The organism is Thermogladius calderae 1633, from assembly GCF_000264495.1.
GTDB lineage: Archaea > Thermoproteota > Thermoprotei_A > Sulfolobales > Desulfurococcaceae > Thermogladius > Thermogladius calderae.
Map to the genome: position 1 here is coordinate 561366 of NC_017954.1, position 115343 is coordinate 676708.

General features: G+C 54.4%; 130 protein-coding genes and 2 tRNA genes (3 of these 132 running past the window's edge). 71 read left to right on the top strand and 61 right to left on the bottom strand.

What is annotated here, in order from left to right; all coding sequences use genetic code 11:
* Positions 1-108 carry the 5' portion of a DMT family transporter gene (locus TCELL_RS03260; RefSeq protein WP_014737294.1) on the bottom strand. The gene continues 759 nt to the left of window position 1, outside the view, so only the first 108 of its 867 coding nucleotides appear in the window; it begins with the start codon at positions 106-108; its stop codon lies off the left edge, out of view.
* A 179-nt stretch (positions 109-287) separates the two neighbouring features.
* Here TCELL_RS03260 and TCELL_RS03265 point away from each other — a divergent pair, with 179 nt between their 5' ends.
* The 5 genes from TCELL_RS03265 to TCELL_RS03280 are packed head-to-tail and all read left to right on the top strand — an operon-like array spanning position 288 to position 2181.
* Entirely contained in the window at positions 288-566 is a 279-nt protein-coding gene (locus TCELL_RS03265; RefSeq protein ID WP_014737295.1) for a hypothetical protein, read from the top strand.
* Positions 567-602: 36 nt separating this feature from the next.
* Positions 603-1073 carry a nitroreductase family protein gene (locus TCELL_RS07600; RefSeq protein WP_274379102.1) on the top strand — a complete coding sequence of 157 codons (471 nt, stop codon included), beginning with the start codon at positions 603-605 and terminating at the stop codon, positions 1071-1073.
* A 32-nt stretch (positions 1074-1105) separates the two neighbouring features.
* A complete protein-coding gene (locus tag TCELL_RS07605; RefSeq protein WP_274379104.1) occupies positions 1106-1405 on the top strand; it encodes a SagB/ThcOx family dehydrogenase in 300 nt (99 codons plus the stop codon).
* The gene (locus TCELL_RS03275; protein WP_014737296.1) at positions 1402-1737 is read left to right on the top strand and encodes a hypothetical protein; all 336 of its coding nucleotides are present in this window, start codon (positions 1402-1404) and stop codon (positions 1735-1737) included. The genes TCELL_RS07605 and TCELL_RS03275 overlap by 4 nt, the downstream gene beginning before the upstream one ends.
* Before the next feature lie 24 nt (positions 1738-1761).
* Complete coding sequence (locus TCELL_RS03280; protein WP_014737297.1) at positions 1762-2181, top strand: RidA family protein; 420 nt, start codon at positions 1762-1764, stop codon at positions 2179-2181.
* 27 nt (positions 2182-2208) lie between these two features.
* Here TCELL_RS03280 and TCELL_RS03285 read toward each other — a convergent pair whose 3' ends face one another.
* Both TCELL_RS03285 and TCELL_RS03290 read right to left on the bottom strand, forming a co-directional pair.
* Positions 2209-2406 (bottom strand): hypothetical protein, encoded by a 198-nt coding sequence (locus tag TCELL_RS03285; RefSeq protein WP_014737298.1) that lies wholly within the window; start codon positions 2404-2406, stop codon positions 2209-2211.
* Between the two features lie 59 nt (positions 2407-2465).
* Positions 2466-3179, bottom strand: a complete 714-nt coding sequence (locus TCELL_RS03290) for a hypothetical protein (RefSeq protein ID WP_014737299.1) — start codon at positions 3177-3179, stop codon at positions 2466-2468.
* Positions 3180-3339: 160 nt separating this feature from the next.
* On the opposite strand from TCELL_RS03290, the gene TCELL_RS03295 reads away from it, so the two are divergent.
* From TCELL_RS03295 to TCELL_RS03320, 6 genes are all read left to right on the top strand, one after another.
* On the top strand, positions 3340-3606 hold the full coding sequence (locus TCELL_RS03295; protein ID WP_014737300.1) for a 30S ribosomal protein S25: 267 nt from the start codon (positions 3340-3342) through the stop codon (positions 3604-3606).
* 208 nt (positions 3607-3814) lie between these two features.
* A complete protein-coding gene (locus TCELL_RS03300) occupies positions 3815-4828 on the top strand; it encodes a DNA methyltransferase (protein ID WP_048163019.1) in 1014 nt (337 codons plus the stop codon).
* Positions 4829-5177: 349 nt separating this feature from the next.
* Positions 5178-7577, top strand: coding sequence for a Piwi domain-containing protein (locus TCELL_RS03305; RefSeq protein ID WP_014737302.1), 2400 nt, complete (start codon positions 5178-5180; stop codon positions 7575-7577).
* Between the two features lie 376 nt (positions 7578-7953).
* On the top strand, positions 7954-10518 hold the full coding sequence (locus TCELL_RS03310; protein WP_048163022.1) for a DEAD/DEAH box helicase: 2565 nt from the start codon (positions 7954-7956) through the stop codon (positions 10516-10518).
* Positions 10506-10769 (top strand): hypothetical protein, encoded by a 264-nt coding sequence (locus TCELL_RS03315; RefSeq protein WP_014737304.1) that lies wholly within the window; start codon positions 10506-10508, stop codon positions 10767-10769. Before TCELL_RS03310 ends, TCELL_RS03315 begins: the two co-directional genes overlap by 13 nt.
* A gap of 280 nt (positions 10770-11049) precedes the next feature.
* Positions 11050-11766: an HhH-GPD family protein gene (locus tag TCELL_RS03320; RefSeq protein WP_014737305.1), complete on the top strand. Its 717-nt coding sequence runs from the start codon at positions 11050-11052 to the stop codon at positions 11764-11766.
* 544 nt (positions 11767-12310) lie between these two features.
* Here TCELL_RS03320 and TCELL_RS03325 read toward each other — a convergent pair.
* From TCELL_RS03325 to TCELL_RS03335, 3 genes are all read right to left on the bottom strand, one after another.
* The gene (locus tag TCELL_RS03325; protein WP_162097828.1) at positions 12311-13363 is read right to left on the bottom strand and encodes a hypothetical protein; all 1053 of its coding nucleotides are present in this window, start codon (positions 13361-13363) and stop codon (positions 12311-12313) included.
* A 473-nt stretch (positions 13364-13836) separates the two neighbouring features.
* Positions 13837-13911 (bottom strand) — tRNA-Arg (locus TCELL_RS03330).
* Positions 13912-14105: 194 nt separating this feature from the next.
* A complete protein-coding gene (locus TCELL_RS03335; RefSeq protein WP_014737307.1) occupies positions 14106-14816 on the bottom strand; it encodes a PA14 domain-containing protein in 711 nt (236 codons plus the stop codon).
* 64 nt (positions 14817-14880) lie between these two features.
* On the opposite strand from TCELL_RS03335, the gene TCELL_RS03340 reads away from it, so the two are divergent.
* Both TCELL_RS03340 and TCELL_RS03345 read left to right on the top strand, forming a co-directional pair.
* Positions 14881-15669, top strand: coding sequence for an HD domain-containing protein (locus tag TCELL_RS03340; protein ID WP_014737308.1), 789 nt, complete (start codon positions 14881-14883; stop codon positions 15667-15669).
* A 42-nt stretch (positions 15670-15711) separates the two neighbouring features.
* Positions 15712-17013, top strand: coding sequence for an asparagine synthetase A (locus tag TCELL_RS03345; protein ID WP_014737309.1), 1302 nt, complete (start codon positions 15712-15714; stop codon positions 17011-17013).
* Here TCELL_RS03345 and TCELL_RS03350 read toward each other — a convergent pair.
* Positions 16985-17995, bottom strand: coding sequence for a glycosyltransferase (locus tag TCELL_RS03350; protein WP_238529051.1), 1011 nt, complete (start codon positions 17993-17995; stop codon positions 16985-16987). The two genes, TCELL_RS03345 and TCELL_RS03350, sit on opposite strands and share 29 nt — an antisense overlap.
* 70 nt (positions 17996-18065) lie before the next feature.
* Between TCELL_RS03350 and TCELL_RS03355 the strand changes: the two genes are divergently transcribed.
* Positions 18066-19397: an aminotransferase class V-fold PLP-dependent enzyme gene (locus tag TCELL_RS03355; RefSeq protein WP_014737311.1), complete on the top strand. Its 1332-nt coding sequence runs from the start codon at positions 18066-18068 to the stop codon at positions 19395-19397.
* Positions 19398-19457: 60 nt separating this feature from the next.
* Here TCELL_RS03355 and TCELL_RS07565 read toward each other — a convergent pair whose 3' ends face one another.
* On the bottom strand, positions 19458-19625 hold the full coding sequence (locus TCELL_RS07565; protein WP_014737312.1) for a hypothetical protein: 168 nt from the start codon (positions 19623-19625) through the stop codon (positions 19458-19460).
* 269 nt (positions 19626-19894) lie between these two features.
* Positions 19895-21295, bottom strand: coding sequence for an amidohydrolase family protein (locus TCELL_RS03365; RefSeq protein WP_048163027.1), 1401 nt, complete (start codon positions 21293-21295; stop codon positions 19895-19897).
* 46 nt (positions 21296-21341) lie between these two features.
* Here TCELL_RS03365 and ade point away from each other — a divergent pair, with 46 nt between their 5' ends.
* Complete coding sequence (gene ade / locus TCELL_RS03370) at positions 21342-23180, top strand: adenine deaminase (protein ID WP_238529046.1); 1839 nt, start codon at positions 21342-21344, stop codon at positions 23178-23180.
* Between the two features lie 17 nt (positions 23181-23197).
* Here the strand turns inward: ade and TCELL_RS03375 are convergent, their stop codons facing one another.
* Positions 23198-23734, bottom strand: a complete 537-nt coding sequence (locus TCELL_RS03375; RefSeq protein WP_014737315.1) for a ZPR1 zinc finger domain-containing protein — start codon at positions 23732-23734, stop codon at positions 23198-23200.
* The gene (locus TCELL_RS03380) at positions 23721-24653 is read right to left on the bottom strand and encodes an SPL family radical SAM protein (protein ID WP_014737316.1); all 933 of its coding nucleotides are present in this window, start codon (positions 24651-24653) and stop codon (positions 23721-23723) included. The genes TCELL_RS03375 and TCELL_RS03380 overlap by 14 nt, the downstream gene beginning before the upstream one ends.
* Before the next feature lie 218 nt (positions 24654-24871).
* On the opposite strand from TCELL_RS03380, the gene hxlB reads away from it, so the two are divergent.
* A complete protein-coding gene (hxlB, locus tag TCELL_RS03385; protein ID WP_048163029.1) occupies positions 24872-25477 on the top strand; it encodes a 6-phospho-3-hexuloisomerase in 606 nt (201 codons plus the stop codon).
* Position 25478: 1 nt separating this feature from the next.
* Here hxlB and TCELL_RS03390 read toward each other — a convergent pair whose 3' ends face one another.
* The 9 genes from TCELL_RS03390 to TCELL_RS03430 form a co-directional block, all read right to left on the bottom strand.
* On the bottom strand, positions 25479-26063 hold the full coding sequence (locus TCELL_RS03390) for a hypothetical protein (RefSeq protein ID WP_014737318.1): 585 nt from the start codon (positions 26061-26063) through the stop codon (positions 25479-25481).
* Positions 26054-26767: an ABC transporter ATP-binding protein gene (locus TCELL_RS03395; protein WP_014737319.1), complete on the bottom strand. Its 714-nt coding sequence runs from the start codon at positions 26765-26767 to the stop codon at positions 26054-26056. Before TCELL_RS03395 ends, TCELL_RS03390 begins: the two co-directional genes overlap by 10 nt.
* The gene (locus tag TCELL_RS03400) at positions 26764-27264 is read right to left on the bottom strand and encodes a QueT transporter family protein (protein WP_014737320.1); all 501 of its coding nucleotides are present in this window, start codon (positions 27262-27264) and stop codon (positions 26764-26766) included. The genes TCELL_RS03395 and TCELL_RS03400 overlap by 4 nt, the downstream gene beginning before the upstream one ends.
* A gap of 60 nt (positions 27265-27324) precedes the next feature.
* Positions 27325-28269: a triphosphoribosyl-dephospho-CoA synthase gene (locus TCELL_RS03405; RefSeq protein ID WP_014737321.1), complete on the bottom strand. Its 945-nt coding sequence runs from the start codon at positions 28267-28269 to the stop codon at positions 27325-27327.
* Positions 28266-29195, bottom strand: a complete 930-nt coding sequence (locus TCELL_RS07305; protein WP_052307206.1) for a molybdopterin-dependent oxidoreductase — start codon at positions 29193-29195, stop codon at positions 28266-28268. The genes TCELL_RS03405 and TCELL_RS07305 overlap by 4 nt, the downstream gene beginning before the upstream one ends.
* A 40-nt stretch (positions 29196-29235) precedes the next feature.
* Positions 29236-30018, bottom strand: a complete 783-nt coding sequence (locus TCELL_RS03415) for an SPL family radical SAM protein (RefSeq protein WP_014737323.1) — start codon at positions 30016-30018, stop codon at positions 29236-29238.
* Positions 30019-30068: 50 nt separating this feature from the next.
* Positions 30069-31319: an Nre family DNA repair protein gene (locus TCELL_RS03420; protein ID WP_014737324.1), complete on the bottom strand. Its 1251-nt coding sequence runs from the start codon at positions 31317-31319 to the stop codon at positions 30069-30071.
* 78 nt (positions 31320-31397) lie between these two features.
* On the bottom strand, positions 31398-32654 hold the full coding sequence (locus tag TCELL_RS03425) for an MFS transporter (protein ID WP_014737325.1): 1257 nt from the start codon (positions 32652-32654) through the stop codon (positions 31398-31400).
* A gap of 110 nt (positions 32655-32764) precedes the next feature.
* The gene (locus TCELL_RS03430; RefSeq protein WP_014737326.1) at positions 32765-33772 is read right to left on the bottom strand and encodes a PLP-dependent cysteine synthase family protein; all 1008 of its coding nucleotides are present in this window, start codon (positions 33770-33772) and stop codon (positions 32765-32767) included.
* A 122-nt stretch (positions 33773-33894) separates the two neighbouring features.
* Here TCELL_RS03430 and TCELL_RS03435 point away from each other — a divergent pair, with 122 nt between their 5' ends.
* Genes TCELL_RS03435 through TCELL_RS03445 form a run of 3 tightly spaced genes read left to right on the top strand, consistent with a single transcriptional unit; the run spans position 33895 to position 37730 of the window.
* Positions 33895-34791, top strand: coding sequence for an FAD binding domain-containing protein (locus tag TCELL_RS03435; RefSeq protein ID WP_014737327.1), 897 nt, complete (start codon positions 33895-33897; stop codon positions 34789-34791).
* The gene (locus TCELL_RS03440; RefSeq protein ID WP_014737328.1) at positions 34792-35322 is read left to right on the top strand and encodes a (2Fe-2S)-binding protein; all 531 of its coding nucleotides are present in this window, start codon (positions 34792-34794) and stop codon (positions 35320-35322) included.
* A 5-nt stretch (positions 35323-35327) separates the two neighbouring features.
* Positions 35328-37730 (top strand): xanthine dehydrogenase family protein molybdopterin-binding subunit, encoded by a 2403-nt coding sequence (locus tag TCELL_RS03445; RefSeq protein ID WP_014737329.1) that lies wholly within the window; start codon positions 35328-35330, stop codon positions 37728-37730.
* Positions 37731-37758: 28 nt separating this feature from the next.
* Here TCELL_RS03445 and TCELL_RS03450 read toward each other — a convergent pair whose 3' ends face one another.
* Together TCELL_RS03450 and TCELL_RS03455 are read right to left on the bottom strand one after the other, a co-directional pair.
* A complete protein-coding gene (locus TCELL_RS03450) occupies positions 37759-38601 on the bottom strand; it encodes a hypothetical protein (RefSeq protein WP_014737330.1) in 843 nt (280 codons plus the stop codon).
* 4 nt (positions 38602-38605) lie between these two features.
* Positions 38606-39376, bottom strand: a complete 771-nt coding sequence (locus TCELL_RS03455; RefSeq protein ID WP_048163033.1) for a metal ABC transporter ATP-binding protein — start codon at positions 39374-39376, stop codon at positions 38606-38608.
* Positions 39377-39439: 63 nt separating this feature from the next.
* On the opposite strand from TCELL_RS03455, the gene TCELL_RS03460 reads away from it, so the two are divergent.
* Genes TCELL_RS03460 through TCELL_RS03470 form a run of 3 tightly spaced genes read left to right on the top strand, consistent with a single transcriptional unit; the run spans position 39440 to position 41672 of the window.
* Complete coding sequence (locus TCELL_RS03460; RefSeq protein WP_014737332.1) at positions 39440-40447, top strand: metal ABC transporter substrate-binding protein; 1008 nt, start codon at positions 39440-39442, stop codon at positions 40445-40447.
* A complete protein-coding gene (locus TCELL_RS03465) occupies positions 40444-41310 on the top strand; it encodes a metal ABC transporter permease (protein ID WP_014737333.1) in 867 nt (288 codons plus the stop codon). Before TCELL_RS03460 ends, TCELL_RS03465 begins: the two co-directional genes overlap by 4 nt.
* Complete coding sequence (locus TCELL_RS03470; protein ID WP_014737334.1) at positions 41307-41672, top strand: CopG family ribbon-helix-helix protein; 366 nt, start codon at positions 41307-41309, stop codon at positions 41670-41672. The genes TCELL_RS03465 and TCELL_RS03470 overlap by 4 nt, the downstream gene beginning before the upstream one ends.
* Positions 41673-41711: 39 nt before the next feature.
* Here the strand turns inward: TCELL_RS03470 and TCELL_RS03475 are convergent, their stop codons facing one another.
* Genes TCELL_RS03475 through iorA form a run of 6 tightly spaced genes read right to left on the bottom strand, consistent with a single transcriptional unit; the run spans position 41712 to position 46223 of the window.
* Positions 41712-42062, bottom strand: a complete 351-nt coding sequence (locus TCELL_RS03475) for a PolB1-binding protein PBP2 family protein (protein ID WP_014737335.1) — start codon at positions 42060-42062, stop codon at positions 41712-41714.
* Positions 42063-42074: 12 nt separating this feature from the next.
* A complete protein-coding gene (locus TCELL_RS03480) occupies positions 42075-43025 on the bottom strand; it encodes an iron-sulfur cluster loop containing protein (protein ID WP_014737336.1) in 951 nt (316 codons plus the stop codon).
* A gap of 13 nt (positions 43026-43038) precedes the next feature.
* Complete coding sequence (locus TCELL_RS03485; RefSeq protein WP_014737337.1) at positions 43039-43476, bottom strand: hypothetical protein; 438 nt, start codon at positions 43474-43476, stop codon at positions 43039-43041.
* A gap of 9 nt (positions 43477-43485) precedes the next feature.
* A complete protein-coding gene (locus TCELL_RS07405; RefSeq protein ID WP_083829973.1) occupies positions 43486-43683 on the bottom strand; it encodes a hypothetical protein in 198 nt (65 codons plus the stop codon).
* Positions 43646-44275 (bottom strand): 2-oxoacid:acceptor oxidoreductase family protein, encoded by a 630-nt coding sequence (locus TCELL_RS03490; protein ID WP_014737338.1) that lies wholly within the window; start codon positions 44273-44275, stop codon positions 43646-43648. The genes TCELL_RS07405 and TCELL_RS03490 overlap by 38 nt, the downstream gene beginning before the upstream one ends.
* Before the next feature lies 1 nt (position 44276).
* Positions 44277-46223, bottom strand: coding sequence for an indolepyruvate ferredoxin oxidoreductase subunit alpha (iorA, locus tag TCELL_RS03495; protein WP_338064511.1), 1947 nt, complete (start codon positions 46221-46223; stop codon positions 44277-44279).
* Between the two features lie 135 nt (positions 46224-46358).
* Between iorA and TCELL_RS03500 the strand changes: the two genes are divergently transcribed.
* A complete protein-coding gene (locus TCELL_RS03500) occupies positions 46359-46712 on the top strand; it encodes a hypothetical protein (protein ID WP_094179293.1) in 354 nt (117 codons plus the stop codon).
* Positions 46713-46753: 41 nt separating this feature from the next.
* Here the strand turns inward: TCELL_RS03500 and TCELL_RS07310 are convergent, their stop codons facing one another.
* On the bottom strand, positions 46754-47365 hold the full coding sequence (locus TCELL_RS07310; protein WP_014737341.1) for a hypothetical protein: 612 nt from the start codon (positions 47363-47365) through the stop codon (positions 46754-46756).
* Between the two features lie 243 nt (positions 47366-47608).
* On the opposite strand from TCELL_RS07310, the gene aspS reads away from it, so the two are divergent.
* The 6 genes from aspS (at position 47609) to TCELL_RS03535 (ending at position 52290) form a co-directional block, all read left to right on the top strand.
* Positions 47609-48862 (top strand): aspartate--tRNA(Asn) ligase, encoded by a 1254-nt coding sequence (gene aspS / locus TCELL_RS03510; protein WP_014737342.1) that lies wholly within the window; start codon positions 47609-47611, stop codon positions 48860-48862.
* Between the two features lie 91 nt (positions 48863-48953).
* Complete coding sequence (locus TCELL_RS03515; RefSeq protein WP_238529052.1) at positions 48954-49271, top strand: PadR family transcriptional regulator; 318 nt, start codon at positions 48954-48956, stop codon at positions 49269-49271.
* On the top strand, positions 49268-50413 hold the full coding sequence (locus TCELL_RS03520) for an inositol-3-phosphate synthase (RefSeq protein WP_014737344.1): 1146 nt from the start codon (positions 49268-49270) through the stop codon (positions 50411-50413). The genes TCELL_RS03515 and TCELL_RS03520 overlap by 4 nt, the downstream gene beginning before the upstream one ends.
* Before the next feature lie 26 nt (positions 50414-50439).
* On the top strand, positions 50440-51099 hold the full coding sequence (locus TCELL_RS03525) for an adenylate kinase (RefSeq protein ID WP_014737345.1): 660 nt from the start codon (positions 50440-50442) through the stop codon (positions 51097-51099).
* A gap of 4 nt (positions 51100-51103) precedes the next feature.
* Positions 51104-52051, top strand: coding sequence for a hypothetical protein (locus TCELL_RS03530; RefSeq protein WP_014737346.1), 948 nt, complete (start codon positions 51104-51106; stop codon positions 52049-52051).
* A complete protein-coding gene (locus TCELL_RS03535; protein WP_014737347.1) occupies positions 52048-52290 on the top strand; it encodes a hypothetical protein in 243 nt (80 codons plus the stop codon). The genes TCELL_RS03530 and TCELL_RS03535 overlap by 4 nt, the downstream gene beginning before the upstream one ends.
* A gap of 42 nt (positions 52291-52332) precedes the next feature.
* On the opposite strand, the gene TCELL_RS03540 is transcribed toward TCELL_RS03535, so the two are convergent.
* Positions 52333-52863, bottom strand: coding sequence for an Lrp/AsnC family transcriptional regulator (locus TCELL_RS03540; RefSeq protein ID WP_014737348.1), 531 nt, complete (start codon positions 52861-52863; stop codon positions 52333-52335).
* Between the two features lie 81 nt (positions 52864-52944).
* Between TCELL_RS03540 and TCELL_RS03545 the strand changes: the two genes are divergently transcribed.
* From TCELL_RS03545 to TCELL_RS03575, 7 genes are all read left to right on the top strand, one after another.
* Entirely contained in the window at positions 52945-53877 is a 933-nt protein-coding gene (locus TCELL_RS03545) for an AAA family ATPase (protein WP_014737349.1), read from the top strand.
* A complete protein-coding gene (locus TCELL_RS03550; RefSeq protein ID WP_014737350.1) occupies positions 53874-54995 on the top strand; it encodes a DUF4129 domain-containing protein in 1122 nt (373 codons plus the stop codon). Before TCELL_RS03545 ends, TCELL_RS03550 begins: the two co-directional genes overlap by 4 nt.
* On the top strand, positions 54982-56073 hold the full coding sequence (locus TCELL_RS03555; protein ID WP_014737351.1) for a hypothetical protein: 1092 nt from the start codon (positions 54982-54984) through the stop codon (positions 56071-56073). The genes TCELL_RS03550 and TCELL_RS03555 overlap by 14 nt, the downstream gene beginning before the upstream one ends.
* Positions 56070-56312 carry a hypothetical protein gene (locus TCELL_RS03560; RefSeq protein ID WP_014737352.1) on the top strand — a complete coding sequence of 81 codons (243 nt, stop codon included), beginning with the start codon at positions 56070-56072 and terminating at the stop codon, positions 56310-56312. The genes TCELL_RS03555 and TCELL_RS03560 overlap by 4 nt, the downstream gene beginning before the upstream one ends.
* Positions 56287-57756 carry a DUF4350 domain-containing protein gene (locus TCELL_RS03565; protein ID WP_048163038.1) on the top strand — a complete coding sequence of 490 codons (1470 nt, stop codon included), beginning with the start codon at positions 56287-56289 and terminating at the stop codon, positions 57754-57756. The genes TCELL_RS03560 and TCELL_RS03565 overlap by 26 nt, the downstream gene beginning before the upstream one ends.
* 3 nt (positions 57757-57759) lie before the next feature.
* Positions 57760-59097 carry a DUF58 domain-containing protein gene (locus TCELL_RS03570; protein ID WP_014737354.1) on the top strand — a complete coding sequence of 446 codons (1338 nt, stop codon included), beginning with the start codon at positions 57760-57762 and terminating at the stop codon, positions 59095-59097.
* Between the two features lie 73 nt (positions 59098-59170).
* Positions 59171-60283, top strand: coding sequence for a M42 family metallopeptidase (locus tag TCELL_RS03575; protein WP_014737355.1), 1113 nt, complete (start codon positions 59171-59173; stop codon positions 60281-60283).
* A 3-nt stretch (positions 60284-60286) separates the two neighbouring features.
* Here TCELL_RS03575 and TCELL_RS03580 read toward each other — a convergent pair whose 3' ends face one another.
* Positions 60287-60799, bottom strand: coding sequence for a COG2426 family protein (locus TCELL_RS03580; protein ID WP_014737356.1), 513 nt, complete (start codon positions 60797-60799; stop codon positions 60287-60289).
* A 44-nt stretch (positions 60800-60843) separates the two neighbouring features.
* Here TCELL_RS03580 and TCELL_RS03585 point away from each other — a divergent pair, with 44 nt between their 5' ends.
* The 4 genes from TCELL_RS03585 to TCELL_RS03600 all read left to right on the top strand — a co-directional run bounded on the left by TCELL_RS03585 (position 60844) and on the right by TCELL_RS03600 (position 64695).
* A complete protein-coding gene (locus tag TCELL_RS03585) occupies positions 60844-61398 on the top strand; it encodes a DUF998 domain-containing protein (RefSeq protein WP_162097829.1) in 555 nt (184 codons plus the stop codon).
* Between the two features lie 1064 nt (positions 61399-62462).
* Positions 62463-63350, top strand: coding sequence for a hypothetical protein (locus TCELL_RS03590; RefSeq protein WP_014737358.1), 888 nt, complete (start codon positions 62463-62465; stop codon positions 63348-63350).
* A gap of 88 nt (positions 63351-63438) precedes the next feature.
* Positions 63439-63762 carry a hypothetical protein gene (locus TCELL_RS03595; protein WP_014737359.1) on the top strand — a complete coding sequence of 108 codons (324 nt, stop codon included), beginning with the start codon at positions 63439-63441 and terminating at the stop codon, positions 63760-63762.
* 6 nt (positions 63763-63768) lie between these two features.
* Positions 63769-64695 (top strand): DNA-methyltransferase, encoded by a 927-nt coding sequence (locus tag TCELL_RS03600; RefSeq protein WP_014737360.1) that lies wholly within the window; start codon positions 63769-63771, stop codon positions 64693-64695.
* On the opposite strand, the gene TCELL_RS03605 is transcribed toward TCELL_RS03600, so the two are convergent.
* The 6 genes from TCELL_RS03605 to TCELL_RS03630 form a co-directional block, all read right to left on the bottom strand.
* The gene (locus tag TCELL_RS03605) at positions 64692-65690 is read right to left on the bottom strand and encodes a hypothetical protein (RefSeq protein WP_014737361.1); all 999 of its coding nucleotides are present in this window, start codon (positions 65688-65690) and stop codon (positions 64692-64694) included. The two genes, TCELL_RS03600 and TCELL_RS03605, sit on opposite strands and share 4 nt — an antisense overlap.
* 690 nt (positions 65691-66380) lie before the next feature.
* Positions 66381-67460, bottom strand: a complete 1080-nt coding sequence (locus tag TCELL_RS03610) for a radical SAM protein (protein WP_014737362.1) — start codon at positions 67458-67460, stop codon at positions 66381-66383.
* Positions 67461-67530: 70 nt separating this feature from the next.
* Positions 67531-68676, bottom strand: coding sequence for a radical SAM protein (locus TCELL_RS03615; RefSeq protein ID WP_014737363.1), 1146 nt, complete (start codon positions 68674-68676; stop codon positions 67531-67533).
* 81 nt (positions 68677-68757) lie between these two features.
* Positions 68758-69534 (bottom strand): aldo/keto reductase, encoded by a 777-nt coding sequence (locus TCELL_RS03620; RefSeq protein WP_157864747.1) that lies wholly within the window; start codon positions 69532-69534, stop codon positions 68758-68760.
* Between the two features lie 41 nt (positions 69535-69575).
* Positions 69576-69674 (bottom strand) — tRNA-Thr (locus TCELL_RS03625).
* 66 nt (positions 69675-69740) lie between these two features.
* Positions 69741-70694 (bottom strand): uroporphyrinogen decarboxylase/cobalamine-independent methonine synthase family protein, encoded by a 954-nt coding sequence (locus tag TCELL_RS03630; protein ID WP_014737365.1) that lies wholly within the window; start codon positions 70692-70694, stop codon positions 69741-69743.
* Between the two features lie 75 nt (positions 70695-70769).
* Here TCELL_RS03630 and TCELL_RS03635 point away from each other — a divergent pair, with 75 nt between their 5' ends.
* On the top strand, positions 70770-71420 hold the full coding sequence (locus TCELL_RS03635) for a cobalamin B12-binding domain-containing protein (RefSeq protein WP_014737366.1): 651 nt from the start codon (positions 70770-70772) through the stop codon (positions 71418-71420).
* Complete coding sequence (locus TCELL_RS03640) at positions 71417-72976, top strand: ASKHA domain-containing protein (RefSeq protein ID WP_014737367.1); 1560 nt, start codon at positions 71417-71419, stop codon at positions 72974-72976. The genes TCELL_RS03635 and TCELL_RS03640 overlap by 4 nt, the downstream gene beginning before the upstream one ends.
* Here TCELL_RS03640 and TCELL_RS03645 read toward each other — a convergent pair.
* Entirely contained in the window at positions 72963-73880 is a 918-nt protein-coding gene (locus tag TCELL_RS03645) for a pterin-binding domain-containing protein (RefSeq protein WP_048163042.1), read from the bottom strand. The genes TCELL_RS03640 and TCELL_RS03645 overlap by 14 nt on opposite strands.
* Before the next feature lie 138 nt (positions 73881-74018).
* On the opposite strand from TCELL_RS03645, the gene TCELL_RS03650 reads away from it, so the two are divergent.
* Positions 74019-74723 carry a hypothetical protein gene (locus TCELL_RS03650; RefSeq protein ID WP_014737369.1) on the top strand — a complete coding sequence of 235 codons (705 nt, stop codon included), beginning with the start codon at positions 74019-74021 and terminating at the stop codon, positions 74721-74723.
* Here the strand turns inward: TCELL_RS03650 and TCELL_RS03655 are convergent.
* The 7 genes from TCELL_RS03655 to TCELL_RS03690 all read right to left on the bottom strand — a co-directional run bounded on the left by TCELL_RS03655 (position 74720) and on the right by TCELL_RS03690 (position 81429).
* Positions 74720-74965, bottom strand: coding sequence for a MoaD/ThiS family protein (locus tag TCELL_RS03655; RefSeq protein WP_014737370.1), 246 nt, complete (start codon positions 74963-74965; stop codon positions 74720-74722). The genes TCELL_RS03650 and TCELL_RS03655 overlap by 4 nt on opposite strands.
* Positions 74965-75282, bottom strand: a complete 318-nt coding sequence (locus TCELL_RS03660; RefSeq protein WP_014737371.1) for a GNAT family N-acetyltransferase — start codon at positions 75280-75282, stop codon at positions 74965-74967. Before TCELL_RS03660 ends, TCELL_RS03655 begins: the two co-directional genes overlap by 1 nt.
* Before the next feature lie 1125 nt (positions 75283-76407).
* Positions 76408-77619, bottom strand: coding sequence for a hypothetical protein (locus TCELL_RS03670; protein ID WP_052307209.1), 1212 nt, complete (start codon positions 77617-77619; stop codon positions 76408-76410).
* A 150-nt stretch (positions 77620-77769) separates the two neighbouring features.
* Positions 77770-78294 (bottom strand): hypothetical protein, encoded by a 525-nt coding sequence (locus tag TCELL_RS03675; RefSeq protein WP_014737373.1) that lies wholly within the window; start codon positions 78292-78294, stop codon positions 77770-77772.
* On the bottom strand, positions 78291-79262 hold the full coding sequence (locus TCELL_RS03680; RefSeq protein ID WP_014737374.1) for a helix-turn-helix transcriptional regulator: 972 nt from the start codon (positions 79260-79262) through the stop codon (positions 78291-78293). The genes TCELL_RS03675 and TCELL_RS03680 overlap by 4 nt, the downstream gene beginning before the upstream one ends.
* A 49-nt stretch (positions 79263-79311) precedes the next feature.
* Complete coding sequence (locus TCELL_RS03685; RefSeq protein ID WP_162097831.1) at positions 79312-80055, bottom strand: hypothetical protein; 744 nt, start codon at positions 80053-80055, stop codon at positions 79312-79314.
* Positions 80056-80178: 123 nt separating this feature from the next.
* Complete coding sequence (locus TCELL_RS03690) at positions 80179-81429, bottom strand: hypothetical protein (protein ID WP_014737376.1); 1251 nt, start codon at positions 81427-81429, stop codon at positions 80179-80181.
* An 83-nt stretch (positions 81430-81512) separates the two neighbouring features.
* Here TCELL_RS03690 and TCELL_RS03695 point away from each other — a divergent pair, with 83 nt between their 5' ends.
* The 5 genes from TCELL_RS03695 (at position 81513) to TCELL_RS07315 (ending at position 85744) form a co-directional block, all read left to right on the top strand.
* On the top strand, positions 81513-82130 hold the full coding sequence (locus TCELL_RS03695) for a hypothetical protein (RefSeq protein ID WP_014737377.1): 618 nt from the start codon (positions 81513-81515) through the stop codon (positions 82128-82130).
* Positions 82131-82156: 26 nt separating this feature from the next.
* Positions 82157-83758: an NAD(P)H-hydrate dehydratase gene (locus tag TCELL_RS03700; RefSeq protein ID WP_420834839.1), complete on the top strand. Its 1602-nt coding sequence runs from the start codon at positions 82157-82159 to the stop codon at positions 83756-83758.
* 39 nt (positions 83759-83797) lie between these two features.
* The gene (locus TCELL_RS07485; protein WP_014737379.1) at positions 83798-83956 is read left to right on the top strand and encodes a hypothetical protein; all 159 of its coding nucleotides are present in this window, start codon (positions 83798-83800) and stop codon (positions 83954-83956) included.
* A gap of 5 nt (positions 83957-83961) precedes the next feature.
* On the top strand, positions 83962-84531 hold the full coding sequence (locus TCELL_RS03705; RefSeq protein WP_014737380.1) for a YkgJ family cysteine cluster protein: 570 nt from the start codon (positions 83962-83964) through the stop codon (positions 84529-84531).
* Positions 84532-84721: 190 nt separating this feature from the next.
* Positions 84722-85744: a hypothetical protein gene (locus TCELL_RS07315; RefSeq protein ID WP_014737381.1), complete on the top strand. Its 1023-nt coding sequence runs from the start codon at positions 84722-84724 to the stop codon at positions 85742-85744.
* A gap of 33 nt (positions 85745-85777) precedes the next feature.
* Here the strand turns inward: TCELL_RS07315 and TCELL_RS03715 are convergent, their stop codons facing one another.
* Complete coding sequence (locus TCELL_RS03715; RefSeq protein ID WP_014737382.1) at positions 85778-86590, bottom strand: D-aminoacyl-tRNA deacylase; 813 nt, start codon at positions 86588-86590, stop codon at positions 85778-85780.
* Positions 86591-86658: 68 nt separating this feature from the next.
* Between TCELL_RS03715 and TCELL_RS03720 the strand changes: the two genes are divergently transcribed.
* The 3 genes from TCELL_RS03720 (at position 86659) to sfsA (ending at position 88552) form a co-directional block, all read left to right on the top strand.
* Positions 86659-87402, top strand: coding sequence for a tRNA(Phe) 7-((3-amino-3-carboxypropyl)-4-demethylwyosine(37)-N(4))-methyltransferase (locus TCELL_RS03720; RefSeq protein ID WP_014737383.1), 744 nt, complete (start codon positions 86659-86661; stop codon positions 87400-87402).
* A gap of 61 nt (positions 87403-87463) precedes the next feature.
* A complete protein-coding gene (gene metG / locus TCELL_RS03725) occupies positions 87464-87799 on the top strand; it encodes a methionine--tRNA ligase subunit beta (protein WP_157864748.1) in 336 nt (111 codons plus the stop codon).
* Between the two features lie 33 nt (positions 87800-87832).
* A complete protein-coding gene (sfsA, locus tag TCELL_RS03730) occupies positions 87833-88552 on the top strand; it encodes a DNA/RNA nuclease SfsA (protein WP_052307211.1) in 720 nt (239 codons plus the stop codon).
* Between the two features lie 83 nt (positions 88553-88635).
* On the opposite strand, the gene TCELL_RS03735 is transcribed toward sfsA, so the two are convergent.
* The 3 genes from TCELL_RS03735 to TCELL_RS03745 are packed head-to-tail and all read right to left on the bottom strand — an operon-like array spanning position 88636 to position 91656.
* Positions 88636-90012, bottom strand: coding sequence for an acetate--CoA ligase family protein (locus TCELL_RS03735; protein ID WP_014737386.1), 1377 nt, complete (start codon positions 90010-90012; stop codon positions 88636-88638).
* 59 nt (positions 90013-90071) lie between these two features.
* Positions 90072-90656: a metallophosphoesterase family protein gene (locus TCELL_RS03740; RefSeq protein WP_014737387.1), complete on the bottom strand. Its 585-nt coding sequence runs from the start codon at positions 90654-90656 to the stop codon at positions 90072-90074.
* A 1-nt stretch (position 90657) separates the two neighbouring features.
* A complete protein-coding gene (locus tag TCELL_RS03745; RefSeq protein ID WP_162097832.1) occupies positions 90658-91656 on the bottom strand; it encodes a hypothetical protein in 999 nt (332 codons plus the stop codon).
* Positions 91657-91658: 2 nt separating this feature from the next.
* Between TCELL_RS03745 and TCELL_RS03750 the strand changes: the two genes are divergently transcribed.
* Positions 91659-92363, top strand: coding sequence for an HAD family hydrolase (locus TCELL_RS03750; protein WP_014737389.1), 705 nt, complete (start codon positions 91659-91661; stop codon positions 92361-92363).
* Positions 92364-92380: 17 nt separating this feature from the next.
* On the opposite strand, the gene TCELL_RS03755 is transcribed toward TCELL_RS03750, so the two are convergent.
* Together TCELL_RS03755 and TCELL_RS03760 are read right to left on the bottom strand one after the other, a co-directional pair.
* Positions 92381-93556 (bottom strand): nicotinate phosphoribosyltransferase, encoded by a 1176-nt coding sequence (locus TCELL_RS03755; RefSeq protein WP_014737390.1) that lies wholly within the window; start codon positions 93554-93556, stop codon positions 92381-92383.
* A 1-nt stretch (position 93557) separates the two neighbouring features.
* Complete coding sequence (locus tag TCELL_RS03760; protein ID WP_048163054.1) at positions 93558-93974, bottom strand: secondary thiamine-phosphate synthase enzyme YjbQ; 417 nt, start codon at positions 93972-93974, stop codon at positions 93558-93560.
* 104 nt (positions 93975-94078) lie between these two features.
* On the opposite strand from TCELL_RS03760, the gene hsp20 reads away from it, so the two are divergent.
* Genes hsp20 through ppa form a run of 9 tightly spaced genes read left to right on the top strand, consistent with a single transcriptional unit; the run spans position 94079 to position 100884 of the window.
* Positions 94079-94654: an archaeal heat shock protein Hsp20 gene (hsp20, locus tag TCELL_RS03765; protein WP_014737392.1), complete on the top strand. Its 576-nt coding sequence runs from the start codon at positions 94079-94081 to the stop codon at positions 94652-94654.
* 52 nt (positions 94655-94706) lie between these two features.
* Positions 94707-95228, top strand: coding sequence for a metallophosphoesterase (locus TCELL_RS03770; RefSeq protein ID WP_238529053.1), 522 nt, complete (start codon positions 94707-94709; stop codon positions 95226-95228).
* A 10-nt stretch (positions 95229-95238) separates the two neighbouring features.
* Positions 95239-96105, top strand: coding sequence for a uridine phosphorylase (udp, locus tag TCELL_RS03775; RefSeq protein WP_048163056.1), 867 nt, complete (start codon positions 95239-95241; stop codon positions 96103-96105).
* A complete protein-coding gene (locus tag TCELL_RS03780; RefSeq protein ID WP_014737395.1) occupies positions 96074-97051 on the top strand; it encodes a carbohydrate kinase family protein in 978 nt (325 codons plus the stop codon). Before udp ends, TCELL_RS03780 begins: the two co-directional genes overlap by 32 nt.
* Positions 97048-97770, top strand: a complete 723-nt coding sequence (locus TCELL_RS03785; RefSeq protein WP_048163058.1) for a hypothetical protein — start codon at positions 97048-97050, stop codon at positions 97768-97770. Before TCELL_RS03780 ends, TCELL_RS03785 begins: the two co-directional genes overlap by 4 nt.
* Positions 97771-97825: 55 nt before the next feature.
* Complete coding sequence (gene sucC / locus TCELL_RS03790; protein WP_014737397.1) at positions 97826-98959, top strand: ADP-forming succinate--CoA ligase subunit beta; 1134 nt, start codon at positions 97826-97828, stop codon at positions 98957-98959.
* 4 nt (positions 98960-98963) lie between these two features.
* Positions 98964-99836 carry a succinate--CoA ligase subunit alpha gene (sucD, locus tag TCELL_RS03795; protein WP_048163060.1) on the top strand — a complete coding sequence of 291 codons (873 nt, stop codon included), beginning with the start codon at positions 98964-98966 and terminating at the stop codon, positions 99834-99836.
* Between the two features lie 46 nt (positions 99837-99882).
* Positions 99883-100299: a hypothetical protein gene (locus TCELL_RS03800; protein ID WP_048163062.1), complete on the top strand. Its 417-nt coding sequence runs from the start codon at positions 99883-99885 to the stop codon at positions 100297-100299.
* Positions 100300-100353: 54 nt separating this feature from the next.
* Positions 100354-100884 carry an inorganic diphosphatase gene (gene ppa / locus TCELL_RS03805; RefSeq protein ID WP_014737400.1) on the top strand — a complete coding sequence of 177 codons (531 nt, stop codon included), beginning with the start codon at positions 100354-100356 and terminating at the stop codon, positions 100882-100884.
* Between the two features lie 133 nt (positions 100885-101017).
* Here the strand turns inward: ppa and TCELL_RS03810 are convergent, their stop codons facing one another.
* Genes TCELL_RS03810 through TCELL_RS03820 form a run of 3 tightly spaced genes read right to left on the bottom strand, consistent with a single transcriptional unit; the run spans position 101018 to position 103870 of the window.
* Positions 101018-102136 (bottom strand): glycosyltransferase family 4 protein, encoded by a 1119-nt coding sequence (locus TCELL_RS03810; RefSeq protein ID WP_052307212.1) that lies wholly within the window; start codon positions 102134-102136, stop codon positions 101018-101020.
* Entirely contained in the window at positions 102120-103187 is a 1068-nt protein-coding gene (locus TCELL_RS03815) for an MBL fold metallo-hydrolase (protein WP_014737402.1), read from the bottom strand. Before TCELL_RS03815 ends, TCELL_RS03810 begins: the two co-directional genes overlap by 17 nt.
* Positions 103188-103192: 5 nt before the next feature.
* Positions 103193-103870 (bottom strand): hypothetical protein, encoded by a 678-nt coding sequence (locus TCELL_RS03820; protein WP_014737403.1) that lies wholly within the window; start codon positions 103868-103870, stop codon positions 103193-103195.
* A gap of 60 nt (positions 103871-103930) precedes the next feature.
* Here TCELL_RS03820 and TCELL_RS03825 point away from each other — a divergent pair, with 60 nt between their 5' ends.
* A complete protein-coding gene (locus TCELL_RS03825; RefSeq protein ID WP_014737404.1) occupies positions 103931-104794 on the top strand; it encodes a TatD family hydrolase in 864 nt (287 codons plus the stop codon).
* On the opposite strand, the gene TCELL_RS03830 is transcribed toward TCELL_RS03825, so the two are convergent.
* Positions 104773-104940 carry a hypothetical protein gene (locus TCELL_RS03830; RefSeq protein ID WP_157864699.1) on the bottom strand — a complete coding sequence of 56 codons (168 nt, stop codon included), beginning with the start codon at positions 104938-104940 and terminating at the stop codon, positions 104773-104775. The genes TCELL_RS03825 and TCELL_RS03830 overlap by 22 nt on opposite strands.
* 405 nt (positions 104941-105345) lie before the next feature.
* Between TCELL_RS03830 and TCELL_RS03835 the strand changes: the two genes are divergently transcribed.
* Positions 105346-106350 carry an AIR synthase family protein gene (locus TCELL_RS03835; protein WP_014737407.1) on the top strand — a complete coding sequence of 335 codons (1005 nt, stop codon included), beginning with the start codon at positions 105346-105348 and terminating at the stop codon, positions 106348-106350.
* A 23-nt stretch (positions 106351-106373) separates the two neighbouring features.
* Positions 106374-106898 carry a hypothetical protein gene (locus TCELL_RS03840; RefSeq protein ID WP_014737408.1) on the top strand — a complete coding sequence of 175 codons (525 nt, stop codon included), beginning with the start codon at positions 106374-106376 and terminating at the stop codon, positions 106896-106898.
* 12 nt (positions 106899-106910) lie between these two features.
* On the opposite strand, the gene TCELL_RS03845 is transcribed toward TCELL_RS03840, so the two are convergent.
* Complete coding sequence (locus tag TCELL_RS03845; RefSeq protein WP_014737409.1) at positions 106911-107561, bottom strand: Snf7 family protein; 651 nt, start codon at positions 107559-107561, stop codon at positions 106911-106913.
* Between the two features lie 117 nt (positions 107562-107678).
* Here TCELL_RS03845 and TCELL_RS03850 point away from each other — a divergent pair, with 117 nt between their 5' ends.
* Together TCELL_RS03850 and cutA are read left to right on the top strand one after the other, a co-directional pair.
* Positions 107679-107963 (top strand): hypothetical protein, encoded by a 285-nt coding sequence (locus TCELL_RS03850; protein ID WP_014737410.1) that lies wholly within the window; start codon positions 107679-107681, stop codon positions 107961-107963.
* Positions 107964-108030: 67 nt separating this feature from the next.
* Positions 108031-108354: a divalent-cation tolerance protein CutA gene (gene cutA / locus TCELL_RS03855; RefSeq protein WP_014737411.1), complete on the top strand. Its 324-nt coding sequence runs from the start codon at positions 108031-108033 to the stop codon at positions 108352-108354.
* 195 nt (positions 108355-108549) lie between these two features.
* Here cutA and TCELL_RS03860 read toward each other — a convergent pair whose 3' ends face one another.
* A complete protein-coding gene (locus tag TCELL_RS03860; RefSeq protein WP_014737412.1) occupies positions 108550-109155 on the bottom strand; it encodes a hypothetical protein in 606 nt (201 codons plus the stop codon).
* 115 nt (positions 109156-109270) lie between these two features.
* Between TCELL_RS03860 and TCELL_RS03865 the strand changes: the two genes are divergently transcribed.
* A complete protein-coding gene (locus TCELL_RS03865; protein ID WP_014737413.1) occupies positions 109271-110374 on the top strand; it encodes a tryptophan--tRNA ligase in 1104 nt (367 codons plus the stop codon).
* A 23-nt stretch (positions 110375-110397) separates the two neighbouring features.
* On the opposite strand, the gene TCELL_RS03870 is transcribed toward TCELL_RS03865, so the two are convergent.
* Positions 110398-111048, bottom strand: a complete 651-nt coding sequence (locus TCELL_RS03870) for an orotidine 5'-phosphate decarboxylase / HUMPS family protein (RefSeq protein ID WP_052307213.1) — start codon at positions 111046-111048, stop codon at positions 110398-110400.
* Between the two features lie 61 nt (positions 111049-111109).
* Between TCELL_RS03870 and TCELL_RS03875 the strand changes: the two genes are divergently transcribed.
* A complete protein-coding gene (locus TCELL_RS03875; protein ID WP_014737415.1) occupies positions 111110-112189 on the top strand; it encodes a polyprenyl synthetase family protein in 1080 nt (359 codons plus the stop codon).
* Positions 112190-112197: 8 nt separating this feature from the next.
* Here the strand turns inward: TCELL_RS03875 and TCELL_RS03880 are convergent, their stop codons facing one another.
* The gene (locus tag TCELL_RS03880; RefSeq protein ID WP_048163066.1) at positions 112198-112449 is read right to left on the bottom strand and encodes a hypothetical protein; all 252 of its coding nucleotides are present in this window, start codon (positions 112447-112449) and stop codon (positions 112198-112200) included.
* A 76-nt stretch (positions 112450-112525) separates the two neighbouring features.
* Between TCELL_RS03880 and TCELL_RS03885 the strand changes: the two genes are divergently transcribed.
* Positions 112526-112774, top strand: coding sequence for a DUF504 domain-containing protein (locus TCELL_RS03885; RefSeq protein ID WP_014737417.1), 249 nt, complete (start codon positions 112526-112528; stop codon positions 112772-112774).
* A 3-nt stretch (positions 112775-112777) separates the two neighbouring features.
* On the opposite strand, the gene TCELL_RS03890 is transcribed toward TCELL_RS03885, so the two are convergent.
* On the bottom strand, positions 112778-114055 hold the full coding sequence (locus TCELL_RS03890; RefSeq protein WP_014737418.1) for a Glu/Leu/Phe/Val family dehydrogenase: 1278 nt from the start codon (positions 114053-114055) through the stop codon (positions 112778-112780).
* Positions 114056-114218: 163 nt separating this feature from the next.
* On the opposite strand from TCELL_RS03890, the gene TCELL_RS03895 reads away from it, so the two are divergent.
* A complete protein-coding gene (locus TCELL_RS03895) occupies positions 114219-114767 on the top strand; it encodes a cysteine hydrolase family protein (protein WP_048163068.1) in 549 nt (182 codons plus the stop codon).
* Positions 114752-115343, top strand: partial view of a hypothetical protein gene (locus TCELL_RS03900; protein WP_014737420.1) — the 5' portion only. Its footprint extends 8 nt past the window's final position; the window shows 592 of its 600 coding nt (coding positions 1-592); the start codon lies at positions 114752-114754; its stop codon lies beyond the right edge, outside the window. Before TCELL_RS03895 ends, TCELL_RS03900 begins: the two co-directional genes overlap by 16 nt.
* Positions 115338-115343: the 3' portion of an ABC transporter ATP-binding protein gene (locus TCELL_RS03905; RefSeq protein WP_014737421.1), read on the bottom strand. The gene runs 768 nt beyond the window's last position; only the last 6 of its 774 coding nucleotides appear in the window; the start codon falls outside the window, past its right edge; it ends in the stop codon at positions 115338-115340. The genes TCELL_RS03900 and TCELL_RS03905 overlap by 14 nt on opposite strands.

Genomic DNA, 115343 nt, shown 5'->3' on the forward strand with positions numbered 1-115343 from the left:
AGTGAAGGTTAGGGGCTTCAAGCTCCTGCCGTACCGGGATATCACGGCCGGGTTTAGGCTCCACACAAGGGATGCCAGTACAGCTGCTAACAGGCTCACGTAGACCACCGGCCCAGGCTTCTCGTCGCTGGCGTCTACATACTCTCAAAAACTGCTACATATGCGTACGTGAATACTCATCTCTGTAACCTCCTTTAAACCTTACAAGAATACCACTACTTAGGCGAGAAGGGAGCCGGTGGAGCCCTCCTTTAGCGTAGTGCTACGGAGGGTTAGGGTTGCTTGCCGTGAAGGTAAGGGGGAGAGACAACTACTTGAGGTACACCCTAGTTAGCTGGCTCCTCGAGGTGAAGGACCTGCTCGAGAGGGAGCTGTGCGACAACATCCGGCTAGAAGTCGAGGAGGGCGAGAACGAGTTACCAGAGCTCATAGTGGACGGCCACCTAGTTGGCGCCGGACTGCCGGGCGAGGAGGGCTACTTAATAGAGGTCGTCAAGAAGGCGGTAATGGACCTGCGTGGGCCGTCGAGTCGGTGCGACGAGCGGGGGGAGCGGCTCGCCGAGTAATTAGGCTGTACTGCAAGAGATCAGAGCGGTGCGAGGATGAGGAGAGTACACCTGTTAGCCTCATTGCTGGCGTCGATCATCCTAGCCGCGTATGTGGCTTCGCTGGCTTTGACTAGCGGTCCGGTTGTAGGAGGGAAGCACCTGGTAGCCGGGGGGCGTGTGGTCTACTTACCTCTCCCACAGAGGACCACCAGTATGACCGTAGAGGAGGCGGTCTTGTTGAGGCGGAGTATTAGAGAGTACTCTGGTCAGCCCGTGGAGCTTGAGCACTTATCGCTCATCCTCTGGGCGGCGTACGGCATCACGGACCCAAGGACCGGGTTCAGGTCTACGCCGAGCGCGGGGGCGACCTACCCCCTAGAGGTCTACGTCGTGGTTGGCGAGAGGGGGGTGAGGTCGGGCGGCACCTACCTTCCCGCGGGCGTTTACAAGTACGACCCTTACACCCACTCCATCAGCTTGGTCAAGGTGGCGACTTCAGGAGGGAGCTGGCTACCGCCGCCCTAGGGCAGAGGTGGGTTGAGGAGGCGCCAGTCGACATAGTCGTAACAGCGGTTTTCGAGAGGACGACGAGAGTCTACGGGGAGAGGGGCTACCTCAGGTATGTACCCATGGAGGTCGGTCACCTAGGGCAAAACGTATACTTGGTCTCCACGGCCCTCGGCTACGGCTGCGTCGTGGTTGGGGCCTTTTACGACGACAGGGTCAGAGAGGTCGTAGGAGCCGGCGCGCAGGAGGTACCCATGTACATCATACCGGTGGGCCGCCCCGCGAGGAGCCACTACACCTCTTTCGAGGAGGTCTGGGAGTACATCATCTCGAGGAGGGGGTCTAGTTGAGCCCGAGACTCCTCAGGCTAGCCCTCATCGTGGTGGAGTTCACGAGCTTACCGCTGCTCGTCGTATGGATGGTCTACGTGATCACCGGCTACGGTATGCTGACGCCGCTACAACTGATACCCAACCCCAGGGCCGTCCACGCGGACAGGTTGCTGAGAATCACTGCTCTAGCCCTTAGTCTACCACACTCCTACTTCGGCACACTCCTCTTGATCGCGAGGAGGGTGAGGTCCGGCACGTGGAGGAGTATCTACACGGCTGTGTCCACATCCGCTATCGTTATACTCGCGGTATCCCTGGCGCTACTCGAGTCTCACTTGGCCGCCCCGTAAACTTGATTAAGCGGGTCTAGTCTCGTGGTTAACACGGGGGTGCTGTCTACGAGGCCGGTCTACTCTAGTAGAGCACCGAAGCCGATAGGCCCCTACAGCCAGGCCGTACTAGTGGACGGCTGGCTGTTTGTCTCGGGGCAGATACCCGTAGACCCGGCCACCGGCGAGGTGGTCAGGGGCGACTTCAGAAGCCAGGTTACCAGGGTGCTCGAGAACATCAAGGCCATAGTCGAGGACGCGGGGGGCACGCTCAGAGACGTGGTCAAGGTGACCGTCTACTTGAGGGACCTGAGCCGCGTAGGTGAGTTCAACGAGGTTTACGCGAAGTACTTCGGGGAGAGCCTACCTGCCAGGAGCCTCGTCGGCGTCTCGGACCTGCCCAAGGGGGTCGACATCGAAGTCGAGGTCATAGCGCGCCTAAAAAGCGGTAGTGGGGGCGAGTAAAGAGTACGCCGATAGGCGCCTCTTCCGTCACTTCCGCGGCTTTACCCTGACCACGAACTCAGACTTTTTACCCTTCGGGGACACACCCGAGTAGTAGTTGAATACTTTGTGGCACCTCGGGCACTCCAGCCTCATCACTGTGTAGAAGCGGAACCTCCAAGGATCCCTCAGTAGCTTGAAGGCCAAGACGTCCGCCTCGTAGCCGCAGTAGGGGCACTTGACCAACCCTCATCACCATTCTAATTCTACTGCACACAAAGAAATAAACCGACGCCTCTGCCGGGTCAGCTGACGACAACCTCGAAGGTACCCTCGGGCTTGACGCAGGTTCTGCCCGAGCAAAACTCCGTGCCGCTAACGGTCCAGTACTTGAACACGCCTTTGAACGGCCTCTCTACGAGGAACACGAACTCCCTGGAATAGAACACGCCGCCTGGGGAGAGGTCTCTACGGCACAGCACCTGGCAGTCTATGTACGGCACCGCCACGACACCGCCTTCCTCGACGAGAACAGGGTGCGCCTGGAGGGCGGTGTTGCACGCACAACCGCCAGCGTAGAAAGAGGCGGTGGAACCTCCTTTGTTGGCTATTACGAACCCGACTCTCAGGACCGCGAGCTTGTCGGGGCTCTTGTTAGCCCACTTGGCGTAGTCGGCCCCAGTCAAGTTCCACTGCTTGAGCAGGTCGAGTACTGCGCGGACCTCGCTCTCGTTGAACGACACGGTGTAGTAGGGCTGGACGGCCAGGAAGCCGAAGGGGGGCTGGGCGACCACGACCGTGTAGCTCCCTGGTAGGGGCGTGTGCGTGGTCTGACTATACGGCGGAGCCGCGCTGACCGGCGAACCCGTTAGAGTAGCGAGCGGCGGAGTAGTAGCCGGTGTAGTCGTTGGGGTAGGCGCTGCCGACCCGCCTTGGGGCCTGGGCTGGAGGGCAACCCACAGTAGCGCCCCGGCCAAGGCCAGCACGGCGGCTACTGCGTAAGCTACGACCCTCTTCACACTGCCACCAGTAGTCGTTACGGGTTCGACAAAATAAACGGTTTGCAAGTGGTGCCTGTACGTATCTTCAGTTTCCCGGGTGAGCGCTCACGTGGTGCTGTCTGTGGGCGTTAATGATTTAAAACCCCTGTCGAATCCAGATGTCCTGAAGGGTGGGTCGATGTCGAAGAAGAGGGAGAAAGCCGAGAAGCCTCTACCACCCGAGCTCGCCTTAACGTCGCCGGACTTGACCGGGGAGTTGCTGGCCAAGGTCGAGAAGGAGATCGCGAGAGCCGAGGAACCGTACGTAACCCCAAGTACTATAGCGCAGAAGTACGGGGTCAAAGTGAGCACTGCCAAGAAGATCCTGAGGCTACTCGAGGAGAAGGGGCTCGTGAAGCCGGTCTCTCACACGAGGAGGACCCGGGTCTACGTCGTCGTGAAGTAACAGCGTGGACTGCCCGCACCCCCTCCCTACCCGAGAGCGCTGTTTCAGGCCGGCGCCGCTCGGGGGCCCGCCTCCTGTCAGCAGAGTATGGGCGGTCCCGGCGACCCCGGCCCGGGCACTCCGGTTTTATCGGGTTTCTAGACTACTTGGTTACAGGGTGCTAGTGTAGATTTGTTGCCGCGCCGGCAGATCTCCAGGAGTGGTGGGGATGCGGGAGGTCCCGATAAGCGAGTACCTCGAGTTCGTCTCTAGGAACAGGGAGGTCGTCGTCGAAGACCAGGTGATAAGACTCGACCCTATAGAAGTCAAGCGGCTGGAGCCCCTCCCAGAGGAGCTCACCGACGTGTCGACGACGGTCTGGAGCTTCCCGGTAAGGGGTGGCTGGGCCACCCACAGGGGGGACTACAGGGGTAACTGGGCGCCTCAGATACCCAGGGCGCTTATACTCATGTACACGAGGCCCGGTGACGTAGTTCTAGACCCCATGGTGGGTAGCGGGACTACGCTGATAGAGGCGAAGCTCCTGGGTAGGAACTCGATCGGCGTTGACATAAACTACAACGCGGTCATGCTCGCGCTCCACAGGCTCTACTACCTCGAGAAGGCCCTCGCGGAGTACTTGAAGAGGTTGCGGGAGGGGGCCGGGGCGGTGGGCGGAGGAGCGGGCCCGGCCTTCGGGGACGCTATGCCGGAGGACGTGGAGAGGGCCTGGTACAAGGTATACCACGGCGACGCCAGGAGTCTGAGCCTCCTCGGGAGCGAGAGCGTCGACCTGGTCGCGACACACCCGCCGTACTTCAACATTATAGACTACGGGGGCGGGGAGAGGCCCGAGGGCGACCTGTCTGCCGCTAGAGACCTCGAGGAGTACCTGAGGTGGGTGAGGGAGGTGGCCGGGGAGCTCTACAGGGTCTTGAAGCCGGGTAAGTACTGCGCTGTACTGGTAGGAGACACCAGGGTGCACAAGCACTACGTCCCGATATCACACTACGTGCTCCAGGCCTTCCTGGACGCCGGCTTCCTCCTCAAGGAGGAGGTCATCAAGGTTCAGCACAAGATGAAGACCACGAGAGAGGTCTGGAGCAGGGTCAAGAACAGGGACTTCCTACTGATATACCACGAGAAGCTCTTCATACTAAGGAAGCCGGGTCAGTCCGAAGAGAGCAGACCTAGCAGGCTCAAGTACAGCGGGAGACAGCCCTTCATCAAATTCGAGCTATAACACGGTAAGAGACCAGCTCAAGACTCCCCCAAGAGCTTCGTGAACTCACCTCTCTCTTGCCGTGCTGTCCCCGACGTAGAGGGCACCACTTTGGGTTACCCAGCAACGAATTATGGTACGAGAAGTCTCAGGAAAACACGTCAGACATGCTGAGGCGATAGTAAGGCTTACGAGGTACGCCTTATACGCAAACGCGATCCCCACGTTACCCTCAGGGTTATAGGTAGCTAAGTCTCGCCGGCTAGAATTAGACAAAAATTTGACTTAAATACCTTCTATGTACCATGCTGTAAATGGATGACCTGGCATGGGGACCGAGCCTCATCAAGGTTCGGGACCTCGTGTTAACGTGTTTAGGGTCGACTTGGAGACTATCCGGGGTGAGCTTGAGGGTAGTCCTTCGATTAACGTGTATGGGCTAGCATTCAAGGAGCCTATTAGAGAGGATGATCCCTGTATTCAGGCTTTGGAAAATATCGGTTACTACGATGGTGGTAGTAGGCGTCTCTACACCACTAGGCCTATAGGCGATCTTCCAGAGCCTTGTAGGGATAGCGTATCTCTAGGCTCGCACAAGGCTGTGACTCTTAAGGAAGTCCCCGTCGACGGTATACGCAGTATTATCAAGGTCTATGTCAGGGATAAGGTTCTACGCGGTTCTAGAGCGGTACTTGAAGAAAGTGATGAAGTCGGAGGGATCCTCGACGAAGTCTTAAAGGGGCTTACTAGCAAGGGGTATAGGAATGTTAGGAGGTCAAGAAGCGTCTTCCATGTTGGCAGGTGGAATGCTAGGCTCACCGTTGATAGTAATGATGTCTACGTCTTCTGGTTTAACGACGAGCTATTCGTGGCCTTAAACGTGGGTCTCGACATAGACTACAACGGTAACCTATGGGACCACATGGCTGAGAGGAGCCTGGATAAGCTAAGGAGCCTAGTGGAACACGTCAGGTGCAGGTACATACTAGATATCGCTAGGGGTAGACCCGGAACTTATGTTGTAGCAAACGTCATTGACAGGAGCTCCTACGAGGAGAAGAGCCCTCCGATGGGGTACGAGGAGCTGGTAAAATACCCCGTCGTGAAGGCCCGAGAGGAGGGTTTAGAGACCAGGTTTGAACGGCTCATGAAGAAGCTCGTCGGGGAGGTTGATCCAAACCAGCCGGTACTGGAGGCAACTAGAGCCGGTAAGATGGGGAGGAGGCCAGTCTACATACCAGCACAGTACTGTATTCCCGTATACGACCCGAGATTAGCTGAAAAGCACGAGGACAGGGCCTTAGCTAAACTCAGGGAGCTCGTAAACAGTATAGGCTATAAGGGTAAGCTGATCAACGCGATAGCCAGGAGCTTGGGATACCTCTCGGAAGCCACTCACTTGAACATAGAGAGGATAGAGGGCGAAAAGCCCCTTAAAGTCGAACTAGTTGAGGTAGAGTATAACGGTGGCAAGCCAAGTATCATAAATAGATCCAAGCGCGAAGTCTCGTTCACAGCCGACGTGATGAAACCGCTACGACTAATAAGTATTGTTAAGGAAGTCGAAGAGGGTAGGAGAGTAAAGATCGAGATACCGGTACCCAACTATGTACCGGCAACCCTACGGGAGCTCGATGAACTCCAGCTACTAGTACTGGTTGAGGATGGGCTAGACCCCCTCTCATTCGAGATCATGGACGTCGTAGTTGAGAACGTTACGAGGTTATACGAGATAGTTAGGGAGGTCTACGAGCCCCTTAAAATCAAACTACCAAAGCTGAGGGTCCACAGACAGCCCATCTTGTTCACTCACGGTGATTATAGCAACGTGTTGAAGGAAGTCAGGAAAGTAACTGGCGGAAAGCTGGCCTTTGCCTTTATACTAGGTGAGCGTCCGGCTGACGACGAGGAGGACTACTATAGGCCTCTCAAGAAGGTGTTATTTAAGGGGAATGTTATAAGCCAGAATATCGATGTGAGGAAATACGTATCCGACGGTAGGGTTGACAAGAGAATCCTCATGCCAGCGATCTCCAACATGTTCTACGATATGCTCGGTAAGCTCGGAGTAAAGTACCTCACGTTAAGCAAGTCTACAGATTACGATCTGATCATAGGTGTTGACGTCGGCCACGGGGAGGTTGAGGGGTCTAGAATCGTAGGCTCTGTAGTGTTGTTCGACAAGATGGGCCGTCTAATGAACTTGGTTCCGGTGTACGGGCTCGGATACCCTGGTAGGGAGACAGCTAGGATAGGGGATCTACTAGAGCAGATCGAGTACGAAAATTACGCTGAACTCAAGGGGAAGAGAATCCTAGTACTGAGAGACGGTCGTTTAACCAAAGAGGAGGTAACCCAGCTGGCAGACATATCGAGGACAAAAGACTGCACGATAGAAGTAATAAATGTCAAGAAGAGGACTCCGTTCCAGCAGTTGTCGGATAGTCGAGTCGCATGGTTCGTTGACATAGGGGATGCCTATCTGCTGAAGACTCATATGCTGAAGAGGGACATGCTACCAAGGCCTATTAAGATCGACAAGGTGAAGTACGTGTTCGCGAAGGGTACAGTGAGAGAGGAGCGGGTGTCGGTGGACGACCTGAGGCTACTCAGGGGGCTCTCCCACCTGAACTACTCGACGATAGAGGGCGAGACCGGGCTCAGGCTACCAGCCCCGGTACACTACGCTGATAAACTCCTCGACGCGTTGAGGAGTGGGTGGGAGATCGAGAGGAGGTATCTGAGAGACGGCCTACTCTACTTCCTCTAACTACACCATTTATAACGGTTCCGCTAGCCCATGTCGTGGGTTTAGCTTGTGGTGGGTTTCGGTGAGTGTTGTGATTGGTAGCTAGCACTTTCATGTACTTCAACAGGTCGTGTCTACGGGCTTCTCGTCGTTAAAGAGTATTGACAAGGCTATTCCACGTGTAATCCTGTTCGATGCGCTACCAGTAGCAACAATGGCCTTAATATTATTGGCGTACATTATGTTCCTAGTAGTGTTTGCTATTTGCTATAGGTACTCTCACGATACAAAGCTGGTGGAAAGAGGTGTTCACTTAGTGGGTTCAGGTGACCTTCTACACAACGTTAGATCCAGTGTTTGGGCTATCTTGGGCGGTTTAGACGATTGTGGTGTTAACGTGGTCAACTCCATGTGCTTGCGTGGTGTTAGCGTTAGACTTCTCCTCCCCAACAGTACCCCGTGGGAGCTTATCGGTAGACTAGGCTCGTGTGTCGAGGTTAGGTTTTACAGTGGCCTCTTGGGCGCTAGGGGTCTGTGGGTTGTTGATGGTAAAGCCTATAGGGGACCTTGTAGGCTGACATGTGATGTTGTATCCAGGCCCATCGCTCTACGCGAGCTACCCAGCGGTTTAGAGAGATTTGAAAGGTTGTGGGGCAGGGCTAGAGCCAACACTCAGGGTTACGTGGAGGTGGCCGAGCCTAGGTTTGGAGCCTGTATACGCTCTAACCTCGAGTACGCCACGCTAACGCTGGAGCCCTACGTGAGACCCCTCCTCAACGTCGTCGAGGATTTAACGCTTAGACTTAGGGGTGGATTGGTTAGACTACTTAGGGGCTCCTGGTACCCTTTCACATTGTTGAATCCCAGGCTTCAGCAACTCCTCAAGAAGAAGGGCTTCAAGGAGCCTACGCCTATACAAGTACTAGCGATACCGAGAGTTCTAGCTGGTAGAAACCTTCTAGTTGTAGCCCCGACTGGGTCCGGTAAAACGGAGAGCGTCCTACTACCCGTTATCAGTAAACTCCTAGACGAACGCGAGAGGAGGGGCGGTCTAGTGGGGGTGAAAGTCCTCTACGTAACACCCATGAGAGCCCTATGCCACGATATAGCTGAGAGGATTAGAGGCTTAACCCGCCCACTCTTCGATGGCTCCTCGGATCCCGTCGGGGAGTGGCATAGCGACGTGGATAGAGATGTTAAGGATGAGATTTGTACAACGCCACCACTCATCCTGGTTACAACACCTGAATCGCTGGAGCTGATCCTAGACACTAGGCCCGAATGCTGGAAGCGCCTGGCTAACGTTGACTACGTTGTAGTAGACGAGGTACACGAGGTTATAAGCGGTAAGAGGGGCGAGCAGATTTTAATCCTACTAGAGAGGCTTAGGAGGCTAACCGGAGGGAGGATCCAGCGACTCTTCATATCAGCAACACTTCCAAACCCAGACCTCATAGCTAGACTCCTGGGGGGTAGTGATGGCCCTGTTGAGGTGGTGAGAGACCCCAGGAGTAGAGTGGTGGAGGCTAGAATGATCATGGTTGGTGATGATGAGGAGCTTGTAACAGCCTTAGTGAACGCTATAGGGGATGATAAGGGTTACCTCGTATTCGTTAACACTAGAGCGCTAGCGGAGCTACTGCACCATAAACTCAACAAGAAGGGAGTTAAGGACATAGGCGTGCACCACGGTTCTGTAGCTCCCGCAATAAGAAGGGAGCTGGAGAGGATGTTTAGAGAGGGAAGGCTCAGGGGCTTAGTGGCTACGAGGACTCTGGAACTAGGCGTAGACATCGGCTCGGCAGAAAAGGTGGCTCTTCTGGGGTCGCCTAGGCTTCCCGAGTACTTCGCGCAGAGGGTGGGCAGGAGCTCTCACAAGCCGCACACTGTGTCCAAGGTGGCTCTTATAGCGTTGGATGCTACGGATGTACTCGAGCTCATAGCCATAATGAGCATGCTTAGTAGGAGGAGACTGGTAGGCTACGAAGTCTACACGCCATCGCTGGACGTGATAGCTAGGGAGATCCTGGCTGAGACCTACAGATCGGGGGGTAGAGGGGTGGGGGTATCGGAGGTTAGAGAGCTACTAAGGCTAGCCTTCCCCTATACCGCCGACCTCGATGAGGGGTTGGAGGAGCTGATTGAAGAACTCGCAGATAAGGGCCTACTGAAGCGAGCTGGTGACAGGCTACTGCTAGGCGACGAATTTAGACGAGTGTGGGACAGGAGAGCTTGGAAGAGCTTCTTCTCCTTCATACCACCGAGAGAGGAGGTGAAGATCGTAGATATGAGTGGGAACGAGGTAGGAGCCGTGGACGTCGCCAACCTTGTCTTCATAAGACCCGGCAGCGTGATTAGACTAGCTGGTAGAGTATGGCGGGTCGTCGATATCAAGCCCGAGAAATCCGGGAGAAGGGAGATCAGAGTCGTAGCTACCGATACCGACGAGTTCACGATACCGATTTGGAAGAGCGGCGGTATACCGGTTCACGCCAGCGTCGCAGTCGAAGTCTACAGGTTACTAGGAAGGCTGAGTGAGCTCGGGGAGAGGAGGGTCGCCAGGTTCGGTAGTTTAAGGGTGGAGCTAGACGACAGTATTAGGGGCTTGCTGAGAGAGCTCTCTAAGGTGAAGCACTACGTAGCCCCCGGATATAGGACGATGGTGGTCGATAGGATAGCCTCTAGGGTGTTTAAGGTTAAACCGAGGAAGCTCGGCCTTACTAGGGGGTACGATCTAGTCGTGACAACCATGCTTTACCCGTTTGGAAGCAAAATCTCCAATACGATAACATCGATACTACTCGCTGGGAGCAGGAGGGATGAGGTCGTGTACGTGTTACCCAAGCCGTACGGGATACTAGTAGTCCATAAGCCAAGCCTAGACGTAGTCAAATACCTACTAAACGTTGACCAAAGGGAGATAAAGGAGTCGATCAAAACTCACCCTATATGCTGGTTGTAGCCTACGAGATAGCTAGAAGCCTAGGGTACAGGTGGCTGCCGAATATCAGGCGGTGGGGTAGTCTCCTAGCGGAGGAGACCCTAAAACAGGCTGAGAGGAGATTCTACGATACGAGGGAGACGTTGAAGCTCATAGAGAAGCTTAGAAGGGGATGTGTAAGGGTCGTGGAGAGGAGGGTTGTGGATGTAAGTGGGGTACACCCGTTAACCTTAGCATTCTACGGGGATGTACTAGGAAAAATGCTGGGGTAGCCTAGCGGCTGTCTACGCTGGGTTAGCGCACCGCCAGCCTGGGGCCGCGCGCCCGTCTGGCCAGTATTCCCTGATTACCCTGTTGCGCTCTCTACTGGTGGCTACAACCCTAGACATTCAAAGCTCTGGGTATAACCGATGTATCGATGTCTGCGGGTCTTCCCTCAGCCCCTCAAGGCAAGAGCTGAATGCCGGCCCGCCGCCAGGGGTTGGGTATTTATCCTTATGCTCCGAATGCTCCGAGTTTAAAGATGACCCGTGGGCTCGAAGGGTTTGGAGAGTGCGGTTCTTCGACCCGGGGTTCAGCGATAGGGTTCGGGCGTTCCGGGAGGCTGTTGTCGAGTGGTACAGGAGCCACGGGGATAAGAGCCTGCCTTGGAGAGCCGCGAGGGACCCGTGGCACGTGCTCGTAGCGGTCTTCCTCCTGAGGAGGACGTCCAAGAGCAAGGTCGTTAAGGTCTACGAGGAGTTCCTGAGACGGTACCCCAGCCCGGGGGCCCTCTTGTCCGCTGGCGAGGACGAGGTGAGGGAGCTCATACGGCCCCTGGGCTTGGAGCACGCGAGGGCCAGGCAACTCAAGGAGCTGGCCGAGCAAATCGAGAGGAGGTTCGGGGGTAGTGTCCCCTGTAGCAGGGATGAGCTCAAGGAGCTCAAAGGCGTGGGGGACTACGCCGCGTCGGAGGTCCTGCTAGCGGCCTGCGGCAGGCCGGAGCCCCTCTTTGACACGAACATGATAAGGGTTATCGAGAGGGTGTTCGGCGTCAGGTCGACCAGGAGGAGGCCGCACAGGGACCCCCGGCTCTGGGAGTTCGCCAGAGCCCTAGTGCCCAGCGACCCGCAGCTGGCCAGGGAGTTCAACTACGGGGTTTTCGACATAGCGAGAAAGTACTGCAGAGCCCGAAGCCCCAAGTGCGCAGGGTGCCCCCTCACACACGTATGCGACTACTACTCGAGGCTCGAGGGGTCACATCAAGCCCCGCGGCCCAGCGGGCCGTAGGGCCTCGGGAAGCCCCCAGAACGCCGACCCGTTGCTCTTCACGAAGCCCCCTCACGAGCATAGCCAGTAGACGCCCGTTCCCCAACCTCCACGAACCGCGGGGCAGCCACGCGCCCACAAATGTACTCGCAGGGCCCACCCAAGAAGGCCCACTTCCCGTTCACTAAAAATCTCCCATAGATCAACTTGAACGAAGCAGGCAGTTATACTAGGCGGCTTGCCGACTGTTTGAGGCTCCCTGGGATCGCCCACTCGACCCATCATAACCCGGCTTAAGCCTCTCCACGACCCCTAATGCCAGCCCCAGACACGAACCTCGGCGCGTAGCCTGCTGGCGGGTACTTCATGGCAAACATCAGTAGCGGGTTTATCGAGCCGCAAGTACACCATGGCTCGTCGATATTGCAGGACTTCTCTACGGCAACCCAGCAGAGGAAAAGGGTGGGAGAAGGGGATCGTCATAAAACTATTTGGGCGCCAAATCCAGCTACTCACACGGACATGGCTTTATTCTGCGGGAGGGTCACTCGATGTATTTGAGGTTCTACGGTGTTGGGTACTGCGGCCTCACCCATGTAGTGCCGTCGCAGGGAGCCCAGACCTCGTACAGGCCGCAGTCACTAGGGCTGAGACTGTGTGAGGGCCTTCTACCCCTGTAGTCGAGTGGCGGCTCTTCCGATATTTCAACGATTCTAATTCGAACGCCGGACCACTCAATGAAAAGTCTGTCGGGACGAACAATTATGTGGTAACGTAGTTTCCAACTCTTGTAGTATTCGATTAATACTAAGTCTAGGCCGTGGCATCTGGGCTTTACCAGCGGTAGCCTGACGTATTTGACGAAGTCCCTATATCCCGGCATCTGGTAGTGGTGGTAGGCGATTCTGAGTATCGTGAGGTAGCTGGCGAGGAAGGACTCTATCGTTGCGGGTTTGTAGGCGTGCCCTCGCCGCATCTGTTCTTTGTCAAATATGTACCTCTTGAACGCCTCGTATAGCCCCAGGGCTGTCGCCTCCCCCTCGTCCATTATACCCCCTACACAGTGCGCTCTTTCGTGTACCTGGAGGTAGGCCAGCGCCGTCTCCTCTGTCGCTTGGTAAACATTCTTAACTAGGTCTCTGAGAAGGGGTTCCCTCAGCCACTCCTCACGATCGCGTGATTTATCTATTTTCAGGCACTGCTTGAAAATGAATGCCAGGTTGTTGAGGGCGTGTTTCCTCACCCAGCTCCTTATCCTGTCGATATTGTAGTAGACAGCAGGCGCGTCCGCGCGTGCTGAGGACCCTTCAGAGCACGGGGTTTGCGAGCAGACGGCTAGAGTCTCCGTGCAAGCTATACTACCCCACCTAAGGACGTCACAGCTACCTTCGACAACCCTGACCTCCCGCAGTCTCTCCAGCGAGCGATATATGTCCTCGCCTACAGAGCCGAGTTCTCCTTCATCCAGCGGGCGGCGCTCCTCCTCGCCCACGGAGCCTGGGACGCCTTCAATCTCGTAGCAGAGGCCTTCCAAATCCGAGAAATCCATGCCCTCAGGTAGCGGAGGCCCCTCTCCAGGCCCCTCAACCTCACACCAAGCACGGCACCTACCCGACATCCCGCGGCCCCCGAAAAGTATTCCAGCCCTAAAGGAAATAAAATTTGCTAGACCGCCGAGAAGCACTATTGGGATTAAATCTGAGAGTCCCTGAGATGAGGGCTATCCGACTGGGAGGTAGCGATATGATACCTAGACGTCGTTGAGGTTTAATGAAAGGAAGTTAAGCGATCTGAAGGAAATCGTGGAAAGGGGGCTCTTATTCCTCGAGAACGCCTCTACATAAAACGTTGATCATTGATTTGAGCACTGCGAGAACATGTTCGAGGTAATAGCGCTGGGCGTGCTAGGGAGAATTCGATGCTGGGGGGCGTGGAACTACTTAATCTTATGATGAGGCGATAATAAAGGCCTTAGATTTCTTATAGTGCCTTATAGTGCACAGATAAGCGTCTTGAGCCGTCTAGACCCCACGTATCCGGATCGGGTCTTAAGATACTATAAAAGAGGGTCAGCGGCCGTGGAGGATTTAGCGGGCCCGCCGGGACTTGAACCCGGGACCTCCGGCTCCGGAGGCCGGCGCCCTATCCTGGCTAGGCGACGGGCCCCCTGTATTGTATTGGGCTGGCGAGGTTTTATTACTGAACACCGCGTGCTTCCGCGGGTGCGGCGTGCGTCCCGCGGTGCCCTCCTGCGCTACCTGGGCGGACAAACGGCTACGGCGCGGCGTGTTTTAGAATAGAGGTGCTCGTCTCAAACGGGGTGGGGGCGCGGTGCCGGGCTCGCGCGTCGGCCAGGGACGCTACGCTTCGACCTCGACTCTGTCTCCGCCGAAGAGGGTGAGGTACTCCCCCGTGTCGTACACTAGGTGCCCTTCTTTAAAGACCCTGATCTTGACGTGTACGTAGTCGTCGGCGCTCGGGAGCTTTAGGGCGCACGGCAGGACCTCGCACACGGTCCTCTCCCCGTCTAGGGACACGGCCTCGACCGCCAGGCCAGGAGCCCCGGACTCTATGAAGGCCTTGTCTGATATCGCGTGGTAGAGCCGGTCGCTGGAAAGCACCTCGCTCCTCCCGCCTGCTATCCAGCCAAGGCGTATCTGCGAGAACCTGTACCTGCAGTAGAACAAGAGCCTCAGCTTGTAGAAGCCCCTCCTCAAGTAGACCTCCTCGCTCATGTAGAGCGTCGGCGGCTGGTCTCTCCAGGCGTCTATCACTAGCTTCCCGTCCAGGTAGAGCCTGCTCCCGTCGTCCGTCACCACGTAGAACCTGTAGGAGCCGGGCTCGTCCACCCTGAGGAAGCCCCTCCACTCGACCATGAAGAACTCGGGCGGTACACCCCTCATGGGCGAGTCCCACCAGGTAAAGTCCACCCTGCCGTGGACAGCCGCCGCGACCGGCGTCAGGCCGGAGGTGTCCTGGGGAGGGGACTCGCCGCTCCAGGTGTAGAAGAAGGCCTTGAGCCCCGGTATGAGGCCTCTCTTCTTGACCTTGATCAACCCTTCCAGACCCACGTTTAAAACGCGCTCTACGTAATTAACTAGGGCAAGTAAAGTAATAAGCGTTAGGTGGTAGAGCGTGGTAGTGGTCAGCCCCCAGCTGGTGAAGACGCTTGTGGCCGGCAGCAGGCTACTGGAGGAGGCCTACTACACCCTGCTGAACGACGTGGAGGTGCAGGCCCTGTGGGAGATGGCCAACGTCATGGCCGTCAAGAGGCTGAGGTACAACGACCACGGCCCCGTACACGCGCAGATAGCAGCGGGCGCGGCCCTGTACCTCTACCAGCTCCTCAGGAAGAAAGGTGTCGAGTCCTCACTAATCAAGGACGGGATAGTCGACACAGAGGAGGAGGCAGCCCTGGTCCCGCTGGTCGGCGCACTGCTACACGACGTGGGGAACTCCGTCCACAGAGACAACCACGAGAGGGTCGGGGCCCTGCTCTCCGAGCCGATAGTCTCGAGGCTCCTGGGCTCTTTGATCGACGACCCGCGTAAGAGGGTCAGGCTGAGGCAGGAGATACTCCACAGCATATACTGCACCGCCTACGACGTGGACTGCCTCACGGTGGAGGCCGGGTGCGTAAAGGTCGGAGACGGGCTGGACATGGCAGAGGGGAGGGCTAGAGTCCCGTACTCTCTAGGGAACATCAACATCCACAGCTTGTCTGCCCTGAGCATCAAGAGCGTCGAGGTCCTGGAGGGGGAGAGCAGCCCAGTCAAGATACTCGTCTACATGGACGAGACAGCGGGCGTCTTCCAGGTAGACGAGGTGCTCATGCCGAAGCTGAAGACGACGCCGCTGAGAAAGTACGTAGAGGTGTACGCGATCTCCGGAGACAGGGTCCTCAAGACATACTCGCCATCTTGAGAATATAGGTTTATAAGCTTAAGTCCTATCATAGTAGGACTGGTGGCCGAGGAATGTCATTTAACAAGGCTACCTAACCCGTCCTGGTCTAAGTTCAAGAGGACCAGGCTCCTGAACCAGCAGGGGCCGGGAGAATTCCTCGCCTGGATCGCCGGGAAAAAGGGGCGCACTCTCGTTCTCCGAGACCCCTCGGGGGCGCGAGAGCTGAGGCCTTCGGGGCCCATGGGAGAACAGCTGCTCGCGCTACCGCTCGAGACCCTCGTCTGGGTCAGGGGCAGGGTGGAAGGCGAGAACATAGTAGTCGAGGACCTTGCGGTCGTTAACAGGCCGCTGGTCGAGAGGACGGTCGACTACCTTACCTCGCCGCCGGACCCGAGGAGGTACGCCGAGCTCTACTACTGGTACGTCAGGGGCGACGGCTTCAGACGGGTCGCGCTAACCAGGAGCCTGGTACTGAAGTACTCGAGGGAGTTCCTGGACGCCAACGGGTTCATCGAGCTGGAGCCCCCCGTCGTGGGTGTGGTGAGCGACCCTGGTCTTAGGGGCGCTAGGAAGCTGGTCACAGAGGCCTACGGCTTCAGGCTGGAGCTGATGAGCAGCTTGATAATGTACAAGCAGTTGATGGCCAGCGTGTTCGAGAAGATCTACTACGTCGCTAGGAACGTGAGAGAGGAGCCCCCCGAGAACCAGTCCAGTGGAAGACACCTGTTCGAGTTCACTCAGTTGGACGTCGAGTGGGGGTTGTCGAGCCTCGAGGACGTCAAGGGGCTGGCAGAGCGGCTCCTACACTACGTCCACAAGAGGGTGTTGGAGGAGGCACCCGACGTACTCCACGAGAGGTTGCTTGACAGGAGCCTCTTCAACCCTCCGTTCCCGGTCATAACGTACGAGGAGGCCCTTAAGAAGGCCGACGAACTCGGTTTCAAAGAGGAGTGGGGGCGTGAGCTGAGCTTCCAAGCGGAGACAGCAATCTCCAGCACGATCAACAAGCCTTTCTGGCTCATGTTCTTCCCAAAGCAGAGTAGGGGCTTCTACTACTACCCTCTGGAGGACAACGAAGCTCTCAACATGGACTTCAACCTAATACTCCCCTGGGGTTTCGGCGAGGTCTTAGACGGCGGCTGTAGGGAGTACAGGTACAACAGGCTGTTGGAGAGGATAAAGAGCTTGAACGAGGACGTCGGGAAGTACGGGTGGTTCCTAGAGCTAGCGTTAAACGGCGGTATCGCGCCGTCCTGTGGTTGGGGGTTGGGGGTTGAGAGGCTTGTCAGGTTCATGCTAGGGCTGAAGCACGTAGCCTACGCCACACTACACCCTAGGCTGCCCGGCGTCCTACCCCCTTGATGAAGTCGAGGATCACCTTTGACGCCTTAGCAGCCCCGTCACCGAAGGTAGCCGGCCTTTTTGAGAGAGTCTCCTCCACGACCCTGTCCAGCTGAGATGGGTCGTCCGGGTCTGGTGTTAGGTAGCCCAGGTTAAGCTTCCGCGCCACGAACTCCGCGCCCTCCCTCCCCCCTGCCAGCGGTATGTCGGGGTTGTAGGCGATCACAACCGGTTTACCGTAGGCCTGGCTGGCCTGTATGGCCGCTACCCCCTGGTGTGTGATGACGAGGTCGGCCCCCGCGATCCACTTGTCTATGTCGGGGTCGTAGTCGAACACTACGCTACCCGGTAGTCTCCTCTTGAGGTACCCCGCCCAGTACTTGCCTGCCTGGATGACCAGCCTGTAGCCCTTCAGCCCCCCTCTCGCGATCGTTCTAAAGAGTAGGCGGTGACCCATAGTCCCCGTGGTGACGAGGACGTAACCCCCCCTCTCTGGCGTGTATACAGGCTTCTCGTAGATTAGACCAACGTAGAAACTCCTACTCCTGTAGAGTCTCAACTGCTCCTCCCACTGCAGGAGTGCGTAGGCTCCTAGCATGTGGAGCAGTCTCGCCGACCTGCTCTTCTCGAACACCCTGTATGGGTCCTCGACGCAGAAGACCGGCACCCACCTGGCAAGAGCCACGAGCGAGGGAGGCACGCTGTGGTTGGAGCCAGTACAGATGAGGGCGTCTATATCCCTCGCGAGAGCCGACGCTTTCACAAGCGCGCGTGGGGCTCTCGCTAAGACCCTGTACAACCTCTCCTGGGGGTACAGCGGCTTGGGCAAGGTCGAGACTCCAATACCGCTACCGCGTAGCCTCGAGGCCAAGCGCCTTAGAGTGTAGGTGTCGTTCGTAGGCGCGACGACCTCGACCTTGAGTCCCGGCTCGAGGTCTAGGAGGCGTTCCACGAGAGCCACGGCGAAGCTCGTGTGTCCGCCGCCGCTCGCTACAATGGCCACCCTCAACTGACCACCTAGTACCGATAAAAGTATAATTATCATCCTAGGATATGAAATTCTGGGACTATAGATGTTTGACCCACTCGAGGTCAGGAAGGACTTTCCCATCCTCGAGCGAGTCGTTAAGGGCAGGAAGCTCGTGTACTTTGACAACGCTGCCTCGACGCAGAAGCCCGTCCAGGTGATCAACAGAATAGTCGAGTTTTACAGCAAACACTACGCCAACGTCCACAGGGGGCTCCACACACTAAGCCAGGAGGCTAGCGAGATGTACGAGAAGGCTCACGGGACACTCGCGAAGTTCATCAACGCGTACTCCTGGGAAGAGGTGGTCTTTGTCAACAACACAACCGATGCCATGAACCTACTGGCCTACTCGTGGGGCCTCGAGAACCTGAGAGAGGGCGACGAGGTGGTGACTACCGTGATGGACCACCACAGCACTATGTTGCCTTGGAGGAAGATAGCCGCTATGAGAGGGGCCAGGGTCAAGTACATAGATGTGACGCCCGAGGGGTATTTGGACTACGGGTCTCTCGACGAGGCGATCACGAGGAGAACAAAAGTAGTGGTATTCACGATGGCCAGTAACGTCCTCGGGACTATCAACAACGTCAAGGAGATCGTAAAGAGGGCTAGAGAGGTGGGCGCGATCGTGATAGGCGACGGCGCCCAGTACGTCCCCCACGTACCCACCAACGTGAGGGAGCTGGGTCTAGACTTCATGGCCTTCAGCGGTCACAAGATGCTGGGGCCGACGGGGAGCGGCGTCCTGTGGGGTAGGAGAGACCTCCTCGAGAAACTGGGTACGTTCAAGGTCGGCGGCGACACGATCAAGGACGTAACGCTAGACGACATCGTGTGGCTAGACATTCCGTGGAGGTTCGAGGCCGGTACCCCGAACATAGAGGCCAATATAGGCCTCGCGGCTGCGGCGGAGTACCTGCTTAGGCTCGGTATGGAGAACGTGAGAGAGCACGAGAAGAGGCTTGTCGAGTACCTGCTGAAGAGGCTGGAGGAGGAGTTCCCCGACGAGGTCGTAGTCTACGGGCCGCGGAGACCAGGCGACAAGACGGGTGTCGTAGCGTTCAACGTAAAGGGGCTGCACCACCACACCGTGGGCATGGCGCTCGACTTCTTCGGGATTGCCGTGAGGACAGGCCTACACTGCGCACACCCATTGCACTACAGGCTCAAGATGACCTACCTAGACCCTCCCCCAGACAAGATTCCCGACAGCGCCGACGAGAGATTAAGGAACTTCGGCTCCGTGAGGGCTAGCTTCTACATTTACAACACGCACGAGGAGATAGACTACTTCATAGACGTCCTGAGGAGAGTCATAGAGTTGAAAGAAGCACTGAAGTCAAAGCCTGTAGAGGCCGTCTGTACTGGAGGATGAGCATAGGAGAACGATGCGGGGTGTAAAAAAGAGTTTTTTTAAGTTGAGGGTTTAACAAGCTTACTTAGCCGGGCCCAGTATCCTAGCGAACTTCTTGCCGGTGTAGGGGCTTACAGCGAACGCTATCTTGATCTTGCCCCTCTTGGTCTCCCTGACGACGACCTCGTACTGGTCGGTTTCGTAGTACTTCTTCGCCTTCAGGTCGAAGAACTTTAGCTTCTCAGGCATGATCCGACCCTCTTACACTTTTATTTTCACTTTTAATTGTAGAATGAGGGGATATATAAATTTATTGCCTGGAAATTAATCAGTATTTGAGACACATAAAGTAACACCAATAATATTAAATATTAAATCATTAATCAGAATCATTCTTTGTAGGGATCGAGTTTAAATTGAAATCACGGAATACTTTAAGCATTTAAACAGTATCACGCAACGCAGTAAAGTGTTCATAAAAAAGTAGAGTGTTAAAATATAAAGGAAGGAAAAACTGGTTAAAAGATGGACCATTTGAGGTCTGGTTCCCTGCAGACCCCTGCTCTCTGATAGAGGTTGAACGCTGCCTCGTCTGCTTTCCTAAGGACTTCCTCTTCGTCGAAAGTCAGTATCTGCCTGTCGAAGACCACGAGCCTGCCGTCTACTATGACGTGCTTGACGTCGCTACCCATAGCCGAGTAGACGAGGTGGGACACCGGGTTGTTTAGCGGCTTTAGGTGTGGTTTGTGAAAGTCGACCACCACGAGGTCGGCTCTCTTGCCTACCTCTATACTACCGACTAAGTGGTCGATCATCAGGGCCCTCGCACCGTTTATCGTCGCCATCTCGAGTACTTGCTCCGCTCTTATTGCTTCGGGGTCCCCGGTCAGGAGGGGCTGGAGCAGCGCGGCCACCTTCATCTCCCTGATAAGGTCGTAGTCGTTGTTGCTCGGCCCGCCGTCGGTGCCTAAAGTCACGTTGACTCCTCTCCTCAACATCTCCGAGACCCTGGCGCCCCCGCTGGCGAGCTTCAGGTTGGACGAGGGGTTGTGGCTCACGCTAGTCTTGGTCTTAGCCAGCAGGTCGATCTCGTCGTCTGTCACCCAGACCACGTGGACTAGGACTACGTTAGGCCCGGTTAGGCCGACCCAGTGAGCAAACTCGACAGGCTTTTTACCGAAAACCTCGACGGTGTAGTCCACGTCCTCCCTGACCTCGGCTAGGTGCATCGTGATCCCTGTCTTCAGCTCCCTGGCCTTCTCGGACATCTTCTTGTACAGCTCCACGGACACAGCGCCGGGGGTTCTCGGACCGAACCAGATCCATATCCTCGAGTCCCAGCCGTGGTACTTGTGGTAGAGCCTAATGGTGTCGTTGAAGCTGGTATCACCCGGCTCCACGAGACCCTCGTGTAAGATGTTTTCCTCTAACGCGTACCCTTTCAAGTCCATTACATGCCTAGCGACAGCTGCCCTAATACCGCTGTCGTGTAGGAACTCGATTATGGCGTCTACGCCGTACCTACCCACTAGGCCCGTCTCGAGGAACGTCGTAACGCCCGACTTCAGCATTTCGGCGACAACCAGCTTCGCCGAGACCAGCGCCTCCTCCGGCTTGTAGTTGCCCTGCAGCGGCCACACCCTGTCCTTGAGCCAGGGGATGAGCCTCTTGTAGTCGGCGCAAGCCTTCAAGAGCCCCTGGGCGAGGTGGACGTGCGTGTTGACGAGGCCCGGTATCACCACGCCGTCTCGCGCGTCGATCACCACGTCGCTGTAGGACTTGTACTGCGGGTCCAGGTTGTCTCTCTTCCCTACTGCGGTTATTACGCCCCCTTCCACCGCTACGGCGCCGTCCTTGATCACCCTCCTCTGCGGGTCCATCGTTATGATCCATCCGCCCCTTACGTATATGTCCGCCACAGCCTCCACCTTCACTAGCATATCTGCCGTGAAAATTAATAAGGTGATGTTGAGAGAAATTAGTAAAACCCCACGAGGAGTACTCATGAGGAGCTTATTCAAGTACGACACATCCGAGAGAGCCGACCTTATAAAGACTGCGAGGGGCCTCCTCCCCGCCGACATCGTCGTCGTGAACGCGAACGTCGTGAGCGTGACTACTGGCGAGATACTCGAGAACAGGGCGGTGCTGGTGAAGGGGAGGAGGATCGCTGGCATAGTGAACTCCAACGGCGTTAGCAGGTACATCGGGCCTGACACGCTGGTGATCGACGGTAGAGGTGGATACGTGGCACCGGGGTTCATCGACCCCCATATACACATCGAGTCCAGCCTCCTCGACCCCTACGGCTTCTCCAAGGTAGCTCTAAGGCACGGGACAACGACGGTGGTAGCCGACCCTCACGAGATAGGCAACGTTCTAGGGGTTGAAGGCGTAAGGATATTTGCGGAGGCCTCTCTGAAGCTCCCCCTCAAGATCCTCATAGACATACCCAGTTGCGTACCAGCCACCTCGCCCAGTATGGGCCTGGAGACCACGGCCCACGTGATCACGGCACGCGACGTAGAGAAGCTCGCGGACCTCGAGAACGTGGTGGGGCTGGGCGAGGTAATGGACTTCGTGAGCGTCGTGAACTCCTCCGAGGAGGTTCTAGAGAAGGTCAAAGTGGCCTACGAGAAGGGGCTAGTGGTTAACGGCCACGCCCCGCTACTACCCGAGGACATGCTGAACGCGTACATATCGGCGGGGATTTTCAGCGACCACGAGTCCACGGAGGGTCTGGAGGCCCTGGAGAAGGCTAGGAGGGGTATGCACGTGTTCATAAGGCAGGGCAGCGCCTGGAGGGACCTAGAGCCCCTACTACAGAGCCTCTCCAAGGTGGACTGCGAGGTCTGCTCTTTTACAAGCGACGACTTGAACGTGGTGGACCTATTCGAGAAGGGCCACATGGACAGAATCGTGAACGAGGCGATCGAGAACGGGATGGACCCGGTGAAGGCGATCAAGTACGCGACCTTGAGACCCGCCACCAGGCTACACTTACAGGAGCACATAGGCGTCGTGGCCCCCGCAAGGCTGGCAGACATATTCACTTTCAGCAGGCTGGAGTACGTCGCCCCAGAGACCGTCATCGCGAACGGCGAGGTCATCTACTACAAGGGGGAGTTGAAGAAGGAGTTCGTGAAGCCTGTTTACCCCGACTACGCGCTGAAGACGGTGAACTTAAAGCGGCTCCCGTCCCCCGAGGACTTGGTTCCGCGGGCTAGCGCTTCTAAGGGCACTGTAAAAGCCAACGTCATAGAGGTCAAGCCCGGCTCGGCATTGACGAAGTGGGTAAGGGAGGACGTTGAGGTGGTCGACCACAGGCCGGTGCTGGGTGAAGACGAGCTGTACGTGAGCGTGATCGAGAGACATAAGGGTAGCGGGAGTATAGGGAGGGGCATTATAAAGGGTCTAGGCGTCAGGATCGGCGGCTTGGCCCAGACCATAGCTCACGACACACACAACGTCATCGTTGCCGGGCGGGACCCTGTCGACATGAGCCTGGCAGTCAGGAAGCTGGCGGAGATACAGGGTGGAATAGTAGCGGTCCACGAGGGGGAGGTACTCGGGCTCGTCGAGTTGAGGTTAGCGGGCTTGATGAGCGTGAAAGAGCCCGAGGAGGTGTACTCCGAGTACAAGAACTTCGTGAATAGGCTCAGGGAGAAGCTCGATGTAGAGTTCGAGAGCTTCTTCATGACGCTAGCACTGGTCGCGCTACCGGTCATCCCAGAGCTGAGGATAACAGACAAAGGACTTGTTGACGTCATGAACGCTAAGCTCGTACCCCTTTTCCTCGAATAGACTAGCTCGCAAACCCCTCACTCACTCAGCTTTTTCACTATCGCCTTCTCGCTTAAGATCCTTGAGACACCTGTCGGGTCTGACACTACTATCGTGACCGGCTTGAGGCCTCTAAGAACTCCTTCAAGGTATTCGATCTTCGAGGAACACGCGGGAGACGAGTTCTCGCACGCGTATTTCAGCACGTCTATTACCCTCATGATGACCCCTTCAACCGTTGTTATCTCGCCTTGGGAGAAGAGACCCGGTGAGACCTCGATGTCGACCTCGGGGATCTTGATCGTCGCCGCAGAGGACTTGATGAAAAGAGCCCGCTCGTCACCAGGCTTCTCTACCCTGTACAAGATTTGAACAGGCTCGCTCTCCTCGAGGCTCATTACATCGCTGTGCTTGTACCCGCAGTGGGGGCATTTAAAGGTCGACAACAGCACTTCGCCGAAGAAGGGTATCTTGTATAAGAACTCCTCTACGACACCCTCCTTTCCGCAGAGCGGGCAGCGCGCCTTGTACTCGAGGACCTTGAGAGGCCTCGGTTGCTGCTCAACCTCGTTCATAGGGGACCCTGGACGCTACGAGATGGGATCCATCACAGCTAGGGGCCCTTAAAAAGCCTACCCCCAGCCCCTCTCTGCAGACGGCCGCTGTCAGGCCCCTCGCCACAGAGAACTCTATGACAGGGGCGAGCATCCTTGCTCTGAGGGGTTTGCCGAGGTACCTGTAGCCTTGTATCAGCTCTCCCTCTTCGAAGTAGAGCCTCTTGTACAGCTTCTCTAGCTCTGGAAAGGCCTCTACGATCCTCCTGTAGCTGTCTGGTTTGAGCTTGTAGGTCGACGTAACCACGTGTTTAGCGCCGGCGTTGGCCACGGCATCGACCAGCTCCTTGATCGAGGCCGGGTCGTCGTTGAGACCGGGGAGTATAGGGTCGATCCTGACTCCGACAGGTATGCCCGCCTCACTCAGCTTCTCGACGGCTCTCAACCTCCTCGATGGGCTGGGAGCGCCGGGCTCTAGCTTAGACGCTAGCGAGTTGTCTATGGTAGTTATGGTTATCATTACCGCGCTAGGCGTCTCCCTTAGGATGTCGATGTCCCTCACTACGATGTCTCCCTTCGTAGTGATGAGCACCTTTAACTTCCTCTCTGACAAGACCTGTAGTGTCCTCCTCGTCAACCTCAGCCACTCCTCGAGAGGGGGGTACGGGTCGCTACTACTGCTGAGCTCGATTACCAGCCTGGGGTTCACGTAATTCAAGTCCTTTCTAAGCCTCTCGAGGAAACCCCTCTTTGGAGTGCTGGGCCTCCTCCCGATGTAGGAGGACGCGTAGCAGTAGAGACAAAAGTGGCTGCACCCCGTGTAGGGGTGTAGGCTGTACTTCAACGGGCACGTACACAGAGGGGACTTCCAGGGGTCAAACGGCCTCAGTACACTCAGCTTCCTGGTGTCACCGTAAGGTGCTGATTTACCTATATCCAATTCTGACCCCCTGTAAGGGGGTGTGCCCCGCTCGACCGCATCTCTCTCACAATCATCAACCGTGAGGTTTCTTCCAGAGGCGTGAGAGAGCGGGGCCAATAAGAGTTATTGGAAGAGGACACTTTTAATCTCGTCAGCTGGCAGGCGTTTTTACATACAGCCTGCTTGAGGCGATTACGTTTAAATACGCACTTCAAAATATCTGACTCAGGGCTCTCATGGTTACTGGTCTAACTCGGCGCGCGATGTTGGAGATAATAGACTACGTTACCAAGTCTATAGAGGTCATAAGCGACCAAGACAAGGACAGGCTGATAGAGACCCTCGTCGACGCCTATAAGAGGGGTGGTAAAGTCTTTGTCACGGGCGCCGGCAGGAGCGGGCTTGTGATCAAAGCTTTCGCCCTTAGGTTGATGCACCTGGGTTTCCAGGTCTACGTAATGGGGGAGACGATCGTCCCGAGCATGAAGAAGGGCGACGTCCTGATAGCTCTGTCGGGTTCGGGCAGGACCAAGTCCGTGGTGTCTGTAGCGGAGGCGGCTAAGTCTGTTGGGGCGGTGATCGTGAGCATCACCACGTACTTGGACTCCCCGCTCGCAAGGCTCGGCGACGTCGTGGTGCTGATACCCGGTAGAACGAAGTTGGCGAGAGAGGACGACTACTACGTCAGGCAGGTCATGGGTCTGCACGAGCCGCTGACGCCTCTGGGTACGCTGTTCGAAGACACCGTAATGATCTTCCTGGACGGCGTCATAGTAGAGTTGATGGAGAAGCTCGGCGTTTCGGAGGACGATCTAAAGGAGAGACACGCTAATGTGGAGTAGCTCAGTCAAAGCCGCGCGCCCTCAAAGAGGACTCGAGGGTGCCCAGCCTTCTAGCTAGTACTTTTGTCGCGTCGAACAACCCCACCAGCTGCCCGCGGAGACTCCACCTCAACTCTATACCCCGGCTCCTCTTAGAGTCCAGCACCTCGTCTAGCTCCCAGACCACGTTTTTCATGAGCCTTATCGCGAGGCCGAGACCGACGCGGTCCATGGCGCTGACGAGTAGCCTTGGGCTGGTTGTAGCCACTACAAGCATCAGCGAGAGAAACGTGTTGTAGCCGAACAAGTAGTTGTGTAGTATTGCGGGCGCGTACCCGTGGACAGAGTAGCTGAGCCCCAACATAACACCCCCGGCCGGGAGGAAAACGGCTAGCGAGTACGCCAGCAAGTCGAGGCAACCGCTGGCCACAAGTAGCGCGGCGGACAAAAGGAGATTCAAGACGTCTGCTACAACGTTGTTGAAGTACCCTACCCCCAGAGCGGCTATGAAGTAAGCGGTTTTCAGGTAAAGCCAGGCCCTCCCAGAGCCCCCGCCCACTTCATCGGACTCAGCCCAGTGCCTTAGTAGCGACTTGGCTACCGACATATCATCCTCCTCGAGAGAACGCCGTACCTCTCCAACACCGAGTCGTCGACTTCACCGCCCTTGAACACTTCCAGCGACCTCCTGTCCTTGTCTATGATGAGGACGCTGTCGCTCTCGACGACCTCCAAGTAGAACGGGTTGTGGAGTGCCACGACAATGTTCTTCCCCCTCTGCTTGCCCTCCCTCACGATCTCGGATACGCGCCGGACACCGTCTAAGTCGAGGTTGTCGAAGGGCTCGTCCAGTAGCCAGACTGGTTGGTCTGCAACGAGCACACTCGCCAGGCTCACTCTCTTGGCTTCACCCCCACTTAGAGAGAACGGGTCCCTGTCCCACAGCTGCTGGGGTACGAGCCTGTCCGCGACTTCCATGTTCCCCTGCGCTCTCAACTGCCGCAGTATGAGGTTTACCTCGTCCCTAACAGTCGGTTCGACGAACCCATAGTACGGGTCCTGCCACGTTATCCCGACAACGGCCGCAACCTTGCGCCTCCTCTCCTTGTAGGGCTCAATACCGTCGACCAGCACCCTCCCGTAGAGGGGGCTGATAAGACCCGCGACCGTCTTCAGGAGCGCGCTCTTGCCCGACCCGTTCGGGCCGAGCAAGATGTGTAGACCAGGCTTAAGAACGAGGTCGACGTCGACGATTAGGGGTTTAGTCCTCAAGTACCCGATCGTCGCCTTCTCGAATACTATGTCCGTCATAGCCCAATCCTTTGCGCAAACTTCACAAGTAGTCCTCCGAATACCTCGAGAATTACGAGCTCGCTTGCCAGCACTGACAGGAATGTCCATGTGGGCAGGCCGAAAATCGCCACTAGCTCGAGGTAGCCGACCGCGAACGCTATCCACGCAGCGCTAAGTAGACCCCCGAGGATGAAGGGTACGGCTCCTCTGCCCGCGACTCTCTTTACGGTGTAGAATACCAGGGATGCCCCTAGGTTGGTGGCGGGGCCGAATAGCCAGTCCCACAACCCGAAGGGGCTTGGTATATTGCCTAAGAAGCCGCCTATTGTCAGGCCCGCCACGGACTCGAACCCCATTGATGTTAGATACGGCAGTACGAGCATAGCGTCGGCCACCCTGAACTGTAGAGGTCCGAACGACCAGTAGCCGAGTACCACCGTTAAGGCTGTGTAGACGCCTGCTATTGCCATGGCCTTTGCGACCTTCACGCTTTTCACTAAGTACTCCCTCTCCACAACGGCTCATATGCAGGCTGGTTTTTAAACGTCATTTGACCCCGCTTTGCCGCACCCCCTCTAAACACTGTACGTGAACACGGGCCCGACGCCGTTCTTCAACAGGAACAAGGCTATTGTCGAGGTCAGTAGGTCGGCGAGACTCCCCGGGTTAATCATCCTACTCTTGAGAGACCTGTCGAGCTCGGACACCCTCTCCTCGAAAGACGGGTCAAATAGACGCTCTTTCACCTTCTCGGCCTCTCTCTTCACTTCCATTGCTACTGTGTAGCCGTGCTTCCGTGAGACGAGGGTGTCGATTTCCGTGGACAAGAGCTCGATAAAGGTCGCTACGACGGCCTTATTCCAGTCCCTGAAGGCTGTTACATACTTCTCGAGCACGCCTAGGAGCGCCCTGCTTCTCTTTAGACCGGAGACCACTTCGTCTGACACGACGTCTACCCTCGACGCGTACTGGAGGACGTCGACAAGCCTGTGCCCCCTGGCCCGAAGCTTGTCTGCGAAGCCGGGGTCCCACACGTCAACAAACCCGCCGTCTACATCACCCCTCCTGATATAGCTGGGTTTAACTAGCCGGACAGCCCTATAGAACCATACAGAGTCCTCGACCGTCGTCTCCTCTACTACGGCCTTGTAGTTCCCGATAAAACACTCGTAAGACGGGGTGCCCGTCCCCACGCACCTCCCTATAGAAATTGCTAGAGGTGAGAGCAGCAAGATCTGCCCGAGAGACGTGTTGAAACCGCTATACACCACAGTGGCCCTAGCGGCCCTGTACACCACCTTACCAAGGCTCACCCTCTTTGCGATCGCGTCGCGCATGGTTCTCTCGAAGACGTCTTTCAACGCGATAGAGTTCAAGAGGAAGGCTAGGTAGGGCTTGTCCCTGTACTCGGACAGCCTGTGCGTGTTGCCAGGTTTAGGGTAGGCCGAGACCTCTAGGGCGATAGAAAACGCTAGGAGCGTCGAGTAGCGTTCTACAAGGTTCCTGGTAGCCTGCGTCAAAACCTCTTAAACCTCTCCGAGTTTTCAACTCTGCCTCTCGGGTGGTAACCCATGACCTCCCAGTAGCCGTCCCTGTACTCGCTGGTGAACTCCAGCCTCTTCACCCACTTAACGCTCTTCCAGCCGTAGAGGCCGGGGAAGAAGAGCCTGACGGGACCCCCGTGCTCGGGCGGGAGGGGCTTGTCGCCCATGTAGAGTACTAGGACCCCCTTCGAGAACTCGTTGACCGGGACTATAGCGGAGTAGCTGTCGTATCCCGTTATGTACACCCACCTAGCCTCCTTCAAGGGTTTTGCCAACTCGGTGACGAGCCTAGTCTCGACACCCCTTAACCGGACCGACCTAACGCTCCAGCCTGTGACGCAGTGGAAGTCCGTCGTGATCGACGCCATAGGCATCTTAACTAGGTCGTTGTAGTGGAGTATAGGACTGTTTTCGACTAGGCCGGCTACCTCAAGGTACCACTCGCTGGGCTGTACTCTGGGGACGCCCCTTACAGCATATATCACGGGGTACGGTATGTAGACCTGCTGGTCTGCTACCTGGGTGGTCTCGTTCATGTCTTTGTCTGGGTTGTACCTGCCGATCGTCAGCCCGCTCTCCAACGCCCTGGATACGCTCTCCAGCTCCCTTGGTACAACAAATAATACTCGTGCCACAACGTTGTCGACGGCGACGACCCTTATGCCGACGTACTCGCGGGCTGATGCAACGGGCTTAAAGTGTAGCCTGAAGAGGACTGTCCTGGAGCCGATCGCCTCGTTACTCGAGAACTCAAGGACCCCCTCTAGGCCGGCCCCCTTTAGTACACCCTCCACGAAGGACTTGACGTCTTCCACGTCGTTGAAGACGACGTTAACCGGACAATCGTACACCGCTAGAATTCCGGGCCACTCTTCCATACCTGCGGTCTTGTAGCACAGCAACCTCGGGCACCAAGAGGACCGAATGAGAGACAGGTGATAATTAGCTTTGCGCCGGCTTAATGAACGACCTGATCGAGAGGGAAGGGTTGTTTCTCGCGAAGCCAGGTAAACATTTAACGTTGTGTTCTTTACACTTAGACTCTATGTAGTTGAACAGGCTTCTCCAGTCGTAAGAGGTAGCCCTCTTAGCGTAAGGGGCTAAAACGTGCCCTCCCGACATGAACGGCTTGACGTGCAGGCTGTCGTAGTAGAAGTCTGAGCGCGTCGACTCGGCTAGCCTGAGTAGAGCCTCTACGTCGTCCCCGCCGTCGTTCAGACCTGGTATTATCGGTCCGTAGAACAGCCACGTCTTGACCCCCCTCTCTGAGAGACGTTTCAGGGCACTGGCTCTCTCGCTCGGTGGCGGCGCCCTCGGCTCGATAAAAGAGGCGACCTTGTTGTCGAGGGTCGTAATAGTGAAGCCCACGTCCACCCTGTCTTTGTACGCCGCGAGTATGTCTACGTCCCTGGTCACGAGCGGGTTCTTTGTCTGAATACTCACTTTGAACCCTAGTGGTAGGAGGACCTCTAGCGACCTACGCGATAACTGGTAGGTGGCCTCCACGGGCTGGTAGGCGTCTGTTATAGTGCCTAGCCCTACAACCCCTCTAGGCTTGCTGGGGGCCTCCTTCTTCAGCACTTCGACTATGTTTACCTTGACGGCTACGACCTCACCCCAGTTCTCTGAGACTTCGCGTATCCTAGTGTAGAGCCTAGCATAGCAGTACGTGCAGGCGTGGTAGCAGCCGAGGTAAGGGTTTAGAGCGTAGTCTAAGTCCGGCAACCCGCTCTTAGAGAGCGCTCTCGTAACCCTGACTTCTAGGATCTTGATAGTTATGCACCTCGACTAGACATAAACCTCGTAATCTCCTCCGTGGCGACTATAGTCTGGAGGAGCTTAGACGACTTAAGCCACCTCTTCGCGCCCAGCTTAGTCCTCTTGTCCAGGTAAGCCAGTACCTCTCTAACGTCGTTAGTCGTCAAGACAGGGCCCCTATCGTAGGCCTTCCTGAGCGACTCCCTCACGAACCAGACCCCTATCGCGAGGTTGAAGCCCGGGTATATCTCCCGGAGCAATACCGCCATAGCCTGCCTCCTCAACTTGTAAAGGTGTTCGGCCGTGGCGAGCCTGCTCGCGTAATAGCAGCCGCCGATAGATGGGTATTCGTCTCTACCCCTGTACAGCTCGTAGTCCCCTTCCACGCTCACCTCACTACCTAGCGGGTTCCAAGTCGATCCAGGCCACCACGCCTCCATCCACTCGAACCCCCACTTCCTCGGTGCTAGTATTGCGATGAACAGGTTGTCGTGTATAGAGATCTCGTACACCCTGAACTCGTCTATGGGCTCGAACCTCTTCACCTCCTTTACAAGTTTCTCGGAGATGATCGAGTCCACTGCGGTGATACTCCACCTAGTGGGTACTAGTACTCTGCTGCCTTTCCTGCCGAGCACGCCTATGCTGAGAGCCCTCTGGATGTACGACACGGGGAGACCGCTCATGTACAACTCAATAACTGCCGTAGAGGCCTTTACGTCGTCGTTTATCAGCCTATCGACTATGCCGGGTACTTTCGGGTTTGAGTCAACTCTGAAAGACTCGAAGGGACTTCTAGGGCCTATCGGGGGGTTCGTCTCGTCTAAGACAATGTTCGTCTTTGGAGGCTTCTCCAGCTTCAGCTCGACGTCTACAGGCCTAGTGCTCAAGGCGACCTCTTGGATCCTACTGAGGACGGGGTGGTCGACCTCGGTCTTCTTGTTTAGCCTAAACCCAAGTACGAGGGTCAACCTATAGTCTAGTATAGTGTTGAGGTCCAGGCCGATCCACTGCTCGGGGTAGTCGTAAATAGTCGTGTCACCCGTCTCGGGAGGCACGCTCAAACCGACTCTTACAACAGGGTACCCGACTCTCCCTACAAAGACCGATGGGGGTGACGAGCCGAAAACCTCTCTCTTCGTGACCAGGCTGCTCAACTTGAAAGACACGTATTGTTTGACGAGTATTGGACAGTACGATAGACCACACCAGCCCCTCCCTCTACATAGAACACACAAGTTGGAGGGGTACGTGTGAGCCCTGCTCATGAGGGTTCTTCCACTCGGGTCTTATCACTTCTATTCTAAATTCCTCTTAATAAAGAAGGCTGATAGGACCGATTCCCACTACCCCGGCTTGTTGGAGTTGTTGACAACCTCGGGGGCGAACCTGTACGCTACGCCGCTACTGATGACTCTCAGCATAGAAGATATCATGAAAGGCGCGTAGACGAGCCCCGTTAGGCCCGCGACTACCGAGCCTGTGAAAGAGGCTGCCGAGGCTATCAGGTTTGACGACAGGTTGAGTAGCGAGATGAAGACCGGTCTCTCCTCGCTGGGCGTTATGTAGAACGTGTATAGTGCTCCTGTGAGGTCGAGCGATGACCAGGCGAACCCGCTATAGGCTTCTGCCAAGACGGTCATCCAAGAGTTGGGTACTGTGATATAGGCTATGGGGACGAGGCTTGTTGTCGCCATCCCCAGGCTCATGGTTCTCCTAGAGCCCCGCAAGTTCAGCTTCTTCTTCCAGAAGTCTATTGTGAAGAACTTCACCATAAGCCCCGTCATGTTCTTGAAGAGTATTACCACCTCGTTACCCCCGAGCACGTTGAGGACGAGGTAGTCCCAGAAAGGCGCTGGTAGGTTGACTGAGTAGCTGAACAGTAGCTGCAACAGCAGGTACTTCGACGCGCTGTTTGAAATAGAAGGTAGCCTGCTGTTTCTACTCCTCCTCGAGTTGTTCAGGGACGGTACTATCCCGTTACCGATGTTACGACGCCCGGGATCCCTTATGGACACGAGCATGGCAGTGGAGAAGACAGCAGCCACTAGTGAGACGAGGTAGACTACTGTGTACGCCTCTAATAGGTTTCTCATTGTGAGAAAGACTAGGGTCCCCGTAAGCATTGAGGAGGCGATCGCGACGTAGTTGAGCTTGTTTATCCTAGCCCAGAAACCCGCGGCCTCCTCCAAGGAGACCAAGTCGCCCAGCAGGTCCCCAGCGGCTATCCCTGCTATACCACCGGCGAACTGTGTCAGGGTCGTAAGCCCGAGTAAATACTCGAAGTTGTACGGGTAAGGTAGGAGGACGCTTAGAATGGACATTGACATCCCAATCCTGTTCAAGGCGCCGCCTATGCTCCATAAGAGCTTCCTGTTTCTCTTAATGTAGCTCGCGAAGAAGACGCCGGGTAGCTGTGAAAGGGCGTACGTGAAGATCCTTGTGGAGGTCAGAATACCGATGTCAAGGATGTCCAGGTTCAGGACTCTCAACGCGAAAGCGTTCGCGAGCCCCGAGGATAGGTTGACGGAGAAATTGTACGACGTGGTCTCGAACTGGAAATACCGCTTACTCTTCTCGGCGACGTCGTCGGTGCCCGTCAACGTAAGCCCCTCAACTAGATGGGTATGCCGTTCGCTTAAAACAGGGGCCTCTAAACCCGTGTTCAGGAGGCTAGTGGAGAGGGGTGAGAATAGAGAGGTGAGAAAAAAGGCTATAGGTCTAGCTCGCCTAAAAGCTGGTCTCTCCTAGCGATCTCCCTCTTCTTCTTGAAGAGCCTTGTAGAGAAGTACCTCGCTGCGTAGTCCGGGAGTATGGTGACGACCTTCGAGCCGCTGCCCAGGTTGTACTTCTGGGCCAATTTGATCGCGGAGACCACGTTGGCACCGCTGCTGATCCCGACCGGCAGACCCTCTAACCTGGCGATCTTCCTCGCCATACTGATCGCCTCGTCGCTGCTGGCTGTCACGAAGTCGTCTAGGAGGTGCTTGTACTTGAATATAATGTCCGGGACGAAGCCGTCGCCTACACCCTCAATCTCGTGCCTACCCCAAGGCCCCGGCTTGCCCTCCTTGAACCAGTGCGCCGCGACAGGGCACTCGGCGGGCTCTGCTCCCGCAACTATCACTTTCTTACATTCCTCCTTCAGTCTCTTGGCCACTCCTATCAGAGTCCCGCCTGTACCCACTTGGGCCACAAAGGCGTCTGGGCACCCCACCTGCTGTAGTATCTCCTTCCCCGTGGTCTCGTAGTGCGCCTGCACGTTGGCCTCATCGCTCCACTGGTCGAAGAAGTAGTACTTGTCCGGGTTCTCGGCAGCGAGCTTCTTAGCCTTCTCTAGCGCGAGACCTGCATCGCTCTCTCCTCCAGGGGTGAACAGGAAGTCTGCTCCGAACAGCTTCATTAACATGAACCTCTCGGCGCTCATCTCCTCGGGTATGACTATCAGGACCTTGAAGCCCATGAAAGACCCAATCGCGGAGAACGCTATACCGGTGTTACCGGTAGTCGGCACTACTAGCGTCATACCGGGTTTTAGCTCGCCTTTCTCCATAGCTCTCTTTATCATGTAGTAGGCCATCCTGTCTTTCACGCTACCGGTCGGGTTCAAGAACTCCATTTTACCCCATATCTCGGCTTTCACGTCGCTGGGAACAGCCCTCGACAGCCTTATGATCGGCGTGTTCCCGATGCAGTCCAGTATGCTGTTGCAGACCTTCACCTAGCTCACCTCGCCTTAGACTATTAACGTGGTTGAGTATAAATTGCTTACTTTTCAACGTCGTAGTAGACAAATGTAAAGAATTTTATACCAGCCCCTCTATAAAGGGTTGACAACTAAGGGTGGTGGGTATAGAGCTTGTTAGTATATACAAGCCAAAGAGCCTCAGCGACGCCCTCGAGTTCTTAGACAAGAACGCCCCCGATGTAAAGCCCATTGCGGGCGGCACTGAGTTGTTGCTGTTGATAAGGGACAAGAAGATAAAGCCGCCTAAGTACCTCCTCGACCTGTACCCGTTGAAGAAGCAGCTATCCTACGTCAAGGTTGAGAATGGCCTCGTGAGAATTGGTGCCCTGACCACGGTGTACGAGCTGGGCCAGAGCATCCTACACAGAGATAAGAGGTTCGCCGGGTTCGTGGACGTCTACGACAAGTTTGGGACCATGGCGCTGAGGTTCGAGGCTACGATCGGTGGTAACTTGAACGCCGCGACGCAGTACAGCGACTACATTACACTAATGCTCGTCTACGACGCGTCTGTTAGACTAGAGAGCGTGAAAGGCGTGAGAGAGCTCAAGCTCAGCGAGTTCATAGTCGACAAGAGGAAGACGGCTCTAAACCCCAACGAGATCGTCACAGAGGTTGTCTTCAGGGAGCCCCCGCTCGACTCAAGCAGCTCTTTCGTCAAGTTCGATAGGAGGGAGATACTGATAGCCGGCATAGTCACCGAGGCGACCTACCTGCACCTAGAGGGAGAAACGATAAAGGACGTCAGGATATCCTTCGATATGGTCGCCGGTAAGAGGATCCCCGCGAGGGCTCTGAAGACAGAGGAGTTCTTGAGGGGGAAGAGCTTCACGAGCGACCTACTAGAGGAGGCCGCTGAGAAGGTGCTGCCTCTCGAGATGTCGAGGGTTACAGACTGGTGGACAACGGCCGACTACAGGCTCGAAATGTCCAAGGTCTCTTTGAAGAGGGGTCTGAAACTCGCGTACGAGAGGGTGAAGGGGGTGAGGTAGATGGTCAAGGTCACTCTCACAGTCAACAACGTTAAGTACGAGCTCGACGTTCCTCCGCTGGAGAGGCTCATCGACACCCTCCGCTATAGGCTAGGATTCACGAGCGTCAAGGAGGGCTGTGGTAGGGGCGAGTGCGGCAGTTGCATAGTGCTGGTTAACGGGAACCCCGTCCACAGTTGCCTGGCGTTGACTTCGAGGCTGGACGGCGCTGAGATAACGACACTAGAGGGGCTGGCGCCCGCCGGTAAGGTGCATGCTATACAGGTGGCTTTCATCGAAGCAAGGGGTGTCCAGTGCGGGTTCTGTACACCTGGCTTCATTATGGTGACGAAGGCGCTACTGGACAGAGTCAGCGACCCCGACGACAAGACTATACGTGAGTGGCACTCAAGCGTGTTGTGCAGGTGTGGTAGCTACCCGTATTACTCTGAGGCTGTGAAGAGGGCCGCTAAGTACCTCAAGGAGGGTAAGATTTACTTTGACGAGAAGGAGGTCAGGGAGAAGTACCACCTCAAGGTCCTCGCGAGGTGACGGGCATGAGTAAGCCCGACTACGTGGAGATCGTCGAGGAGGTGTTCTACAAGTACAAGGACAAGAAGACAGAGGAGTTCAAGTATATAGGCAAGAACGTCGTACGCTGGGACGCGATCGCCAAGGTAACAGGCCAGCCGGTATTCACTGCTGACCTGCTAAAGCTCGTCAAGAACCCGGTGTTCGTCTACAGCGTGAGGACAAAGTACGCCCACGCGAAGGTCAAGGGCATTGACTACAGCGACGCCCTTAAGTATCCAGGAGTACTCGCCGTGTTCACGGCTAAAGACGTCCCCGGGATCAACGACGTCGGCTACGTTATACCAGACCAACCACTGCTCGCGGACAGGAAGGTAAGGTACATAGGCGACACCGTGGCGCTAGTAGTAGCGGAGTCTCTCGAGAACGCTAGAGAAGCAGGCGGGCTCGTTCAGGTCGACTACGAGCCTCTCAAAGTCTACCTAGACCCCCTGGAGATAATAGACCCGGAGACCTTCGAGGAGAAACCCCACGAGCTGATACACGACGAGCGCGGCACGGACATCCTTACCAGGTACAAGATCAGAGTTGGGGACGTGGAGAAGGCCTTTAAGGAGGCCGCGGTAGTAGTAGAGAACAAGTACGAGACACCGTTCCAAGAACACGCCTACATAGAGCCCGAGGCGGCTATTGCTATACCGGAGCCGGACGGTGGCGTCACGATATACGCCAAGACTCAGTGCCCCTTCGACACTAGGAAGGCTGTGGCCAACGTCCTGGGCCTACCGTTCAACATGGTCAGAGTCATAGCCCCCGCGCTAGGAGGCGGCTTCGGCGGCGCTGAAGACGTAGGCAACGAGATAGCGGCGAAGGTCGCTCTTGTTGCGACCAGGCTGAAGAGGCCGGCCGTACTGATCCACACGAGGGAGGAGTCGATCATAGGCCACACGAAGAGGCACAGAACCATATCCTGGTACAGGCACGCGGCCGCCAGAGACGGGACTCTACTGGCAGTAGAGGCGAAGGTCATCTTAGACAAGGGCGCCTACGCAAGCCTCGGCCCGTTCGTGGCCTGGAGGGCAGTAGTACACAGCACCGGGCCCTACAAGGTCAGGAACGCCAAAGTCGACGTAGTCGCGGTGTACACCAACAAGATACCTGGCGGTGCGTTCAGAGGGTTCGGCAACCCACAAGTCACCTTCGCGGTCGAGAGGCAGATGGACTCGCTCGCAGAAGAGCTCGGCATGGACCCAGTCGAGCTGAGGCTAAAGAACGTGCTGAGGAACGGCGACAGGACCGTACACGGCCAGCTACTCGACCACGGCGTCGGGGCGGAAGAGGTCATCAAGAAAGCCGTGGAGCTTAGCGGCTGGTACGAGAAGAGGAGACTGTACGCCTCGCTCACAGGCCCCGTGAGGAGGGGTATAGGCATAGCGATATTCTACCACGGGAACAGCATCGGTGCCGAGGGCGCCGACTACTCCAGCGCTTCCGTGATCATTCAGAGGGACGGCTCTATAATATTCAGGACTGGCCTGACAGACATGGGCCAAGGCGCGATACAAGGCTTGATCAACATTCTCGCAGAGGTTCTAGGAGTACCACCTAACTACATTAAAGTGGAGGCAGCCGACACGGCCGCGACACCGGACGCCGGTCCAACAGTAGCGTCTAGGTCGACAGCCATGGGCGGCAACGCTACGCTGGTAGCCGCTTACAAGCTAAGGCAGAGGCTGAACAAGCTCGCTGCGGAGCTTCTCGGCTGCGGCTCGCCCGACGACGTAGTCATCGAGGCACCCAAGGTGTACTGCAAAGACGACCCATCCCACACGATCACCTGGAGGGAGCTAGTCGAGCAGGCCTTCTGGAAAGGCGTGCCGCTCCAGGAGTTCGGCTTCTACAGGGCACCGCCAGCTGAGTGGGACGAGGAGACCGGTACTGGTGCGCCGTACTTCACGTACACCTACGGTGCTATCGTAAGCGACGTCGAGGTAGACCTCGAGACAGGCTTAGTGAGGGTAAAGGAGGCGACCACCGTCTACGACATCGGCAGGGTGATCAACAGGACTGGCGCGGAGCTTCACGCTATTGGGGGCTACATCCAGGGCATGGGCTACGCACTGATGGAGGACCTGTACTACGACTCGGCGGGTAGGCTCATGAACGACAACTTGAGCACATACCACATACCGACGGCCAGGGACATCCCCGAGAAGTTCAACGTTTACTTCGTTGAGGCCGGCTACTACCACGCGCCATTCGGGGCGAAGGGGCTGGGCGAGCCATCTATAGTGGCTATAGCCCCTTCGATCGCCAACGCCGTGGTGAACGCCCTGAGGAGCAAGCAGGCCAACAAGCTCGTCAACAAACACCCGTTGACGCCCGACTACGTGTACAGCGTTATAAAGAAGGCTGGCGTGAAGCCGTAGGGTTTTCACAAGACCTCTTTTTCCCTCCTCACTTAAACCCCCCTTTTGCCCACACCCTCCCTCTATCGGCTACAATGTACACACCACTCTCCCTATACTCTATCTCCCCTTCGACGTAGTACACCCCCGGCGGTAGCTCTGCGTAGAGCTCCTTGTGAGTCTCGAACACTAGTTCTTCACCACCAATAAACGCCCTTCTGCGAGCGGGCAGTACAGGGGTCGCCCTGTCTCTCAGCTCGACAACACCCCTCACGTTAACCCTCCTTACAACCCTGTCTACACACGTGTGCCAACCAGCTCTATACCTGTACGGTCTCAAGTTCACGACGACACCATGTACTGACAGGTGGAGTAGTGTCCTGGCCTTCAACGCAAGGTAGAGGTCGAGGTCGACCCGGTCCGCGTGTTTAGTGTAGTACTCTCTCAGCGAGTGCCAGAGCCCTGCCCTCTTCAAGACCCCTCTAGCTACCAGTGCTTCGAGCCTTTCCACTGTAGACTCGTCGGCACCGTATAAGACGATGTCGACATCGCCGGCCTCGTAGGGGTCGACTAAGTAACTCCCAGTAACCTCCATATCCTCCTCGTCGAAGTCTAGTAGATACGACAGTAGCCGGAGGACGGGCGTATCTAGTCCTGTGAAGGGCTTGGAAACCTCGTCTAAGGGTATCAACGGCAATCTCAACTTCAGGCAATCCCACCACGACTCGTAGGTGCGTAGAAGTTTCTCGGCTTCGCGGTGCTCCATTTTTCTCCTATTGACGAGGTCGTATCTAGGGTAGGCGACAAGCCAACCGGGTTTGTGCTGGAATCCCTTGACTAGCCACCCGTAACCTCCGTATACAACAAACTCTCCTTCAAGGGCCCTTAGCAAGGGCTTACCTGTGGGTGTCGTATATGTGAACCCCCTTCTCCACCCACTCCCAGCCGAGGCCATAGAACTTGCTTAAGACCTCTGGCACGAGTACTTCTCCAGGGGGACCGTAGGCGTACAGCGTCTTGTTCAGTATGAGGATCATCTTAGTCCACTTCACCATGATCAATGGGTCGTGGGACGTGACTACTATTAGCTTCTCCTCGCTCAGCCTCCCGAGGGTCTCTGCCAACAGTGCCCTACCCTGGGGGTCTATGTTTGCCAGCGGCTCGTCAAGTAAGAGTATAGGCGGGTCGGCAACAAGCGTCCTCGCCAAAAAGACTCTCTGCCTCTCCCCACCGGAAAGCTCAGACACCCTCTTATGCCACAACTCCTCGGTCAAGCCGGCCCTCAAGAGGGCGTTTCTAACGGCCTTGCTGTCTCTCTTGAATAACCGGGGCCAAGGCCTATGCAGTCTGAAACAGCAGTCCACGAGCTCCCAGACAGTGAAAGGCGCGTTTAGCTCCAACTCGGAGGTCTGGGGCATGTACCCGATTCTCCCCTTTAACGTTTCAGGTCTAGACGTGACGTCGACGTTGTCTATCAAGACCCTCCCCTTGACCGGCTTAACAAACCCGAGTATTGCCAAAAGAAGAGTGGTCTTGCCAGCTCCATTAGGCCCTATGATCTGAACAAGCCCAGGCCCTCTAAAATCCACGTTTAAGTTGCTTAAGACCAGCGTATTATTCCGTTTAACTGTCAAATCAACAAGTTTGATCTCCACTACTCGAACCACCCTGTGGTATTCTAATTGTGCACAATCCTTTTAAACCCACATAATAGATTGTGCACAACGGGGATGCCTGTGAGGTACCTCGCTCTCGTTGCTATTAGTTTAGTCGCGGTAGTACTGTTCGCTAGTACTCCTGGTAACGCCGTTACTAATAGACCTCTCCGGGTAATCACGACGTTTCCAGGACTCAAGTACGATGTCCAGAACCTGGTCTGTGAAGGGGATGTTGTTGAAACCTTATTACCCCCCGGGGTGGATCCGCACGAGTATTCATTGACGCCGGGGGACATAACTAAGCTACAGGAAGCCGACTTGATCGTGTCAACAGGCCACACCGGCTTCGAGCAGAAGATAGAAGAACTCTGGAGGAGTGGAGTGATCAAGGGGGTTCTAATCAATGTGCTCGAGTTACCAGGGATAACGATCTTCACTAACCCATCGACTGGGCAACCAGATTACCACATGCCAATATACTACCCTCTAAATTACATTGCTTTCGTAAGAAACGTCTCCGAGACTCTCGCCTCTCTGAACCCAGCGGCGTCCCAATGCTATTTGAGCAGGGCTCTAAACGTTACCACACGTGTAGCCGGCTTGTACGTGTCAACGCCTCCTCTTAGAGGCAAGGCCGTAGGAGACCTGCCTTACACAGTCTACGTCGCCAACTGGCTCGGTCTCGACTTGGCTGGCCTAATAATTAAGGAAGAGGGTCTACCTGCTACACCCGGCGAGCTCTCCACGTACCAAGAGATGATGAGAAACGGCAGTATTGCGTATGTACTCGTGACAGTCTATGGAAGTACCAAATCGACAGTCTCGACTCAGTTGGAGAACATGGCTGCTTCTTACGGCGTAAAGGTTATTAAGCTGTATGGCGCGGTGTACCCCAACTCCATCCTTGACAAGCTGGTTTACGTCTACACTCAGATCACCAACACGTCGCTAACCACGGCTACGGAGACGGCACACCAGGTTACGCCGTCCGGGCTCTCGTGGTTTGGCGTTGCCATGATAGTCGTAGCCGTGATAACACTAGTAGGCCTCGCAGTATACCTACTGGTGAGCCGTAAATGAAGCACGATCTCGTGTTAGCTGGCTTATTAACTGCTTCACTGCTCTACGCTCTCGGTCTCTCGGCAATATACAACCCCCTATGGGTTTTAGTAATGGTGTCCACATCCCTCGGCTTTGCGATCGTGAGCGTTATCGTTGCTTACAGGAGGCTATTTTTTCTAGCCTCCGAGATGCCCCACGTCAGCTTTCTTGCCGTGTCGTTAGGGATTTACATATCATACGTGCTTTGGAGAGGGTTTGAGATTGTTCTCTCCATAATAGTGGGTCTGGGGCTCACCTACATAGTTGGCTACATGATCCATAGACGTGTCGACCCTTCTATCGCTACATCGGTATTTGTAGGCTCCACTACATCGCTGAGTGTACTGGTGGCTTACTTTGTCTTAACGAGAGTACCCGTGGCGTACGACATAGCGAGTCTTATAATAGGAGACCCACTACTAGCGACCTACAGCGACGTGATAGCTTGCGTTCTAACGACTATTTTTGCACTAGTGGCGTTTATTTTCACATACCACGAGCAGGCTTCAATAGGTTTAGACAGGGTTGCGGTCAAGATCGCGGGGGTTGACACGAGGGTCTACGACCTCTTGGCGTACACTCTCCTCGGGGTCAGCACCGTCGGTATGCTGAAAGTCACAGGATACATCATGGAACACGTGTTCATACTCATGCCCCCCGCTATCGCATTCTCCCTCGCGAGGAGTTACAGGGGGGCGGTCTACACAGCGGTACTATCGAGTCTTCTCGCTAGCTTAATAGGCCTCCACCTGAGCATCCTGCTCAATCTAGCCCCCTCGGGCATGGCCGGCTTAATTATGCTCCTGATGTACATAGCTAGCTTACTGGTGAAGAGGGCATGAAGAGGAGGAGGTTCGGTATTAGCCTACCCGAGGAGTTAGCCTGTGAGCTTGACAGAATATCAAGAGAGCACGGGTTAGACAGATCCAGCGTAATAGCAACGGCGGTGGAGAAGTACGTTGAGGGTATGTCCCACTACAAGAACAGGCACGAGTGTCTAGGCGTCTGTATAGCTGTCACCGAGGGGGAGCCTAACCTTAGGCTGGAGGAGTTTAGGGAGGTAGTCGTTGGCTACTATCACAACCACGCAAAAGGGCTGTGCCTCAATATATTTGTATTACGGGGGGACTCAAACAAAGTTCTAGAGCTGTACTACAAACTTAAGAAGAGCTCGAAGAAGACAGTACTGGTTCCGCTACACTAGGCGTTAAAAGAGGCGCTCCAAGGCGCCTCGCAGGAGTGATCAGGCTAGGCTCTCCATATTCTTCGGGATACCTGGATCCAGCCTCCCCAACTTCTTCTTCAACTCCTCTATAAGCGGCTTCGACAAGTTGTAGACGCCGCCCTTGTACTCCAGGTACCCCGCTGTTATGAGCCTCGATATGACTCTCGAGACCTCTCTTTCTATAACCACGTCGTCTAATTCGGGTACTAGGTCTTTCTCCCCCCTCGAAGCTCTCCTCTTAACCTCCTCCCTCAATTCGATCAGAGCTATAATCTCCCCCACGCTAATGTTCTTGATGAAGTACTCCATTACGATCCTCTCTAGCCTCCCCATCGACAAAACGTCTTTGAGTCTGATCTCACCGGGCAAGTCCGATCCCCGCTAGTAGTACCACGTGTTATAGTACGTGGGCTCGTTAACCATGAAACTCTTGTTTCTAAACGCCGTGCACACGTTCCTCAGAATGCACTTTTCGCACTCGGGCTTGTCTCTTAGGCAGACCGTCCTTCCGTGGAGCCAGAAGAAGTCATCTAAGGTGCTGGCCCGAATGCCCGCCGTGCTCGACAGGTGCCTGTAAGCCAGCTTCACCGTTAACCTCAGTAATACGTCCTCGTCGCGAGATATCTCGACTCCCTGTTTTATCTTGTCCCAGAGCTCGCCCGAGACGACGACCAAGCCGGTCCTTACGGCCTGCCTGGTCAGGTGGTTGTCTACAGCTACATCAAGCTCGTCTACAGGGTTGAACAAGCCGCGTCCAGCTAGGAACTTTGCTAGGAGCATGGTCTTCTTCTCGACGGGGTCCTCGAAAGCCTTGAAAACCCTCATGTAGTCGACGAAGCCCTGTTCGCCTAGCGACCCTCTCAACCTCCCTCCCGCGGACCTTATGAGCTTCGTCACCAAGCCGTCCCAAAGCCTAGTCAGCTTAAATCCGAGGTCCCGTAGTAGCATCGCCCTCACTTCGGGGTCCGGTGGCGTGGCACCCCCTACGCTCAACCACTTCACCACGTCTTCAACCTTGATCTCGGCGAGCCTACCAGGGTCGAAGAATGAGGGGTCCTCGTCGAACTTCAACTTGCCGAGCCTGTACAACAGGTCGGCCCCGTGGTAACAGCCGTCTTCCAGACAGGCCTCGTAGGGCTTCCCAGGCCTACTGAGCCTGTGGTCCATGGACACCATCACGACGAAGTACCTCGCGACACTCTCCTCGTCTGCTGTAGCCGGTGGGTAGAAGCGCTGGTCATAGAGGTCGAGTCTGGGTAAGTTGATCGAGTGCTTTTTGAGAACCCTTCCAACTCTCTCGACAGCTCTCCTATCGATACCCACTAGATCCATTGAGGGCGCCCTACTAACCGGTCACGCTGTACCTGTACTCAACTACATTAATCGAGGGCTCGTTTTTAAACCAGACGTGGGGGTCGAGGAACACGGCTTGACGTGACTGTACAAACCCAACAAGGGTCTCCTGCCCGAATATGGCTGTTTCTGCTCTTAGGTTGCCCACAACTGCTTTCTTCAAGAAAACCAGCTCGGCTGAGACAGCGTCCACCACGACTTTTCCTTTAAGCCCGAGTAAGAAGGCCTTAACACAGTCGAGCCTACTCAACCTGACGAGCTTGCCAGCTGCCAAGATGAGGCAGGTGTCCCCTACAACCCAGTCGCCCGAGCCAGAGCCGTAGAGTAGTACTGTATCGGCTACGCACAACCCCCTGATCTTGAACTTACCGAAGTGAACTACCTCCTTGTTCTTCACGTTCTCGAAAACTCTCGTTCCGAAGGTTATCATACGACCACTTTAGCCAGTCAGTGACCTCGCGATCAGCCTAGCCCTGACAACGCTTTCTCTGGCCTCGACCAGGTTTTGGTATATCTGGAAGACAACCCCCTTCGACGTCTCTGTATCGAGTGTGAGCCTAGCCACTAGCTCCTCTATCTTGTCCATCGAGTCTATAGCCTTATCTAACAGCTTTACTAGCTCCTCTAGTTGTTGCAAGGCTGAACCCTATCTTTAAACCCTGGTTGAAGGCTCTTAAATTAGCCTCCGCCGCCCTGCCTGAGAAGAGGGTGTCTATCGCCTCCTCCACCTTGACCGTGCTGATCAACCTCCTCAGCCTCTCGTCGACCGCGATGGATATCCCGAGGAGAAGGGTGTTCGAGTAGAGGGGGGACCCGGCTACTTGTTTCGCCTCGTTATCGGCGTCGTAAACGTAGACCGACCCGCCGAATGTCTTACGCAACGCCTCCTCTACGACGTCCAGACCGGGTGGTCTTGTGAGGGGAGGGGGGAGCCTAAGGCGGTTGACGACCAGGACAGCGCCTCTCCTAGCGTAGGACAGGTACCTGAGTGCTTCTAGAGCTTCGAGCGCTATTACGTGGTCTGCCTCGCCGACTGGTATGATCGGGGCGTCCTTGTTGTTCAGCCTCACGTGGACTGCCAGGCTTCCACCTCTCTGGCTCAGCCCGTGGGTTTCAGCGACCGTGACTTCAATGCCCGAGAGTGTTGATGCCCACGCTATCAGGCTCCCCAGCGTGAGGACCCCTTGACCTCCGACCCCGACGATCAACACGTTGAGCTTCTCGGACACCTCAGCCCACCCCCTCGACGAACCTCTCGCTGTACAACCTCTCCCAGCCTTCACTGCCCGGCCTCTTCACGTAGATGGCCTTGAACGGGCAGACGTGTGCGCATAGGTTGCAACCAAGGCACATGTCCTCCACTATAAGGGGCTTCTTAGCCCCCTCTGGGACCACTATAGCTGGACACGCGACGAGGTTGACACACGCCATGCAGCCCGTGCACTTCTCCTCGTCTATAGCGTAGATAGGCAGCCTTATACCAGTCTCTCTCGAAAGCCTGTACGCCTCAAGCGAGCACCTCATCCTCGATACTATAGCCACCTTCCCGCCGCTCAAGTAGTCCTGGAAAGCCTTGACCACCGTCTCAACGGAGTCTCTGACTCTCAACGGGTTGATGACGTAGACTCTAAATCCAACGGACTTCAACACGTCCGTTATCTCGACAACCGGCGCACGACTGCCTGTCGCTGATAGACCTGTCCCCGGGTGCGGCTGATGGCCTGTCATAGCTGTAGTGTAGTTGTCTAGCACGACTATCATGGCCCTACCGTTGTTGTAGATTATGTTGACAGACCCTGGTATACCCGCGTGGAAGAATGTCGAGTCACCTATCACCGCCACGACAGGTTCCTCTACTACCTTACTAATGCCGTGTGCGACGCCGATCGAGCCCCCCATCTCGAAGCACGTCATCTGCGTCTCGAAGGGCTTCTGGTAGCCGAGCGTGTAGCACCCAATGTCGCCCGTGTACACGACGTTCCTCAACTTCAGTTTGTTCGCCGCTATCTTCAGGACGTAGAAGGTCATCCTGTGGGGGCATCCAGGGCACATAACCGGGGGTCTCGGCGGTACCGTAGCCTGCTCCTCGACCCTGAGCGGGGGCGGCGGTGTATACTCGACCCCCAGGAACTTTGCTATGCCCGGTAGAACCCTGTCTAGGCTAAGCTCGCCGCTCTCCGGGATCAACTCTTTGCCTAGTACCCTAGCCTGAGCCCTGTGCTTCCCGAGAACACTCCTCACGTTAGTCTCGACAACGGGGTCGAGCTCCTCTACGACGAGGATCTCGTCTGCTTCACCGGCTACATCCAGTACAGGTTTAACCGGTACTGGCACAGTGAGGTTCAGCTTCAAGACCGTTACCTCGTTCCAGGCCCTGAGCCTCTCGAGCGACTCGGATACGTAGGCGAATGCGAGACCGGGGGCTATGATAGCTTTGCGTTTACCAGGGTTCAGGACCTCGACTAATGGGGGTCCCCAGTCTGCTTCCTCGATGGTCCTCCACACCTTCAGCGCCCTCTCCTTCATTAGCCGCGCGTGCGCCGGGATCAAGACCCAACGCGTCAAGTCTTTGTCGAACACCCCCTTGCAGACCCTTGTCGTCGTTACGTTGTCCTCGAGTTCAACGTACTGCCTGCTGTGGCTCACGCGGGTTGTGGTCCTGAACATCACTGGTTGCTGGTACTTCTCGCTCAACCCTAGAGCGACCTTTACGAGCTTATACGCCTCTCTTACACTACTCGGCTCAACCACTGGGATGTGAGCCAGGTACCCGTACCATCTGTTGTCTTGCTCGTTCTGGCTACTGTGCGCGCTGGGGTCGTCGGCGGAGACAACTAGGAAACCAGCCTTAGTCCCGGAGTAGCCGCTGCTAACGAATATGTCGGCAGCGACGTTCAACCCCACGTGCTTCATGGCGGTGAGGCTCCTCACCCCGGCAATGGCCGCAGCGTAGGCGGACTCGTAGGCCACCTTCTCGTTGACACTCCACTCGGCTATGACTCCAACGTCCTCTGCGACCTCTGCCACGGACTCGAGAATCTCGGTAGAAGGCGTGCCCGGGTAAGCTGCGAAGTAGCAGACACCAGCCTCAAGGGCACCCCTCGCTATCGCCTCGTTGCCCATATAGAGGACTCTACTCCCCTTCTCGGCGAGCAGTGCCTTTACAGGTATGTCCACCACCTTAAAAGGCCTATACCCGTGTAAACTTAATAGCCGGTCAAGCTATTTAACCTTCGGCAAAAAATTGTGGGATTTGCTTATAATCAAAGTTTAAATATCTGTTATCCCACTACCTTATATTGGGTGAGACGTATGGTTAATGGTAGAGTCATACATGAAGATAATGACGTGATCGTCGCTATAGCTCCAAGAGACGAGGAGCTACCGGGCATGGTGCTAGAGGCGATTAAGAGGAAGGGGCGTCCAATGTACTTCGACGAGATCGTGAAGGAGTTCAGCGGTCTAGCCGGCGAGGACAGGGTTAGGAAGGCTGTAAACCACCTCCTGGCCTTGAAGGCCATCATGGAGTACCCGGACGGAAGTCTCGGACTACCAGGCATGAAGTGGGAGCCTAGGAGAGCGAGGAAGAGGAGGAGGAAGAGGACGCCGAGGCTGATGTCAGTAGACCAGGAGCCCAAGTTCTACTACCTGCCACCCGAACAGTAGGTCTAGGAGGTACCTGGTCTCGTACAACCTCGCTTTTTACACTATTTCTTCCTCCTACTCTTGGGCTTATACTGCCTACCGATACTGGGTTTGTAGTCCCTGCACTTCTCATCTAGGCCTAGGATAGTGATCCCGTACCTGTACTGGAGCTCGCACAAGAAGTGGTCTGGAACGACTGCGAGCGCCCCCCTGTTCGTCTTCACGATGAACGTCTTGTCGGTGAGGCGGTCTACGTTAGCAGTCTCCAACACCCAGTCCAGGAAAATAGGTAGCCTGGTCGTGTTCACGAAACCCCTCTTCCTCTCAATGCCGTACTCGTCTACGACGTTGTCTCCCACCCGGACCCCGTCCTTGCAGACCCCGTTGACGTCGCACTCTATCCTCTTGAACGACGGACTACTCGCTATCTTGCTCAGGACGTCCACTGCTATGCTGGTCTTCTGCTCGGCTACGACCTCCTTAGAAGCCTCCGCCTTCTTCGCTATTTTCTCCTCAGTGAAAGCCCTCACGATCTCCTCGATGCTCGAAAGGCCTGTCTCGCGATCACCAGCGCTATCTGGCCGGCTGGCCTGGGTCGGCTCAGGTTTTTTGAGAAACTCTGTCAGCGGCTTATACTTCCCCTTGCTGTTCTTACTGGTCTTCAAGTATATCATCCATCAAGAGTCTTTATACCGCTAGACTTTAAATAAGGCGAAGCCGGGTATAGAACTGGCCTACCCCCGCCACCTATACAGGCGGCCTCCCCACCCTGTCCGGGGAAGCTAATGGGGACTGTGAGCAAACTACTATACAATCCCCGGGTGTAGGTGGGGTTTAGGGGGTATCTGGCCTCATAATAATTATACTCCTAGCATCCTTTATAAATTTTGATCGGCTCCTAATTGGTGGTGTCAGAGATGAGGCTGTGCGGCTGGGTCTTGAGGAGTAAGACGATCGGTAGAGTCGTGATCGTCGAGGTGTCGGGAGGTGACGTCAGACCTTACGTTCTAGTAGGTAAACAGGACTTGAATCCAGAACTGTACAACACTTTGAGCACTTTACCTCTAGGTTCGGCTGTCTGCTTCGAAGGCGAGCCGGCCAGGGAGCAGAAGAGCAAGAGGGGTACCGAGTTCGAGGTGAAGTCGATCAAGGTTTACGCAGAGCCTATTGAGCCATTACCCGTAGAGCTAGTTGGCAAAGTGCCGTCTCTGCTAGAGACCAGGATCAAGTACAGGTGGCTACTTCTAAGGAACCCCGTCGAGAAGGCCATATTCAGGGTTAGGCAGAGCATTGTCCAGGCGGCCAGGGAGTACCTGGTAAACAACGGCTTCATGGAAATCCACACCCCTAAGATAGTCGCCGCGGGCGCGGAGGGGGGTGCCACCTTATTCAAAGTCCAGTACTTCGAGAGAGAGGCTTACCTGAGCCAGAGCCCCCAGTTGTACAAACAGATACTGATATCCTCCATCCCGAGAGTCTTCGAGATAACCCCATACTTTAGAGCCGAGAAGTTCAACACTGTGAGGCACTTGAACGAGTCTTGGGGTATCGACGTCGAGCAGGGCTTTATAGAGAGCATGGAGGACGTAATGAACACGCTCGAGAACCTGGTCGCCTACATTATCAACTACGTCAGGGACAAGAACAAAGAGGAGCTAGAGACCCTCGACGTAGAGTTGCCCCGTGTGACCACACCGTTCAAGCGTCTCAAATTCGAGGAAGCAGTGGACATACTGCGGAGCAACGGAGTTGAGGTACCCGAGGGAGAGGACCTGAGCGACCAGGCGGAGAGGGAGCTAGGGAAGATCATGTCCGAGAAAGGGAACGACCTCTACTTCATAGTCGGGTTCCCGTGGCAGTCCACAGGGTTCTACTACATGAGGGAAGAGGACGGTCACCACACGAGGAAGTTCGATCTCGACTTTAGAGGGCTCGAGATCGCTAGCGGCGGGCAGAGAGAGCACAGGTACGACAAGCTCGTTGAGGCGCTTAGACTGAAGGGTCTAGACCCAGCCAACTTCTCGTTCTACTTGGAAGCCTTCAAGTACGGCATGCCGCCTCACGGCGGTTTCGGGCTGGGGATCGAAAGGCTCATGATGCAGATGCTGGGGTTAAACAACATCAGGGAAGCAGTGCTCTTTGTTAGAGACAGGACTAGGCTAGTCCCTTAAAGATGTTTAGCATCATAGCCCATAGCACGTAGTGTAAACCTTATTTGTGGCCATAAATATACTCTTGTTGGGTGAAGGATGATTGGATAAAGTGAAGGCTCTCGAGAGATTGAAGAGGAAGCTCACGGTCGAGAACCTCTGGTTGTACGTGATAAGGGTGTTGCTCGACAGCCCTTCGCCGATGAGAGCCTACGACGTCCGTAAGCAGATCAAGTCGAGGTTCAATATCAACCCGCCCGCCATAACTGTTTACACGGTAGTCTACAGGATGAACAGAGAGGGCCTTATAGCCAGGGTCACGGGCGGGGACGAGACGTATTATAAGGTGACCGAGAAAGGGGTCGAGGCTTTTAACCAGGGGCTGAAGTTCCTAGAGGAGACACTTAGGGCATTAGGTGGTCTGAAATGAGGGTCGTGGTAATAGGTCAGGGTATGGCAGCCTCATACTTGGAGGTGGGCCTGGAGAGGCTGAAGAGGAATGAGATACCCGACTACGGTGTACCGTTGAGGGACTGGGTTCCAGTCAAGTACGACGATATCGAGATCGTTGCTGCTTACGACGTTGACGAGAGGAAGATTGGTAAGACGGCCTACGAGCTAGCGAGAGAGTACTTTAATTCTTCGACTATACCCGGCAAGCTGAAAGAGATCCAGGTGAGGAGGGGGATACACCTAGGTAGTTTGAAGGGGCTGCCGTACAAGGCTAGAGGGCTTGAGGAGAAATACGGGCTTGAGAAGTCTATAGAGATGCTCGTAGACGAGTGGAAGAGCTTCAACGCCGACGTGTTCTTGAACGTGATCACCACGGAGCCCGTTGAGCCAATCCACAGCGTGGACGAGCTCGAGGCTAGGGTGAAAGAGGGCTACCTGACCGCGTCTCAGGCATACGCGTACGCCGTTGCTCAATACGCTAGGAGGGTTAAACCGGCTGTTTTAATCAACGCTATACCCTCGCCCGTCGCGACCGACCAGGCCTTCGTAGACCTGTACAAGGCAAGCAACGCAGTGGTGTTCGGTGACGACGCAGCCACGGGCGCGACGCCCCTGACGGCGGACTTGTTGGAGCACCTCTTCCAGCGGAACAGGAGAGTCCTGGACATCGCGCAGTTCAACATAGGTGGTAACACAGACTTCCTAGCCTTAACAGAGCCCGAGAGGAACATCATGAAGAAGAAGACCAAGAGCAGCATGGTCTCCGACATTCTGGGCTACGAGGCCCCGAACTACATCAGGCCCACTGGTTTCCTTGAGCCGCTCGGGGACAAAAAGTTTGTTGCCATGATCATCGAGTATATGAGCTTTGGGGATTTCAAGGACGAGATCTACGTGATAATGAGAGTGAACGACAAGCCGGCAATAGTCGGCGTGTTGATAGACCTAATACGGTTGGGCAAGATAGCACTGGAGAGGGGGTTGTACGGGACGGTCTACGAGGTAAACGCGTTCTACACGAAGAAACCTGGCCCGCCTGGTGTTAAGGCCGTAAGCAAGGTCAAGGCGTTCTACAGGTTACTGGACTGGTTAGGGATAAAAGACCCGAGGGGAATCTAGAGAGTGTTCCAGTGAAGGTGTAGGGATTGAGAGTCGTCCTAATAGGCCCGCCGGGAGCCGGTAAAGGGACTTACTCTGAGTACTTTACGAAGAAGTACTGTATACCACACATCAGCACCGGCGACATCTTCAGGGCTGAAGTCGCCAAGGGGACAGAGTTGGGCCTGAAAGTGAAAGAGTACTTGGACAGAGGGGAGCTCGTACCCGACGAGATCGTGGTCGAAGTGGTGAAGAGGCGGTTAAGCGAGCCAGACACTAAGCGGGGCTTTATCTTAGACGGGTTCCCGAGGACGATTAAACAGGCCCAGGAGCTGGAGAAGATCACTCCCTTAGACGCCGCGATACACATCTACATCTCAGAGGAAGAGGCGGTGAGAAGGCTGAGCAACAGGTACGTTTGCCCGGTCTGCGGGAGGGTCTACAACCTCACCTACAACCCCCCTAAAAACGACTTGGTGTGCGACTACGACGGGGCAAAGCTGGTGAGGAGGAGCGACGACGAGCCGGAGGTCATAAGGAGGAGGTACCAGGTGTACTACCAGACGTTCAACCCCATCATAGAGTACTACAAGGAGAAGAGGTTGCTGGTAGAGATAGACAACACCATGGGGAGCGACAAGGGAATCCCGCTACTCGAGAGGGTACTCGTCGACAAGGGTATTCTCAGGATAAAGCCGTGTGCATAGTGAAGTGGTCGAAGACTTGATACCGAGACTAGTCTACTTCGAGCCCAAGCTAGATTCCACCTCGGAGGTAAAGGTTTTAAGCCTCCAGTCCTTTGTGTCGGGCGGAGGGCCCGGGGGCAGGGTTCTACTGGATAGGTACAGAACCGGCTTCAAAGGCCTTCTCCTACAGCCTGTGGGCGTGGATAGCGTCCTTCTAGTAGGGCCGGGCACCAAGGTGAGGATCAAGGAGCCCAGCCAGAGGTTCTGCTTGTGGCACACGGGCGACATCGCGGAGAAGGACAACCCGTTGTCTCGTAAGTACTGTGTAGAGACCGTCGTGACCCCGCAGGGTTTCTGCCCGAAGCACCGTAACACGCTTAGGGCAATCTACACTCTATGTTTCACACTAGGAGGCTCCGGTAGCTTGGAATACTGTAGGCAGCTAGACAAGGCTCTAGCAGGGGAGGGTAGATACTCTGTGTACGCCACGGTGCTCCACGGCAAGGTCAAGGTAGGCTCAACCAGGTCGTGGAGGTACGTTGAGAGGCTCAGTGAGCAGCCTCACAGTGTCAGCACTGTCCTAGCCGAGACCACGAGTTCTTACGAGGCGAGGAGCCTCGAGCTCAGACTGGGTAGGATTAGCGGGTTGACAGAGCACTTGAAGTTCGAATTCAGGAAGATACTAGAGGAGGACTTAGCCAGAGACGTTAACGTGCTCGTCAACAAGCTCAGGAAGCTGTCGCAGCACGGGTTCGCCTTGGAAGTTGGAAAACTCGTTAAAGTAGACGCCGACGACCCCACCATACTTAGGGCTGTTTCCGAGAGGAGAGTTAGCGAGCTATCCGACAAGACGCTGGAACTCGTCAGCTACTATTCGGGTTACCTGATATTCCACGACCCTGCTGACAGCGCGTATGTGGCTGTGCGTGCGAATCAGCTACTGCACGGCGATAGTATAGTGGTGTTAAGTTGAAGAAGAGCCTTGACCAGGCGATCAGGCTACTCAGGATATTGGTGGAGGGTAGGGAGGTCTACTTCAGTGGCGACTACTTGAACAGCGAGGGTAGAAAGCTCCTAGAGGAGGCGATCAGAAACATTCTACGCGATGCACCCTTTCTCAAGAAGAGAGTGGTTAAAGTCCGTAAGAAGGGCGACTACTACAGCGTGATATCGTTAGTAGAAGACTTATTGGGCCTCCAGTCAAGCGAGTAGGCAGAGATTCTTAACAGGCAACAAAGCGAGCGTTTAGACGGGTCAGGCCCTGTTCCTACGTAGAGAGGGCAGGCAGTTACCGCAGAACGAGTTTACGTTTACGTCGTTCATGTATGTGTGACAGTTGGGGGCGTCGTTCTTGAGTGGTATCATGAAGTCGCTGGGAAGCCTGCCGTAGTGTATCTCTACCTCGTCTACGTTCTCCCCTATGTATTTGACGAATGACACGAGGCTGGCGATCTCCCTCTTATCCCTACCATAGACCATTGCTAAGATCTCGTTGTCGTTGACTAGCATAACTCCTAGAACCCGGTTACACATGGTCAAGACCCGCATGACAGCCTCTCTTTTCCCACCCTTTATCCTGAGGAGTGCGGCCTCGCTTCCCAGCATTCTGGCCGAGAAGAGGGGCTTGAATTGGAGCATGTCTTTGTCGATAAGCCTCTTCAACCGGTTTCTAATCGAGGTAGGGCTCAGCCCGGTCTTCTTGGATATCGCGGATATGTTAGCCCTCGTGTTCTGTATGAGAGAGGCGATCAGCCTCTTGTCATCGCTGTTCGAGTTTTGCTCCATAATATTCCCATGGATATTGTTTACTATAAAGTATTATATATCTTGACTGGCTATCCTAGTAGTAAGCAAGGGTTCCAGTGGATGGGGGTTAGGCAGGCTTACTCATATATAACGGGGTCTGGCTACCTGATCGAGAAGGAGAGGGAGGTCAAACTCGTATTAGCAGCGCTGATAGCCAGGGGTCACGTCCTGATCGAGGGCGTTCCAGGTGTAGCCAAGACGACTATAGCGAAGACGATAGCGAGGACTCTATCGCTTGACTTTAAGAGAGTCCAGATGACCCCAGACCTGCTCCCGATGGACATAATAGGGTACAAGATCTTCGACCAGAAGACAGCCGAGTTCAAATTCGTGAAAGGCCCTATCTTCACCAACATCCTACTCGCGGACGAGATCAATAGGGCTTCGCCGAGGACCCAGTCAGCTCTACTAGAAGCTATGCAAGAGAGGCAGGTCACCATTGAGGGCGAGACATTCCGGTTAGACGAGCCTTTCATCGTCCTAGCTACGCAGAACCCTATTGAGATGGAGGGCGTATTCCCACTCCCCGAGGCGCAACTGGACAGGTTCTTGGTGAAAATCGAGACTGGGTACCCGAGTACTAAAGGGTTTGTCGAGATGTTGAAGAAGGTCGACGAGATAGAGGCGTGGGTCGAGGCGATCAAGCCGGTCGTGACTAAAGAAGAGGTCTTGAACGAGATAAAGAGCGCGAGAGACGTCAAGGTCGACGAGGCGATTTACCAGTACATCGCTAATTTAGTCGAGGAGACTAGGAGACACCACGCGGTGAGGCTCGGCGCCTCCCCTCGTTCCGGGATCGCCATCCTGAGAATGGCCAAGGCCGTGGCGTATCTCGAGGGGCGGAACTACGTTATACCGGACGACGTGAAGCAGGTCCTCGTCCCGACTCTATCCCACAGGATAATCCTGAAGCCGGAGTACGAGGTAGAGGGGTTGACCGCGAGTAGAGTTGTCGAGGAGATAGCTAACAGGGTACCGGTGCCTAGGCCTTGACTAGAGGCGTGGTAGTCTTTCTAGTCCTTCTATACGTCTCTTTGTCCTCCGTGGCGAGCGCTCAGGCTCTCGAGACGTACAGGCACACCCCCGGCTTCACGGGCTCCAGTCTCAGCGACTGGCGGGAGATAATAAGCTCGCTCCAATCAGGCAATTTGAGCGCCTCGGAGGCGCAGAAGGCTGCTAGCACTATAGGAACGCTGATAAACCAGACCTCTCAACTGGGCGTCTCGAGCTCCTCTCTAAACCAGTCGCTCGAAGCACTGTACTCCTACTTCCACCTCTCTTCGGGGAACTATACCGAGAGCGACATACTCAACGCACTGTCTCTGCTTAACAACACAGATGTGAAAAACATGCTTACATCACTCTTTTTCTCCTACATGTTCGAGAACAAGAGTGTCTCTGAGAGCGATATGTTAAGCGTCCTCGAAAGGATCGAGACGCTTTGGAGACAAGGGAAGCTGACGCCCGCCGACTACGCCCTGGCTCTAAAACTCCTCTCTATATTGGCCCGCTCAGAGGGATACACGAACTTGTCGGATAGACTCGACTCGGAGTCTATGAGAGTAGCGGCTGACGCGTTAAAGGCTTTAACCAGCCAGCTACCGAATCTCATCCCCCCATACCTAGGTCAGCCCCCAACCCCAACAAGCGGCGTGAAGATAGGGGGGCTCCCTAGTGCGGTGTTTCCGCTACTAAGCTACCTGTCCATCCCGGAGGGGTTACAGACCATCGTACTAGTTGCAGCAGTTGTCGCGACCTCGATTCTACTATCTTACTTGGCCCCGAGGCTGGTGGGTAAGGTGAGTGCTCTCTGGTCTCCGACTGCGAGGAGAGTGAAGAGGCTGATCGCGCATGCTGGGAGGTGGGGCGAGGCAGTGGAGTACTACTGGAGAGCAGTGGCGAAAGTTGAGAGAGCGACAGGTGTTAGGCTCTCACCAAGCAACACTCATCGCGAGTACTACAACGCCGTGAAGAGCGCGCTGGGAGGGCTGTCACAGTCTTTCGGAAGGCTCACGGAGATCTACGAGGCGAGGAGGTACGCGGGCGACTCCAGGAGGGATCTCGACGAGGAGGCCCGCAGGCTATACGGTGATCTAGTTGCCAAGCTATAGGAGTCTCCTAGTCGCGGTTGTCCCCCGGCTGGTCGCGCTCGCTCTAGTCTACTACACGGTCATAGTAAACTTCAACCTTCCCGCCATCAATTTCGCCGGCATGGGGTTGGTCTCGACTCTCATGGTCGTGGTCGCGTGGGGCCTAGTAGTCGTGACTATTGTGACGGCATCGCCGCAGTTTTACGGTATAACTCTAATCTTCTTGTCCCTACTACCCGCCGGCCGTGACCTTAAGTTGATTGTAACCGCGCTTGCGGGCTATTTCGTCTTGCTGTTCGTCGACAACCTCGTCTCGAACTACAACATCAACCAGTATGGATGGATAAGGTATAGGCAGGGAAGCGGTCACCTGGCTGTTTTCCAAGTACTCTTATTCGTCGCGTCGTTGTCGGGGGTTGCGTTCCTTATTTCAAGGCTGTGGGTTCTGTACTATGAGACGCTTACTTCGACGGCCTCGTCCGGCTTAGGCATACTGCTCACGTCTACATACTTGTTTAAGTTGCTTCTTCTGATCGCTGTAGTAGTCTACGCGCTTTACACCGCTAGAGAGTTCTTCACGGTTTTCTTCTTCTACATGAAGCCCAACGCCAGGATGGCGCTGAGCATCTTGTTAGACGAGGAGTCGATCAACGTGTTTTACAACCCCGTGTTTGGGAGCCTGAGAGGAATGATCATTGCGAGCGCGTTCGCCCCGCTCCTATACCAGCCCATATACGAGGTCTTCGGAGACTACCTGGCGAGACAGCTCTACTTCCTCAAGGAATACGCCCCTATGGTTTCAAGTGTTGTGCTAGCGTTGGTCTCTTGGATTCTTGTCACTATTGTCTTGAGGGGTCTGGACTCTATTTTGATGGACACCCCCCGCCAGCTACTCGTGGCATCCCTGGTCATGTTGGCGGTAACGTACGCGGGGGGCGTGTACTACACTTTCAAGGCCACCGGCGATATCTGGCTGTCTCTCATACACCCCGACTTCGAGACGTGGTCCCTAAGCGTTGTCTCGGCTTACCAGAGCTACTACACCGTGTTTTATAGCTTGGTAGAGTATATACCCAAGATGTCGGGTGCTGTGCCTTGAGGCAGATAGTGAGGTTCCTGGTCTACCTTGTAATAGGAGTAGTCCTGTTGTCGCTGTCTATACTAACGCTCCTCTGGAGTATCGGGTACATGCAGGCTGGTTTTGTTGCCACGAGCCTACTGAGCGCTCTTATAGGTTTCACGCTACTCTCGGCCGGCTTGTACATTCTACGTTTATCGGCGTACGTGTACGCTCTAGAGAAGGGAGGCGGAGTTGAGCGAGTGGAGGGTAAGAGTTAGAAGCACGCTCTCTATTTTCCTGATACTGTCTCTGGTGGCCATAGGGCTCATCTCTCTAGCTGAGAAGGGAGGGCCCGGACTACCAGTTTTCAAGGGGGCGGCCCCTTTCAACACTGGCGAAATAGGCACGTCTAGCCTCGTAGAGATGCTGAGGGAGAGGTACGGTAGCGTATACGTCATCACGAATTTGTCCGAGCTGGCCAACCTACCCCTATCTGGGAGCTGTCTCTTCGTAACGGTATCCCCCGAGAGGCCGTACACGGAGGCCGAGTCGAACGAAATACTGAGCTCGCTGGCCAGGTGTAGGGACATAAAACTGCTGATAGCCGACGAGAACACCACATCCAACGCACTGCTCAAGGCCGCTGGGGCACCTCTACGGGTCGCAGAGGTTGTTGTGCTAGTTCAGCAGAGCGGCCTACTCCGGTTGGTCTACGACCCTTCAACGCGGCAGTACCTGCCCCCATACCCGGTGTCCAGGTTCAACGTTGCGGGTAAGGTATACGATGTAGTCCTAGACATAGCCTCCTACATCAATGTAAGCGGGGGCAACGCGACGGTTTTCGGAGAGTACTACGTCGGCAACAAGACCCTCGTTTCGGGGGCTGTCGCGTGGTCTAGTATATCATTGGATGGGCAAAAGAGAGACGTCGAAACGGTAGTCTTGTCCGACGGCTCTGTTTTCCTGAACCAGGTCATAGATCGAAACGAGACCTACAGGCAATTCGCCCTGGACCTATTTCAGAGCATCTGTGGCACCGGGGGGTGCCAGATAGTTTTCGACGCTAGCAGATACACACCCATCCCCCTAACTGACATAATGAACGACATCAACGGCATTACGCCGCTCTACGTATCTTTCCCAACCCTTCTAGGCATGATAATAGCGAACCTAATCCACCCGTCGACGTGGTTCGCGCCTCTTCTCGACTACTCCAACAGCTTGCTGAAAGAGGCTCTACAAAACCAGCTGGTGGCCTCGGTTTTCTCGGTCCTTCTCGCTTTGCTCGCGTTCGTTTACTTCTCAAGGGGCGAGAGCTTCATACGGGATAGGCCGATGGGCGAGGAGAGGCTCGTGGAGGTGGCGTACGCTGCGAACATCAGAGAGGAGATCGTGAGGGGGAAGCTGAAACTCGGGAAAGAGGACTTTAAGTCCCTCTACGAGCTGGTAGACCAGGTCATGTTGAGCGTCTACGGGCTGGGCTTGAAGGATGCCGACTTGGTCAAGAGGTTGTCCGAAGTCACAGGCCCCGAGAAGGCGAGGAGGTACGTTGACGCTATGAACAAGCTATACGGGAAGGCGACAGGTGCCCGTAGAACGCCTATCGTGTTGTCGTGGCATAGGACGGTCCTGAAGTACGCGAGGGAGAGCGACGAAGTGCTCTCGAAGATAGGAGTTAGCCTGATGAGAGTAGAGGTGCTGGAGAAGATAGCGAGGCGGTGAGGTATGCGCGAGGAGTCCCCGGTGCACTCGACTCATAGAGCTAGAGTGCTGTACATCGTCTCCTTTCTGGTGCTGCTCTCCGGTTTCGTGTCGAATAACGGCTCATTAGTCATGGTCGCGCTGGTAGTACTGGCCTTCCTCTTCGGCTTGAGAGCGTACGTCACCTACGTTGCGGCTGGCTTGAGAGACCTCAAAGTGGAGTTCGACCACGACACTCCCATCGATAACGGGGAGTTCGAGGTCAGAGTTGTAATAAAAAACCCGGGGATTGCGCCACTGGCCTTCGTAGAGTATAACGTGAGGCACTCCCCCTTCCTCAAATTCGTGAAGGGCGCTACCCGGGGCTTCATAGCAGTTCCGGCAAAGTCGGAGGTGGTCATAAGAATGGTGTGCCACGGTAGGGTGGGGAGGCATAGGATAGGCCCCCTTGAATTACAGGCAAGGGACGTATTCGGGCTGTTCAAGACTAGACCTTATAACACGGGGGCCTACACCTACATCAGGATCCCCCCGTCCTACCAAGTGGCAGTGCTGAGAAGACTGGCCGCCTACGCTAGGTCGGTCGGGTTATCGAGGTCAAGGATCGCCGGGGCTGGCGTAGAGTTCCATAGCTTGAGAGACTACAAGCCGGGTGACGAACTCAAGAGGATCGAGTGGAGGAAAAGCGTCAAGTTGAACAGGTTGGTAGTCAGGCAGACCGAGAGAGAGGCTCAGCAAAACGTGTATATCCTGCTGGACTCCTCTCACGTAATGCTGGTGGGCCCCTACGCCAGGACGGTATTCGAGCATATGTCGAGGGCTATGAGTGCCATCGTAGCCTACTTGGCCCAGAGGGGTGATAACTTCCAAGTCATAGTATTCGGGGCTCGGAGACTAGTCGCCATGCCGACCTTAATGCGGTCAAACGCCGGTCTCCGGGTCGCTCTAGAAGCCATGTCAAGTGTTGACTTTGAAGAGGTCGTCAAGGAGGAGAGAGCGCGAAGTCTCTTGGAGGCATATAACCTGTTACTAATGTCGCTCAAGAGGGAGAGGAACATCATAATAATCGCGACGGTCGTCGACTCCCAAGAGTACTACGAGACCCTCGTTAAAGTGGTCAAGGAGCTCGCTGGTTTAAAGAACATCGTTTATGTGGTGAACCCCGTCATCACGTCCTATGACATGATCGGCATCCCAATGTGGGCCCGTGGCCTCTACTCTCTGAAGACGCACGAGTTGTTAACCAAGCAGTTGAACTACTCGAAACTGTTGAGGAAGAGCGGTGTTAACACTGTTGTGGTCACTTCGCTGGACGCCCCTATGAAGATCGCCACGTTGATCGAACAGTACAGGTCTAGGTAGTCAGGTATTACCGTGCCCCGGAACTAAGCACTTATATCCCATACCACTTATCCTAATTAACTCGGTGTATCCCATGGTTGAACTTGGTAAGTTAAAGGAGGAAATGTACGGTTTGCTCCAAAAGCTGACAAGCGTCCACGCACCGAGCGGGTTTGAGTACTTGATTCACGACACCGTGATAAGCGAGCTGGAGAGACACGCTGACAAGGTGTGGGTGGACTCCTTGGGCAACGTGATCGCGTTAAAGAAGGGAAGCAAGGGTGGGGCCAGCCTAATGCTCGCGGCCCACATGGACGAGATAGGGCTGTTCGTGTCCTATATAGAGGACGACGGTTTCCTACGCGTCACCCCGATAGGCGGGGTTCTTGAGAGGACACTACTACACCAGCGCGTAGTCATAGTGACTAGAAGCGGGAGGACTGTGAAAGGCGTCATAGGCTTAAAGCCCCCTCATGTAGTCAAGCCGGAGGAGGCCCAGAAGATACCTGAGATAAAAGAACTCTTCGTAGACATCGGGGCGTCATCGCGGGACGATGTGGAGAAAATGGGTGTAAGGGTTGGCGACGTAGCGGTGTTCGACAGGGCTATGGAGAGGTTGGCCGGGGATAGAGTCACAGGCAAGGCGTTTGACGATAGAGCAGGCCTCGCTGTGATGCTTAAAGCCTTCCAGCTGATCGAGAACAACGAGGCCGACGTGTACGCTGTGGCTACTGTCCAAGAGGAGGTCGGGCTCAAGGGTGCGAGGACTGCCGCCTTCGCTATCTCCCCCAGCGTGGCGATCGCCCTTGATGTCACTATTGCGAGCGACTTCCCCGGTGTAGCGAAGAGCGAGCAGTTCACGAGGTTGGGTAGGGGCCCCGCGATCAAAATAGCCGACGGGAGGAACGCGTCAGGCCTCATCACACACCCCGAGATACTCAACTTCATGGTCAAGGTTGCCGAAGAGGAGAAGATACCCTATCAGCTAGAGGTCATACCTGGGGGGACTACTGACGCCTCGATAATAGCGTTGAACAAGGAGGGGGTACCGGCAGGCGTTGTCTCGGTGCCTGCGAGGTACATACACTCCCCCACGGAAGTAATAGACTTGAACGACCTCGCCTACGCGGTATTACTCACAGAAAAGATAGCCGAGAAAGCAGGTGTCGAGTGGCTCAACAGAATTAGGATGCGAGTCGTGAAGTAGCTCTCACAGACCGAAGAACATCTTTAACACCGTGGCCCCGGTCTCGACGACTGCTAAGACTATTAGAAAAGCCCCGAGCACGCCTAACTCGATACTGAGAACCCCCTTTCTAAGTTCCATACCCAGCACGTGCGCTACAAGCGCGCCAGTCCACGCCCCGGTACCTGGTAGGGGTATCGCAACGAACACTGCTAGGCCGGCGAACTCAAGCCTCTCGTGCCCTCTCGCCTTCTTCCTAGCGTAGTCCACTACTTTCCAGTAGAGTCTCTTCAGAAAACCGGGGGCTCTACTGTTGTTTACAATCTTCCTCTCAGCGAACCTCAAGGCGAGAACGGCTATGGGGGCCACCGCTAGATTACCCAATAAACCTGCGGCCAGTGCCACCATGTAGAGCGACTGGTCCTGTCTGAAGAAGTAGTACGCAAGCGGTATGGCCCCTCGTATCTCAGCCACGGGCGAGAACCCCATCAGAAAGACGAGTAGTAGCTCGTACGCTACACTGCCCACGTGGAACACCGCGCACTACCTATTTAAGAGACCCGCGGTCGAATAAAAACTTGGTGTCCTCGGTGGAAGCAAGACCCTTAATCCTCGTCTCACCCTTTATCGCGTCTCTCCTCTCTCTACTGCTCCTAGCCCTGTGCACCCCCTGGTTTAACATCTGGGAGAACGCATTCAGCGATCTTGGGAGAATCGAGAAAGGCCTGACAGCTGTGGTGTTTAACGGGTTGGTATCCACCACGGGGGCTATCCTGTTGGTATACGCGACCTCGGTAGCACGCCCCCTCGCCGCCCCCTACAGAGCCCTGCTCGTGTTAGGAGGCTACTCTCTGACCATGATAGGTGTTTACCCGGAGGACTACGGGAGGCTACACTTCTACGTCTCTCTCGCCTTCTTCTTGGCCTCAATAGCCTACATGGTGGTACACGCCATGGAGACCTCTGTCGAGGGGGCCGTGATTGCCGCCCTAGGGCTCGTCAATTTAGGGGTCTGGACAGCACACTTCACGTTCAACTTTCCTCCTGGCGCCGCCGTCCCCGAGCTAGTCTCGCTCGTATCGATGCTCGCCACACTGGCTAGAGACCTCGGGAAGACCGATTCAGGTCAGTCGTAAGCGTTTCCGAGGAGGAACGTGTTCCCCAAATAGACTCTTCTAAGCCCGTTCTCCTCCGCGATTTTCAACGCCCTCCTAGCGTGAGACCAACTCGTCCTAGGAACCCAGCCGAAGGAGGGGGGTTCCCATCATGGTGTACACCTTCCGATAACCCCCTCCTTCAGACCAGGGGAGGGATCCAAGATCCGCTCCCTCCCCTAAATTCAAATGTTAGGATCTTAACGAGAGGGAGGACTATGGAGGGGATTAGAGATTGAGAGTTGAATAGAGTGGGGAGCTAGGTGTCTAAGCTATGGATTCCACTCTATCCCCACACCCAAGCTAGGAGAGCTATCCACAGGCGTAACGTTATCCGAGTGAGGTAAATGCCTAAAATGTTAAAGTGGGAGGGGAGCACACGAATCCACTCTTAGACCCCCCTCTAACTCGTGGAGCTCTTTATATCTCTCATTGACAGCTCCCTTACCTACACTTTGGAGGTTTCCTGGTTTTCTTTGGTTCCCCTTCTTTCCTCTCCACTTCTTTAACCCCCTGTTTACTCAAGGGAGCTCACCACTATAGGTGTTATATTCTCGCATTCCTAATATAAGAAGGGTATACCTAAACGTTAAGTAGGAAACTCGAGTGTGTCCCAGGTAACCTTATAAAGTCTTTGCTCCAACAGCGTGATCTCATAATTTAGAGTTTACTAGATCATAGTATGTGGGACTTTACCTACACACTATACCCTTACCTAAAAACTCTCATGGTGCTTACCGGTTCCAAGTGATTTACATGTAGGATATTAGAGATTCTGATTATCGAAGCACATTATAGATGCTCCTAGAGAGTCTTGTTTGTTGATATTGTCACAGCCGACTTGTCACTAGAGTTCTAGACGGTAACCTCCCTCTCGTTTAAGTAACCTTACTTATTGTATGCTTCAAGTTTAGAGTTATGGTGTTGTCCTTTAGGGGGTTGATACCGAAGTTAACATAGAGCTCCTGGAGGCTCGCTATCCATGTAAGAAGTGATTACGAGAATTTAAACTAGGGTTAAGCTCCTTCATATGAGGTGAATGGAGGTTGCCTAGAATACAGTTAAAGGAACTTTCTGAGAATGAGAGGAGAGAACTCCTTAAAAAGCTTGAGGAAATTGGTAAGAGTAATCTAAAGCAGGATCTAGAGCAAAGTCTACTATCTAAGCTGTCTCAGAGTGATAGATGGGATAAGGAGCTCTTATTAAGGTATCTCTTGTTAGCTTCTATTCTCGATCAACAAGCTGAATCGGTAAGTGCGAGGAATACAGTAATTAAACTCTATGAGGAGTTTGGGAGAGACTTTTTCATGAAACCCCATGACTCGATAAATAGAATCCACGATATATTAGATAGAGTCCTCAAAGTCTATGAGCCTAAATCTAGGGTTATTAGGGTTTCGAAGGAGGGTGTATCTCTGATGAGGGTTGGTGGTTTCCTCCTCGCACTACTCAGTCTATCCTCACAGTACGGCTCCCTACAACGTTACTTTAGTTCCTTTAGAGGACCAAGAGAGCTACTTAATAAGGGTATACTGGGTAACGTACTCCTTAAAGGACTCTTATACGAGAAGGCCGCTCGAATGTATGTAGGCTGGATTACCCACCCAGACTTACACATTGATATCTTCGAAGGACGCTGCGGGTATAACGAGATACCTATGCCTGTAAACGGTCACGTGTCCAAGGTTATGGCGAGAACAGGGTTCCTAAACTCTGTCCTAGTGGAGGAGGGTAGACCAATAGTGAAGGCTAACGAGGAAAGGAAGAGGATAGAGAATCTTGTTAAGAGATACTATCCTCGAGGCGACTTCTTCATGATAGACTATGGTGCTTTCTACATAGGTTTCAAGTATTGTAGAGAGGAGAATCCAAATTGTAACGCATGTCCAATATCGAATTTATGTAAGAGGAACACTAAGGTGCGCGCCTTCTAGCCTTCCACGGTTAACGTTTAGATGGTAATACCAGGGGTTAAAGTTTAAAAGGCTACCCCATAATACATAGTATATAGGGGTATGGGGTATGGGTATCGAGCTACCTATACCACCTGAACCTGAGGAGATAAAGAGGTTTATAAGGGAGCATAGGATGAGACTTCAATCAGAACCTGATATAGATCTCGATTCCCTAGCTGTATGGTATTTAAACAGGCTACCCTCATACCTATGGGGGGTTTGGAAGAAGGATCTTGAGGATAGAGGGTATACGTGGCAGAGGTTTGTGAAGATCCTGAGGTATGCTACGAGTGATGTGATCGAGTGGGCTTTATACGATAACCTTGAGTGGGAAGATCTAGTGTACAGGTTGATTAAGCTCCTTGAGAGATATGCTCCCATCAAGGGGTGATATGCTATGGTCTTCGTTAAGGTGGTATTCGGAGATGCAAGGAACATGGGGGAGCTCCAGGACGGCTCAGTGCACCTCGTTGTAACCTCCCCGCCGTACTACAATGCCCCCTTCGACTTCCCGGGCTTGTTCCCGAGCTACGGGGACTACCTGGATCTACTCCGGGGTGTTGGGAGGGAGATCTACAGGGTTCTAGCTCCTGGTAGGGTTGCCTGCTTCGTCACTCAGGATGTTAGGGTTGAGGGTAGACTCTACCCTATAGTCTCAGACCTCATACACATCATGGTGTACGAGGTTGGGTTCGAGTACCAGGAGAAGATAGTGTGGAGGAAGCCTGAGGGTTACATTAGGATTAGTAGGAGAAGTGGTGTCCTAATACAACACCCATACCCCATGTACTACTACCCTGATAACATATACGAGGAGATAGTCGTCTTCAGGAAGCCGGGTGAATTCGATAGAACCAAGGTACCCGAGCATGTGAGGGAGAGGAGTAGGATCGATGTTAGGAGATTCCAAGTTGAGAAGTGGTACCTCTCAGTATGGGATATAAAGAACGTTCTACCAAGCGAGAAGTGGAGCAAGTACACGGCGGCGTTCCCGGAGGAGCTGGTGCAGAGGCTCGTGAGACTCTACAGCTACGTCGGGGAGACGGTTCTAGACCCGTTCCTCGGGACAGGGACAACATGCGCTGTAGCTAGGAGGCTTGAGAGGAACTGTGTAGGCTACGAGATAGACCTGGAGCTAAGAGAGGTGATAGAGGAGAGGCTGGGGATAGGGAAACCAAGCCTAACAGAGTACACTCGGGGAGCCGACGTTAAAGAGGTAGTGGTTAGAAACGATGCTAGGAGGTTGAGGACGACATTGAGAGAGAGAATAGAGAGGAGGTTGAATGAAAAGAACGAGAGATCCATGAGGGATAATCATAGTTAACCCCCCACATCGCTAGGTAGTTTCTGTAAGTATGTCTTTGTAGCCTCAAGAGCGTAGTAGAGGAGCTCTCCGTTAACAACCATGTATTGATTACGATATTCATGATTACACTCAACTAGCTTACCTCTAGCTTTACCTTCTATCCTGGGTTTAAGGATCCCCCTGATGGATTTCGGTGTATTAGATGCGAGCTTAAACATTACCTGTGGTCTCTTCCCAGCTATCTTAGCGACACCTACCTTAACACCCGTTCTAACATTTGGATCAAATTCAATCCTAAGTCTTAACCTATCGACTATGGACTCGTTTAACCCGTTCTCACGTGCTTTGATACGTAGATAGTCTAGAACCCTGTGGAAGCAACCCATACAGAAGCTGAAGTATCTCACTGGAATACCTACATCCCTCATATCCCCTATGTAAGCATAATAGGTTACCTCCTTACCCCCCTGCTGGATCTCACGTTCAACTTTAAGACTTCTAGAGGCTAAGATACCTGGTTTAACTACGTCCTTAAGTAGGTTTAGGAGCTTCTCTATTAAGTCGGCGTTTACATAGAACATAACCCAGTTGGTCCACTTTTCCGGGTTAACCCCTCTGATAGATGTCCTCTCGAGGTGATAACCTTTAACGTCGAGTTTTAGATGTATGTTACCGTTCTCGTCATAACCTACATCAACGTACACCTCGTCTGGTGGCATGTAGAACGCTGTCTTACCTCTAAAGGTGGTCTTCTCCCATCCTAGAGACTTAGGATCTAGTTTAAGCCACTCTGGGGGTATTAATCTCTCTATCGTTATAGGGTTGGGTTTTCCAAGCCAGCCTCTGAAGTTAGAGTAGATTATCGGTATAGGTGTCTTAACCCTCCCATCTCTACTACTGGGAACCTGAAATCCATTGTTAATAAGCTCCTCCTGAAGTTCTAGGGAAGCACTAAAGTATATCTGTAGCGAATCAACCTCATACCTCTTAACCCATCTAACCTCCCCATCCAAACTCAGAACACACTCCCCACCCAAATCACCTTAAACTATTTTATCTTCTTCCTCGAATACACTCTACCCTTCACCCTTACCTAGTTCTAGACGGAGGTCGTTAGTAGCTCATAGCATAAAATACCACTAAATACACGGTAACCTCTAGGTTAGCTATTGAATCGGAGGGTTTAAAGCCGTAATTGCTATGTTACACAATGTTACCAAGGCTATACATCCTACACCTACACCCCACCTCCCCCTCCTCTCCGCACCTCTACATGAGGATTTATCCCTCTGTTAGCATACTACAATAACTTTTAATCCTACTGTTACCATGTTAGTAGAGTTTCATACCTATTCGTTCCTTGTTGAACGAGAGACATCAAGGAGGACTAGTAGCACATCGGTAGTACCCATGTGGTGGGACTCCATCGTAGGTGTACCTGGTGATGGTAACGATGGTCTGAAAAACCAGTAGCAAATCACTACGATGTACCATTAGGAGGGACTTGTAGAGAATGGGATGCTTGTGGAAGCCATCAGAGAAGTGAAGCTAGCATGGTAACGACGGTGTGGAATGTCCGTAGCAAATCATTGTCATAAAACGGGAAAAATCAAGTCCATGGAGGGGGATAAATCCCATGATCATGAGCGGGAAAAATCAACTCTCATCCGGCGGTGTACAGGATTCATGGTGATATCCCCCTCTCACGACCCCCCTCCATGGTCTGAAGGAGGGGGGCATATCGGCTGAAGAGGGGGGAGCTCCCTAGGGAGGTCGTTGAGGTAGAAGTCCGGGTGGAAGCCCAGAAAGACGACCGGTATGTCGGGGTTCAGGCCCGCGACAAACTTCGTGATACCGTCCAGCTCGTAGTCGTCTAGGTAGCCTGGTACGAGTAGTACCGATACGACTAGTAGCGGGGGCTCCCTCCTCCTTTCAAAGAGCTTCGCCGCTCTCTTCACGTTCTCCCTGATCAGGTGAACGTGTTCGGGTCTCACCCCCGTCAACGCGCTGTAGACCTCTGGGCTCCATGCCTTCATGTCGACCTTAACTATGCCCCCTGTCTCGAGTGAGAGCTCGACCGCCTTCTCGAAGATCGCCGGGTTCCAGAGCCCGTTGGTCTCCCAACAGACCCTGAAAACCTTGAGTCCGACTTCTTTTGCCTTTTTAATCATCCTCCTTGCCGCGACGATGGCCGCGGTGGAGAACACAGACGGGTCTCCACCGAAGAAGCAGACGCAGGTGGTCCGCTCGTTTACAGCCTTCACAAGGTCATCGATAGTGAAGCGAGGTCTCTTCTTAACCGCTATGAAGTGGTGTTCCCAGTTCTGACAGAAGAGGCAATTCAGATTACAAGAGCCGAAGAATACAGCGATGTTGTAAAAGCCCGGCTCCCCGGTGGGGGTGAGAGCGTAGACCGGGTAGCCAACTCCTCTAGCTGCCGGGCATACCTCGACCGCTACGCAGTTCGTCGGGTGGGGGTCGTAGTACACGTGGCCCAGCATAGTATCTGCTCTGAGAAAGCCGACGACCTTCCCAGCGGTCGAGTACCTGAGTCCACAATAGCCGACCTCCCCATTACTGAGAGAGCAAGACCTACCGCACAGGGTACACTTCAAACCGTTGCCAGTAGGCTCCTGCTGTTTGCCCAGCTCTCTTCGGACCTCTTCGTGGAGCTTCAATACGTGGTCGAGTGCGCTCTTGTTCCTCCTTAGACAGTCTACGCAAACTCCTAGAAAGGACGAGATCGTCCTCGAGGACCGTCCGCAAAAAGAGCACGTGCCCATATCTACAGCACTACTCCTGGCCTCCCCACTTTGATCTCGTGGTAAGAGGGGTTATAGGGATTAAACCCTGTCAATCCCCACTTAACCTGAGCTTAGGGCACATCCTGAACTCGTGTAAGACAACCTCGGATACAAACGTAGGGTCGCAATTCACGCACTTCCCCCTAGCAATTATTGTGGCCTCCCCCACCATCACCGAGGACGCTTTGAACCCTAGCCTCCCCAAGAGCGAGGCCACTTCGTCGACGCGGGGCTTTCTCATCCCGCTAACCTCGACCCCGTACAGACTCATCCTCCAGCACTTCATTCCGTGGGTGTACAGGTTCGCCATGCAGGCTGAAGGGAAGAACAACAAGCCTTTCTTCAAAGCGTACTTTTGGATCCCGGACTTAATGTCGCCGGTATAGACATCGTACTGCACCCCGTTTCTCATCTTCTCGACTGGGACGTCTACCCTTTTCAAGACCTCCCTTATATCGACGCCCGACTCCTTCAAATTCTTTATGATGCTCTTCGTGACTCTCAAACCGCCCGCCACGACACCTACTGCCCCGTACTCGAGGGCTTGGTCAACGATCTCCTTGTACTCACGCTCGGTCACGCCGGGTATTATAGGTCTGAGGAAGAGGAAGGGCTTTAGCCCTGCTTCCCTCAGGTTCTTTATAGTCTCGAGCCTGAGCTCGGGCTTCGGTGCCTGGGGTTCGAGTTCGCTCCACTTGTTCAAAGTGACGATCGTGACGAGCGGGGATATCAGCCCTCTGCTCGCATCGGCTATTCTCGCGGCGTCTCCTCTATTGATGTATGCCTTGGTCGAGAACTGGACAGGGTTGCCCAAGTACGTGTAGAACGCCTGGACGTACTCGATCGTCCGCTCCTTTACTAGGGGGTGGAAAGGCTCCGACACGCTACCTACTGCGAGGTATGTCCCTTGCAGAGACGGTATGAAGTACTTGTTTGAGAGGAGGGCGTAGACTACTTGGATACCGCTCAGCGGGTACGGGCTCGCCTTTGCTGGATACCCCATATCGTATATGTAGCAGTACCTACACTGGAAGAAGCAGCCAATCGAGGTGTGGATGGTCAGACCGCAAGGCCTAGGCCTCCTTTTAGCGTGGGAATCGTTCTCGGCTTGTCGGGCTTCCCTCTCGCTTAGTAGGCCTCGGACCTCCTCTCTGAGTTTCTCTTTTAGCTCCAGTAGCTTAACTACGTTGAACAAATAAGACCACTCAAAAGATGTTTAACGTGCTACGACCCTTTTACGCCTCCTCTAGAGTGAGAAGACAGAGGGCTAGCCAAGTTATATTCTCTTGAGTTCCTCTAGGTCTTCGCTTCCCATCCTCCAGCCCATGGATCCCATTATCTCCTTCACGTGTTCTATTTTTTCAGCCTTAGGGATGGGGATGACGTTGTCCTGGCTTATCAGGTAGTTCAAGGCGACCTGCACTGGTGTCCTCCCGTACTTGGAGGCGATCTTCTGAATCACCGGGTGAGTTGCTACGGCGCCTCTCTCAAGCGGCATGTACGCCTGGATCGCGATGTTGTTTGCACGGCAGAAAGGGAGGAGAGCCTCTTCAACTTCTCCTTTATGTAGGACGCTGTAGTGGACTTGATTTACAACTATCCTCTCCCTCGAGAGGGCGTTTATTGCCCTCTTTAGTTCGGTGAGGTCGAAGTTGCTAACTCCTATGTACCTTGTCAGCCCCTCTTTTGCCACGATCTCGAAGTTCCTGACCTGCTCCTCTATACTTATAGACGTGTTAGGCCAGTGGATCAGGTACAAGTCCACGTAGTTTACCCCCAACCTCCTCAAGGCGGCTCTGGCGGCCTTGATAATGAGGTCTTTGTCGACGAGTCTGTCGGGCAACATCTTCGTCGTGATGAAAACGTTATCCCTACCGACGGCTTTGACTAGCTTGCCAACGAATTCTTCGGCCTTCCCGCCGTCGTACATCTCGGCTGTGTCGACGTTGTTGACTCCGCTACTCAGAGCGTACAGGTAGGCCTCGTACGCCTTACCGTAGTCTCTGATAGCCCAGGTTCCTAGACCAACGGCGGAAACCTTGTCGCTGCCGATAACCTTGAACTCGACTTGCGTAACTCCTCCCCTCCTAGTAGAGCCGCCGGCGGGACTTGAACCCGCGACCACCGGCTTTCCCGGGCCTTAGGAAAGGGGGCTTACAAGGCCGGCGCTCTACCCGGCTGAGCTACGGCGGCTCTAGGATATAATTAAGAGTCCATGAGAGTCTTATAAACGTCGACCGTTGTTCCTCGGAGGACGTGCTAAGAGAGGTCGAGTACCGCCTTCTTAATGTTAGCGAGCTTCTTCAACGCGACCTCGTAAGCATCCCTCCTAGAGCCCGAGGCTGTCGACAGCCCACCGAAACCACAATCAGCAGAGACCAGGTCGACTCTTCCTCTCGCCTTCGCGAGTAGCTCTCTCAGTAGACCCTTTATTTCCTCTACACTTTCTACTTCAGGTCTCTTGCTACTGGCCACACCTGGAGCCAGAACTTTGCCCTTAGACGATAGTATTTCGCCGTTTACAATATTCGTGTTTTCTGGAGAGTCGTGAAACTCGAAATTTAGGAAATCTAACACGGGGACGCCCACTAACAGGTCGAACAGCCTCTTACTGACCCTGCCACAGACGTGGATCCCGTGGTACCCGCCTATTCCCTTGAAAACGGTCTCGATCACGTCTGCTATGTCCCCCTCTCCCCAGCCGAAGAGTAATCTCCGCGTGCCTACAATCACCCCTAGTATGGGCTCGTCTATGAAGAGGTAGTTGTAGCCCAGTCTCTCCATGTACTTCAGGACGCTGTTAACGTACCTCGCCATGGTTCTCACTACGTCAGCGTTCGCTATGCCTGTGGACTCGAGGCCGCCCCCCTCCGCGAGCAAAACCTCACTTGAGAGTGTGAAAGGCCCTGTAACCGGGGCTCTTAACCCCTTAAAGCCTAAACTCCGCGCGCGGTCTACGAAGACCTCTGCTTCCTCTATCCTACTTTCGAAAACTACGTCCTCGACCTGGAGGCTCTTGTTGAGGAAATAGCTCTCGCCTCTCAGGGCTACAAAGCCGCTGGCTACCAGGGGCTCCATGTATATTTCTACGAAGTTCCTCAACTGCGGGTAGGGGGGCACGTCAACGCCTATCTCTTGGAGGTCTCCCGCGATCAAGCCCACGTTCTCCAAGCTAAACTCCAACGGGAAGCTACCAACGTGGCTTGTCTTCACAGGCTAGCCACCTTCTAACGCTTAATTTATGCAAATGCTATGTGAGGGATATAATATAACCGAGAGGGTAAGCAGTTGAGCCTCGAAGAGGCAAGGGAGTGCCTAGTGAATCTTGAGAAAGACTGTGTTTTGAGAAACGTGAAAGCTGCTCTAGACGAGGGTATACCCGCCTCCAGGATAATACTCGACTCTCTGAGTAAAGCAATGGAGGAGATCGGTAGGCTCTACGAGAGCGGGGACTACTTCATAGCCGAACTGATCGAGGCCGCCAGCATCTTCAAGGAGGCTATGAAAATCCTCGAGCCTAGGTTGAGGGAAGAGGCCTCGAGAATGAAGACCGTGAAGAGGGCGAGGATCGTCATAGGGACTGTAAAGGGAGATGTGCACGACATAGGTAAGACACTGGTAGCTATCATGCTCCAGGCGGCTGGGCACGAGGTCATAGACCTAGGCGTAGACGTCTCCGTAGAGAAGTTCATTGAAGCCGTCGAGGAATATAAGCCTGACATTGTTGGCATGAGCGCCCTGCTCACGACTACTGCCAGGTACATGAAAACCGTTATAGACGAGCTTACAAGACGTGGGTTAAGGAGTCGAGTGAAGGTTATCGTAGGCGGGGCCGCCACGACTCCAGAGTTTGCGAAAGAGATAGGGGCCGACGGCTGGGCCCCTAACGCGATAGAGGCCGTTAAACTAGTGGAGAAGTTGATGGGAGTTCAGGCTTGAGCGAGGTCGATATCGTAGTAGGTAACAGGGTACTGAGGGGGGCCAGTGGCGGGAATCTGGGCGAGATACTCGCAAAGAACGGCGTTATAGCGCTGCCGTGTGGAGGTAGGGGTCTATGCGGCCTTTGCCGCGTTATCGTTAAGAAAGGCTCGACGTCTCCGCCTTCTAAGTACGAGAGAGTACTAGGCTATACGGGACCTGTAAGGCTTGCTTGCCAAACTAGAGTCCTGAGCGACGTTGAGGTAGAGCTATTCCCAGGGCTAGCAAAGCCCGTCAAAATAGACACCATTATCGTTAACCCTAGGAGGGTCGAGCCCGTTGTAACAAAAGTTGGACCTGGGCTATTCAGAGTACTAGACCGCGTGGTAGAGCTGAGCCCGAACCTTCAGCGGGCAGTCCTAGTAGACCTGGGGACCACAAAAATAGCCTACCAGGTCGTGGACCTTGGGGGCGATGTACTGGCCGAGGACTCTGTATTCACCCCGCTTCAAGACTACGGTGCCGACATCATAACGAGGTTGACGAAGGCGCTGGAGGACAGGCGGTACATGGACGATATGACGATGAGACTACGTGGCTTAGTGTCCGAGATAGCTGACAAGCACAACGCGGGCCTAGTGCTACTAGCAGGGAACAGCGTAATGGAGTCGATCTTCTTCGGTCTAAAACTCGACAGCCTAGCTGAGTACCCTTACCGCCCTCCAACCAGCGACCTTATCTTAGACAACATTGGTGGTAAGCTTGTACTGGGCTTCCCGATGCTACACGGTTACCTCGGAGGCGACGCTTACGCGGACCTCGTTGCCTCCCTGGAGCTGAGATTAGAGACCCCCTACCTGCTGATCGATATCGGCACTAACACAGAGATCTTCCTCGTCAAGGAAGATGTGGTGTATGGGACTAGCACGCCGAGTGGTCCGGCTTTCGAGACAGGGGTCTCGAGAGGGTCCACTATAGTGCAAGGAGGTGTATACGAGGCGAGGATAGACAGGCTGGAGAACGGCAAGCCCGTGTTCCGCTACAAGTATCTAGTCTCGACCTCAGGCATACTAGGCCCAGCGCTTGTGAGTATAGTCGCTGACCTGAGACGGCACGGGTTAGTAGACGAGCACGGTAAGTTCACAAGCGGCTACGCGACCATTGCGGGAGGGCTGAAGGTATTCTACATTGACCCCTCCAAGGACCTCTACATATCCCAGCTAGACGTGAGGAACGTGCAGAAAGCCGTCGCGGCAGTGAAATCTGGCATTAGAATTCTCATGAGGGAGGCCGGGGTGTCGTCAAGCGACCTGAGACACGTTGTCGTCGCCGGCAATTTCGGCGCGGCTCTGGACCTCGAGGACGCCATGGCTATAGGGCTGGTACCCAACGTTGACAGAGAAAGGGTATTGGCAGTAGGCAATCTGGTTCTCCCAGGGTTGAGAGTGGCGTTCTTGGACAGCAGGTACCTGGTCGACTTTAGGAGAGTCGCGGAAAGAATAGCCTTCGTCGACCTACCCAAGGTAGAGGACTACATGAACGTGTGGATTGACAGCCTCCGGCTTAGCCCCTTGTGAAAATCTGCTGTAACTCCTTTAACAGGGTCTTGACGGGGTGCCTACCCTCAATCCTTACACCAGACCTCCTCAGCCCATAACCTAGAAGGGAGTCTACCATGGATACGACTGGGGCGACGTACTTTGCTCTAGAGACAGGACCGTACATCACGAAGTCTGCTCCCATCATCCTCAGAAAAGCCGCTGCACCTCCATGGACACCCACTGTCCCTTCTACGCCCAGCCTCTCTTTAGTAGCCCCGCCAAGCGCGTTGGCGGGTGCGCTTCCAGAAGGTAACTTGAGCTCGGATTTGATCCTGTGTATCGCTTCTCCACTCAGATAGATCGAGGAGGGGTCTAGAACCACAGTATCGACCAACACGTTCTTTACCCCCGTGTCTCTAGCCGCGTCGAGTAACCTTCTCACTATCTGGAGTCTCTTCTCCGGCTCTATGGACGTATAAGGGTCTTTGGGGTCGAACGCCATGAGAACGCTGGTCTCAATCCCACTATTTCTCAACGCCTCTAGCTCCTCACGCGGACTGTCCACGTACAGGCCGTTCGCGATCGACAACTTCTTCAGACCCATCTCGGAAGCCCTTAGATACGCTTTAGCCCTCACTGCGGGGTCAGGGGAATCCAGGAACAACGGGATGTTGAATTCGCCTACGAAACTTAAGATGTCGTCAACGAGCTCTTCTCGCGGAAAGACCACGTCGAGAGCTAGTACAAGCCCGTGCTTTTCACATACATTGATAGCCTCCTCTAACTTCTCGCGTGCCGACTTCTTGTCAATACCGCTGCTTGTGAGAAGCCTGTCCCCCATGTAGAATATGGAACCCACCAACCACGTTGGGCACTCGCCAAGTACCCCTCCAATACAGTAGTCGCCGACACGGTATTTACTCGCTTCGAGCCGGTTCACCTCATCACCACCGTGGGTTCTAACTCATAACGATAGCGCCGACCACATATTAAAGTGCTGACAGCTATTTGGGGCAGGAAACGTTTATACACCTACTGCTGGATACGAAGGCCATAAACCGAGACGTGGTGATGGAGTTTGGAGATCATAGTGGAGCTCCCCTCTTTCTCAAGAAAGGGGGTCGACAAATTAGCTCCCCGGCTCAAAGATCTTGGTTTCAGCGTCTTTCTCCCCGAGAACCCCGCGGGAATACCAGCACTATTGGCCGCGGCGGTTGGTGTCTACTTGAGGACGAAGTATGAGTTAGGGGTCTACATTAGCACTAGGCTTGTAGATGTGAACCTCCTCTACGCGTACTCAACAGTTCTGACAGCGAAGGAGTTCGGCTTCAAGGGTGTAACCTTGCTAAGGGGTGACAAACCAGCCTTCGGTGAAACCCTGGAGACAAACTCCGAGGAAGCACTGGCTTTCATAAAAGAGAGAGTGAGAGGTGTTGACCTAGGGCTCATCGTGAGCATGAGGTTCTCCATGGACAACATACAAGCCCGCCTCTTAAAGAACCCCGACTACGTGATGGTCATACACTTCGGTCTAGGCAACATGGACAAGATGGTCGAGGTCTCTAAGGTTGCCAGAGAACGAGGAGTAAAGGTCTACCCGTTTGTCTTGCTGTCCCTCGAGAAGAGTAAGGGCTTGTTCATGCAACTCGGGCAGCCCTTCGTCGAGACAAACCAATTAAGAGGTGTATGTGAGAGCCTCAAAAAAGTCGTTGACGGTATAGTGGTGTCCTCACCGCTAGACTTGGACACAGCTGTAGAGCAAGTCGCCCGGCTGTGTTTCTAGCCCCCGGACACCGGGGGAAGCAAGACCACCTCGTCCTCTTCCTTCAAGCTAACTGGCGCGGCAGGGTTGACCGAAACCCCGTTTACTAGGACGATCAGTTCTCCTCTTCGGTAGAGCTCATCTAAGACCCTGTACTTCGAGCTCAACGTGTTGACCAACTCCGATAGACTACCAGCGCTTATGAACTCTTCGGAGACCCCAGTCTTGTCTTTGAGCCAAAGCATGAACTTGACTCTAGGCACTACTCACCCTCTTTGGATTTCTCCTCCTCGAGCCGCTTCTCGAACAGGCTCTTCAGTTCCTCATCGCTCATACTCCTGTAGGGCTCGGCAAGCCACTCTCTCGCTTCTTTGTGCTTCAAGAAGTAGTAAATCGAGTAGCTGCATATCGGCTCTATTAGGTACCCTTTTTCCTTCGCCATGTTTACCGCGTACTCCATTAACTGGCCGGCTATCCCCTTACCCCTGTGTTGAGGTGGCGTGTACGTCTCAAGTAGCTTCATAACGTTGTTATCGACCCTGTACCTGATAAAGGCTTTCGTATTGTCGGGTAGGGTCATATAGATCACAGTACTAGTGTGTCTAATGCCCTCCAAGCAACCACCTCGATCCTTTTAGGTTAAAGAAGTTGGAGTTTTAAATAGGTTGTTTAAAGGAGGAGTAGGTGGAACCGTTTTAAACACTTGCGACATTGTATTAAACCGGTTTGAATCATGGAGAGGCTTCTACTAGTAATACTACTAGCATGCGTATTAAGCCTCTCCCACACGGGCCTCTACGCGGAGCCTCAGACTAGAATCGCCCACACCACGATTTACTACAACGGTCTTCTCGAAGTGGCTACTAGCGGGGAGTACACTCCGAGAAACTACGTAAACAGTGGTGTTAGTTCTTTCTACATGAGGGTCACATACCTGGTCAGAGCCGACATAGAGATAGCCGTCGTGAACGGGGTAACTGTATATAGTGCGAACATAAGTAGGTGGATCGACTCGGTCTCCTCCACTCCACCAAACGTCGTCAACGTCACCGCGCTACAGGCCGAGAGCAACTTATCGTATGCTTCCATCGGTGTTTTCAACCCTCCTATAGTCCTCGCCTTCAACGAGAGCCTAGCCTGGGACGTCCTAGACTGGAGCGGGTTTAAAGAGAACATTGTCTTGTTCGACGTCGACCTCGTCCACAAGGGGGTCAAACAGGTTGAGAGCTACGAGAAGACTAATGTAATGCTGATCAAAGACCTGTACTATGAGCCGGTGACCATGATCCCCGTGTTCTATGCGTACACCTACTCTATTCAGTCGCCTAACGGAGATGTGATGGTGAGAGTCAGCCTGAACGGCCTTTTCTCCACACTGAACTTGACGTCAATTGTAAAGAGGGATGTGGTTTCGATTGGTGTCGGGAACGAAACGGACATTGTAATAAGGGTCGACAGGCTAGTCCGCGACAGGTTCGGCGTGGAACAGGTCAACAGTACCTCGATCAGGCTCGTTTTCAACGATCTCACCCCCGTGTTTATCCAGGTAGAGATACCGCCGAACGTGGAGTTGAAGTCGAACATAGGTTTCACGAAGTTGAGTAGTGGTCCTACAGCGTACTACGTCTACGAGGGGGTTGTCTCGGGCGATGTCCTGTTTGATTTCGGCGAGAGGGTGTCCCTCTTGAACGGGAACCAGACCTCCTTAACCGGTGGTGTAGGACTCCCCATGAGTACTAATGTCGGCGACCTCGTCTTCACCGCCCTCGTGGTCTCCCTCTCCGTCTACGTTGCCTACCTCCTCGCGGACAAGATCTCTCGGTCTCTCTAGCGTGTCTGTCCCCCCTTTCTTAAGCTTCTTGTAGTAAACAGACAAGGGGTTCCTCCCGTCGCACCGGTCTAGAATAGGGCAGACCCCGAGAGCCTTTAGTTTGTCGCAACTATATGGCATGTACTTCTTCCTACCGCCTCTCAGGCCCGCCAAGTGCTCGACCTGGTAACGCGTGATCTTCTCGTTGAAGTCGGGTGCGTAGCTGAATAGTTCCACGACCTGGTCTACTTCGAGACCTATGTTAAGCAAGAAAGTAGCTATGAGGAACCTCTCGGCGTGGGAGACGTTCTCGCCCTGCCTTAAGCGCTCAATAGCCCTCTTAACGCAGGGAGGGAAGGCATCCTCCTTGACAACCTGTACTCCTTGCTCACTAGCGATGTCAGAGGACGCAGCCCCCTTCACTTGGGCGATTTTCCGCGCCTCTTCCAGCAGTTTTTGGTCAACCCTCAACGGCTCCAAAGCCTCGAACGTCTTAAGCACGTGCTGGTATATCGCCTCCTCCAACACTCTCGTATAGGTCTCCTTGTCGAGGTAGACCCTTCCCTTGGACACGACGTTGCTGGATATGTGGTATTTCTTGTCCTGGGAGAGCCTTGCGGATACTACCGCTAGGTAGGACTTCAAGCCCATAGAGAAGCTCAGGGCTCTGTACACCACAGTCCCCTTCTTCAAGTGGAGGGGGATCTTCTGGGGCTGGTTGTTCAGCTCGACGTCTAACCCGAGCTTCTGCCCTATACCGACCAGTGTCTCGTCGTCAAGCCCTTCTAGCAGACCACCCGCCTGCTTAGAGTACGCTACGGCGATCTTCGTGTAAAGCCTTCTCTCGGCCAACGACTTCGCCAACATGGCGAGAGCGTAGTAAGCCGCGACCTCGTGTTCGAGGGGTAGGCTGGGCTCTGCTGGGATTCCCTCAGTTACGATCTTGTCGAGGTTATGGAGCACCTTCAAGCGTATAGGTGAGTCCTCTTGTTCCACGAGCTGCTCTAGGGGTGCGCCTCTTAGTAAGTCTGATAGCTCTTCTCGCTTTATTAGAAACGGGAACTGCCTGTAGTCGATAACCCGTCTCCTCGGCATGCCGCTCTTCAACTCGTAATGAAGAGTTCAGCGCTTTGGCCCCACATCACAGTTCAGGAAGACCTCTTGTGAGGTCCCCTTACATCATCAATCTTACCTTCATACTCTTCGAGAGTTATAACGTTTAGCGCCTCAGTGTTAATCACGATCAAACGGGCCACACTACCTTAAGTCGAACACGATCTCCTCTCTCCCCGGCAATCTCGTCCCCCTCGCTACCGTGAACTTTACCCCCCGACCCTCGAGCACGACCTCGTATGGGGCGTTCAATGAGGCTCTAACGAACCTCGCATTCTCAGGGAAAACCCAGTATACCGTGTAGTCGTACTCGGCGGTCTCCTCCTCGTACTCGTTCAAGTAGTGGTTTAGCCCCTTTCTCAGCTCGCCCTTGAACACGATCTTAAAGACGATGTATGCGAGGCTCTCCAGCCCAGCCACGCCAATGTCCACATCTTTCACTACTGGGTAAACTCTCTTGTTGTTGATGTACACTCGCTCCTCGTCGAGGAAATACTGCATGTTCCTGGCGAGGAGCTCTATCTCTCTACCACGTTTAACAGGGTCTTTGGAGATCTCGAGGTACAGTCTGCCTGGGTCGGAGTAGAGAAACACTATTGTTTGGTCCACGAGGCCCGAGTCGTGTACGTGGAAGAAGCCGTAGCCGTAGATTGGCTGGAGCTCGCTCATTTCTTCAACCTTTTGTAAAGAAGCTTACCTTTCTCGGTCAGCTTCAGGACGTTGTATTTCCCTACCCGCTCTACTTCGACATAGCCTTCTTCGAGCAACCTCTTGACCCTCCTACTGATACTGGACTTGGGCCTCTTCGTGATCGAGACCAGCTCGCTCTGTCTAAGCCCCTCTTCGCCAGCGTCGCCTAGGGCCAAGACTATCTCTCTAACCACGTCATCCTCCTCGAGCCTCTTAGGCGGCAGGGTCTCCACCTCTAGCCGTCCCCGCCTCAGGTAGTACAGGAGGGTGGCAGCTACCGTGCCAGCTAGGAGAGCAGCTACTACCCAAACCCACCAGGGCGTTGACACGGCCTGTGCTCCGCTGGACGGCTGAGACACCTGGTTTATCGGTACTAGTAGTATTACGTGGTAGAGCCCGGGCGAGCTAAACGTTATCACTGTTGTGTTGGCGGAGTAAGAGGTAGATACAGCCTCAGTGGGGGAGTCGAACCTCCTAGCGATGACCTGGTAGACCCCCGGTATGGTAATTGTAGACGTAAACGAAGTATTACGGAACATCGTGAAGTCTAGTACACCCTCGTACGAGCCCGGCGTTAGTTCCTGGAAGAGGTCGTAGAGCAAGAGGTAGACGTTAACGGTCGTCGACGAGTTGACGACGAAGTCGAGGATCCCCGTAGAGGAGTTGAACAAGGGAGGTACGAGCACAGCGGCGGGGTTTGAGAACGTCGCGTTCAAGAAACTGGCGTTGGCGTAAGACGGGTTGACCAGCTGTATTGAGAACTGAGTCGCAGTATTGACGTCTATATTGAAGGTAATACTCGCGTAGCCGCTCCGTGCCAGCGGGTCGTACATTATGTAGTACGTCACATTGCTGATAAGGGGGCTTGAGCCGAGAGCTGGCGCAGCGGTCAGGAGGTTGGCTACAACCAAGAGAGCGGAGAGCACTGTGGCCGCCTTTCTCAGCATGAAAGCCCCGTCTCCCTTTACGCTAAGTAAAAAAGTCGTGTAAGGAAATTTAAGCCCTCTTCCTGGCCAGTACTACGCCTATAACCCCGAGGACTACCAGGACGACCAGTATTACAACTACTAGCGCGGGGTAGGCCAACCGGGGGCCCTGCGTTATCGAAGGGGTAGTAGTTGCCGCTGGCGGCTGTGCTGGTGTTGTAGGGGCTGAAGTGGTGGTCTGAGGGCTTGTAGTTGTGGCAGTCATAGCAGGAGACGTCGTCGTAGGGGGTGTGGTGGGCGAAACCGCTCCCTGAGTGTAGACGGTGAGCGTGAGGATTAGTATTCCCCTCCCGTCAACGTGTATGTTTGTAGTGTTGGACGAGAAGTCCAGCCTAGTAGAGCAGGGGAGGCCTACACAGCTCACGTTGTAGAGGCCTGGGACGTAGATGTCTACGCTCACGCTGCCCGGCATTGCCGAGGTGTCGAGGGTCACGGAGTAGCTACCCGGCACCAGGGTTGTCATGAGGTCTCTTATACTGTAGGTCAGGGTGAAGCCGCTTGTGTTATTCAAGAGGACGGTGACCACGTTAGCCTGCTGGTCGTGGAAATATGGTAGTGGAGCGCCATTGCTACTCGTGACATTCAGTACTGTGATGTTACTTCCCGGCAACAAGCCTATAGTAAAGTTCACAGGTGTGGCTACTACACTACTGAAGACTATATTGTAGGTTACGACCCCTGCACCCGCGATAGGGTCGTACACTATTCGAATGCCTATGCTAGAGACCTGCTGTGATAAGGACATTCCCGGCAACAGTATAATTATTGTTAAAAAACTCAAGGCAAGTAACGACGAACTTTTCACCTTTAGTCACCTTGTTATAAGAAGGGGGATTAGGGTAAAAAGATTTAAAAAATAGTATGTGTCAATCCGCACTTAGTCCTCGTTTTCCAGTTCGTGTTCTACCTCAACGTGGACTTCGTGTATTTGGTTTTTGATCTCCATTTTTAGGTTGAACTTGCCATTGGTCAGGTTGCTAAGGTAGTTGGATATCTCGTCAATTATCTGCCCTAGTGTCTTGTTCTGGCTTAGCCCGCTCTGTATGATCTGGGCTATGGCGTTCCTGAACTCGTCCTCTCCTCCCTTAAACTTGATCTTTATCTCCTTCAACATGCTGCTCTGGTTAGTCGCGTTCATTACCATGTTTTGTACGAGGTTCTTAATGTACTCCTCGACCTCGCCCTTCACCTTGAGCTTCCACTGTAGCGCTATTTCTCTGACCACCTTAACTACCTGCTCTGTCTCGTTGGCCTCGCCAATTTCGATCTTGGTTATCACGACCTCCTTAAGGCCCTCTGGCAACTTCTCGAACACTTTTACCAGCGTCTCCCTGCCGAACTTCTCTTTGAGGAGTAGCTCGTCTATGTGGTGAACTGTGGGTAGCTTTAGGTCCTGGGCGAAGACGCTGGTCACGAGCAGGCCGTAGGCCTTGACGTAGGTGTGGTAGGCCTTAATAGCCAGCCTGAAGGCCAGCGAGATGTTACCCGCTGACAGGTTGGACTGAGCGTACGACAACAGTTTGTCGCCGAGCTCCGTCAGGTTGTTGAGCCCGGCGGGGACCGTCAGGTTCCTAGACTGGGCTGTCGAGACTGCCTGCGTGAGTATCGACTTCAGGTCTGAGGCCAGGTTTATGACGGCAGTGGTCATTTGCTCGCTAGTAGCGTTCTGGTTAAAGAGGGCGTCGAGCGTCTTACCCAGTACTGGGTAGGCCAGCGGAACAGCGTGACCGTAGTGGATCGCGGCAACGATCGCCATCACAGCTGCCCTCTTGGTTAGGTTCTCGCTACTGAGGTTGAGGGTCCTCTCCAGGAACCTGTCACCGAGGTTGAGGGTCACGTTTGCAGCTGTCACGTTGTGTGATATCTCCCACTCGAACAGCGGGTAAGTCACGTTCCTTACGTCGTAGGCTAGCTTCAGGGCCTGCTCAAACGTTATGTTGAACGCCGGTCTCACGGCGATTGTCCCGTTAGCGATCTCGACCTCAACCTCTTCCTCGTGGTTGTCGGGGGCTCTGTACTGGTCCTGTATTTGCGCGCTCGCGAACGGGATTGCCACTAGCCCTAGCAATATGCCTGCTAGTATTAGGAGACCGCCTAGGCTTACCAACCAGGCTTTCACACCTACCACCTGGGCTCCACTTAGGGGGACCGTTTTAAATAACCCCTCCGCCCAAAATCTAATTGGAACCGTTCCACACTCAGCTGGAACGGTTGATCACTTTGACCTGGAAGTACGACGAACTCTATAGTTGCCCTCTGACCCTCCTACTGGACGAGTTCCCTGTAGGCCGGAGCAGAGCATACGTGGTGGTCCAGTCCTTGAACTACAGGGTCAACATCCTTAGGAGAGGCGGCTCTTACAGGGAGGTCTCCAACGTCCCCAAACTATTCGACGCGGAGCTTGTCCTCGAGGCTTGTAGGGCCGTCTCAAGAGGGATCGACCCCAAGTCGATAAGCGACCCGCTCGTGAGGGTCGTCGCGACCTCCTTCTTCTACGGCGGGTTCGGCGTGTTCGTTGACACTGCCGAGGGGGAGACTATCCCGCTACAGCTCGAGATGGTGTCTCCGCACTTCTACCTGTACTACGAGAGGTCGAGAGGCGATAGCTTGGACCTAGACACCTGGGTCAGAGTCGGAGCTCACCTAAGATCCGGCTTTGACAGCATCGTGTACGACCTCTGCGGTAGGAAGATGGAGTGCCGAGGGGGTACATACCTGGTCTGCGGCTCGCGTGGGTGTCTTGTTGTATCCCGGCAAGAGTTTCCAGGGGAAGACCGCCCGAGGATCTTCGTTGACAACGCCCCCATGCGTCACGTAGTTAAAATCTAGGTTAATAATGTAGATCTCTCGTGAGAGTGGCCTGTTTGAGGTCCTTTAAAGTCGTAAGCTCGAGGGAAGCGAGGGAGATCGACGAAAAGGCCAGTAACGAGTACGGCCTCGACAGCGAGTTGCTGATGGAGGACGCGGGTTCTGCCGTGTACGAGGTTGCTAGAAGGGAGTTCGGCTTGAATAACAGGTTCCTAGTTGTAGCGGGGACGGGGAACAACGGCGGGGACGCGCTGGTGGCTGCCCGGAGGTTGTACTCAGCCGGGGCCGAGGTGCGCGTACTGGTCGTTGGAGACCTAGCCAGGGCTGCAACGCTTACGTTAAAGAATCTGGAACGTGTGCGGAAGATGGGTGTTAAAGTCACGGTTGTGTCTAGTGAGAGAGACCTCGAGGTGGTGAGAGGCGAAATAGAGTGGTCAACTGTATTGATCGTCGGGATTTTCGGTCTGGGGTTGAGAGGTGAGGTCAGGGACTACAGGCGGAGCGTGATCGAGGCGGTTAACAGCTCCGGTAAGCAAGTTGTAAGCGTTGACATACCCTCGGGGGTTAACCCTGACAACGGGAGGGTGGAGGGAGTTGCCGTGAAGAGCACTGTGACAGTGACGTTCGGGCTCCCCAAGTTCGGGAACGTCCTTCACCCTGGGGCCTACTACTCGGGGAAGCTCTACGTCTCGGCCCTCTCTTACCCTCCAGCCCTTCTCAACTCACCTGATATCAAGGTAGAACTGAACTACCCGGTGAAAATTCCTGAGAGGCCTAGGTGGGGTCACAAAGGCACTTTCGGCAAGTATCTCCTTGTAGCAGGGTCGAAGTACTACTATGGAGCACCTTACTACGCCTCCGTGTCCTTCTACCAAACTGGAGGCGGTTACGCTAGGCTGGTGGCCCCGAAGTCTGTTGTTCCTGTACTGGCAGCGAAGGCTAGCGGTGTGGTGTACATACCTGGAGAGGAGACAGAAGAGGGGTCCCTATCGTTGTCGAACCTCGAAAAAGTATTGACGATAGTTGACGAGGCAGGGGTAGACGTAGTAGCAGTAGGTCCAGGTCTATCAACCAATAAGGAGACGATGGAGCTTGTCGCGAGGGTTGTCAGCGAGGTAAAGGTACCAGTTATAGTGGACGGAGACGGACTCACAGCACTGTCCGGTAGGCTGGATCTGCTCAAGTCTAGGACGAAGCCGTCGGTTCTAACCCCTCACCCCGGGGAGTTCTCGAGATTGACAGGTCTCTCTATTAAGGAGATAGAAGGCGACCCCGTGGGTCACGTAAGCAGGTTTGCAAGCGAGTACAATGTGTACGTCGTGTTGAAGACCGCCAGGAGTGTGATAGGCCTCCCCGACGGCAAGGTCTACATAAACTTGACGGGGAACCCAGGTATGGCCAAAGCCGGCATGGGTGACGTCCTCGTCGGGGTGATCGCTGGCATTTTCGGTCTCGGGCTTAGAGACGTCGGGCAGGCTCTGAGAGCAGGTGTACTAGTGCATGGGTTAGCCGGGGATATCGCTGCCGGCGAGGTGGGCGAGGACGGCGTCACACCCGACCTAGTCTTACAGACCCTCCCCCGGGCGGTCAAATTACTCAGAGAGAACCCTGAGGCGGTCGTTGACCGCTACTTCCCCATACAACTATAATCTGTTGTAACGAATTAGCTTACTTGAAGGCGAGAAGGGTTGCCGGGTGAGGGCAAGAAAGAAAGAAGGGCGCTCAAGGGCCTGATCGTCGACGAGGACGTCATCATACAGTACAGCCTGGGATCTCTTAGCGAGTCTTCATGCTCCTCCTGCCCTCTCAGGGGGTTCTGCCCTGTTAGGAAGTTTAAGAGAGGTTAGGATAGTTGTCCGACAGGCTTCTCAGGCCCGGAGACAAGATCCGGTTCAAGTGCGGGAGGAGCGGTGTCTGCTGCTCTAGCGGGCCCAACGTCTCTCTCACAGTGTACGACATTTGTCGCATATCCAAGTACCTGGGCGTCGATTGGAGAGAGCTAGCGGGTAAGCTGGTCTATGTGGTGGTAGCCGACTACGTGCCTATACCTGTCCTAAGGGGCTTGAACAACAAGTGCGTTTTCCTGGACTACAAGAACGGCGCTCCCACGTGCACCATTTACCCGGCTAGGCCTATGAGGTGCAGACTCTTCCCGTTCATCCCGGTATCCCCCGGGAATAAAAGTGTCGTAAGAGTCTCGAGTATATGCCCGAGCGTTGGGAAGGGTCCCCTAATAGAGCCGCCGTGGAGGTTATTGGAGCTCTACTACCAGGAGGTCAAGGCCCACTACAGTAAGGTCATGGAGCTAGTGATGAACGGTGGGCTGGACCCTGTCGAGGCTCTCGAAAAGGCCCTCGACGAGGTCTGCGAGAAGGGTGAGGACTGGCACTGGGACTTGAAAAAGCTGGAGGAGACATGGTGACTCAGCCAGGGGTTCATACAACGGCATTGCGGCTGCTAACCAGCGGCAGGGCGTCATCATCCCGTGTGACGATTAGTTTAAACGACGATATTAACCTATCTCTCCGGGACTGCATTGTGGGCTTGTTTCTCGTTTCCAATACTTGAAGACTAATAACTAGCCCCCTCTTTATTATTACTCGGTGTGTTGGTTGCCAATAGGGGTCATCAGCGAGGTCTACAAGGGAAGCCTAAACGCAGACCTCCACTACGTGTTCACAGAGGTCAATAAGGTGTTGACGACCGCAGAGGGCTCGAAGCTAAGCCACACCATAGACATCCCCAAACCAGTAGGAGTGGAGTCCCTATACGCGATGCTCGAACTACTAGTTGAGACAAGTTCGCCGTGGATCGACTGGAAAGTGAAGGTTAACGGTGTTAACGTCTCAAAGGAGTTCAAGCCGGCAGTCTCGATAAGACATGGAGGCAAGTTCGTACACAAGCTCATATACGACGTCAAAAGTGTGCTCAACACCCCCGAGTCCGTTAGTAAGGCCCGTGTTCACATGACCATCAGGCACGAAGGCGGTGGCGATGCCGTCTTGAAGTCTATAGGCTTTATTGTCGCGTACAGCCAGTCGGACGCATACACGACACTGAGGCAGTACTCGGGCTTGCTACTGTTGGACAAGGGGGAGAGGTTCAGGATGAGCGAGCTATGCGAACACGGAGGCTCGAAAGTTGATATAGTAGCCTACTCTCCAGCCCCGACATATGTTACCCTTAGCAACGGCTCCAGCTCGAGGAGGTTAACAGCTAAGGGGCTGATAAACACTCAGCTGGACAGCGAGTTCTGTGAGGTACTCGAGCTCTCCAATGAGGGTCTTAGCCCTCTTTTCGTGCTCAACGTGTTGTCGAGCAGCGTCCAAATTAAGAGAGCCTCTCTCAAAGTCACTAGGGTGGTTCCAGTCGTCACCGACAGGCATCTGGGCTTAAGAGTAGAGATCGCCAACGTGGGAGAGACGATGCCTGATGAGGCGCTTCTGATAGTCCTTGATAAGGGTTTCGTGAGAGGTGTCAAGAAATTGACTCCCCCACCACCAGGCGGAACAGTTGAAGAGGTCGTCGGGATCCAGTCCGCTCAAAGACCCGAGTCAATGACTCTAAGGCTTGTCTGGAAAAAACTGGCTAGGACAGACTTCGAAGACGTACAAGTGAGCATACCGAGTGTTTAGACAACAAGCTATCACCCGTGTACAGATCCCCGATTATATGTATACGACCTCCAGTCCCCTACTGGTCGCAAACGACTCTATCATCATCCTGTGCTCCAGTCTAGTGCTCTTCTTCTCTACCACGATGAGCTTGACCGACCCATAGGTTCTCTTGATCATTCGTTCCAGTACCTCAGCTGACAAGTACTCAATTGCGTACTTCGGCAAAAGGTGTCCGAAGCAGACATTCTCTCTAAGCGAGTACTCCGTGTGTTTCCACGGGTAGTGCCCGCCCCCGATCCCGATCGCAGGCCTGCACCCAACCGGCCCACTCTCGAGGAGGCTGGCCACACTCTCGGCTAATATCTCTTGGTTCACTTCGTCGACCCACTCGGTTAGCGAGCTACCGATCTCGACGAATGTCAGCGGCTTCTTCAGGCTGGTCGGTCCGTGGTGTGTAGCCTCGTAGCTAACCCTGTACTCGCCTAGTCTACCCTTCATCTCCGCTCTCTTTACCAGCTCCCTGAGGAGACCGAACGCCACCACTGGGTTAGCCATACCCAGCTCTCCAGGTCTACCCCCGTAGAGAGCTTCTCCGCCGAAGTTCCCTGTGTGGTGAACCGTGTAGCTCTTGACGCCGGCTTGTGAGGAGTGCCTAGACAGTACGATGAAGTACTCTGCCTCCGGCAGTGCATCGTCAAGGAAGTCGAACTCTATTACGTCTTCATCGAAACCGGCGACCGTCACTCCGGGTCTAGACCAGCACTCTACAGCTCGGCACTCCGCTATCTTAAAGCCGAGGCGGACAAGTTTAGCAGCAGCCCCCGCACCTGCCGGGTCGTTGACGCTGTAAACAATGCCGATCAAGCCGTACGCCTCTTGTCGGTGGTTAATATCCTCTAGTAATTATTATGTTGTTAAATAAGTGAGCGTATTTGGTCGTCGACAGTAAGTCGTGGTACAAATTTAAGAGGCAGCTGTGGTCTAGGCTGTGGGAGGACTTGGAGATAGGGTACCTCGACAAGGACCTCCTACCAGTCCTCGTGTTGTTCAACCTCGACAGGGACGTCTACACTCTGAGTAGTTGCAGTGGGAGGATCGTTGTAAGCGACTCTAAGTACCCGTGGAGCAGAGAGGAAAGCAACATCGTGCTCAAGAAACACGTGCCACTAGACTACTCGGATTTGGACGCCCTACTCAAGAAGCCGGTCGTCAGGAGGCTCTGGCTAAACGCGACCGGCCCCGTCATACACTTGTCCACGAGAGACCTTCGTACAGCGGCTTACGTCCTAAAGGTGGCGAGGCTTGCCGGGTACAAGCACAGTGGAGTGTTGAGCGTGAACAAGCACAAGGGCATTATCGTCGAGCTGACTACTGGGGTTCGCTTTAGTACTTTCCTAGCGGAGACCGGCAACTCTCTCGAGGGTGACGACGTGAGGAGGCTTGTGGAGAAGGCGAACGAGATACTGCTTTACGGGAAGCTCATGCTGAACAGGCTATACGAGGTCGCTAGAAGACACCTGCCGCGTGTTGTCGACGAAGAAGTGGAAAGGCAAGTGAAGGCGCGGGGAGGACTATTAGACAAGTCACCGGAGGAGATATTCATTGACATGATGCGCCGGCTCAACCAGTTCAATTACATAGAGGCATACAAAAGAATCGCCTCTGGACTAAGCTAGCAGTAGTTTAAAGGAGAGGGGAAGAGTATATATCTCGAACCCTACATACATTCACGTGGTGATCGGCTTGAGTAATGTGGTGGAGTACGAGGACTTCGCTAAACTAGACCTTAGGGTGGGGCTAGTGAAACACGCCGAGAGGGTTCAGGGCAGCAAGAAGCTGATCAAGCTGGTCGTCGACCTCGGTGAGCTAGGCGAGAGGCAGTTGGTAGCAGGGCTAGCCGAGTTTTACAAGCCCGAAGAATTCGTAAACAAGTACGTGATCGTAGTCGCGAACTTGAAGCCGAAGAAGATCTTCGGGCTCGATAGTCAGGGTATGATCCTGGCAACAGACACCGAGACACCCGTACTCTTAACTGTCGAAAAGCCCGTTAAGCCGGGTAGTCGTATCAGGTAATGAGACGTCGACCGAGCCTAAGCCGGTGACAAATTGCTTCAAGTCATGAGACTGGGCGACCTAGTGTGTTGCAGTATCATTAAAAGGACTACGAGGTTCACTGTCGAAGTCGAGGTCAGCGGTTCCTTAACTACCGCCTACACCAACAACACGGGGAGACTCCTAGGCTACCTGACGAGAGGTAGAGTCGGCTACTGCTTGAGAGCAAGAGGTGGCAAGCACCCGCTGAGGCTCGTGGCTGTCGAAGACGGCGAGTACGCAGCGCTCATAGACACGAGGCTTCAAGAAGAGGCTTTTGCGGAGACGGTGCGCCTAGGCTGGCTTCCGTGGCTTGCGGGTTGCTCTATTTTAAAGAGGAACCCCAGGGTTGGCAGCACAGTTTTAGACCTCATGCTGGACTGCCAGGGTAAGAGCACGTTCGTTGAGCTGAAGAGTGCCGTGATGAGGCTGGAGGAAGAGTTTGCCGCCTACCCCGACGCACCGACCGAGAGAGGTAGGTTGCAGATCGAACTTCTCGCCGAACTCGCGAAGCAGGGGTTTCGCTCAATCGTTGTCTTCATCGCAGGCATACCTCACGCCAGGGGCTTCAAGTTCTACTGCGAAGTAGATAGAGAGATCTGCAGAGCGGTCCGGAAAGCGCTAGAGGCCGGGGTGGAGTTCCGGGGCGTTAACTTGTTCATGGACGTTAAGGGCAACGCTATCGTTTTGGGGGATGCCGACCTTCCAGTGGACTTATCGTGCTGCGTACAATAGTAAACGGCGAATAAGGAGCCGACAGGTATAGAACACGGCGGATAAGCAGACCGGTATCAGTTGAGAGAAACGGTAGAACAAGGCTAGGAAGCGCTGGCAAGCCTCTCCTTAAACTTCTTGTACTTCAACATCGCGGCTAGACTGCCCACAGCCCGCTCGGGGCTCGGGTAGGCTGGGATACCGTTTTTGTTCATCAACTTGATGGCCTTTGCTACGTCCTCTCCTCCAACAAAACCAGCTATCAACGGCTTCGTCATCGTCTTCCTCGCTTCAATCAACCTCTTCGCGAGGTCAACCGGGTCTAGGACGGCAGTCCTACAATACAGAACTATGATGTTGTCGACCTCGTCAGAGTTCTCGAGTATCTCTAACGCCTGTACGTAGTTGTCTGCTACAGCCCCTCCTGTTAGGTCGACCGGGTTCCTAGCACTTCCAAACCAGGGCATTGTCTTCTTCAGTTTCTCCTTGAGAGTGCTACTGGGGTCTACCAGGTGAACACTGTGGAACTCAGCGGCATCTGTGGCGAGAACACCTACACCCCCGCCGTTTGTGAGTATGATCGTTCGGTCGCCTCTGGGGAGGTCTAGTAGGGAGAACGCCCTCGCCCAGTCGAACATCTCCTCTATGGTTTCAGCCTCTAGTATCCCTGCCTGCTTGAAAGCCGCCTCGTACACTTTGCCACTACCTGCCAGACTCCCAGTATGGCTAGCGACGGCTACCGACCCCCTAGCAGACTTCCCGGCTTTGATCAGAATCACCGGCTTCTTCATGATTACTTTCTTCATCTCCTCAATGAAGACCTTTCCTGACCCTGGCTTCAGGCCCTCGAGGTAGATCGTGATAACTTTAGTGTTCTCGTCGTCTGCTAAGTACTTCGAGATCTCCACGATGTCCAAGTCGCTCATGTTACCGAGACTCACAAGGGCCGCCATGCCCAGCTCCTCCATTAGAGTCCAACCCATCAACGCGATACCGAGGGCCCCACTCTGCGTCAGGAACGATATACCCCCGGGGGCTATCTCCTTCGGCCCGAAAGTGGCGTTGATCCTGTTGGGCGTGTAAGCGTACCCGAATATGTTGGGGCCGAGAACCCTCATGCCGTACCTCCTCGCGATCTCGACGAGCCTGCGTTCGCCCTCCTCGTTCCCTGCCTCGGAGAACCCGGACGTTATCACGACCAGGAACTTCACGCCTTTCCTCCCACACTCTTCAGCTACTTGAAGGACCTTGTCAGCGGGTACTGTGATGATGGCCACGTCGACTTCGTCTTCTATCTCTAGAACGCTCTTGTAGGCCTTTAAGCCCAGTATCTCCCCCGCCTCCGGGTTGACCGGGTACAGCTTGCCCTTAAACCCGTAATCGACGAGGTTCTTTAGGATGATGTGACCTATCTTCTCGGGGTGTCTACTGGCGCCTATCACGGCAATGCTCTCTGGGTTGAACAGCCTTCTCAGGCTCAATACTTAAGCACCCGCAAAGCTCTTACGGTAACTCCTTACACAGATAGAGGATTATATAGTCATATTTGCGACCGTAAATGACTGTTCAAGTACGTACCGGTTACAATTACGGGCTCGGGTGGGCCTAGGTCGATGATCGCGTAGGACCCGCGCGAGGCGTCGCCCAGGCACACGAATTTGCCGAGGCGCCTGGTCTCTCTGCAACTCGTGATCAACACACCGCGAGGTCTAGTCCTCGCTACCAACCTGTCCACGAGCGGGCTGGTCAAAGCGAGCCCCGGTTGTACAGACTCGGGAGGGGCAAAGTATGTTACCAGTACGTCTACTTCCTCAGCATTACGAAGCCTCTCGAGCAGCGGGTTGTAACCGATGTTGAGCACTTTTTTACCCCCCAGTTTCACCACTACCGACTCAACGTACTCTCCATAGTCTTTGAAAGCCCTGACAACGCTCTCGTTGTCTAATCTACCAGCGAAACCCATCACTCTCAGACCACAGGACTCCGCGAGGTACCTGACTATAGTAGGGCTCTTCACGTCTCCGGCCAAGAGTGCGACGTCAACGCCCTCTTTCAGGGACACTAAGCACACGAGGCGTGCTAGCGCGTGGAGACCCCTGAGCCCGTGTACTACCAAGACCCGCATTTCAACCAACCCATACAACGCTCCCCCTATACTCGTGACCTCCGACTAGGACCCTACAGTAGCCGGCAGTATCACTGCACTGTAGAAGTCCTCTCGCAACAGCCTTCCCCCCTTCGTAGAAGAGGGGAATATACGTGGCTTCGAAAGACACCACCTCGCGTATGTCCATTGGCGGCGCGGGCCCCTCCACTAGAATCCACCTGGTCACTCTACCGGTAGTAGGATAGTTGAGAGCGTCTAGACCCCCTTCGACGTCGACTTGAACCGCAACTATACCCATGGTCTTGAAGGAAGGGAGGTTTAGGAGACTACCAGGTACCCCGGAGTTGTAGATAATAGAGTACTCTCTGCCATGGAAAACACCCCTCCTGTAATTCCGGTAGTATTTCAGAACCTCGTTTTTGGTTAGGCCCGTCGCCACCGCGTTCGCCTCAGCCCACAAGCGTAGTCTAGTGTCACTGAACGGTTGAAAGTAACTCTTGTTCTCCGACACGAACTCGATCACAGAGGCCGAGTCGCGCCAGCCGTAGACGATCATGTCAACGTCGCTCGTCTCAGGGTTGTGTATAGAGGGTAGCACCGAGCCGGTAACACCGAGGCTGTTGAGGCTTGTTACCTGGAGTAAAGCGTGGATCATTGAGGCGGCAACTACTTCAAGCTTGTCCCTCACTCTAGTCAATAGGTCGCGCGCTCTCAAGACGGGATTGTACACTCTCTCTATTTCGAGTTCTCCGACGTAGGGGACAGCCGAGTCATAGAACGGTACGAATACCTGCTTGAGAGCGTGCCTCCTGACCTCGACTGGGTCGTACTTGGTCACGACTCGCTCTAGGTGTGAGAAGCTGTCTCGCCAGGGGGTCTCCGCCGTACCCGGGCAGTACTTCACGTAGGACAGTACAGCATACCTCTCGTGGTTGTTACCTACGACGACAGCGTAGCAGTTGTTCCTAAGCCTTAAATAGTAATGGTCTAATACCGTGTCGTATAGCAAGTGTGGCACCTATGGATCCATCAAGTGTACTGCTGGCTTTAGACTATGACGGGGTCCTGGTAGACAGCTATAGGGGTGTACTCGATTTCTACATGAGGGATCTAAAGGAACTGATCGGTATTACAAGAGAGGAGGCAGAGTTCTTGTTGTACATGGAGTTCTTGGGCGAGGGGGTCGGGTTGATGAGAGAGGACTGGTGGTTTAAGTTCATACCACGCCTGACACAGGAGCTCTTCGACGACCTGATCACGAGGTACTGGGAGAGGAGGATCGAGAAGACGGTTGTCCTGCCAGGTGTTGTCGAGTCGCTGAAGAAGGCGAGAAGAGAGGGTGTCTTGATCGCCCACGTTGGCTATAGGGACGATATTTACGGCTTGAAGAGGGAGAGGCTAGCCTACGACGGGCTGATAGACCTCTTCGACGAGGTGGTGGTTGTCGGGGAGGACTACCCTACCAGGCACGATGCTATCGTCAACTTGATTGACAGGTACAGACCCGGGAGAGTCCTCTACGTGGACGACAAGGCACAGAACCTCTACGTTATGAGGAACCACCTCCCCCCAAACGTGGAGCTCTACAAGGTCTCGTTCACATCACTCTTCGACTTCCCCTGGAGGAACCCGGGAAGAGTCTTCAAGGAGTTCAAGAACATCTACGAGGTAGTCGAGTACGCGGTCGGAAAACGTGAACGGGCCGGGAGACAGCCTTTAGCGTAGCGCTCCTCCAAAGCCGCTTAGTTCAACACGGGCTCCGGGACTTCTCTGAGCTGTTCCAGCACGTAAGCCCTAATCTCCTGCGGGGACGGGAGCTTGTCGACTAAGAGCCTCCCGTTCTCCGCGTACTTGACGAGCATTGGTTTGTACCCTTCAGGCGCCTCCCCGGACTCGAAGAGTAGTACCTTGTCGTCTAATCCGGGCCTCTTCCTGTAGAGTTGCTTCGCTCCCGGTAGCTTACCTCTCTTCGAAACCGGTTTCCATCTACCCTCCTCGTAGACCTCGACGATGTCGGCGCTTATGTCGACACTCGGTGGTACAGCCACACTGGTCCCGATCCCGAATGCGTCCACTATATCACGTAGAGCAACGATCTCCTTCTCGTCGATCCCGCCGCTCACAACGATCTTCACGTTCTTGAACCCGAGGATGTCGAGAGTCCACCTCACCTCTTCGACAATAGCCCTCATATTGCCTCTCCTCGAACTAGGGGTGTCGAGCCTGACACCGCTGAGCTTCTCACCTAGGAGCTTCGCGGCCTCGACGGCCTCGATCCTCTCGTCGTAGAAGGTGTCTACCAACATTATACGAGGCACACTCTTGTCGACCACCTCGTCGAAGGCTTTCCAGGCAGCCCTCTGTTCGCCGAAGGCGATAATTAGAGCGTGGGGCATCGTACCCTGAGGCTCTACCCCGAGATACTTCTTGCTCATAGCCCCCGAAACAGCGTCGAAGCCCCCTATGTACGCGGCCCTGTCGATCATCGGCGCTATGGCTGGGTGTGCCGCTCTCAGACCGAAGAAGAGGAGCGTTTTGTCCATGGCCAGCCTCTTCAGCCTAGCAGCCTTCGTCGATATGCTGGAGTAGTGCCTGAGGATGCCGAGTAGCGCGGTCTCGTAGAGGATGATGTCGTGTAGGTAGCCCTCGATGAGCATCAAGGGCTCGCCAGCCTTGAACAGAGTGCCCTCAGGTAAGCTGTAGACTGTGACCGGCATGTCTTTCAGTAGCCACAGAGCCTCCTCTAGTCCAGTGAAGACGGCCCACTCGTAGCCCCTGGGTAGCTTCATTACGTGGAACTCTATTCTGACCTTCTTCTCAAGTTTTTTCGCCTCTAAAATCTGCTTGCTCCTGACGAAGTATATGTCGGTTATCTCCCCGGCCCGTATCTCTTCAGGGGACGCCGTGTAGAGCCTCAACTCACTCACCCATCACTGTGATTAGTATGCTCCTCTCTCTGCGGGGACCGTCCATCTCCACGAGGAATATGTTCTGCCAGGTACCTCTGACCAGCTTACCGTTGACGACAGGCAAAACCCTCTCTTGGCCGAAGAGAGCAGACCCTATGTGCGCGTGGGCGTTGTCGTCTATGATGTTGTGCCTCCACTTGCTGTGACCTGGCTCAGTGAACTCGACGATTTTCTGGATTATGTCCTCTATCAGCCCGGCCTCGCGCTCGTTTAAAACTACAGCGGCGGTGGCGTGGGGGGCGAAAATGAGGGCAAGCCCGTTTCTAACCCCGCTGTCCTCGACGACCCTCTCTACTTCACGGGTGATGTCAACGAGTTGAAACTTGCTAGACGTCGAGACCCTAAGCTGTTTTGTCACAATCTTCAAAGTGGCCCCCATGAAGCCTTATCAAAGTGAACGCTTATATAGGATTCCTGGATTTGCTTGAGACATAGGTATAAATCTTCTCTAGAACACAAGTAGACAACGGGGTGACAGTTGTGACCGACGACTGGGATTACTGGCGTAGGAGGCGTAGGTTCTTCGAAGACCCCTTCAAGTACATTGAAGAGATGTTTGACGAGATGATGGAAGACATCGAGAGGATATTCAGGGAGTTTGAGCGAGCACCACTCGACACCAAGGAGCTGGAGAAGAGGGGGTTTAAACTCTACGGCCCCTACGTTTACGGCTTCAGGGTGACGATCGGCCCCGACGGTAAACCAGTGATTGAGGAGTTCGGTAACGTTAAGCGCGTTAAGGGGAGGCCGATGATCACCGAGGAGAGGGAACCGTTGGTGGACGTTTTCGAGAGCGACGATGAGGTCACGGTAGTATGCGAGCTCCCGGGCGTTGACAAGGACAATATCAGCGTTGAGGTTGGAGAGGACAAAAAGACACTCATAATAAAAGCGAGTGACACGAACAGGAAGTACTACAAGGAGGTCAATTTACCCACTGAAGTAGACCCGGAGTCGGCGAAGGCCTCTTACAAGAACGGTATACTGGAGGTCAAACTGAAGAAGGCGAAGGTTGAGAAGAAGGGGTTCAAAGTCAAGATAGAGTAAATCGGACCTACTTTTTCCTCAATCAGAGTCCTCGCAGGGGACAGGCTTGAGAGTGGCAGTGGTTAGTGATACCCACGATAACATACGGGCTATAAAGAGGGTCGCGGAGAGGATCACAGAGGACGGGGTCAAGACCGTTATCCACTTGGGCGACATCATATCACCTTTCGCGGTAAGGCTCCTCCGTGAGGTGTTGAGAGGTGTTAAGGTCATCGGGGTTCTGGGCAACAATGACGGCGACGTTCTACAGCTTGCAAAGCTCTTCTCCGAGGCCAGCTGGGAGTTGTACAGCGGGCCGAAGATAATAGAGTTAGGTGGCAGGAGAGTCCTTATTCTCCACGGTTACGGCAGTATAGCGGACACGGAGAGCCTGGTAACAAACCTAGCTAAAAGCATGGAAGTAGACGCGGTGTTTTTCGGCCACACCCACAAGGTGATGGTGGAGAGGATCCAGGGCAGGCTAGTCCTGAACCCGGGGGAGGTCTGCGGCTACTTGACGGGGAAGTCTTCTTTCGCATTCGTAGACCTCGATACAATGGAGGCGAGCATCCAGGTAGAGGAGGCTGGGGTGTGAGGTGGGCTCTATGACCGGTGAGAGATTGAGTTCCGCTAGCAGGCCTGTGAGTGCCGAGGGTAGGGTGTACCACCTAGCCGTGAAGCCAGGTGACGTATCCCGCTACGTCCTTTTACCGGGTGACCCCGAGAGAGTGCCGCGGATAGCCAAGTACTGGGAGAAGCACTGGCTTGTTGCGTCTCACAGGGAGTACGTGACTTACAGTGGTTACTACAAGGGGGTTTTTATCAGCGCTACTAGCACCGGGATCGGCGGTCCGGCCACAGCGATAGCCGTCGAAGAGCTGGCACAGGTAGGGGCCGACACGCTCATAAGGGTGGGCACTACCGGTGCCCTGACGAGAGAGGTCAAGGTGGGGGACTTAATCATATCCACGGGTGCCGTCAGGCTCGACGGCACAAGTAGGCAGTACGTGATACCAGAGTACCCCGCGGTAGCGTCTTTCGAAGTAGTACTGGCCCTCATAGGAGCAGCGGAGGAGCTGGGTGTAAGGTACCATGTCGGGTTGACCGCTAGTAGCGACAGCTTCTACGTCGGGCAGGAGAGACCTGGTTTCAGGGGCTACCTACCCCCATTCCAAAGGGGGCTAATAGAGTTCCTCAGGTCGGTGCGAGTCCTGAACTTCGAGATGGAGGCCGCGACTATATTCACGCTTTCAAACATCTACGGGCTTAGGTCTGGTGCAGTCTGTGCCGCGATAGCTAACAGGGAGACAGAGGAGTTCATTGTCGACGCGGGGGTCGAGGACGCGATAAAGGTCGCTAACGAGGCCGTCAAGATCCTGAGCGAGTGGGACAGCATCGCATCAAGCAGGAGGCGCGTGTTCGTGACCCCCTCGCTGATCGGTGAGTGGTTTGAAAAGAGGAGAAAAACATAGCCTGAGGCCCGTCCACGTCAGCGTGGGCAACGTAAACGTGGACATTCTGTTTTACGTAGACAAAATACCCGGCCCCGACGAGTCCATCTACGCTAGAGACTTGATCATAAGTCCGGGCGGGGCGGCGCTAAACTACGCGGTCGCCGCAACGTACTACGGGCACTACGCTTACCTCGTCGCGTCCGCGTCCAACCACGTTCTAGTCCAGAAGTTGCTCGAGGAAGTCAAGGAAATAGGGGTTGACACGAGGTACGTCAAGGTTGTCGACGAGCAACCAGGCGTCGTAGCAGTGTTTGTCACAGAGAAGGGTGAAAGGCACATGGTAAAGTTCAGAGGCGCCAACGAGTTCATGACGTTAAACGACATCCCTAGAAACCTCGTGAAGGACGCGAGCGTGGTACACCTAGCTTCTGTAGCCCCCGACATCGTAGAAGGGCTGGGAACAGTCGCGAAGTCTCACGGAGCAATTGTCGCTTACGACCCCGGACTTTACGCCCTCGAGACCCCAGAAGAGGTCGTTAGGCTGTCCAACAAGATCAACGTCCTCTACCTGAACAGATCGGAGGCCAGGAGAATGGGGGTGTCCAATGTACTCCAGGCTCTACACAGGGGCGTAGACATGGTGGTCGTCAAGAGAGGGAGCGAGGGTGCCGTTGTAGTCACGGGTGGTATGAGAGTTCTCAGAGGCTACTCGGAACCTATTAGGAGAGTAATTAACGCAACGGGTGCAGGCGACGCTTTCGACGCCTTCTTTAACGCCGCTTACGTCGACTGGGGTGACCCCCTCAAGGCACTCCTCTACGCGCTTGCCGCGGGGGCCCTCAAGACTTACTGCAGAGGTAGCACGCTATGCTGGGACAAACACCTCTTCGCGAAACAGCTCGAGAAGACTACCGTGGAGGATCAAGGTAGAGTTGACGAAAATAAAATAGGAGACTTCATTTGACGGCACGCGCTCCCGAGACCTGTGTGGACAGGATTCTCGGCATAGTAGAGGCTAGTGGGCGAGCACTCCTAGTTACCCCGCCGCTTCTACTCGTCGAGGCAGAGAGGAGGGTCTTCGAGGCGCTCAGAGTAGTGGTTGAGAGAGCTGGGGTTAGAGTTCGAGGAGTCGTTATAGTTGTCGACGATACTGTCGAGGAGACGAGTAAGTGCATCAGAGTACTGTGTTCCACGAACAAGGCCTTGGACGTCTTCGCGACATGTAGCGTACTGGAGTTAGTTGACAGGGTCAACCAGCTGGCCAGCTCTATGAGGGCCTTCCAGGAGGCTATATCCAAAGGCGCCGAGGAGCTCTACGACAAGTACGTTGAGTACGCGAGAGAGCTCGATGACGTAACTGGGCGCATCACACGCTACTGGGTTGAAAGCCCCGACACCGTCGACGAGGTCATCCGCTTCTCCCAGTCGCCGGAGCTGTATGTGGTCTGCGATAGCACTGTCCTTACAGGTCTGATCAGCAGTAGATACTTTGCCTCGTCTAAAAGTGTAAGGGTTGTCCTGGTCTCGGAGATCGCTGGAGGCACGCACGCGGACTACTCTGTGAGGACACAAGTCGTTCTGGAGAAGCTCGGGGTTGACGGCGACCTGGTCGTAGTCACTGACGAGTCCAAGTTGATCGCACTAGGAGCCCTTACTCACAGATACACAACTGTAGTATGTTGACGTACACGTTTTTTATATACCGTGGTTGCGAGTTTATAGAATAACTGGTGACGTCATGAGGCTACTAGAGAACGAGGCTAAACAGGTCTTCAGGGAGTACGGTATCAAGACCCCCGAGGGCGTTCTCTGCCGCTCACCACAGGAGGTCAAGGAGGCCGTCGCGAGGCTTGGAGAGTCCGTTATTAAAGCCCAGGTTCCTGTAGGCGGTAGAGGTCTAGCCGGCGGGGTCAAGTTCACGGGCGACCCTGAGGAGGCCATGAGAGTAGCGTCTGAGCTTTTCGAGAGAGGAGTAAGGGGGTATAGAGTCGACGCGGTACTTGTGGAGAAGAAAGTGTGTGTAAAACGGGAGCTCTACCTATCAGTCACGGTCGACAGGTCTGCGAAAAGCATTGTTTACCTGGCCTCGAGGTTAGGCGGGGTCGAAATAGAGGAGCTAGCCAAAAAGAGGCCCGAGGAGGTTCTGAAGATCAACCTAGACCCGTTCATAGGCTACTCCCCCTTCGTTGCCAGGACGATAGCATCGTTTATTGGTCTACCAGCGTCCGCCTGGGGCGAGCTCGAGAAGATAGTCGTTGGTCTCTACAAGATCATGGTCGACTACGACGCGGAGCTTGTCGAGATAAACCCGCTAGCTATCGACTGTCAAGGCTCTCTCGTGGCATTAGACGCCAAGATACTGGTAGACGACAACAGCCTGTACAGGCACCCAGCCCTGGCGGGACTGAAGAGCAGGGAGCTGACAGAAGAGGAGAGGAACGCCAGAGAGAAGGGCTTCACCTACGTGTCGCTCGACGGCTACATCGGTGTGATCGGAAACGGGGCGGGGTTGACGATGGCCACGATGGACTTGATCGAGTACTACGGTGGGAAACCAGCTAACTTTCTAGACGTCTGGTCGGGTGGAGGGGCTAGTAGAGACAGAGTAAGGGAGGCCGTGAAACTACTCCTCGAGAACCCTCGTGTCAAGGTGGTTTTGGTAAACATATTCGGTGGGATGACGAGGTGCGACGAGGTGGCCATGGGCGTTACACAGGCTCTCAAGGAGGCAGCGGTCAAAAAGCCAGTCGTGGTGAGGCTTATGGGGACCAACCAGGAGGAAGGCGCGAGAATACTCAGGGAGGTAGGGCTGGACGTCTACGAGGACGTCGACGAGGCCGTCCGTAAGGCCGTAGAGCTGGCGAGGAGGTGATACTGTGCTAGCGGACAGGAGTACTCGCGTCATTGTCCAGGGCATTACAGGCAAAGAGGGTAGTTTCCATACAAAGCTCATGCTAGAGTACGGAACCAGGATAGTTGCGGGCGTCACTCCCGGTAAAGGCGGCTCACAGGTCCATGGCGTGAGAGTCTACGACACGGTCAGAGAGGCGATTAGCGATGTAGGCCAGGTAGACGCGTCCGTGGTGTTCGTGCCCGCTAAGAACGCTTACGACGCTGTTTTGGAGTCTATCGAGAACGGAGTTAGGCTGGTAGTCGTGATAACCGAGGGTATACCGCTACACGAGGAGCTGAGGATGGTGAACTATGCCAAGTTACGTGGTGTTGTAGTCGTAGGCCCAAACACCCCCGGCCTGATCGTACCAGGCGAGACGAAGCTCGGTATTATGCCCGCGAACTACTACAAACCCGGAGTAGTGGGGGTTATGTCGAGGAGTGGTACTTTATCGTATGAGGTGGCCTGGCAGCTGAGCAGGTCTGGACTAGGAGTATCCGTAGCAATCGGTATAGGAGGAGACCCCGTGACAGGCCTCGATTTCGTGGAGGTCTACGACATGTTCTTGAAAGACCCGAGGACGAAGTACGTTGTCCTCGTCGGAGAGATCGGGGGCGACTACGAGGAGAGGTTCGCGAAGTACTACGCGGGCTTGAGTGAGAAGAAGCCCGTTGTAGCGTACATAGCCGGTAGAACAGCACCGAGGGAGAAGAGGATGGGGCACGCGGGCGCTATTATATCGATGGGTTTGGGCGACTACGAGTCAAAGATCAAAGCCCTACAGGAGAGCGGCATACCCGTAGCTAGGAGAGTCAGCGAGATCCCCACCGTGATCCAGTCTATTGCAGGTAAATAATATTTTTAACTTTTAGCACTTGAATTATATCCTAGTGGTGTAAAATATGTCCATGATTGTCAGGGAGTTTAAATCTGTTGGGGAGCTAATTAAGTTTATAGACGAGCAGATCAACAGCTACAGGGCTCTCCTAGCCGAGTTCCTGAGGAGGCTCGAAGACGTCCGCGTGAGATCCGAGCAGGAGAAGAAACTGAAGGACCTCCTCAAGAATCTAGGTGTAGCCGAGACTAAGAAGTCTACTGTGATCGACCTGAAGGACTCTAAGCTGATAATAGACCCGTCTGCCGAGGAGGAGAGCAAAGTGATCGAAGAGACCGTGGAGAGGTTGAACAAAAACATCCAGGTACTCCAGTCAATTAGGAAGACACTTGACCCGCTGGCGAACCTGGACATAGAAGCCAAGATAACGGTAGTACTACGCGACGGTATCCCGGCAAGCGTACTGATCAAACTAGGTAGTTAAGGCCACAGGTCGAAGGCAGTAGTCAAGAGCACAGTATCTTGATGGGGGAGAACTGTGAGTATATTTGACAAGATAGGGCCTGGGGACAAGGCCCCTGAGGTAGTCAACGTCGTTGTTGAGATTCCAATGAACAGTGGTGTCAAGTACGAGATCGACAAGGAGACTGGTATAGTGCAGGTGGACAGAGTCCTCTTCACGTCGATGGTCTACCCCTTCAACTACGGCTTCATACCAGGGACTCTCGAGGAGGACGGAGACCCCGTAGATGTCCTGGTCTTCATGTACGACACTCTTCTACCAGGGTCGATGATCAAGGTCAGACCCATAGGCGCCTTGGAGACGGAGGACGAGAAGGGCAGAGACATCAAGATAATAGCGGTACCATACGAGAAGATCGACGCAAGGTTCGAGAACATTAAGGACATCAACGATCTACCGGAGATGGTCAGACAGAGAATAGCCCACTTCTTCGAGCACTACAAAGAGCTCGAAAAAGGCAAGTGGGTCAAGGTCGTTGGCTGGAAGAACAGGGAGGAGGCTCTACAAAGGATTCGGAACGCCATCGAGAGGGCTAAGAGGAAATAGCTCAGTTCGGCTCTTTCTCGTCACGGCTTACCTCTCGTCCGCGATTTATCATCACTCAGTAAATTGATACTGGTAGAGCCTTTATAAAAACCAGCGTTTCAAACCGGGAGTCTTTCAAGCCATCTCAACGGGGTCATTTACTCTTCTTCAAGCCCACGACTCTCTCTATGACCCTCGATATTTCTTTGTGGTACCTGTACCTGCTAAAGCTTAAACTCCTGAGCCTGGAGTTAGTGCTCAAACGCTTCCAGAGCTCCTCGCTCCTCCCTAACCTGACTAGGTGGTCTGCGAGCTCATCAACCGAGGTGTAGGGGAGGCTTATCGAGGTGTCCTCGTTAGCTATGTCGAACCACGCCCCGCTATTCCTCGGTATTATAGTCGGGGTACCCGCCGCCATGGACTCCACGATGGTTATCCCGAAGTGCTCCATAGGCGTGAGGTGTACGTAGACTAGCGAGGTCTTGTAGAGTTTTACCAGCTCTGACCTCGAGATGTTCAACCTTAGGTCGACCAGCTCACTGAGACCGTTCTCCTCTATCTCCTCAACGAGCTTCTTCAAGTACCACCCGTTGTTCTCAGAGAAAGCACCTGCGAGCGTTATTCTCATGTCGATCCCCCTCTCCTTCAACGCCCTCCCGATACTAACCACCTTCTCCAGGTTCTTCTCGGGGGAAAACCTGGATATGACGAGGATCCTCCGCTCCCTGTCCCTGAACGGGAGCGGCTCCTCGCCAATGATGTCATCGATGTTCACTGGCGGGTAGACCACGACGGGGTTGATACCGTACACTTTGTTGAAGAACCACGCTGTGAGACTAGAGTTGGCTAGGAAGACCTTTGTGGACTTAATGTAGAACGGGAAGATCAGGTTGTTTAGGAGCGAGTACAAGTTGCCGAGGGTCTTCGCGAACCCCTTCACAGCAGGATAGTACGTGTTCACCTCTAGGAACGAGGGGAAATGGAGGTAGACTACATGGCTTTTCCCAGAGAGCACGTCTCCGCTCGTGTTAAAGACGATATCTGGGTCTTCTTGTGGATACCCTAGCCCTACACCCCGTAGCTCGTCGTGGTTTAGACCGTAGAACTCGCACAGAGAGTAAAGCTTGTCCGCGCTCCTCAAACCGAGGGAGTCTATGTAGACCTCGAAACCCGCCTTCTTCAGCGAGATGGCCGTCTCTATCGAGACGTACTCTGACCCTCCAGGGCCCATTAGGATGGAGCCGATCATGTGGTGCCTAACGAGTGCCAGCAACCCAGTTTTCACCTGTGCTAGGCATCACGAAAGTAACGTAGCCCCTGCGGAACAGCTCGCGGGCTAGCTCGTACGGCTCCCCGTTCCTGGACGCGTCTACGACCACTACTCTCGGGCTCGACATCTCGACGTAAGCGACCAGGTCGTCGAAGTCCCCGTGGTCGCTCAGCGCGATAACCCAGGTATGTTCGTCCACCTGGCGTGCCGGGTTCTCGAACTCCCAACCCGTCATTACTATGTTGAGCGTGGAGCCGTCTATTCTGCGGTACTTCGCCTGGTTGAAGTGCCTGAAAACCACGTATCTCTCGAACCCGTCCCCATCCCTCTCCCTGTAGTACTCTCCTATCTTCACGCCGTGCTTCTCGAGTACTCTTGTAGCCCTGTAGACTCTCTCGGGCATTAGAAAGGGCTCCTCTACCCCGTTTCTTCTCAAGAGGTGCATTGCTTCCTGGAGCTTGCCGTGGTAACCGTAGACGTGGACTCTCCCGTACTTCCTCAAACCGTACCTCACAGTATCTACGAGTATCTCTTCGACGCTGTGCTTGAACGGCCTCCTGTACCTCGGTGAACCATAGGTTGACTCTATTACGAGGACGTCAAGGTCCCTCATTACTCGCGTGTTGTTGCCGAGCTTCACGTCTCCCGTGTAGCCTACACGGTGCCCCTCTAGCTCTATGAGAACAGAAGACGCCCCAAAAGTGTGGGCGTTCTCCACTAGAGTAATAGACGAACCCTGGTACTCTAGCTTCTCACCGTATCCCAGCGGCCTCCTCTTAGCCTTGAAGAGGCTGTGTAGACCGCTACCGTGGATCGCGAGCTCTTCAAGCAGGTCGAGAGTTAGAGGGGTACCTACAATATAGCTCGAGACTCTCAGGCTATCGGCCAAACCCACGGTGTGGTCGCTGTGTATGTGCGTGACAACGCGGATTGGTCGCGGAGAGTAACCGTCGATCGCGAAGTACTTCCCGACGGTGATGGCCCTCGTCTCCTTCTCGATTCCCACGTTCTTGAACAACCACTCGACAAGCTTTTCCTCCCTACCCGATGACAACTAACTTACCCCGTCACATTAACGAGGTTTTTCCACTTCTTAGTGACCGGGTCGTATATCACCTGGTTGTCGTCTCTTAATTTAGTGAAGAGCATAAAACCCTTGTCGCCGAGAGCCCTGCGCAGTTCGTCCTCGTTGCTTGTCGCGACTTTCTCAAACAGCCTAGTCTTGAAGTCCTCCCAGAAGTCGGGGTCTACGGCGATCCGCTCCTTGGACGTCTCTATAATAACTGCCCCCTCTCTCCGCAGGTAGTTAAAGAACGCGTCGCGGTTAAGCTTCTTGGGTAGACCGCTCTCAAAGACGACCTTCTCCTCCCTCAGCCTCTCAATACCCGTTTTTCTCTTCTCCCTCCTCCGCTCCGGGATCTCAGCGGCCCTCGACTTGATCTCCTCGACCACGCTGGTCAAGTAGTCGACTCTCTCGTACAGCTCGGCTACCTGTCTCCGCAGGTTCTCAATCACCTGTAGCTGCTTGTTCAACTCGTCTTGGACGATCCTAGCGATCCTGGCTTTCATACTGTCTTCTAAGCCTCCTTTCTCGACCCCCTCTACTCTTTCTCTGATAAGCTTCACGACGTAGTCCAGTATAGAAGGGTACCCCTCTTTCTCCGACAAAAATGCCAGAGCACTAAATAAGTCCTCGTCTAGGTAAACCGTGAGAGGCCTCTTTTTCTTCTCGCTCAAAACACTAGTCCCCGTTTTAAGCTCACTCTATTATTTCTTTGTTGACCAGGATATAAACGGATGAGGAAAATGGGGAGACTACTGTTTAGCGATGCACACCTCCACCTCAACCCTGTGGGCGGTGTCGGCGCTAGGGGCGTCGTAGACAGACTTGTCAGAGAGGGGTTCTGGTTCGTTGGGCTGGTAGGCCTACCGCCCTACCACTACGGGTTCAACACCCCAACCCTCGACTCATTTGAAAAAGCACTCGACATACTAGTCACGCAAGCGAGGTTGCTGAGGGAGAGAGGCATCAAGGTGAAAGTCCTCGCAGGCTTCCACCCAGCCGAGGTAGACGCCTACAACAAGCAGGGGCTAGGGCTCGAGGAGGTCTACTCGCTTGCCGAGCGCGTGTTGAAGTTAATCGAGTTGAAGGTCAAAGAGGGGGTCATTGACGGGGTAGGGGAAGTCGGTAGGCAGCACTACGGGACTTCCTACGGCAGAATATCTGTTTCGGAGGCAGTAATGATCAAGGCCCTCGAGCTCGCGAGAGATCTCGGGGCCGTAGTACACCTCCACTTAGACCAGTCCGGCTGGGCGACATGCCACTTGGTAGACATGTTGATTGGTCTGGTCAAAATAGATAGGTCTAAGGTGCTCGTCCACCACGCTAACGCGGCAACAGCGCAGGCCTGTATCCAACGCGGCTTACCCGTGTCCGTCCCCGTCAAGCAGGACCTGGACAGGGTCATCGGGTTCGGCGGCGAGGTACTAGTCGAGTCCGACTTCATAGACGACAACCAGCGTCCAGGCGTATCAGCGTACCCGTGGGAAATAGCGAAAGTAGTGAACTCGCTGATCGCCTCGGGAAGGATAAGCGAGGAAACGGCTTATAGGGTGATGGTCGACAACGTCGTGAAATTCTATGGAGTTGAACCCCCCTGACCATCTGTGCTCTGTAGGTCGACTTCCTCGATATAGACCTTTGATTGCGGGCACTCGTCTATTCCTAGAAGCAAGAGCTCGAAGAGCCTTCGTGGGTCCTCGTCTATGACGTCGAGGCACCCGACGACCTTTATTCTCAGCCTCATAAAGTCCTTCACCAATACTGCTTCCACGTCTTAGATATTAGTTGGAGACACCAGGATATTTCCGTAAAGGTTGTAAAGATGGCGTTTAAGACCAGGCTGTGCGATATATGCGAGTCAAGGCCCGCTGTGCTAAAATGCCCCTCTTGCGGTAGGTGGGTGTGCGAAGAGGACTTCGATTACTCGAAGAACCTATGCGTTGTCTGTGCTAGCACCTTATGCGAGATTTGCGGGCTCCGGCCCTCTATAGGGTACTGCCGCGTCTGTGGTAGGGTGGGTTGCGAGGAGTGTCTTATACAGGAGTCCACGGTCTCCTACGTGTGTCGGGAGTGCGCCGAGAGGCTCGGGCTACGATTAAATTCTAAGAGGTATAGATTTAGGCTAAAGTGACAGCCAGGGTGTCGTGTTTTGGCGGCTACTAAGGGAGGGAAGATATCCTGGGAGGAGCTAAGCAGGCTCATCAAATATCTACCCACCAACGACGTCGACTTGGTTATTGGGCCTAGACTAGGCGAGGACGCGGCGGTCATCAGATTAAAGGACGGCTTCCTAGTTGTACACAGCGACCCGATTACGACGGCCTTCTGGAGAATAGGCTGGTACGCCGTACACGTGGCTGCAAACGACATTGCTGTAAGGGGGGTTAAGCCAAAGTACTTCCTGCCAGTCGTTCTCCTCCCACCACGAATGGAGACTAGGGACATCGAAGAGATATTCCGAGATATGGGTGAGGCGGCCAGGGAGGTTTCGGGCGTGGTCATAGGCGGGCACACAGAATTGACGCCGTACCTCGAGAGACCGATCATATCCATGACGGCTATAGGATACTCCGCGGGTAGGTTTGTCTCTACTTCGGGGGCTAGGCCAGGGGATTACCTGGTGATCGTGGGTAGGGTCGGCGGGGAGGGTGCCAGCGTCGTCGCGTGGGACTTCGAGGAAGAGCTAGCAGGTCGGGGCGTAGATAGAACCCTGATTAGCGAGGCCAAGAACTTCCTGCGAGAGATAAGCGTGGTGAAGACGGCTCTGTCCATAGCCCCGTACGTGGACTCGATGCACGACGCAACAGAGGGCGGGGTTATCCAGGCTATCAGGGAGGTCGCTGTCGCGAGCGGGGTGAACGTAAACGTAGACCTCGACAAGATCGGAGTAGATGTCGCCGTAAGAGAGATCAGTAGAGCAATGGGTCTCGACCCGTTGAAACTGTTGAGTAGTGGTTGTATAGTGGCGGCAGTCCCACCCAGCAAGCTCGACGTGCTCGAAGAGACTTTAAGGGGCTTGAACCAGGTCTACAGCGTAGCGGGTAGAGTCGGCGACTTCACTGACAAGCCCGTTGTAGAGTTGAGAGAGAAAGGTAGAGTGATCGGGGTCGTTGACAGAGACGTCGTTGATGAGATTTATAAGCTCTTTGGTTGATTACGAGGCAGAGAGTGACTGGAATGCCCGAGCTTAACGTGTTGCTTGACCAAGCTGTCAAGGTGCTCAACAGAGTCAGGGAGCAGATCGAGTCGAACGTCTTGTCGAGGTCGAAGGAGCTAGACGCTAGGAAGGTCAGCCTGGCTGCCGGGATATCTAAATCTGTCGGCGAGATGGCGGACTTTCTCGAGACCCTCAAGAACAGGCTATCAAATGCCAAGCTGGGTGAAAGAGGTACCGTCGCGGTTGGCGAGAACACTTACCTAACCTTAGACGGGAACGTCTTCACTATATCTAAGCTGAGGCCGATACGGAGAATGGTGTCCTTCAACCCCGACTCGTCTACGCTCGTCGTAAAGTCGGGGGATAACCTCGTCGAGATCCAGCCAGGCGGTATAACAGTCAAGACTAGGGCTGGGGTATTCAAATTCAACCCAGCGGACTTAGAGGACTACGAGAATAGGTTTGATGAGCTGAAAGCGGCTAGTAAGGTAATCCAGAACAGTGTTTCGGACTGTGTAGGTATAATCGGTCAAAAAATCAGGTAAGCGTAACGACCATTAGGCTGTGGGTGAAGCCCTCCCCTGCTCGGTCTCTGGTACACCGATGGTCTTCGGCAGTTCCGCAAACCTCTCCTTGACCTTCTGCTCGGCTATTATTCTGGCCTCCTCGAATATCTTCCTGGCCTCGCTGTCTAGGCCGCTCTCGATGTCGGCAGATATGTCGACAATGCTCGAGCCCATGGCGGTCTCGAGCTCTCTAACGGCGTACTGTAGGTCGATCCAGATGTCCGGTGCGACGCTCTTCAGTATACCCAGCGCTTGCTTCATGACGCCTATTACAGGCCCGACCTCGTTGATGGCACCGCCGTAGATCAGGAACGTCTCTAGCTTCAGCGCGGCGTGCTCGAGCGCGTACTGTACTGTCAGTAGCTGTTTAGCGACCTTCCTTATCTCAGCGGTCTCCTTCGCGTAGATCTTAGCCCTCTTCTCGTCTCTCCTCATTAGCGCCTCGACAACGTTGTTGAAGAGCTCCCTGTCCCTCTCGTTCAGCTTCTCGACGTAGTTGTTTATCCTAGATATCGCTGTCTTCAGCCTGTACTGGGCCATTATAGCCTTCTTCTCGAGAGGCTCCCTGTCCGGGTTGAACCACTTCTTTATCTTGTCCGCAATGGACTCCTGCTCTTTATTCCAGTTCCAGTTCACGCCCATACGACACACCGATTCCAATCGTTGAGTCCAAGGTGGTTAGTTTATAAAGAGTCGGGTGTATCATTACGAGTACGTTTTTTATTGGGAGTGCTCATAGTTGTTTGCGAGGTGTAAGTTGTGTTGAGCGAGGTGATCAAGAACTACGTCACGTGTCGTAAGGGCTGTTCTCTTAGGGTCCTTGAGTCTCTCGCGATGTGGGGCTTGGCGACTAAGGCCGAGATCGAAAACTGCGATGACAAGAGGAGGTTCAAGAAGATCAGGATGGAGCTCGTCGACGGTAGTTTTGTCGAGTCCGACTGCTTCTTAGACGAGGAGGTTTTCCAGAGCATTAGAATTATAAACGTGTACATAGGGCTTGCTAGGCAGAACAGGGCACCTGAAAATATAAGGGTTGAGGGCTAAATAATGCTAGTACAGTGATGAGTGGTATTACCGGCGAACCGATGAGCGGGCCCCAGAGCTGATTACCATGAGGGGTGGTTGGGTAGTCGTCCTCACCACTGCGGCCACTCGCGAGGAAGCGGAGAGAATAGCGAGGGCTTTACTCGAGGAGAAGTTAGTGGCGTGTGTGAACATAGTTGACGCTGTCAAGAGCCTATACTGGTGGCGGGGAGCTATCGAGACCTCCAACGAAGTGCTACTTGTCGCGAAGACTAGAGCCGACAAGCTACCTGCTGTAGAGAGGACAGTGAAAACCCTCCACTCTTATGAGGTCCCCGAGATCATAGCACTACCGGTGGTCTCGGGTAGTGACGAGTACTTGGAGTGGCTAGACCAATCGATCAGGGAGTAAGAGAAGTAGCCCGGCTAAGGGTGTAAGCACGGGTAACCTAACTGTTACAGTCCCGGAGGGCGTTACTGCCGAGAGCTACCTTTCACTCCTCGAGTTGTGTGTAGCTTGCGCGGTAGTCGCTATAGCCGTCTTCAGGATGTACAGGTTGGTGAAGGCCACGAGAAGGAGTCCAAACGAGTGCGGGCAGTCCCGAGGCTAGCCCGGCGGACGCGAAGAGGGCTTAACGGCTTCCCCAAGTGCACGGCAGAAATCGACGTGTGAGCCGACCATAACGTTGGGTAGACCAGCAAGCTCTATGAAGTACTCTACAACGTCTCGGGGCAGGACTCCCGCAATCCCCTCCCCTATCTCCAAGTAAATACCCCCGACCTGGACTACGAGGCTCTTCAAGTTGGAGGCTATTACATCTGAAAGGTACCTCTTCTCGAATGGCGAAGAGTTGGCGATGCTTTCAACAAACGCCGAGACCGGCAAGTAGACCAGGTTGTACTCGTCCACGGGTGACTCGTCAAAGTAGAAGCCGGTTCCCGTACTCGCTTTCACCCAAGCCAGGAGTTGGGCTGCGAGCGGTCTTGACCTAACGACCGAAGCGAGGCTCGCACGCGGGTACCTAGACTTGATGGACTCGTATACTTGCTCGTGGTGTTCTCTGGGCCGACCTCCGGAGAACCAGATGTAGCTGGAACCCCACGTGTTGAAGACGCTCGGGCAGGGGTCACTTGTGAGGGAGGCTAAATAGTTCAGATACTCTGCCGCCGAGCCACGCGTCTCCTCCAAGCGTATGATGGTCACTCTCGGCATTTGGTTTCATCCATCGACTCATCGCGTGCTTCTCTACACTTTTAATTTAAAATCCACGGGGTAGATATAAAGACACCCGAAACCGTTTAACCCCCGAAAGGTGACCCCAATTGGAATGGGCGTGAGGATAGACCCGTGGGACTACAGGCTGGTACAGGAATATGACAAGCTGATCACGGTGTTCGGCATACAGCCCATAGACAACGTGGAGCACTATGAATTACTGAACCACCACTTCTTCAAGAGGCGGATCGTGTTCGGGCACAGAGATCTAGACAAGTGGCTTGAGGCCTTAAGGAAAGGCGAGAGAGTGGCTGTCTTAACCGGTTTCATGCCGTCCGGTACCCCCCACCTCGGGACTGCCATGGTCTTCGAGGAGCTCAAGTTCTTCCAGTCTATCGGAGCACACGTCAAAGTAGTCATAGCCGACGCCGAGGCGTACGCTGTGAGACGCGAAGACAGGGAGACGACGATTAAATGGGGGCTAGAGTTCATAAAGCACGCTATCGCCTGGGGCGTAGACCCGGAGAGAGCGGAGTTCTACTTCCAGACAGCCATGAGAGACTCTTACTACAGGCTGATACAGATGTTCTCGAGGAAAGTTACCCTAGCTGAGATGGAGGCCATATACGGGGACTTGTCTCCAGCTAAAGTCATGTCGGCTTTGACTCAAGTAGCAGACATCCTCCACTTGCAGTTGGACGAGTTCGGAGGGTACAGGTACGTGCTTGTACCTGTCGGCGTCGACCAGGACCCCCACATTAGGCTAGCACGCGACGTCGCGGACAGGTTCGAAGGAGAACTCGGGTTAAAGAGGCCTTCTTCGACTTACCACAAGCTCCTTAGAGGGCTGGACGGGAACAAGATGAGTAAGAGCCGTCCCGACTTCGCTATTTTCCTGGACGACGACGAGGACGTCGTCAAGAAGAAGATCGCCATGGCGCTGACTGGAGGTAGAGCTACAGCTGAGGAGCAGAGGAGGCTAGGGGGTGAACCCTGGAAGTGCATGGTGTACGAGCTGTACACATACTTCCTCCTAAGCGACGAAGAGCTAAAGGAGATTACTGAGAGCTGCGTTAAGGGGGGAATCCTATGCGGGGAGTGTAAGAGGCTAGCCTACAGTAAGTTGGTCGAGAAGTTACGTGAACACAAGAAGAGGTACAAGGAGGCCAGCGAGAAGATCAACCTCGACAGCATCGTTAAGACGCCCTCCTTCTAGCTCTACCCGTCGGCTCGCTAGCTTTATTTCGGGAGTTTTTCGAGGAAGTCTAAGACGGTCTTGACGGGGTTACTAGACCTGGTGATCGCACCCCCGACGACTATGACGTCCGGCTCGGCCTCTAGAAGCCTCTCAACGTCCTCCAACTTTATACCGCCCGCTATGCAGTACCTGCCGCCCGTCTCCCTCTTGAACCTGTATGCCTCCTTCACTAGCTCCACGGCCGATAAACCGCGGGCTCTCTGCACGTCGACGCCTATGTGGAACAAGACGTAGTCTGGGCCCATGCTATACACCTGGACCGCCCGCTCGTAAGGCCTCTGGACGCCTATGAGGTCCACGATCAACGTCTTTTGGTTTGCCTTCGCGAGCTCGACACCAGCCCTTATCGTAGAGTCGTCGGCTAAGCCGAGCACGGTAGCAGCGTCTGCCCCGCTCTTGAACGCCTCCCCTATTTCCAGCTCGGCAGCGTCGATGGTCTTGGTGTCGGCTACGACGAACATGTTAGTGGCTTCCTTTATTAACCGCACGGGAATGAGACCCCAGCTCTTAATCAGAGGAGTCCCAACTTCAAACCACACCCTTCCGTCTCTGACCTCTCTGAAGACTGCCATAACTAGGTCTAGCGCCTTCGTCATGCTGGTAAAGTCTAGGGCTATCTGCAAGTACGTCAAGCAGAGCCCACCGCCCTACATTTATTTTCGCTCAAAAATTAAAACAAGGGGGTGTAGTCGGTTGGTCTCCGACCCTGTGTCAATCGCTAAGAGCGTCGTAGAGCAGGAGTTAAGCCGGCTCTTCGGAGAGGTGGAGTTCGCGGCGAAGCACACTTCTCCAAGGCTGTTCCATTTAACGTGGATAATAAGGGACTTCACGCTACGTGGTGGGAAGAGGTTTCGGGCCACGCTAGTACTCGCCGGCTTTTGGAGTAGGAGGTGGGGAAGGGAGCTTGACGACGACGTAAGAAAGGTCATGGCGTCCGTTGAGCTCCTCCAGAGCTACCTCCTCGTCCACGACGACATAATGGACAGAGACGAGATCCGCAGAGGAGGCCCGACAGCCCACGCATGGTTCAGGGACGTGTGTGTTAAGGATGGCCTACTCGCAGACTGCCCACACTACGGTATTTCACAGGGAATAACCGCGGGCGACCTACTGGAGTCCCTCGCTGTGCGGCTCTTATCTTCGACGAGCCCAGACGTGGCGCGTCCTCTGGTTAACAGGTACACGGACGGGTTAATGAAAGTGGCCTTCGGGCAGTACTTAGATGTCCTTCTGGCGAGCCTCCCACTGGAACTGGTCAGCGAGCAAGACGTAATAACTGTACACACGTTGAAAACAGCTTCGTACACAGTTGAGCTCCCGCTTCACTTGGGGGCTATAGTCTCGCGCGAGTCGAGCACCAAGCTACTAAACGAGTTGTCGAGCTACGCGATACCGGCTGGCGTGGCATTCCAATTAAGAGACGACGTAATAGGCTTGTTCGGGAAGACCGAGGTGACGGGGAAGCCTGTTGGTAGTGACGTGGTCCAAAAGAAGAAGACGCTTCTCGTCGTGAAGGCCTACGAGTTCGCCGGGGAGAGCGCGAAGGAGAGGCTCAGGGAGATCTACTCGACTGGGAAACAGCCGTCGGTCGACGACGTGAACTTTGTGGTAAGAACTGTCGAGGAGACGGGCGCGCTAGACTACACTCTGAGAGCCATAGACAGGTATGTGGCGGAAGCGAGTAAAGCGATAGAGGAGATGACCGAGACTTCTCCCGAGGCTAAGGAGTTCCTCAGGGAGCTGCTCCTTAAAATGGCCTACAGGGAGGTCTAACTCCGAGCCTAAGCCTCGCCCCGCCTCCTCTTACTCAGTATTTCGTATATCTCTTCAGGCTTCAATGTCGGGGTTTTAACAAAAATGTAACCAACGTAGGCGACCGAGACCAGCACGAGCGTGACGATCACGTACACTGTTAGGTCGATCACCTTCGACCTTAATTCGAAAGGAGCGAAAAATACCAGGTATGTGTAAAACACGAACATTGTCACCGATGTAGCGATCATAAGCCAGCCTTGAAAAGCCCTCTTATTCAAAACCCTTCCACCTAATCGTCAGGGAGACTTAATATAGACTACATTAATAAGTGTTAAGCGTGCGAAGTGTCAGGTAATGGGACGAAGAAGAGGGGAGATAGAGGAGGTACTGCGAAGGGTCTTCTTCTCGGGTCATCGTAGTGAGTACATCGTATACATCCTGGATAGGACGCCTGAGGGCGAGAGCTTGAAGGCTATACCTGCCGACTCTATAGACGACGTGAGAGGAGGCTACATATATACTAAAGGGAATGTCATACCTTTCCACAGGGTTCTAGAAGTAAGGGATGTAAAGGGGAGGGTCATCTATACTCGGAAAAAATAAGGCCTAGATCCAGCCTCTGAGCTTCATTGCCTTAACGACCCTGTCGACAGCGATCGCGTAGGCGGCAGTCCTCATCGGGTACTGTCTGTACTTCTTCTCCCACTCGTCGAACACCTTGTTGAAGTTCTGCGTCATCATCTTGTCAAGCCTCGCTAGCGCTTCGTCGTCCGTCAGCCAGCAGCCCATCCTGTTGTGACTCCACTCTATCCAGCTCATGACTACTCCTCCAGCGTTAGCCAGTACGTCGGGGACTACAATAACATCCTTCTTGTGGAGGATCTCGTCGGCTTCAGGAGTCGTAGGCCCGTTAGCGCCCTCGACAACAAGCTTTGCTTTAATGTTCGGCGCGTTCTCCCTCGTGATCACGTTCTCGATGGCGGCGGGCACGATTATGTCTACTGGTAGCTCGAATATCGCCTTGTCGTTAGTGAACACCTTGACGTCGCCGCTCTTGTAGTCAATAACTCTCCCGGTCTTCTCCTTGACCTCCATAACCTCTTTCACCTTCAGTCCTTTCGGGTCGTACACCACACCGCTAGTATCGCTCACGGCTACTACTGTGGCGCCCCACTGCGACAGGTACCTCGCCGCGTGACCACCCACGTTACCAAAGCCGTGGACTGCCACGGTCTTGCCCTCCAGTCCTCCAAGCCACTTCTTGGCCGCCTCCCTGACGCCGAGTGCCACGCCGTAGCCGGTGGACACTAACCTGACGGCTAGCCCTCCCAGCTCGGCCGGCTTCGCTGTTACGACCCCCCACGCATTGTACCCTACTAACTTACTGTACTCGTCGTAGTACCACGCCATGGTCTGGGGGTTAGTGTACACGTCTGGTGCCGGTATGTCGACGTCGGGGCCAACCTCTTTAGCGATAGCCGCGAAGAACTTCCTGCTGAGCTCTTCCAACTCTCGCGCTGACAAGGTCTTGGGGTTGACCCGTACAGCGCCCTTGCCACCCCCGTACGGTATCCCCGCAAGGGCGTTCTTCCAAGTCATCCACATAGACAGCGCCACGGTCTCTCCGGCTGTGGCGTTTTCGCTGTACCTTATACCGCCTTTGTACGGCCCTAGGGCGCTGTTGTGTTGGCTCCTCCACCCGATGAAGGACTCTACTTTCCCGTTATCTCTTTTGACGGTGATCCTGACCTGGACTAGCTTCTCGGGGTGTCTCAAGACCTCCACTATTTCCTCGGGGAGGCCGAGTATGGACGCGGACTGTTTCAGTTGCTGGACGGCTTGCTGGTACACGGGGTCGTTCTCGTATAGAGTCGCCAAGCTCATATATAGGCACCTCGAAGTCGAATATAGCTGTCTTACATATAAATACTTTACATGTGCTTAGGCCGCGCTCAGCCCTCACACGGTTCTTCACAAATCCGAACCGAAGTCGCTCATCATCAAGGATATTTACTTACACAAGACTGTTATATTCGTGGTGGCGTTTTTGAAACCCGCCCTGGTAATAGTCGACATGGTACACGAGTTCGTGAGGGGTAGGCTGAGGAGCCCGCAGGCCGAGCAGATAGTCCCGGTTATAAGGAGACTGATCGAAGTTGCGAGGTCCTGTAAAGCGCCTGTCATACACGTCGTCGACAGACACCTACCTTTTGACCACGAGCTGAGGTTGTGGGGCCCCCACTCCCTTGTCGGCTCGCCGGAGTCGCGGATCGTGGAAGAGCTCCAGCCTATCGATGGGGAGTACGTGTTCGGGAAGAGGTTCTATAGCGGTTTCAGGGACACCGGGTTAGACAATGCTTTGAGAGACCTCGGAGTAGACACGCTAGTGGTGACGGGGATACACACCCACATCTGCGTGCTCCACACTGTAGGGGACGCCTTCTACCACGGCTACAACGTCTACGTCGTCAGAGACGGTGTAGCCGCCTTCAGTGAGAGAGACCACGAGTACGCGCTAGAATACATGAAAAGCATATACGGTGCCAAGATCGTCGACTCGGCGAAAGCTGCGGATGTACTATGCGGGAGGCAGTAGGAGAGATAGACTGCCAAGCCCTAATCGAACTCTACCGCTCGGTCAAGGAGCATTTTGATGAAGACCCCGCCATAGCTCTATCAACGATCGCTCTGTACAAGTTCGAGGGGGTAGGACGGGTCTACATATCGAAGTTCCTAAACGTGCCAGAGAGGAGGGTGAGGCGTGTCGTCGAATCGTTGTCAAAGCTAGGGGAGAAAGAGTACGAGGCTCTAATGAGGGTCTTGCACAGCATTAAAGTCGACAGGATGACTGTTGGTCACTACGAGGTGACTACGTTCCACCCGTTCAACCCGCGTCTCGTAGAGTGTGTCGCCGAGAAAGTCGTCTACTTCAGGGACCTCTTGGTCATAAACCTAGGGGATTTCAAGCGCCTTTTTATGATAGGAGTCAAAACCGGACGGTTGCTTTTCCCGCTCGTCCCTGACGAGATATCGAGGAGTTTCGTGGAGCCCCTAGAACCAGCTACATCGCCTAATTCTATCGTAATCGTCTGGTCGTCCCCCCACTCATTGGTAGACGAAGCGTCCGTCTTGGTCAGTCTGTCAAACCTGTGTAAGGGTTACTGTGTCAAGA

Coding starts and splice junctions, on each gene's coding strand:
- TCELL_RS07600 (WP_274379102.1), top strand. CDS start 603: ATGAGGAGAGTACACCTGTTAGCCTCATTGCTGGCGTCGATCATCCTA.
- TCELL_RS03295 (WP_014737300.1), top strand. CDS start 3,340: ATGTCGAAGAAGAGGGAGAAAGCCGAGAAGCCTCTACCACCCGAGCTC.
- TCELL_RS03300 (WP_048163019.1), top strand. CDS start 3,815: ATGCGGGAGGTCCCGATAAGCGAGTACCTCGAGTTCGTCTCTAGGAAC.
- TCELL_RS03315 (WP_014737304.1), top strand. CDS start 10,506: ATGCTGGTTGTAGCCTACGAGATAGCTAGAAGCCTAGGGTACAGGTGG.
- TCELL_RS03325 (WP_162097828.1), bottom strand. CDS start 13,363: ATGTCGGGTAGGTGCCGTGCTTGGTGTGAGGTTGAGGGGCCTGGAGAG.
- TCELL_RS03355 (WP_014737311.1), top strand. CDS start 18,066: ATGTTTGACCCACTCGAGGTCAGGAAGGACTTTCCCATCCTCGAGCGA.
- TCELL_RS07565 (WP_014737312.1), bottom strand. CDS start 19,625: ATGCCTGAGAAGCTAAAGTTCTTCGACCTGAAGGCGAAGAAGTACTAC.
- ade (WP_238529046.1), top strand. CDS start 21,342: ATGTTGAGAGAAATTAGTAAAACCCCACGAGGAGTACTCATGAGGAGC.
- TCELL_RS03375 (WP_014737315.1), bottom strand. CDS start 23,734: ATGAACGAGGTTGAGCAGCAACCGAGGCCTCTCAAGGTCCTCGAGTAC.
- hxlB (WP_048163029.1), top strand. CDS start 24,872: ATGGTTACTGGTCTAACTCGGCGCGCGATGTTGGAGATAATAGACTAC.
- TCELL_RS03390 (WP_014737318.1), bottom strand. CDS start 26,063: ATGTCGGTAGCCAAGTCGCTACTAAGGCACTGGGCTGAGTCCGATGAA.
- TCELL_RS03395 (WP_014737319.1), bottom strand. CDS start 26,767: ATGACGGACATAGTATTCGAGAAGGCGACGATCGGGTACTTGAGGACT.
- TCELL_RS03420 (WP_014737324.1), bottom strand. CDS start 31,319: ATGAGCAGGGCTCACACGTACCCCTCCAACTTGTGTGTTCTATGTAGA.
- TCELL_RS03440 (WP_014737328.1), top strand. CDS start 34,792: ATGGTCAAGGTCACTCTCACAGTCAACAACGTTAAGTACGAGCTCGAC.
- TCELL_RS03445 (WP_014737329.1), top strand. CDS start 35,328: ATGAGTAAGCCCGACTACGTGGAGATCGTCGAGGAGGTGTTCTACAAG.
- TCELL_RS03460 (WP_014737332.1), top strand. CDS start 39,440: ATGCCTGTGAGGTACCTCGCTCTCGTTGCTATTAGTTTAGTCGCGGTA.
- TCELL_RS03465 (WP_014737333.1), top strand. CDS start 40,444: ATGAAGCACGATCTCGTGTTAGCTGGCTTATTAACTGCTTCACTGCTC.
- TCELL_RS03470 (WP_014737334.1), top strand. CDS start 41,307: ATGAAGAGGAGGAGGTTCGGTATTAGCCTACCCGAGGAGTTAGCCTGT.
- TCELL_RS03480 (WP_014737336.1), bottom strand. CDS start 43,025: ATGGATCTAGTGGGTATCGATAGGAGAGCTGTCGAGAGAGTTGGAAGG.
- TCELL_RS03485 (WP_014737337.1), bottom strand. CDS start 43,476: ATGATAACCTTCGGAACGAGAGTTTTCGAGAACGTGAAGAACAAGGAG.
- TCELL_RS03500 (WP_094179293.1), top strand. CDS start 46,359: ATGGTTAATGGTAGAGTCATACATGAAGATAATGACGTGATCGTCGCT.
- TCELL_RS07310 (WP_014737341.1), bottom strand. CDS start 47,365: ATGATATACTTGAAGACCAGTAAGAACAGCAAGGGGAAGTATAAGCCG.
- aspS (WP_014737342.1), top strand. CDS start 47,609: ATGAGGCTGTGCGGCTGGGTCTTGAGGAGTAAGACGATCGGTAGAGTC.
- TCELL_RS03520 (WP_014737344.1), top strand. CDS start 49,268: ATGAGGGTCGTGGTAATAGGTCAGGGTATGGCAGCCTCATACTTGGAG.
- TCELL_RS03540 (WP_014737348.1), bottom strand. CDS start 52,863: ATGGAGCAAAACTCGAACAGCGATGACAAGAGGCTGATCGCCTCTCTC.
- TCELL_RS03545 (WP_014737349.1), top strand. CDS start 52,945: ATGGGGGTTAGGCAGGCTTACTCATATATAACGGGGTCTGGCTACCTG.
- TCELL_RS03570 (WP_014737354.1), top strand. CDS start 57,760: ATGCGCGAGGAGTCCCCGGTGCACTCGACTCATAGAGCTAGAGTGCTG.
- TCELL_RS03575 (WP_014737355.1), top strand. CDS start 59,171: ATGGTTGAACTTGGTAAGTTAAAGGAGGAAATGTACGGTTTGCTCCAA.
- TCELL_RS03595 (WP_014737359.1), top strand. CDS start 63,439: ATGGGTATCGAGCTACCTATACCACCTGAACCTGAGGAGATAAAGAGG.
- TCELL_RS03600 (WP_014737360.1), top strand. CDS start 63,769: ATGGTCTTCGTTAAGGTGGTATTCGGAGATGCAAGGAACATGGGGGAG.
- TCELL_RS03610 (WP_014737362.1), bottom strand. CDS start 67,460: ATGGGCACGTGCTCTTTTTGCGGACGGTCCTCGAGGACGATCTCGTCC.
- TCELL_RS03660 (WP_014737371.1), bottom strand. CDS start 75,282: ATGACCCTACCCGACAATACGAAAGCCTTTATCAGGTACAGGGTCGAT.
- TCELL_RS03675 (WP_014737373.1), bottom strand. CDS start 78,294: ATGAGCGAGCTCCAGCCAATCTACGGCTACGGCTTCTTCCACGTACAC.
- TCELL_RS03680 (WP_014737374.1), bottom strand. CDS start 79,262: ATGCTGAGAAAGGCGGCCACAGTGCTCTCCGCTCTCTTGGTTGTAGCC.
- TCELL_RS03740 (WP_014737387.1), bottom strand. CDS start 90,656: ATGCGGGTCTTGGTAGTACACGGGCTCAGGGGTCTCCACGCGCTAGCA.
- TCELL_RS03750 (WP_014737389.1), top strand. CDS start 91,659: ATGGATCCATCAAGTGTACTGCTGGCTTTAGACTATGACGGGGTCCTG.
- udp (WP_048163056.1), top strand. CDS start 95,239: ATGACCGGTGAGAGATTGAGTTCCGCTAGCAGGCCTGTGAGTGCCGAG.
- sucC (WP_014737397.1), top strand. CDS start 97,826: ATGAGGCTACTAGAGAACGAGGCTAAACAGGTCTTCAGGGAGTACGGT.
- TCELL_RS03800 (WP_048163062.1), top strand. CDS start 99,883: ATGTCCATGATTGTCAGGGAGTTTAAATCTGTTGGGGAGCTAATTAAG.
- TCELL_RS03825 (WP_014737404.1), top strand. CDS start 103,931: ATGAGGAAAATGGGGAGACTACTGTTTAGCGATGCACACCTCCACCTC.
- TCELL_RS03830 (WP_157864699.1), bottom strand. CDS start 104,940: ATGAGGCTGAGAATAAAGGTCGTCGGGTGCCTCGACGTCATAGACGAG.
- TCELL_RS03840 (WP_014737408.1), top strand. CDS start 106,374: ATGCCCGAGCTTAACGTGTTGCTTGACCAAGCTGTCAAGGTGCTCAAC.
- TCELL_RS03845 (WP_014737409.1), bottom strand. CDS start 107,561: ATGGGCGTGAACTGGAACTGGAATAAAGAGCAGGAGTCCATTGCGGAC.
- cutA (WP_014737411.1), top strand. CDS start 108,031: ATGAGGGGTGGTTGGGTAGTCGTCCTCACCACTGCGGCCACTCGCGAG.
- TCELL_RS03860 (WP_014737412.1), bottom strand. CDS start 109,155: ATGCCGAGAGTGACCATCATACGCTTGGAGGAGACGCGTGGCTCGGCG.
- TCELL_RS03865 (WP_014737413.1), top strand. CDS start 109,271: ATGGGCGTGAGGATAGACCCGTGGGACTACAGGCTGGTACAGGAATAT.
- TCELL_RS03885 (WP_014737417.1), top strand. CDS start 112,526: ATGGGACGAAGAAGAGGGGAGATAGAGGAGGTACTGCGAAGGGTCTTC.
- TCELL_RS03890 (WP_014737418.1), bottom strand. CDS start 114,055: ATGAGCTTGGCGACTCTATACGAGAACGACCCCGTGTACCAGCAAGCC.